General features: G+C 70.9%; 96 protein-coding genes and 3 pseudogenes (2 of these 99 only partly in view). 42 read left to right on the forward strand and 57 right to left on the reverse strand.

The genetic code is table 11. The features are described from left to right. Together OG310_RS04580 and OG310_RS04585 are read right to left on the reverse strand one after the other, a co-directional pair. Window positions 1-358, reverse strand: partial view of a ricin-type beta-trefoil lectin domain protein gene (locus OG310_RS04580; RefSeq protein WP_329454577.1) — the 5' portion only. The gene continues 779 nt to the left of window position 1, outside the view; 358 of the gene's 1,137 nt are visible here — the first part of the coding sequence; its start codon is at window positions 356-358; the stop codon falls past the left edge of the window. A 195-nt stretch (window positions 359-553) separates the two neighbouring features. Continuing rightward, entirely contained in the window at window positions 554-2,938 is a 2,385-nt protein-coding gene (locus OG310_RS04585) for a ricin-type beta-trefoil lectin domain protein (RefSeq protein WP_329454578.1), read from the reverse strand. A gap of 451 nt (window positions 2,939-3,389) precedes the next feature. Here OG310_RS04585 and OG310_RS04590 point away from each other — a divergent pair, with 451 nt between their 5' ends. Together OG310_RS04590 and OG310_RS04595 are read left to right on the forward strand one after the other, a co-directional pair. Continuing rightward, window positions 3,390-3,548: a hypothetical protein gene (locus OG310_RS04590; protein ID WP_329454579.1), complete on the forward strand. Its 159-nt coding sequence runs from the start codon at window positions 3,390-3,392 to the stop codon at window positions 3,546-3,548. A 79-nt stretch (window positions 3,549-3,627) separates the two neighbouring features. After that, complete coding sequence (locus OG310_RS04595) at window positions 3,628-3,750, forward strand: hypothetical protein (RefSeq protein WP_329454580.1); 123 nt, start codon at window positions 3,628-3,630, stop codon at window positions 3,748-3,750. On the opposite strand, the pseudogene OG310_RS38485 reads toward OG310_RS04595, so the two are convergent. The 3 genes and pseudogenes from OG310_RS38485 to OG310_RS04605 all read right to left on the reverse strand — a co-directional run. Next, a pseudogene (locus tag OG310_RS38485) lies at window positions 3,717-4,082 on the reverse strand (ankyrin repeat domain-containing protein); the annotation flags it as partial. The gene OG310_RS04595 and the pseudogene OG310_RS38485 sit on opposite strands and share 34 nt — an antisense overlap. A 256-nt stretch (window positions 4,083-4,338) precedes the next feature. Continuing rightward, window positions 4,339-5,169, reverse strand: coding sequence for a maleylpyruvate isomerase family mycothiol-dependent enzyme (locus tag OG310_RS04600; protein ID WP_329454581.1), 831 nt, complete (start codon window positions 5,167-5,169; stop codon window positions 4,339-4,341). Window positions 5,170-5,575: 406 nt separating this feature from the next. Continuing rightward, window positions 5,576-6,190 carry a TetR/AcrR family transcriptional regulator gene (locus OG310_RS04605; protein WP_329454582.1) on the reverse strand — a complete coding sequence of 205 codons (615 nt, stop codon included), beginning with the start codon at window positions 6,188-6,190 and terminating at the stop codon, window positions 5,576-5,578. A gap of 100 nt (window positions 6,191-6,290) precedes the next feature. Here OG310_RS04605 and OG310_RS04610 point away from each other — a divergent pair, with 100 nt between their 5' ends. From OG310_RS04610 to OG310_RS04615, 3 genes are all read left to right on the forward strand, one after another. Beyond that, window positions 6,291-6,854, forward strand: a complete 564-nt coding sequence (locus tag OG310_RS04610) for an ester cyclase (protein WP_329454583.1) — start codon at window positions 6,291-6,293, stop codon at window positions 6,852-6,854. Between the two features lie 137 nt (window positions 6,855-6,991). Next, a complete protein-coding gene (locus tag OG310_RS38490) occupies window positions 6,992-7,330 on the forward strand; it encodes a hypothetical protein (RefSeq protein WP_443078548.1) in 339 nt (112 codons plus the stop codon). Continuing rightward, window positions 7,327-7,938 carry a transposase gene (locus OG310_RS04615; protein ID WP_443078549.1) on the forward strand — a complete coding sequence of 204 codons (612 nt, stop codon included), beginning with the start codon at window positions 7,327-7,329 and terminating at the stop codon, window positions 7,936-7,938. Before OG310_RS38490 ends, OG310_RS04615 begins: the two co-directional genes overlap by 4 nt. A gap of 251 nt (window positions 7,939-8,189) precedes the next feature. Here the strand turns inward: OG310_RS04615 and OG310_RS04620 are convergent, their stop codons facing one another. The 3 genes from OG310_RS04620 to OG310_RS04630 all read right to left on the reverse strand — a co-directional run bounded on the left by OG310_RS04620 (window position 8,190) and on the right by OG310_RS04630 (window position 12,013). Next, window positions 8,190-8,618 (reverse strand): DUF2267 domain-containing protein, encoded by a 429-nt coding sequence (locus OG310_RS04620; RefSeq protein WP_329454584.1) that lies wholly within the window; start codon window positions 8,616-8,618, stop codon window positions 8,190-8,192. A gap of 119 nt (window positions 8,619-8,737) precedes the next feature. Then, on the reverse strand, window positions 8,738-10,378 hold the full coding sequence (locus OG310_RS04625) for an MFS transporter (protein ID WP_443078550.1): 1,641 nt from the start codon (window positions 10,376-10,378) through the stop codon (window positions 8,738-8,740). A 1,014-nt stretch (window positions 10,379-11,392) separates the two neighbouring features. After that, window positions 11,393-12,013 carry a hypothetical protein gene (locus OG310_RS04630; protein WP_329454000.1) on the reverse strand — a complete coding sequence of 207 codons (621 nt, stop codon included), beginning with the start codon at window positions 12,011-12,013 and terminating at the stop codon, window positions 11,393-11,395. A gap of 645 nt (window positions 12,014-12,658) precedes the next feature. On the opposite strand from OG310_RS04630, the gene OG310_RS04635 reads away from it, so the two are divergent. The 5 genes from OG310_RS04635 (at window position 12,659) to OG310_RS04655 (ending at window position 16,489) form a co-directional block, all read left to right on the forward strand. Continuing rightward, window positions 12,659-12,922 (forward strand): UBP-type zinc finger domain-containing protein, encoded by a 264-nt coding sequence (locus OG310_RS04635; protein WP_329454585.1) that lies wholly within the window; start codon window positions 12,659-12,661, stop codon window positions 12,920-12,922. Then, window positions 12,922-14,703: an FAD-dependent oxidoreductase gene (locus OG310_RS04640; protein WP_329454586.1), complete on the forward strand. Its 1,782-nt coding sequence runs from the start codon at window positions 12,922-12,924 to the stop codon at window positions 14,701-14,703. Before OG310_RS04635 ends, OG310_RS04640 begins: the two co-directional genes overlap by 1 nt. A gap of 41 nt (window positions 14,704-14,744) precedes the next feature. Continuing rightward, a complete protein-coding gene (locus tag OG310_RS04645; protein WP_329454587.1) occupies window positions 14,745-15,242 on the forward strand; it encodes an Hsp20/alpha crystallin family protein in 498 nt (165 codons plus the stop codon). A gap of 374 nt (window positions 15,243-15,616) precedes the next feature. Then, a complete protein-coding gene (locus OG310_RS04650; protein ID WP_329454588.1) occupies window positions 15,617-16,009 on the forward strand; it encodes a DUF2267 domain-containing protein in 393 nt (130 codons plus the stop codon). 96 nt (window positions 16,010-16,105) lie between these two features. After that, the gene (locus OG310_RS04655) at window positions 16,106-16,489 is read left to right on the forward strand and encodes a hypothetical protein (RefSeq protein WP_329454589.1); all 384 of its coding nucleotides are present in this window, start codon (window positions 16,106-16,108) and stop codon (window positions 16,487-16,489) included. 58 nt (window positions 16,490-16,547) lie between these two features. Here OG310_RS04655 and OG310_RS04660 read toward each other — a convergent pair. After that, window positions 16,548-16,772 (reverse strand): annotated as a pseudogene (locus tag OG310_RS04660) (LysR family transcriptional regulator); the annotation flags it as partial. Window positions 16,773-16,974: 202 nt separating this feature from the next. Then, window positions 16,975-17,595: a TetR/AcrR family transcriptional regulator gene (locus tag OG310_RS04665; protein WP_329454590.1), complete on the reverse strand. Its 621-nt coding sequence runs from the start codon at window positions 17,593-17,595 to the stop codon at window positions 16,975-16,977. A gap of 447 nt (window positions 17,596-18,042) precedes the next feature. On the opposite strand from OG310_RS04665, the gene OG310_RS04670 reads away from it, so the two are divergent. After that, on the forward strand, window positions 18,043-18,711 hold the full coding sequence (locus OG310_RS04670; protein WP_329454591.1) for a peroxiredoxin-like family protein: 669 nt from the start codon (window positions 18,043-18,045) through the stop codon (window positions 18,709-18,711). Window positions 18,712-18,855: 144 nt separating this feature from the next. Then, a complete protein-coding gene (locus OG310_RS04675) occupies window positions 18,856-19,614 on the forward strand; it encodes an SDR family NAD(P)-dependent oxidoreductase (protein WP_329454592.1) in 759 nt (252 codons plus the stop codon). A gap of 305 nt (window positions 19,615-19,919) precedes the next feature. Here OG310_RS04675 and OG310_RS04680 read toward each other — a convergent pair whose 3' ends face one another. From OG310_RS04680 to OG310_RS04690, 3 genes are all read right to left on the reverse strand, one after another. Next, window positions 19,920-20,183, reverse strand: a complete 264-nt coding sequence (locus OG310_RS04680) for a hypothetical protein (RefSeq protein WP_329454593.1) — start codon at window positions 20,181-20,183, stop codon at window positions 19,920-19,922. 530 nt (window positions 20,184-20,713) lie between these two features. Beyond that, on the reverse strand, window positions 20,714-21,877 hold the full coding sequence (locus tag OG310_RS04685) for a lactonase family protein (protein ID WP_329454594.1): 1,164 nt from the start codon (window positions 21,875-21,877) through the stop codon (window positions 20,714-20,716). 664 nt (window positions 21,878-22,541) lie between these two features. Continuing rightward, window positions 22,542-23,510 (reverse strand): DUF389 domain-containing protein, encoded by a 969-nt coding sequence (locus OG310_RS04690; RefSeq protein WP_443078552.1) that lies wholly within the window; start codon window positions 23,508-23,510, stop codon window positions 22,542-22,544. An 84-nt stretch (window positions 23,511-23,594) separates the two neighbouring features. Between OG310_RS04690 and OG310_RS04695 the strand changes: the two genes are divergently transcribed. Further along, window positions 23,595-25,070: a potassium/proton antiporter gene (locus OG310_RS04695; RefSeq protein WP_329454596.1), complete on the forward strand. Its 1,476-nt coding sequence runs from the start codon at window positions 23,595-23,597 to the stop codon at window positions 25,068-25,070. A 220-nt stretch (window positions 25,071-25,290) separates the two neighbouring features. Here OG310_RS04695 and OG310_RS04700 read toward each other — a convergent pair whose 3' ends face one another. After that, the gene (locus OG310_RS04700) at window positions 25,291-25,812 is read right to left on the reverse strand and encodes a MarR family winged helix-turn-helix transcriptional regulator (RefSeq protein ID WP_329454597.1); all 522 of its coding nucleotides are present in this window, start codon (window positions 25,810-25,812) and stop codon (window positions 25,291-25,293) included. A gap of 194 nt (window positions 25,813-26,006) precedes the next feature. Between OG310_RS04700 and OG310_RS04705 the strand changes: the two genes are divergently transcribed. Next, entirely contained in the window at window positions 26,007-27,740 is a 1,734-nt protein-coding gene (locus tag OG310_RS04705; RefSeq protein WP_329460023.1) for a chloride channel protein, read from the forward strand. Between the two features lie 489 nt (window positions 27,741-28,229). Here the strand turns inward: OG310_RS04705 and OG310_RS04710 are convergent. Both OG310_RS04710 and OG310_RS04715 read right to left on the reverse strand, forming a co-directional pair. Next, window positions 28,230-29,858, reverse strand: a pseudogene (locus OG310_RS04710) (ISAzo13 family transposase). Window positions 29,859-30,486: 628 nt separating this feature from the next. Continuing rightward, window positions 30,487-31,695, reverse strand: a complete 1,209-nt coding sequence (locus tag OG310_RS04715; protein ID WP_329454598.1) for an MBL fold metallo-hydrolase — start codon at window positions 31,693-31,695, stop codon at window positions 30,487-30,489. Window positions 31,696-32,050: 355 nt separating this feature from the next. Here OG310_RS04715 and OG310_RS04720 point away from each other — a divergent pair, with 355 nt between their 5' ends. After that, a complete protein-coding gene (locus tag OG310_RS04720) occupies window positions 32,051-32,977 on the forward strand; it encodes a carbohydrate kinase family protein (protein ID WP_329454599.1) in 927 nt (308 codons plus the stop codon). 232 nt (window positions 32,978-33,209) lie between these two features. On the opposite strand, the gene OG310_RS04725 is transcribed toward OG310_RS04720, so the two are convergent. Continuing rightward, on the reverse strand, window positions 33,210-34,217 hold the full coding sequence (locus OG310_RS04725) for a DUF6745 domain-containing protein (RefSeq protein ID WP_329460024.1): 1,008 nt from the start codon (window positions 34,215-34,217) through the stop codon (window positions 33,210-33,212). A gap of 321 nt (window positions 34,218-34,538) precedes the next feature. Next, window positions 34,539-34,868: a hypothetical protein gene (locus tag OG310_RS04730; protein WP_329454600.1), complete on the reverse strand. Its 330-nt coding sequence runs from the start codon at window positions 34,866-34,868 to the stop codon at window positions 34,539-34,541. Window positions 34,869-35,072: 204 nt separating this feature from the next. Here OG310_RS04730 and OG310_RS04735 point away from each other — a divergent pair, with 204 nt between their 5' ends. From OG310_RS04735 to OG310_RS04760, 6 genes are all read left to right on the forward strand, one after another. Then, the gene (locus OG310_RS04735; RefSeq protein ID WP_329454601.1) at window positions 35,073-36,014 is read left to right on the forward strand and encodes an STM4015 family protein; all 942 of its coding nucleotides are present in this window, start codon (window positions 35,073-35,075) and stop codon (window positions 36,012-36,014) included. Between the two features lie 9 nt (window positions 36,015-36,023). Beyond that, window positions 36,024-37,133 (forward strand): STM4014 family protein, encoded by a 1,110-nt coding sequence (locus OG310_RS04740; RefSeq protein ID WP_329454602.1) that lies wholly within the window; start codon window positions 36,024-36,026, stop codon window positions 37,131-37,133. Window positions 37,134-37,140: 7 nt separating this feature from the next. Beyond that, window positions 37,141-37,953 (forward strand): STM4013/SEN3800 family hydrolase, encoded by an 813-nt coding sequence (locus tag OG310_RS04745; protein WP_329454603.1) that lies wholly within the window; start codon window positions 37,141-37,143, stop codon window positions 37,951-37,953. Next, the gene (locus OG310_RS04750) at window positions 37,950-39,293 is read left to right on the forward strand and encodes an STM4012 family radical SAM protein (protein WP_329454604.1); all 1,344 of its coding nucleotides are present in this window, start codon (window positions 37,950-37,952) and stop codon (window positions 39,291-39,293) included. The genes OG310_RS04745 and OG310_RS04750 overlap by 4 nt, the downstream gene beginning before the upstream one ends. A gap of 6 nt (window positions 39,294-39,299) precedes the next feature. Next, the gene (locus OG310_RS04755; protein WP_329454605.1) at window positions 39,300-40,169 is read left to right on the forward strand and encodes an STM4011 family radical SAM protein; all 870 of its coding nucleotides are present in this window, start codon (window positions 39,300-39,302) and stop codon (window positions 40,167-40,169) included. A 340-nt stretch (window positions 40,170-40,509) separates the two neighbouring features. Beyond that, complete coding sequence (locus tag OG310_RS04760) at window positions 40,510-41,325, forward strand: tyrosine-protein phosphatase (protein ID WP_329460025.1); 816 nt, start codon at window positions 40,510-40,512, stop codon at window positions 41,323-41,325. Here OG310_RS04760 and OG310_RS04765 read toward each other — a convergent pair. The 17 genes from OG310_RS04765 to OG310_RS04845 form a co-directional block, all read right to left on the reverse strand. After that, window positions 41,311-41,466: a DUF6126 family protein gene (locus OG310_RS04765; protein ID WP_329454606.1), complete on the reverse strand. Its 156-nt coding sequence runs from the start codon at window positions 41,464-41,466 to the stop codon at window positions 41,311-41,313. The genes OG310_RS04760 and OG310_RS04765 overlap by 15 nt on opposite strands. A 32-nt stretch (window positions 41,467-41,498) precedes the next feature. Further along, complete coding sequence (locus tag OG310_RS04770; protein WP_329454607.1) at window positions 41,499-42,131, reverse strand: XRE family transcriptional regulator; 633 nt, start codon at window positions 42,129-42,131, stop codon at window positions 41,499-41,501. A gap of 97 nt (window positions 42,132-42,228) precedes the next feature. Next, complete coding sequence (locus tag OG310_RS04775; RefSeq protein WP_329454608.1) at window positions 42,229-43,674, reverse strand: aspartate aminotransferase family protein; 1,446 nt, start codon at window positions 43,672-43,674, stop codon at window positions 42,229-42,231. Then, window positions 43,671-45,548 carry a 1-deoxy-D-xylulose-5-phosphate synthase gene (gene dxs / locus OG310_RS04780; protein WP_329454609.1) on the reverse strand — a complete coding sequence of 626 codons (1,878 nt, stop codon included), beginning with the start codon at window positions 45,546-45,548 and terminating at the stop codon, window positions 43,671-43,673. Before dxs ends, OG310_RS04775 begins: the two co-directional genes overlap by 4 nt. A 152-nt stretch (window positions 45,549-45,700) precedes the next feature. Then, a complete protein-coding gene (gene hpnH / locus OG310_RS04785) occupies window positions 45,701-46,720 on the reverse strand; it encodes an adenosyl-hopene transferase HpnH (RefSeq protein WP_329454610.1) in 1,020 nt (339 codons plus the stop codon). Window positions 46,721-46,725: 5 nt separating this feature from the next. Further along, window positions 46,726-47,382 (reverse strand): phosphorylase family protein, encoded by a 657-nt coding sequence (locus tag OG310_RS04790; RefSeq protein ID WP_329454611.1) that lies wholly within the window; start codon window positions 47,380-47,382, stop codon window positions 46,726-46,728. Then, window positions 47,382-49,373, reverse strand: coding sequence for a squalene--hopene cyclase (gene shc, locus OG310_RS04795; RefSeq protein ID WP_329454612.1), 1,992 nt, complete (start codon window positions 49,371-49,373; stop codon window positions 47,382-47,384). Before shc ends, OG310_RS04790 begins: the two co-directional genes overlap by 1 nt. A gap of 129 nt (window positions 49,374-49,502) precedes the next feature. Continuing rightward, window positions 49,503-50,546 (reverse strand): polyprenyl synthetase family protein, encoded by a 1,044-nt coding sequence (locus OG310_RS04800; RefSeq protein ID WP_329454613.1) that lies wholly within the window; start codon window positions 50,544-50,546, stop codon window positions 49,503-49,505. 68 nt (window positions 50,547-50,614) lie between these two features. Then, window positions 50,615-52,000: a hydroxysqualene dehydroxylase HpnE gene (hpnE, locus tag OG310_RS04805; RefSeq protein ID WP_329454614.1), complete on the reverse strand. Its 1,386-nt coding sequence runs from the start codon at window positions 51,998-52,000 to the stop codon at window positions 50,615-50,617. Window positions 52,001-52,109: 109 nt separating this feature from the next. Then, window positions 52,110-53,060: a presqualene diphosphate synthase HpnD gene (hpnD, locus tag OG310_RS04810; protein WP_329454615.1), complete on the reverse strand. Its 951-nt coding sequence runs from the start codon at window positions 53,058-53,060 to the stop codon at window positions 52,110-52,112. After that, complete coding sequence (gene hpnC / locus OG310_RS04815) at window positions 53,057-53,974, reverse strand: squalene synthase HpnC (RefSeq protein ID WP_329454616.1); 918 nt, start codon at window positions 53,972-53,974, stop codon at window positions 53,057-53,059. Before hpnC ends, hpnD begins: the two co-directional genes overlap by 4 nt. Window positions 53,975-54,371: 397 nt before the next feature. Further along, window positions 54,372-55,166, reverse strand: a complete 795-nt coding sequence (locus tag OG310_RS04820) for an ABC transporter ATP-binding protein (RefSeq protein WP_443078821.1) — start codon at window positions 55,164-55,166, stop codon at window positions 54,372-54,374. Between the two features lies 1 nt (window position 55,167). Beyond that, window positions 55,168-56,067 (reverse strand): ABC transporter permease, encoded by a 900-nt coding sequence (locus OG310_RS04825; protein WP_329454617.1) that lies wholly within the window; start codon window positions 56,065-56,067, stop codon window positions 55,168-55,170. 80 nt (window positions 56,068-56,147) lie between these two features. Beyond that, window positions 56,148-56,942 carry a CDP-alcohol phosphatidyltransferase family protein gene (locus OG310_RS04830; RefSeq protein ID WP_329454618.1) on the reverse strand — a complete coding sequence of 265 codons (795 nt, stop codon included), beginning with the start codon at window positions 56,940-56,942 and terminating at the stop codon, window positions 56,148-56,150. Continuing rightward, entirely contained in the window at window positions 56,920-57,981 is a 1,062-nt protein-coding gene (locus tag OG310_RS04835) for an iron-containing alcohol dehydrogenase family protein (protein ID WP_329454619.1), read from the reverse strand. The genes OG310_RS04830 and OG310_RS04835 overlap by 23 nt, the downstream gene beginning before the upstream one ends. Continuing rightward, on the reverse strand, window positions 57,969-58,718 hold the full coding sequence (locus OG310_RS04840; RefSeq protein ID WP_329454620.1) for a phosphocholine cytidylyltransferase family protein: 750 nt from the start codon (window positions 58,716-58,718) through the stop codon (window positions 57,969-57,971). The genes OG310_RS04835 and OG310_RS04840 overlap by 13 nt, the downstream gene beginning before the upstream one ends. After that, a complete protein-coding gene (locus tag OG310_RS04845) occupies window positions 58,715-60,613 on the reverse strand; it encodes a DUF5941 domain-containing protein (RefSeq protein ID WP_329460027.1) in 1,899 nt (632 codons plus the stop codon). The genes OG310_RS04840 and OG310_RS04845 overlap by 4 nt, the downstream gene beginning before the upstream one ends. Window positions 60,614-60,817: 204 nt before the next feature. Between OG310_RS04845 and galE the strand changes: the two genes are divergently transcribed. The 3 genes from galE (at window position 60,818) to idi (ending at window position 63,934) form a co-directional block, all read left to right on the forward strand. Beyond that, a complete protein-coding gene (gene galE / locus OG310_RS04850) occupies window positions 60,818-61,804 on the forward strand; it encodes a UDP-glucose 4-epimerase GalE (RefSeq protein WP_329454621.1) in 987 nt (328 codons plus the stop codon). A gap of 140 nt (window positions 61,805-61,944) precedes the next feature. Then, complete coding sequence (locus OG310_RS04855; protein WP_329454622.1) at window positions 61,945-62,880, forward strand: cation diffusion facilitator family transporter; 936 nt, start codon at window positions 61,945-61,947, stop codon at window positions 62,878-62,880. Between the two features lie 460 nt (window positions 62,881-63,340). Continuing rightward, window positions 63,341-63,934 (forward strand): isopentenyl-diphosphate Delta-isomerase, encoded by a 594-nt coding sequence (gene idi / locus OG310_RS04860; RefSeq protein WP_329454623.1) that lies wholly within the window; start codon window positions 63,341-63,343, stop codon window positions 63,932-63,934. Here the strand turns inward: idi and OG310_RS04865 are convergent. Next, window positions 63,900-64,373: an ATP-binding protein gene (locus tag OG310_RS04865; RefSeq protein WP_329454624.1), complete on the reverse strand. Its 474-nt coding sequence runs from the start codon at window positions 64,371-64,373 to the stop codon at window positions 63,900-63,902. The two genes, idi and OG310_RS04865, sit on opposite strands and share 35 nt — an antisense overlap. A gap of 533 nt (window positions 64,374-64,906) precedes the next feature. On the opposite strand from OG310_RS04865, the gene OG310_RS04870 reads away from it, so the two are divergent. Next, on the forward strand, window positions 64,907-67,336 hold the full coding sequence (locus OG310_RS04870) for a Tex family protein (protein ID WP_329454625.1): 2,430 nt from the start codon (window positions 64,907-64,909) through the stop codon (window positions 67,334-67,336). Window positions 67,337-67,505: 169 nt separating this feature from the next. Next, complete coding sequence (locus OG310_RS04875; protein ID WP_329454626.1) at window positions 67,506-67,805, forward strand: DUF4190 domain-containing protein; 300 nt, start codon at window positions 67,506-67,508, stop codon at window positions 67,803-67,805. 66 nt (window positions 67,806-67,871) lie between these two features. On the opposite strand, the gene OG310_RS04880 is transcribed toward OG310_RS04875, so the two are convergent. Beyond that, window positions 67,872-69,509: an ABC-F family ATP-binding cassette domain-containing protein gene (locus tag OG310_RS04880; protein WP_329454627.1), complete on the reverse strand. Its 1,638-nt coding sequence runs from the start codon at window positions 69,507-69,509 to the stop codon at window positions 67,872-67,874. A gap of 120 nt (window positions 69,510-69,629) precedes the next feature. Between OG310_RS04880 and OG310_RS04885 the strand changes: the two genes are divergently transcribed. Then, entirely contained in the window at window positions 69,630-70,736 is a 1,107-nt protein-coding gene (locus OG310_RS04885) for a LacI family DNA-binding transcriptional regulator (RefSeq protein ID WP_329454628.1), read from the forward strand. A gap of 124 nt (window positions 70,737-70,860) precedes the next feature. Further along, window positions 70,861-71,634, forward strand: a complete 774-nt coding sequence (locus OG310_RS04890) for a MerR family transcriptional regulator (RefSeq protein ID WP_329454629.1) — start codon at window positions 70,861-70,863, stop codon at window positions 71,632-71,634. Between the two features lie 164 nt (window positions 71,635-71,798). Here OG310_RS04890 and OG310_RS04895 read toward each other — a convergent pair whose 3' ends face one another. From OG310_RS04895 to OG310_RS04915, 5 genes are all read right to left on the reverse strand, one after another. Then, entirely contained in the window at window positions 71,799-73,973 is a 2,175-nt protein-coding gene (locus OG310_RS04895; protein WP_329454630.1) for a 3-hydroxyacyl-CoA dehydrogenase NAD-binding domain-containing protein, read from the reverse strand. A 145-nt stretch (window positions 73,974-74,118) separates the two neighbouring features. Further along, the gene (locus OG310_RS04900; protein ID WP_329454631.1) at window positions 74,119-75,333 is read right to left on the reverse strand and encodes an acetyl-CoA C-acetyltransferase; all 1,215 of its coding nucleotides are present in this window, start codon (window positions 75,331-75,333) and stop codon (window positions 74,119-74,121) included. Between the two features lie 198 nt (window positions 75,334-75,531). Continuing rightward, on the reverse strand, window positions 75,532-76,560 hold the full coding sequence (locus OG310_RS04905; protein ID WP_329454632.1) for an LLM class F420-dependent oxidoreductase: 1,029 nt from the start codon (window positions 76,558-76,560) through the stop codon (window positions 75,532-75,534). 136 nt (window positions 76,561-76,696) lie between these two features. Beyond that, a complete protein-coding gene (locus tag OG310_RS04910) occupies window positions 76,697-77,380 on the reverse strand; it encodes an endonuclease V (protein WP_329454633.1) in 684 nt (227 codons plus the stop codon). A gap of 129 nt (window positions 77,381-77,509) precedes the next feature. Then, window positions 77,510-78,067 carry a TetR/AcrR family transcriptional regulator gene (locus OG310_RS04915; RefSeq protein WP_329454634.1) on the reverse strand — a complete coding sequence of 186 codons (558 nt, stop codon included), beginning with the start codon at window positions 78,065-78,067 and terminating at the stop codon, window positions 77,510-77,512. A 99-nt stretch (window positions 78,068-78,166) separates the two neighbouring features. Here OG310_RS04915 and OG310_RS04920 point away from each other — a divergent pair, with 99 nt between their 5' ends. Together OG310_RS04920 and OG310_RS04925 are read left to right on the forward strand one after the other, a co-directional pair. Then, a complete protein-coding gene (locus OG310_RS04920) occupies window positions 78,167-78,985 on the forward strand; it encodes an oxidoreductase (protein ID WP_329454635.1) in 819 nt (272 codons plus the stop codon). Between the two features lie 304 nt (window positions 78,986-79,289). Continuing rightward, window positions 79,290-79,706, forward strand: a complete 417-nt coding sequence (locus OG310_RS04925; RefSeq protein ID WP_329454636.1) for an SsgA family sporulation/cell division regulator — start codon at window positions 79,290-79,292, stop codon at window positions 79,704-79,706. A 92-nt stretch (window positions 79,707-79,798) separates the two neighbouring features. Here the strand turns inward: OG310_RS04925 and OG310_RS04930 are convergent, their stop codons facing one another. Next, window positions 79,799-80,965 (reverse strand): permease, encoded by a 1,167-nt coding sequence (locus OG310_RS04930; protein WP_329460028.1) that lies wholly within the window; start codon window positions 80,963-80,965, stop codon window positions 79,799-79,801. A 195-nt stretch (window positions 80,966-81,160) separates the two neighbouring features. On the opposite strand from OG310_RS04930, the gene ddaH reads away from it, so the two are divergent. Beyond that, complete coding sequence (gene ddaH / locus OG310_RS04935) at window positions 81,161-81,937, forward strand: dimethylargininase (RefSeq protein WP_329454637.1); 777 nt, start codon at window positions 81,161-81,163, stop codon at window positions 81,935-81,937. Between the two features lie 313 nt (window positions 81,938-82,250). Beyond that, on the forward strand, window positions 82,251-83,225 hold the full coding sequence (locus OG310_RS04940; protein ID WP_329454638.1) for an acyl-ACP desaturase: 975 nt from the start codon (window positions 82,251-82,253) through the stop codon (window positions 83,223-83,225). Window positions 83,226-83,488: 263 nt separating this feature from the next. Here OG310_RS04940 and OG310_RS04945 read toward each other — a convergent pair whose 3' ends face one another. Together OG310_RS04945 and OG310_RS04950 are read right to left on the reverse strand one after the other, a co-directional pair. Further along, window positions 83,489-83,743: a WhiB family transcriptional regulator gene (locus OG310_RS04945; protein WP_329454639.1), complete on the reverse strand. Its 255-nt coding sequence runs from the start codon at window positions 83,741-83,743 to the stop codon at window positions 83,489-83,491. A gap of 227 nt (window positions 83,744-83,970) precedes the next feature. After that, window positions 83,971-85,056, reverse strand: coding sequence for a multicopper oxidase domain-containing protein (locus OG310_RS04950; protein ID WP_329460029.1), 1,086 nt, complete (start codon window positions 85,054-85,056; stop codon window positions 83,971-83,973). Between the two features lie 202 nt (window positions 85,057-85,258). Between OG310_RS04950 and OG310_RS04955 the strand changes: the two genes are divergently transcribed. Next, window positions 85,259-87,739, forward strand: coding sequence for a ThuA domain-containing protein (locus OG310_RS04955; RefSeq protein WP_329454640.1), 2,481 nt, complete (start codon window positions 85,259-85,261; stop codon window positions 87,737-87,739). 4 nt (window positions 87,740-87,743) lie between these two features. After that, window positions 87,744-89,975, forward strand: a complete 2,232-nt coding sequence (locus OG310_RS04960; RefSeq protein WP_329454641.1) for an OmpL47-type beta-barrel domain-containing protein — start codon at window positions 87,744-87,746, stop codon at window positions 89,973-89,975. Window positions 89,976-90,044: 69 nt separating this feature from the next. On the opposite strand, the gene ligD is transcribed toward OG310_RS04960, so the two are convergent. After that, window positions 90,045-91,055, reverse strand: a complete 1,011-nt coding sequence (gene ligD / locus OG310_RS04965; RefSeq protein WP_329454642.1) for a non-homologous end-joining DNA ligase — start codon at window positions 91,053-91,055, stop codon at window positions 90,045-90,047. A 75-nt stretch (window positions 91,056-91,130) separates the two neighbouring features. Here ligD and OG310_RS04970 point away from each other — a divergent pair, with 75 nt between their 5' ends. Continuing rightward, window positions 91,131-92,192 (forward strand): ATP-dependent DNA ligase, encoded by a 1,062-nt coding sequence (locus OG310_RS04970; RefSeq protein ID WP_329454643.1) that lies wholly within the window; start codon window positions 91,131-91,133, stop codon window positions 92,190-92,192. A 136-nt stretch (window positions 92,193-92,328) separates the two neighbouring features. Continuing rightward, window positions 92,329-94,452, forward strand: coding sequence for an MDR family MFS transporter (locus OG310_RS04975; RefSeq protein ID WP_443078553.1), 2,124 nt, complete (start codon window positions 92,329-92,331; stop codon window positions 94,450-94,452). A 118-nt stretch (window positions 94,453-94,570) separates the two neighbouring features. On the opposite strand, the gene OG310_RS04980 is transcribed toward OG310_RS04975, so the two are convergent. After that, window positions 94,571-95,041 carry a YchJ family protein gene (locus tag OG310_RS04980; protein WP_329454644.1) on the reverse strand — a complete coding sequence of 157 codons (471 nt, stop codon included), beginning with the start codon at window positions 95,039-95,041 and terminating at the stop codon, window positions 94,571-94,573. 132 nt (window positions 95,042-95,173) lie between these two features. Here OG310_RS04980 and OG310_RS04985 point away from each other — a divergent pair, with 132 nt between their 5' ends. Further along, window positions 95,174-96,529, forward strand: coding sequence for a 6-phospho-beta-glucosidase (locus tag OG310_RS04985; RefSeq protein WP_329454645.1), 1,356 nt, complete (start codon window positions 95,174-95,176; stop codon window positions 96,527-96,529). Window positions 96,530-96,680: 151 nt separating this feature from the next. Here OG310_RS04985 and OG310_RS04990 read toward each other — a convergent pair whose 3' ends face one another. Further along, the gene (locus OG310_RS04990; RefSeq protein ID WP_329454646.1) at window positions 96,681-96,917 is read right to left on the reverse strand and encodes a DUF397 domain-containing protein; all 237 of its coding nucleotides are present in this window, start codon (window positions 96,915-96,917) and stop codon (window positions 96,681-96,683) included. Beyond that, window positions 96,918-97,781: a helix-turn-helix domain-containing protein gene (locus tag OG310_RS04995; RefSeq protein ID WP_329454647.1), complete on the reverse strand. Its 864-nt coding sequence runs from the start codon at window positions 97,779-97,781 to the stop codon at window positions 96,918-96,920. A gap of 211 nt (window positions 97,782-97,992) precedes the next feature. Between OG310_RS04995 and OG310_RS05000 the strand changes: the two genes are divergently transcribed. Both OG310_RS05000 and OG310_RS05005 read left to right on the forward strand, forming a co-directional pair. Continuing rightward, the gene (locus OG310_RS05000; protein WP_329454648.1) at window positions 97,993-98,454 is read left to right on the forward strand and encodes an ATP-binding protein; all 462 of its coding nucleotides are present in this window, start codon (window positions 97,993-97,995) and stop codon (window positions 98,452-98,454) included. Beyond that, on the forward strand, window positions 98,448-98,906 hold the full coding sequence (locus tag OG310_RS05005; RefSeq protein ID WP_443078554.1) for a hypothetical protein: 459 nt from the start codon (window positions 98,448-98,450) through the stop codon (window positions 98,904-98,906). Before OG310_RS05000 ends, OG310_RS05005 begins: the two co-directional genes overlap by 7 nt. Window positions 98,907-99,095: 189 nt before the next feature. Here the strand turns inward: OG310_RS05005 and OG310_RS05010 are convergent, their stop codons facing one another. From OG310_RS05010 to OG310_RS05040, 7 genes are all read right to left on the reverse strand, one after another. After that, a complete protein-coding gene (locus tag OG310_RS05010) occupies window positions 99,096-101,288 on the reverse strand; it encodes an alpha-galactosidase (RefSeq protein ID WP_329454649.1) in 2,193 nt (730 codons plus the stop codon). A gap of 53 nt (window positions 101,289-101,341) precedes the next feature. Beyond that, complete coding sequence (locus tag OG310_RS05015; protein ID WP_329454650.1) at window positions 101,342-102,712, reverse strand: ABC transporter substrate-binding protein; 1,371 nt, start codon at window positions 102,710-102,712, stop codon at window positions 101,342-101,344. Further along, window positions 102,709-103,692, reverse strand: coding sequence for an acetylxylan esterase (locus OG310_RS05020; RefSeq protein WP_329454651.1), 984 nt, complete (start codon window positions 103,690-103,692; stop codon window positions 102,709-102,711). Before OG310_RS05020 ends, OG310_RS05015 begins: the two co-directional genes overlap by 4 nt. Further along, a complete protein-coding gene (locus OG310_RS05025) occupies window positions 103,686-106,121 on the reverse strand; it encodes a glycosyl hydrolase family 95 catalytic domain-containing protein (protein WP_329454652.1) in 2,436 nt (811 codons plus the stop codon). The genes OG310_RS05020 and OG310_RS05025 overlap by 7 nt, the downstream gene beginning before the upstream one ends. Window positions 106,122-106,141: 20 nt before the next feature. After that, window positions 106,142-107,032 carry a carbohydrate ABC transporter permease gene (locus OG310_RS05030; RefSeq protein WP_443078555.1) on the reverse strand — a complete coding sequence of 297 codons (891 nt, stop codon included), beginning with the start codon at window positions 107,030-107,032 and terminating at the stop codon, window positions 106,142-106,144. 68 nt (window positions 107,033-107,100) lie between these two features. Next, the gene (locus OG310_RS05035) at window positions 107,101-108,060 is read right to left on the reverse strand and encodes a carbohydrate ABC transporter permease (RefSeq protein WP_443078556.1); all 960 of its coding nucleotides are present in this window, start codon (window positions 108,058-108,060) and stop codon (window positions 107,101-107,103) included. Window positions 108,061-108,119: 59 nt separating this feature from the next. Then, the gene (locus tag OG310_RS05040) at window positions 108,120-110,240 is read right to left on the reverse strand and encodes a fibronectin type III domain-containing protein (protein WP_329454654.1); all 2,121 of its coding nucleotides are present in this window, start codon (window positions 110,238-110,240) and stop codon (window positions 108,120-108,122) included. A 294-nt stretch (window positions 110,241-110,534) separates the two neighbouring features. On the opposite strand from OG310_RS05040, the gene OG310_RS05045 reads away from it, so the two are divergent. Then, on the forward strand, window positions 110,535-111,713 hold the full coding sequence (locus OG310_RS05045) for an ROK family transcriptional regulator (protein WP_329454655.1): 1,179 nt from the start codon (window positions 110,535-110,537) through the stop codon (window positions 111,711-111,713). 92 nt (window positions 111,714-111,805) lie between these two features. Beyond that, window positions 111,806-113,050 (forward strand): ROK family transcriptional regulator, encoded by a 1,245-nt coding sequence (locus OG310_RS05050; RefSeq protein ID WP_329454656.1) that lies wholly within the window; start codon window positions 111,806-111,808, stop codon window positions 113,048-113,050. A 186-nt stretch (window positions 113,051-113,236) separates the two neighbouring features. Here OG310_RS05050 and xylA read toward each other — a convergent pair whose 3' ends face one another. Continuing rightward, the gene (xylA, locus tag OG310_RS05055; protein WP_329454657.1) at window positions 113,237-114,406 is read right to left on the reverse strand and encodes a xylose isomerase; all 1,170 of its coding nucleotides are present in this window, start codon (window positions 114,404-114,406) and stop codon (window positions 113,237-113,239) included. 255 nt (window positions 114,407-114,661) lie between these two features. Here xylA and xylB point away from each other — a divergent pair, with 255 nt between their 5' ends. Next, on the forward strand, window positions 114,662-115,343 hold the start of the coding sequence (gene xylB, locus OG310_RS05060; RefSeq protein ID WP_329454658.1) for a xylulokinase. Its footprint extends 794 nt past the window's final position; the window shows 682 of its 1,476 coding nt (coding positions 1-682); it begins with the start codon at window positions 114,662-114,664; the stop codon falls past the right edge of the window.

A 115,343-nucleotide genomic window follows, 5' to 3' on the forward strand; every position in this document is an offset into this window, starting at 1 on the left:
GGGCCAGCACGGAGTCGGCGATGCCGGCGATCTGGTCAATCCGCCAGCCGGAGTGGCCCTCGCTGTCCGGGTCGGACATGGTGCCGTTGCGCTGGGTGCCGACGAAGTCCAGCGCGTGGCCCTCGGAGGACAGCTCGTTCCACAGGTCGCCGCGGTAGCTGTTGCCGGTGCTGCTGCCGACGCCCCAGGTGATCGAGTCGCCCAGCGGCATCACCCGTAGCGCGGTGGAGGCAGCGGCGGTCCTGGCCTGTCCGACGGTGGCAGGAGCCTGGTGGGGGGCGGCGGTCGCGGGCAGGGCGGCGCCCATACTGAGCGCGGCCGCTGTCAGTGCGGCGAATCCCGCCTTCTGGTACCTCATGAGTTCTCCTTGTTGTCGGGGTGCGCGACGTGTGTGGTGAGGAGGCGCGCGACGTGCTGTGCCGTCCGCCCGCGACTGCGTGGCGCGGTCGTCGGCACACTGGGCTGGACGTATGTCCGTGCGGACATACGTCCAGCCCAGGCCGGCTTGCCGGCGGAGGTCACCGGGGAGGGCTATCCGAGAGCGGCCCTCGGTTCAGGATGCGGCGGGGATGTTCCACTTCTGGTTGGCGCCGCCGTTGCAGTCCCAGAGATCGAGGGCGGTCCCGTTGGCGGTGGCCAGTGCGGGGACGTCGAGGCAGCGGCCGGACGCGGGGTTGACCAGGGTGCCGTTGCTGACGGTCCACTGCTGGTTCCCGCCTCCGTTGCAGTTCCACAGATCCACCGGCGAACCGTTGGCGGTGGCGTTGCCCACGACGTCGAGGCACAGGCCGTTGATCGTGACCGCGCCGTTGCCGACGGTCCACTTCTGGGCGGACGAGCCGTTGCAGTCCCATAGGTCGACGACGGCGCCGGGGGCGGTGGAGGCGGTGTAGTCGTCCAGGCACTTCGCGGTGTTCAGTGCTGAGCTGACCTGCCCGGTCGCGGTGCCGCCCGCGCTTCCCGAGCCCGGGGTGATGGACAGGTTGTCGAACTGGTCCGTGCGGTAGCCCTGGATGCCCAGGCCGGCCTGCCCGGACTGGAAGGAGGTGTCGGTGACCGAGCCGACCTGCTTGCCGTCGACTTCGGCGCTGATCGTCGAACCCTGGAAGGTGAAGGCGAGGTTGTGCCATGCTCCCGTGCCCAGTGCGGTGGTGGTGCCGGTGGCCAGCGTGTGATTGGAGCCGTCGGTGTACATCTTCTCGATCCACCACTGCCCGGTGTCCCTGATCCGGAAGTAGTAGGCGTTCATGTGCGACTGCGGCCGCAGTTGTGTGTTGGCCCGGCCGATCAGTTCCGTGGTGCCGGCGCTCCGCAGCAGTACGTCGGAACTAACAGTGTAGTTCGACCAGTTGGTGTCGCCCGTCAGCGCGTACGAGTCGGAGTCGTCCTGCCACTCGATCGGCTTGACGGGCGCCATCTGCTGGACGCACTGGCCGGAGCGGCCGGTGCAGGGCTGGACCTCGAAGGAGCCCTGCATGTCGGACAGGTACTTCGCCTCGGTCCCGCTCGCGTCGGCGTCGAAATCGTCGCTGTAGGGCAGGGCGAGGGAGTGGGCGGCGGGCGCGGTCGCGATGCCCTTGCCCTGACCGGCGGTGGTGGTCACGGTGTAGACGTAGCCCGGCTGCATCGTCAGCGAGTACGAGCCGCCCGCTGGTGCGATGTCCTGGGTGTGGACGAAGGATGTTGCCGCGCTCGGGGAGTTGACGTTGGTCGCCCAGACATTCACGGTCCCGGTGGACAGGCCGCCTTGGACATGGAAATTGACGGTCTGAGCGGATCCGGAGGTCGTCGTCTCCAGGATGGTGGAGTAGTCGGAACCGGTGTTGGACTTGAGGGTCACGTAGCTGCCATTGGACTCCGACCCGCCCAGGTAGCCGGAGGAGGAGTCGATGAATGTCCAGCCGGGCCGGGTGAACTGGGTGACTTGCGCGGTGGCCCAGGTGCTGGCCCCGATGGTGTAGTGGCCCGACCACGGCGACCCGGCGGTAGCCAGGCCGACGGTGCTGTAGGGCAGGTTCGGGTAGATCGCCGCAAGCAGGGGCCAGTTGAAGTAGCTGGTCATCTTCGCGTCGACGTAGCCACGGGTGATCGCCCGGATCAGGGCGGGCGCACCGGTGTTCATGTCCTGGGACCCGTTCTCGCTGTCCCACAGGGGTTTACCAAGGTTCCTGCCGGTTTGGGTGGACTGGCAGGAGGTTGCGTCACCGCCGTCGCCGCCGTTGCATGAGTAGTGCACACCGACGATCGACACCGCGTCGTTGAAAGCCTGGTTGCTCGCCATGTCGTCCGCGGCGCTCCAGCCGCTGTCGTCGGCGACGATCTGCACACTCGAGTAGCCGGCGCTGTTCAGGGCCGACCGCAGCTGGATGTACCAGTCGACGTCGTGGCCACGCTCGTTCCAGCCACCGAGGTACTTGATGTTCAGACCGTGTTGTTTGGCGCAACCGAGCCAGGTGATCAGGTAGTTGATGGTGTCGGTGGACCAGAACCCGCCGTTGATCCAGCCCGGCGCAGCCCATGCGAGCCCGTACAGGCCGATGTTCGGGTTGCGCCTCTCGGCCTGCTCGGCCAGCCAGAACTCGTAGCCGGCGTCGCAGTTGACCGTACCTCTGGTGTGTTCCACCGACGGCTCGGAACCGTCGGTGGAGTTGGCGTCGCCGCCGATCTCCAACTTCAGCAGCTGGAGGTTCGCGCCGTAGCCGGGCTTGAACATGTAGTCGAGGATCTGCGACTGCTCGGCTGCCGGGTAGTCCTTCAGGAGCCGCGAGTTGCCGCCGCCGCCGCTGATGGCGCCGATCCCGTCGAACGTACGGCCCCCCTGCGCGCCGTCCACCGTGATGGACGTGGTCGCCGCTTGGGCCGGGCCGGTGCCGACCGCGAGTAACGCGGCCAGTAACGCCAGTATCCAGAGGGGAGCAAGTCTCGCTGTTCGGCGCATCGACTCATCCTTCGCCGCGGGGGGAGAGACGGGAGGAGACCGGCTCGACGGAGGAGCGCGCTGCCTACCGCCCGGAAGATGGTGCACAGTGTGCTGTCGTGTTTCTTTTCCGGTCAACCCTCACGACAAACAAACAACTTCACACACAGTCCGACCTGGGGCTCCACACAGGCGGCAGCACGGGAGCCGAACGGCCCGCCCCCGTTGCCGCGCCGCCGCCCCAAGGATCTGCCGCCGGGACACGACAGGACCGGGCCCGCATCTCGCTCCCTCGAAGCACCCGTTCAGGCGGCCGCTTCATGCTCGGATATTTTTGATCTTGTCGTTTCCATTGACGTGTTCACTCAAAGCCCATCATCATGCGACACGGACGCTCACGGGTAGCGGGTGGGCCTGGTACCCGCCCGCCTGGTACCCGCCCTCTCACGGACGTGCAAGGAGTCGCATCGCCATGAACTCTTTAACGCGCCAACAGTCACGCAGGACGAGCGGACGCCGGCGCAGGGGGTGGGTGAGCCTGCTCGGCGCGGCCGCGCTGCTGGGCTCCTTCCTGTACGGGACGGACGTCACCACCGCGCCCGCCGCGCACGCCGGAACGGGGCCGCGGTAACACCCCAGTCCGGCCGGAGAAGTTGGAGCTTCAACCGCAAGAACCCAACGGAGGCGAACATCGAGGCGCAGCTGCCGCGATGGCCTCCACCGGACTCGTCGGCCACGGCTTCGACTACATCAACATCGACGACTTCTCCATCCTCAACCCCAGCACCACCGTGGACTCCTACGGCCGCAGGGCGGTGGACACGAGCACGTAGTCCCCGACGGCATGAAGGCCGCCGCGGACTTCGTGTACGGCAGGGGAGAAGTTCGGCATGTACCTCACACCGGGCATCCCCGTGGCGGCGTACAGGCACACTCCGATCCAGGGCACGTCGTACCAACGCCCGCGACATCGTCTCCGACACCACGTCAGGGTGTGCACTCGAAGTAGTGGCCTGCCCGCCGCCCGAGATCGGCCCCCCACGGCCACGAACATCCGGACGATGTCGGTGTGACCGCCTCCGGCCACCCTGCCCAGCGCCGTCCGGCCCCGCGTGTTCGACGCGTCGACCGCGGCGCCGAGCTCCAGCAGTCGCACCACCTGCCTCGTGTCGCGGTGCTCGACTCAGGACACCAACTGCTCGGCCGTGTCTTTCATGTCGCCATGGTGCCGGGCCTCCCGCATGGGGTGACGGCCACTCCGTCCGACGTCGTCCCGTACCGTCGGACGGATGTCCAGCGGACCTCATCCCCCCGGGGTCCGGCGGACACCCGGCGCCCCGACCGCCTGCCCACGCAGGCCGGTCCGTCGAGCGACTCGCGCCCGGAGTCGCTCGCGAGAGCGCACGGCGGGCGGACTGCGCTCACGTGGCGACCGCGCGCAGGATGCCGAGTTGCCGCACGGCCGGCGCTGAGGAGCCGAGGACGTCGCCGAGTTCGGGGCCTCTGCCCACGAAGCTGTCGAGGACCGGCCCGACGGGGCCGCTGATCTCCGGCGTACCCGCCGTGCGGACCAGTACATCGTCCTCTGCGTGAGTGATGCGGTACGCGCCGTCGGGAGACCCGGTCAACCCGAGGGTCACTTCGACGTACGCACCGCTCCTGGCGGAGGGCGCCGCCGCCGCCAGGAGCGTGTACATCACCATCAGGCGCAGCTCGTCGTCGCTCGTCTCCACGTCCAGGCCGAGGGGGAGGAAGATATCCCGTTCGTGCATCCATGAATCCCACAGGGTGTGCAGCCCGTTGACGGACCAGTGCAACTTCCGGCCCAGAGGCCCTGTGGCAACGACGTCGGAGTGTGCGCTCACGCGGGCTGCGAACAGCCGGTCCTCCTCACCGGTGATCTCCTCGAGCTGGGCCACGGTCTCCTCGGGGGACTCCCCCTCGGACTCGCTCAGCCAGGTGCCGGGAGACGTCTTGGGGTCGAAGAACCGCGTGGGCGCGGCGAACGGGAAGGAATCCCCGTTCAGCCTCGTGACGTGGATCCTCGCCACGTCGCGCACATGGCGGACCACCTGGTGCATCGTCCACTCCGAGCAGCGCGACTGCGCCTGCCAGTACGCGGCCGGAACGTCCCGCAGCCGGTCGACGAGCGCACGTCGTCTGCGGACGAGAACGCGGTGAATGCTCTCCGCTCCGTCACTGAATCCATCCCTCTCGGAGAGTTCGCGAGGGGAGTGTGCTGCGGACGTCATTCACGTTCTCCAATGTGCCGTGTTTCATGCTCGGTTGCCCGCGCTGCGGCGGGAGCCGGGGGATCTTCTGTGCCGAGGTTCGCCGCCCGGGCCCGCGCGCCTCGCCGACGGGCCCACCGGCGTCGGACCCCGGTCCGTGGCGCGCTTCCCGGAAGGTCCCGGACGAAGCCGGCTCCGTGGTGCGCCGGCGGCGAACAGGACGAAACCGCTCCGGGCTTCGGTCCTCGCGGCCACGGCTCTGCGGCGACACGCGCCTTGACGGTCACGGCGACGCCTCCATGAGCATTCTGATGGTGATCGACCGCTCCGCGGGTTCGGCGTTCGGCGTTCGCGTTCGGCGTTCGGCGTTCGGCGCACACATGTCCCCGCCGAAGAACAGCGCAGCGGGCGGGGTCGACTCCAGCGATCACTCCAGGGCCGCGAGAGCTATCTGCACAAGGGTCGACTCCGCGTGGTCCCAGGACCAGTCGCAGTCCACCACCAGGGTGCGCCAGGAAGATGGGCCGAACCACAGCCAAAGAAGGTCGCCGGTCTGCTGAGGAGAGTGAGGGAGCGGACTCGATGCGATGACCTGAAGGTGATCGGCGATCGTACGGAGGGCCTGACGGTAGGCGACGGTCGCGCGCTCGTGAAGGGCCTCTCCGCTCTCGTGCACGGGCAGCGCCTTGCGGAGTGCTTCGTGGATCATGAACTGCCGCTCGTTGCCGAGCCGGGTCCCGTGGGCCGTGGCCCGCAGCACCGAGGCGGTCGAGTCCATGCGCAGTACATGGGCGACTGCCTCCGTGTGCCCGGACTCGTCGACCGCGCGGTCGACGATCTGGTTCAGGATGTCGGTCTTGCTTCCGGCACTGGCGAAGACGGTCTTCGGCGCCACTCCTGCCGCGGAGGCGATGTCCGCCACGGTTACCCGCCCGTAGCCGAGCTGCGCGAACAGTTCTGTGGCCCTGGCCAGGATCAACTCGCGCGTGCGCGCGGCGGCCTTCTCCCGCAGCGGAGAGACGTACGAACGTTTGGTGGTCACCCAGCCACGATACCGGTCACGGAGGTGATGTAGCATTTATTAGGTCCTTGACTACCCCAATTGCAGGACGGACCCGCTCGACCTTCGGCGAAGGAAGCACATGACGATCAATCCCACAGATCTGGGCGAGGCTCTGTTCCGAGTCCTGCAGACCGGTGATCGGGACCTGGCTGTCGAGGTCGTCCATCAGGACAACCACAACCGTGAGGCATCCGTCGCCCCCAGGGCCTGCTCGGTGCCCGGCCCCGCAGGCACCCTCGCATCCGGCGCGTGGATGCGCTCAGCCTTCAGCGATCTGCGCTTCCCCGTGTCCGCCTCCGTACACGATGGCGACCGAGTATGGGTACGGCTACGCATGCAAGGCACTCACACGGGGCCGTTCGTGCGCTTCCACGACGGGCGACTCGACCAGGCGGTCCCTCCCACCGGCCGGGATATCGACTTCGAACAGGTCCACATGCTTGACCTCAAGGATGGACAGGTCATCCGCCACGAAGCAGTGCGCGACGACATTGCGATGCTCGGCCAACTGGGCGTTTTCCCGCCCTCACCGGCAGTGGGACTGCGCATGCTCGCCTGGAAGGCCACCGGTCGCGCCGCTCGTGCGGCCGAAGCGGTCAGTGCTGAAGCGGCACGCGCCGGCACGGCGCTCGCGCACGCCTGACCGAAAACTTCAGAACGATGCTCGGAATTCTCGTGAGCGGATGACGCTGCAGGCGAGTTGGAGGAGCGCCATGGAGCAACCGGCTGAACTCGTTGGTCCAGGCCGAGATGGCGAGTGGGGCGGCGGCGGGAATGTTGATGACGCCGCGTCCTCGGGTGACCGCCGGACATTCGGAGAAGCAGGACGCGACCGCGACCTGGAAGAAGACCTTCGGTCATCATCCACTGGTGGCGTTCGTCGAGCGCGGCCAGGCCGGGTCCGGCGAGCCGGTAGCCACGCTGCTGCGGGCGGGCAACGCGGGCTCCCACACCGCGAGCGACCACATCACCACCACCCGGCTCGACCTGGCCCAACTGCCCAACGGTCTGCGGTGGGGCCGGCGGACACTAATCCGCACCGCTTTGCCGGCGGCACACACGCCTCCCTCGACTGGCTCTCCAGGCCAGGACGGTGGCTGTCGTACTCGGTCGGCATGACCATCACCGACGCCATCCACCAAGCCGTCCCCAAAGTCCCGCCCCGCCGCGTGGACCGTGGCCGTCGAGCCGGGCGGCGAGATCCGGGACGGTGCCTGGGCCGCCGAACTCGACAGCGACGTCCTCAAGGGTTGGCTGCGAGGGATGCGGCTGATCGTCCGCAAGGAACGCCCACACCGCGGCGCACAGTTGCGCTTCACCGACGCCGACGGCCCGCGGCTCACCGCGTTCGCCACGAACACCACGGCGTCCCCATCGCCGCACCCGAACTGCGGCACCGCCAGCGGGGCCCGCGCCGGGGACCGCATCCGTACCCCCGCGCCACCGGTCCGCGTAACCTGCCCCTGCACGACACCGCGCAGAACCAGATCTGGCTGGAGATCGTCCAGCTCGCCCTCGACCTGCCGGCCTGGATGCCCATGTTCGCGCTGACCGGCAAAACCCGCAGGTGGGAGCCTCGCTGTCGCCGGCTCCGGCTGTCCTCCGCCGCCGCCCAGCTCATCACGACCGCCCGCCGTCGACACCTGCGATTCGCACGCAACTGTCCCTGGACCGACGTGATCACCGACGCCCCGGCACGACTCGAAGCCCTCCCGAACCCCGGCTGACCAGCACGTCCCTATCCCTGCGAGCAGCACCACCCCGACCGGAACCGTGGAACCCGGCGCCCACCCGACGCGACAGCCGGGCCGTCACTACGCCCGACAACAGCACGAACCCCCGAAACAGCCCGCCGACGAAACCGACGGGCCGTCACGAAAGATCGAGGTCAGCGCGTGTCCTGGAGTTCTTTTCCGTCGGATCCTCCCCGGAACCTTGTGCTGCGACGAACGGCTCCTCGCTCACCGCATGGGCCGCGTCACGGCACGATGGCAGCCAGTGAGGCGGGAAAAACAGCCTTCAGGTCATCCCACTCCCCGCTGCTGACGTGCTGCTTCAGCGCCTTGAGGACCGTACGTGCCAGTTGCTCGGTGTCGCCTTCGATCGCGTAGGAGAAGTCCCCTCGGACGCGGGTGAAGAACTCTTCCTTGCCCATCTTCATCGGCGTTTCCGAGGGCTTCCACCCCTCGTAGTAGATGCCCCGCAACAACGTCGGCAGCTGAGCGCCGAATTGTGCGGCCTCCTCGACTGTAAGGCGGTCCCGCACCGGATGCAGCACCGCGCGCAGCGCGGCGTAGGACTGCTTCCGGCGGTCCTTGGGCCAGCCGTAGGCTTTCTCGATCTCCTTGAGGACGTGATTCGCCTTGTCCACCATGGTGTCGAACGAAGCGAAACCTGTGTCGACCATCCTGTGATCCTTCCACTGCCTTGGGGTGGGTCCGGCTCGTGGGCCGGTCCGGGCCGGGCCGGATGGAGAACGCACGGGGACGTGACCGTCGTTCTCCCCGCTCTCATCGATCGTCGCTGTTATTCATCGCCACCGTCGCGGTGGCCGTATTCGGACGTATCTCCATCCCTGCCCGGACCAGAGGCGCGGCCGACCCGGGCGTAAACGCCGTCGGAGCGGCCCTCGGCGCCGGACTCCCTGACCGCTTCGCGCAGTGCCTTCCGGAAGCGGCCGGGACCCCACGACTTCCCGTTCACGGCCTTCTCGAGTTCCTCGCGCTCGGTCGGGCCGCGCTCTTCAAGGGTCTTGAGCACCTTCTCGATCTCTTCGTCGAGAGCGCGCTCGGCCGCGACCGACGACCGGCTGTTCTTGCCCATGGAGCCGACCATGCCCGGCGAGTAGAACGAACTGCCCGGTCCGGGAAGGTACTTCCGTCCCCCCGTCTCTTCCCATTCGCGCCTGTGCGACCTCCGGCCGGCAATCCGCTCGTCGCGCTCGCGGGCCTTTCTGCGGTCCTGCTCCGGTCGGGCACGGTCGCGCTCTGCCTGCGGGGAGGGCTCGTTTCGCCATTCCGCCTCCGCCTCCTCCGCGGTCAGCGGGGTAGCGATGTTCTCGAGGGACCTTCCCTCGGCCCGGACTCCGAAGAACAGTTCGACGATTCCTCCCAGGGCCATGGCAGCGGCTCCGATGAGGAAACCGAGCGCCACCAGATTCTTGTCGCCGCTATGGATGAACTGGCCGAACAGCGCCGGCCCTGTGATCCCACCGACGGCTGTACCAATGGCGAAGAACAGGGAGATGGACAGCGCCCTGGTCTCCATGGGGAACACCTCGCTGACCGTCAGGTAGGCCGAACTGGCGCCTGCCGAGGCCACGAAGAAGGTCACTGAGACCAGCAGGAAGAACCACCAGGCCGTCAGCGAGCCATTCATCAGCAAGATCGCGAGTACGACGGCGACGGCCGCCGAGCCCAGATAAGTGCCGGCGATCATCGGCTTCCGGCCAACCGTGTCGAACAAGCGCCCAAGGAGGAGCGGCCCGAGGAAGTTGGCACCGGCGAAAATGGCCATGAAATAGGGGACCGAACCCGAGGAGACTCCGAAGAAACCGCTGAGGATCGTGCCCAAGTCGAACACGATCGCGTTGTACAGAAACGCCTGGCCGATGAAGAGCGCGAGTCCGAGAATCGCACGCCGCGGGTAGCGTCGTACGGCCGTCCGGGCGATCTCCACAAAGGGAATGACCTCCCGCTGACGGATGGTAATGGCCTCGCCCGGCTCGGGAAATTCCCTACCGGTCTCCTGCCGCACCTCGGCCTCGATTCGGTCGACGATGCGCTCAGCTTCTTCCTCGCGGCCATGGATGAACAGCCATCGCGGGCTCTCCGGTACATTGCGGCGCACCACCATGATGCCCAGTCCGAGAATTCCGCCGAGACCGAAGGCCAGACGCCAGCCGAGGTCGAGCGCGAAGGCGCCGCTGAGAAGCCCTACCGCGGCCAGGCTGCCGATCGCGGAGCCGACCCAATAACTGCCGTTGATGGCCAGATCCACCTGGCCTCGGTTGCGGGACGGAATCAGCTCGTCAATGGCCGAATTAATGGCCGCGTACTCCCCGCCGATACCCATGCCGGTGATGAACCTGGCGACGAAGAAGTACCAGGGCCAGTGAGAGAAGGCGGTCGCCACAGTTGCGAGGATGTAGATCCCCAACGTGACCATGAAGAGTTTCTTGCGACCGAATCGGTCCGTGAGTCGGCCGAAGACGAGAGCACCAAACAGGCCCCGGCCACGTAGATCGCGGCCGCGGTTCCGATGTCGGCGCTCGTGAGGGAGATGCCACTGCCCTTTTCGGTCATACGCGAGGCCACGGCCCCGACCACCGTCACCTCGAGACCATCGAGAATCCAGACCGAACCGAGGCCGATCACGATCCGCCAGTGGAATCGTGACCACGGTAGTCGGTCGAGCCGGGCCGGGACGCGGGTAGCGATTGTTTTCGTGCCTGCCGTGGTGGTCATGGCGTCCCTCTGGGTCGGATTACACTGAACGACACGTCACTTCTCCTATAGAGTTGCTTCCCATGCTGACCTGCCACCTTCTCGGACATCGCTTTCACTTCTCCAGCGAAGACGAAACGATGCGCTGGCGATGCGAGCGCGGTTGCGGAGCAACGGGCGCCAAGCGGTATCCGACAGCGGAGGACGCCGAGCGTTACGCGCGAGCGCTCGACCACGAAGATCGACAGGACCTGGGCCGTAACGCTCCCCTCGGTTTGTTTCCACTGCGATTGCTACGCGCTTTGCGCCTGCGCAAGCGAAGGTCCGCTTCAGCACCGGCCACAGGGCGCCAAGGAATTAACCTGTAGAGCACGCCGCCCGGCCGGGTGACCGCCAGGAGGCGGCGATCCCGGCATGGCCGGCCACTTCCGTCTCCTCAACTTGAGGATGCCGGCGGAGCCGTATTCACCGAGGTCGCGCCGATCAGAGTGTGGCCGAGAACTGCACAGTGAGGTGACCATCTCGGACCACTGCGGAACATTAGATCAAGAGGTGCGTTGTATGTCCGCATCAGTGAGGCGAACGGGTGCGTCCGTGTCGCCGGACGGCACTCACCGGCCCGGCAAATCCCCAGCGACGCGGGCCTTGCGTCTTCGCACGGTTGGTGTCCGGGTGAACACGCTCGCGACGGTGGAGCCGGCTGAGGTCCGTTCCGTAGTCCCTGCCGAGTCATCCCTCAGTGGAGGATGCTCACCGCGCGGGCGATGACGAGGAGTGAGGTCACCAGGGCGGCGACACCCTGCACGCTCATCATCACCTTGGCGCGAGTGGACAGCGGCATGGTGTCCGTAGGACTGAAGGCGGTCGAGTTCGTCACGGAGACGTACAGGTAATCGATCAGGGTGGGCATCCAGTCCGATGTGGCGCTGGCACCGTCCGCGACTTCCTGAACCGCGTCGTCGTCCTCGTCCTGGGGAAACCGGAAGTCCGCCAACGGCAGATCGGCACGCCGGGCCTGGGTCCGGGTGACGGGGCCGCCCCGGTCCAGTTCCCAGTACGCCAGGCCGAAGACGATGATGTTGGTGAGCCAGACCTGCAATGCGGCCACCAGCAAGGAACGCCCATCCTTCACTCCGGCGTAGACAAGGTCGTGGATCAAGATGCCAAGGGCGACCAGATTGCTCGCGGCGATGACCACCACGAGAGCCAGCGACAGGATGCGGAACGCCGCGCTCTGCCGTGTCAGCCGCTTCGGATTGGCCGCGACGAGCGGCACAAGCAGCAACAGTTCCAGAACTGGCAGCACATAGCGCGGCGCGATCAGCAGCCGTTGCGGCAGCCCCACGTAGAGCGCCATCGCAGAAAGCGTCGCGATCACCCCGGGCAACCGCGCCTCTCCACGCCGCTCATGCCGAGGACGCCTGGTCCGCGCATAAGCGAGCCTGCGCCTCATCGCCTGCGTTCCCCTTCGTCAGCCGTTGCCCGCCATAGCTCGACCTCACTGGAATATAAACACCGGCGACGCATAGACCCCGACGAAACCGGCCGGTCTTCCTCCCGAATCCGGTTCCCCGCTCAGCGGGACGGTCGAGCAGCCCCATCCGGACGGTCGGCCTGGAGATGTCACGAGGAGCCTGGCAGCGATCCGGCTCTGCTCCGCTGGGGGCCTTGTCCTCGTGGACCGACCGACCGCGTGGATTTCTGACCTGCCGGGTGCAGGCGCAACGCGCTGCTTTCTTGCCACTCTGGTCTGGTGAGGGACCGCCGGGCGCACCGGTGGCCGTGGCATAAAGGACAGGCTGATGAACGAGCAGCCGCGCCGGGCCACCGCCTCCTACCGGGCGGCGGAACACGCCGTTGATCACCTTTTCGACCAGGGTTTCTCCAAGCAAAGAGAGTCGTCCGGCATTCGGGTGCCGCCCCGCCCTGTCCCTTCGCCGTTCGGCGGCGGGTGGAGCAGTCGATCGCGGGCCGCGAACCGGCCGGGAAAGGATGATCGGCCGTGACCGTACCAAACGACCCGCACCTCGCCACCGTACGCCCCGTCACTCCCCGGGCCCCGGGGTGCGAGGAATGCCTGGCTACGAATTCCCCCTGGGGCCACCTCAGGCTCTGCTTGACCTTCGGCCACGTCGGCTGCTGCGATTCCTCGCCGAACCGGCACGCACGCCGCCACGCCGCCGCCGACGACGGCCATCCGATCGCGGCGTCGTTGCAGCCTGGCGAGGACTCGCGGTGGTGCTTCGCTCATGAGGCGTTCGCGTGATGCCCGGCGACGAGACGCCGCCGGGCGCAGCGCCTGTCCCGGACGAGGCGGAGGAGAACGTCTCCTTCGAAACCCCCGACATCTACGGCGCCTATCCCCGACTCGCGGACGAAGAGATGGACCGCCTGGCGCGACATGGCAGGCGGCGCGCGGTCGACGCCGATGACGTGCTGATCCGGGAGGGCGAGCGGCGGGAGATGTTCTACGTCGTCCTCAGTGGTTCGGTCGCCGTCGTGGAGGGCTATGGCACGCCCGGCGAACACTTGCTGCGTGTGCATGGCCCCGGCCGCTTCCTCGGCGAACTCGGCCTCCTGAAGGGACAGGTGGCCTCCTGCACCGCCGTGGTCAGGGCCCCCGGCGAGATCCTCGCCCTGTCCATGGACCAGCTGCGTGACCTGGTGACCCGGGACTCCCCGCTGGGTGATCTCGTGCTGCGTGCCTGCCTGGGCCGCCGCGCTCTGCTCGTCGGGCAGGGCGCCGGTTTCCGCATCATCGGCTCGCGCTACTCGCCCGACACCCGGCGGCTGCGCGAGTTCGCCGCCCGCAACCGGTTGCCGCACCGCTGGGTCGATCTGGAGACGGACGAGGAGACCGAGGAACTGCTGCGCCGCTTCGCGGTTGCTCCGGAGCAGACGCCGCTGGTGATCTGGCGGGACACGACCCTGCTGCGTAACCCGAGCAACGCCGAACTCGCCCGGCTGGTAGACCTGCCGCCGCTGGAGACGGGCAACGGCAGCGGCGATCTCCTCATCGTCGGCTCCGGTCCGGCCGGTCTCGCCGCCGCGGTGAACGCCGCCTCGGAGGGCCTCGGCACGACCGTGGTCGAGGCGCTGACCGCCGGTGGCCAGGCCGGGACGTCCTCCCGCATCGACAACTGCTTCGGCTTCCCCTCCGGCATCTCCGGCGCCGAACTCGCTGAGCGCGCCGTGCTCCAGGCGGACCGCTTCGGCGCTCGGATCAACATCCGCGCGAAGGCGGCCCGACTCGAACAGCGGGACGCCCACTACGCCGTTGGGTTCACCGACGGCAGCGAGATCACCGCCCGTACCGTTGTCCTGGCCACCGGCGCCCGCTACCGCCGCCTCCATGCGCCCGGCATCGAGTCGCTGGAGGGCGCGAGTGTCCACTACTCGGCGACCGTTCACGAGGCCCGGCAGTGCCGCAGCGACCCGGTGGCAGTGGTGGGCGGCGGCAACTCCGCAGGCCGTGCTGTGCTCTTCCTGGCCGGATACGCACCGCAGGTGTATCTGCTCGTCCGTGGGCCGACCCTGGAGACGCACATGTCCCGCTACCTGATCGATCAGATCGGGCGTCACCCGCGCGTGTGTGTGCTGCTGCGCACCGAGATGACCGAGGCACTCGGCGACAGGACGCTGGAAGCGATGACCGTGGTCGACCACCGTACGGGCGAGCACCGCAATCTCGCGGTGCGGGCCCTGTTCGTCTTCACCGGTGCTGATCCCCACACGGAGTGGGTCTCCGGCGCTCTCGCCCTGGACGAGCGCGGCTATGTGCTCACCGGTGCGGAGGCACAGGCGGCCTCCGCTCCCGACGTGTGGCAGAGCCAGGGCCGCGACTGCCTGACGTCGGAGACCAGCCTGCCCGGCGTCTTCGCCGCCGGCGACGTCCGCAGCGGGTCGGTCAAGCGCGTGGCCTCCGCGGTCGGCGAAGGCGCGATGAGCATCCACTTCGTGCACCACTGCCTGGAGCACATGGCCGCGCCCGGCGGCATCGACAGCTCCACACACACCCGTCCGAAGGAGTCCGCTTGGCTCGCATGACGCCCAGCGGTCGACGAGATCACGACAAGGAGGCGATGGGAATGACCACGCCCGTCCGGCGCCGCAACGGTGGCGCAATGCAGGACAGGCCCCTTGGCTGGACACGCAATCCGCTGAGGGAGTTCGACCAACTACTCGGCGAGATGAGCGGACTGATCGAATCCACGGTGGGAGGCGCGGCGCCCGCCGTGGCCTGGACGCCCCTGGCGGATGTCAGGGAGTCCGACGACGCCTTCCACGTCGAGATCGAACTCCCCGGCGTCAAGAGCAAGGACGTCGACGTCGAAGCGAACGGCCAGGAGCTGGTGGTCACCGGAGAGGTCAAGGAGAAGCAACGCGAAGGCGTCCTGCGCCGGAGCACTCGCCGCACCGGATCCTTCGAGTACCGGCTGCGGCTTCCCGGAGAGATCGACGCCGAAAGGATCAAGGGGCAGCTGTCGGACGGCGTGCTCACCATCACCGTCCCCAAGGCCGAGATCGCAAAGCCCCGGCACGTCGAGATCAGCGAGACGAGCGGAAGCACCGAGAGCAGTGGCTGAGACTCGAACACCGCGGTTCCGGGTACCCATCCGGCACCGCGGCCGGCCGGCGACGGCTCGGCACCGGGACGGCTCATGAACGGCACCTCCGTCACGCCCCTCTCGGCGGCGGAGCGTGGTACGCGTCCCCCTGCCGGCTCGGCTTCGGGCAGAGGCCACGCGCGTGGCAGCACCAACGAGCAGCAAACCCCAGCGGTGCTCGTTGGCCCGTGTGCACCTGGCCCTCCCGGTCGAGGCCACGCGTGACGCTCGGTGTCCCGAACCGTCGGACGTCGCTTGCGTCCCTCCACAGCGCACCCACGCGCGCCGTGTCAGGACCGACCCCGGGCGACCCTCATGGGCCAGAAGTGACCGCGGGAAGAAGGAAGGCAGCGATGAAATACGACGGATTCCTCGCCCGCGTACGCGAACGAGGTGAATACAACGACCAGGGCGAAGCCGCGGACGTCACCACCTCCGTACTGGAAGTGCTGTCTCAACGGATCAGTCCTGGAGAGGTCAAAGACCTCGCGTCCCAGCTGCCCGGCCCGTTGGGCCAAGTTCTGGACCACGCCAGGCCGCAGCAGGTGCGGAGCTTCGGAATTGAGGAGTTCTACCGACGGGTCGCCGAGCGTACGGATGCTCGGCCGCGTACGGCGCAGTGGGACGCCAGCGCGGTCCTGACCACCGTTGCCGACGCTGTCACCGGCGGGGAGCTGAACCAGATCATCAGCCAACTCCCCTCCAGTTACGCGGTCCTGTTCGGTAAGCCCGACCTCGCCGACTGAGCCCGTGAGGCGAGCTGTCCATAACAGCCGCCAGCAGCCCGAACCTGGAACCGCTTGTCCGAGCGATCGAACGGTCCACGCGGCTTGCATTCGCTTGTGACGCGCCACAAGCTGGAGCGGGTGGTGGGCGTTCTTGAGCAGTGTCGGGTCGGGCGTCAGAGTGAGCTGGTCCCCTGCGGTGTTCACGGCGACACCGACCGGCGCGACCTGAGAGGCGTCGTCGTCGGCCACGGAATCAGCGCGGTGGCCACCATGGGCCGCCCTGCGCACCGTGGCCCGGAGGCTGGCCGAACTGCGGATGCCCCCGACAGGTTGCTCACCCACGTCGACGAGTTCGTCAATGAGATGCCCCTGGGCGACCACGAAAACGGGGACACGCTGCCGCCCCCCGGTGGGCGATTCATAGACTACGTGTCCGTGTCGGTGCCTCACCATCTTCTGGTGTCGCCCGTTGGGGTGGTTCTCGACTTCGTCACCTGAGATGGTCCTGGAGCCCGTCGCTAAACAACCCCAGCAACGTTCGTGGTCAACACACTGGCTAGAGACGTGTCGCAGTCCGGATGAGGTCGGCGACGGCTGTGGCCCGGCTGTGCGGTGGCCAGGCGATCACGGTCGTGACTGTCGGCGCGTCAAGCACGGGTACGGCGGCGAGGTCACCGTGCAGTTGGGATCGGCACGACTCCGGTGAGACCGCGCAAGCACGGCCGAGCGCGACGAGCTGCAGCAACTGCGCGTGGTCGCGGACCTGCGGGCCGGGGCCGGGCGCGCCTTCTAAGCGCCTGCTCTATCCGGTGCATTACGCCTACCAGCGGAACACTGAGCGTCTTGGTGAGGGAGAAATCTGAGGGGATCTCCGTGCGGGACTTCTCGCAAAAGCAATGGGTCCTCGACTGGATGCAGACCGTCGGCCCTGGCCGCGCGCGTCGCGTGCCCAGCGCCGGAAAGCGACGTGCGACGTGCGGGCCTCAGGCTGTGGCGTGGCAGCGGACCCGCTCGATCATCGCGTGCAGCACGGTCTCCAGCGCGACAGTGTCGCGACGGGCCTGGGTCATGATCAACCCGCCTTGCAAGGCGGCGAGAAGGGCTAGGGCGAGGTATCCCGGATCGGCGTCCGCCGTCAGCTCACCTCGGTCCTGCATGACCTGCAGCCCTGCGCGCAGGGCGTCCTCCCACGCACAGTAGGCCGTGGCGAGTCGGGCGCGGGCCTGCAGGTCATGGTCGGACAGTTCCGCGGACAGCGCCCCGATCGGGCAGCCGCCCCGACATCCGACGGCGCGCTGGGCCGCGACGATGGCATCACGCCAGGCTTCGAGCGCCTCGAAGCTGTCGAGCCGGCTCAGCAGCGGTCGCTGGAAGTCGAGCACGGACTCCGTCTGGTGCTCGATGACAGCCTGGACAAGGGCCCGCTTGTCGCCGAAATAGTGGTACAGCTGCGACGGGCTCGCCAGGCTCGCGGCCTTGAGTACGTCTTCGGTGCTGGTGCCCGCCACACCCTGCTCGAACATCAGTCGGGCCGCAGCCGTCACGATGCGGTTGCGGGTGGCACGACCCTTCGGGGTCAAGCGCGGCCGGCTGACGTTTCTCATCACGGGCATCGAGATTACCAAATTTATGGAGCGGTCCCTCTATGGAGGATCTGCGGCATTCCACCATGATCCGCGGCGGCCGAACCCCCGCGGGACGACCACCGACGCGACAAACCGCGGCACGCGGCACGGCAGCCCACATGACGGCATGACCTCCAAGAGCCCTTGAACCGTCGTACCCCATCACCGCGCGACCCGCCGGGGACGGCCATGTCCGCGGCGGACCGGACTCCCTGCCCCGCCTCCGGCGAGCGGAGGAGGTCGGGCGCGGAAGGAGTCATCGAGCAGTACTCGCAGCGCACTTGACACCCGGACACAGAATCTAGATTTGACAGTCTATTTTTTCCCGCCCAATATTAGATGGCTCGCTCTAAAAACAGACAGGGGTGCGCCGCACGACCTGCCGCCACCGCGCCCGATCAGCGGTCCCCCCCAGAAGGGGTCAGCATGACCAACACCGCATCTACACCCGTCGCCGACCATGTCGCGAACGTCATCGCCGGGATGGCACAGCAGGTCCCCGGCGACGTACTGCAGGCGTTCGGCGCCGAGCAGACCGCCCTGGACTCCGCCGGTGTGCCCGCCGGGATCGCAGAGGCCGGGATGCCCATGCCCGACGCCGAACTCCTGGACGTGAATGCCAACACCACTACGCTTGAGCGCGCGCGTGCCGGCAGGGCCGCGGTCGTCGTGTTCTACCGCGGCGCCTGGTGCCCGTTCTGCAACGCGGCCCTGCGCGTCTATCAAAGCGAGCTGGCCGGCGAACTGGACGAGCACGGTGCCGCGTTGATCGCGGTAAGCCCGCAGAAGCCGGACGGTTCCCTCACCATGAAGGAGGCCAATGAGCTGTCCTACGCGGTGCTCTCCGACCCGGGCAACCGCATCGGCCGGCAGCTCGGCATCGTCACCCGTCCGACGGACGAGGTGCAGCGGGCACAGGCTGCTCTGGGACTCGACCTGACCACGGTGAACGCGGACGGGAGCCACGACATCCTCATGCCGACGGTGGCGATCGTCGATGCCGACGGCATCCTGCGGTGGATAGACGTCCACCCGAACTACACGACCCGCACCGAGCCGGCCCAGATTCTCGCGGCTCTGACATCACTCGGCTGAAGCGGGCGACAGCACGCCGGGAAGCAGCCACTGAGCGCAGAACCAGACGCAGCGCGCAACGGCGCATGCGCCCCACGACGCTACGTCAGTGCACTGCACGACCCCTCAATGTCCGAGTCACGAAGTCCAGATACGGAGTGGAGCATGTCCTTGAACGGCAAGGTGGCCCTGGTGACAGGCGCAGGGCGCGGTATTGGGAGAGAGGTGGCGCTAGCGCTCGCGGAAAGGGGCGTGACGTCGGCACTCGTGGCCAGGTCCGGACATGAACTGTCCGAGACCGCCCGCCTGGTGGAAGGCCGCGGTGGCAAAACCCTCGCTCTGGTCGCGGACCTCGCCGATCCCGCCGCGCTCGCCACGACCGTGGACCGCGCGGTCTCCGCGCTCGGCCCGATCGGCATACTCGTCAACAACGCCGCGACTGTCGAACCGCTCGGTCCCAGCGCCGGAATGGATCCCACCACATGGGCCTCCTCGCTCGGCATCAACGTGATCGCACCGGCATCCCTCGCCTTCGCCCTGCTGCCCGCGATGGTCCAGGCAGGCTGGGGAAGGATCGTCAACGTATCCAGCATCGTGGTGGCCCACCCCGCAGCGATGATCGGCGGCAATGCATACGCCACGACGAAGGCCGCCCTCGAGGCACACACCGCCAACCTGGCAGCCGAACTGGCCGGCACGGGAGTCACGGCCAACACCTACCGCCCCGGATCCGTGGACACTGCGATGCAGGAACTCGTCCGCACCAAAGGCTCGGGACGGGTGAGCGAGGAGACCCACGCCCGCTTCGTGCACAACCACGAGAAGAAGACGCTGATCACACCGCAGAGGTCGGCGCTCTCCCTGGTCGCACGGCTCACCTCGGACGCCTCCGGCCAGATCTGGGACGCCTCGGATCCGCTCTGAGCCAGTTCCACAGGGGTCCGCTGAGCAACGACACTCCCCCGGCCTCTCCTGCGGCGACAGGATCGGCCGGGGTTCCAGCCCACTCCCGGCACCGCCCTGCCCGCCGGGGCCGCCTCGCTGCAAGTCGGTGTGCGAGACGCGAGCGACACTCTCCGCGGGGGGCGGAGAGGGCCGTGAAGCTGTCTCACGACAGTGTCGGCCTGAGAGCCGACCGGCGCCGTGACTGTTATTCCGCACTTCGGCGTCCCGCACGACCGCTTTGGCAGCCGGGGCAAGGAACGAGGTGAAGCAGGTCCACTGACACCTCACCAGTAAACGTCCTGCTCCCCATGCCTCTGGGCCAGGGGGTCGTCACCTGCTTCGCTGAAGGCATGCGGCGCCTTGACCAGCCCTCCGTGCCGAGCGGTCGGCATTGCGTCGACGATACGTACGATCTCTCCTCGTCTGCGTTCCGTGACCTCGTCCTCCACGCGCCTGCCCTCCTTGGGGAGACTGATGAGGATCTCACGGCGATTCGGCTCGTTCGGCTGCCGGTCCAGCATGCCCGCGGCGGCGGGGCGTCTGATCATTCGCAGAGCCGTGGACGCAATGACATCGAGGTGCGTCCCGAGGCGGGAGCGAAGCCGACAGAACGGCCGTGGCGATCTTGTCCGCCACCTTGTCGCCTGAGCCGGATCGGCCGGGGGTCTCGGCCTACGGCAGCGGACTCCTGCACACAGGGTCCTCTTCCCTCCTCCGGAGGCGGGCGAGAGCCGCCCGGTCGCCGGGAAAGCCACTAGACGGCCAACGAGGAGGAATTACGCAGAGCAAAATCACATCGATGCCGGGCGGACCGTCGTGCACTCCCATGGCGAACGCCGTCCTCACACACACGCTCTTCCGTGAGGGTCTCGACAGCCTCTTCACCGCGGGACTGTCCGGCAGCTGGTCCCTGGAGACCGACATCCACTCACCTCCCCTCCGCACGGCCATATGGCGGCCGACGCGGGGAACGCCGGAATGTGGTGGTCCTGCCCAGTGAACGCCACCACACACTGTTCCCGTTCCCCCTCCGATGCCGTGGGACCGGGAGCAGTGTGAGGCCGCGCCTGTCATCGCATCAGGTCGTGACGATGCCTTCCCCGCCGAGTCCGTCGGGCACCTTGGTGGTGCCGATCCTGGTGAGTGCGCCGTCCCGGTCGACACGGAAGCCGTCGACCTCGCCGGCGCCGCCGGTCTGGACGTAGAGGTAGTGCCCGCCGGGCGTGACCGACAGGTCGACCGGGCCCGCACCGGTGGCGGTGTTGCCCCTGGCATCGAGGGTGGCGTCGCGTGTCTGGCGGAAGCGGGAGAGCGTGTTGCTGCCGGCGTTCGAGACGTAGAGGTCGCTGTTCCGGCGCACGACCCAGCAACTCGCCTGTTCGCCCGTCGGCACGGCGTCGACGAGGGCGGCGTCGCCGTCGTGGTGGAGGCGGAACGTCAGCACGGTGTTCTCCACACCGTCGACGACGACGAGCCGGCCGGCCGCGTCGAAGGTCAGCCCGAAGGGCTGCGATCCGGCCTTGCTGTTCACGAAGGGCTCGGCGGCCGGACCGCCGTCGCGGTCGAGGGGGAAGACCTCGATGCTGTTGCCGCCCAGCTTGGTGGTGACGACCAACTGCGATCCGTCGGGAGTGAAGGCGACCTGGGCCGGAGTGTGGGTGAACTCGGGCGCGGCGGCGGTGTTCAGGTGCAGCGCGCGGTTCCAGGCGGGGACCCGGTGCAGTCCGTCCTTCTCCAGCCGGTAGCCCTGGATCGAGCCGCCCTTGCGCGCGTTGAGCACGTAGACGCGGTCCCGGTACGCGGCGACGCTGACGGGGAAGGTGCCTCCGGAGCCGATGACCTGCTTGCGGTGCAGGCGGGTGCCCTCGACCGAGAAGACCGTGAGCGTGTTGCTGCCGGCATTGACCGCGTACAGCAGCTTGGCCCGGGAGTCGTAGGTCAGCGATCCCTGAGAGGCCAGGTAATCCACCACGGAGCCGGCGAGCACGCCGCCCTTGCCGCCGGTGTTGTACACCGTGCGCCGGTGGAGGGACCCGTCCGCGTCGCGGCTGTACGCGACCACCTGGTTTCCGGCGACACGGTCGTTCTGGACGAACACCGCGGCTTCCGGCTCGTGCCCGGCCCGGACGGGCGCGGCAGTGGCGGGCGCGGCGAAGGCGGGCGCGGCGAAGGCGGCGGTCGCCAGGACCGCGGTCACGGTGGCCCGCACGGCGCAGGGCAGTCTTCGGGAGGTGTGAGACATGTGCCTTCCAGGGGTCGGGGCGGCCGGGTACCCCGCCTGCAGGCGTGCACCGCGGCTGGCAGAGAGCGTTGTTCCGCCCGTCATCCTGAGGCAGAAAGGGCACGTTGCAACGCAGCGCGGTCCGTCCGGTAATCCCATCGGATGACTATCCGGCAAACGGTCGTACTGTGAAAACCCCTACCGAAATGATCTCCGCGACGGTTGGATCACCGCGCGCCCCTGACCAGGGGTGGAGTGGTTGGCTCGGTCGTCGCCGGGGCGTTGGCCTGGCCGAACGGTCCCGGGCAGATGTGCGGCCCAAGCTGCACGCGGCCTCCCCGCCAGGCTCCGTACCCCCGGCATCTTGACTCCGCAGCCCCGCGTACAAGGGCAGCAACTTGGCGCGCGCAGGCAGCAATGCCACCGAACGACGCCGTCGGCCTGACGACCAGTAGTACTTCGTCAGGTTCTGCGTCCGTTTCGGTGGGCAGGGGGCGATTGCAGGTGGTGCAGGTGTACCGGTCCACGCGGTCTACAGGTCCTGAAGGGGTTTGCACCTGGTAGAGGGTCAGGCCGACGTGCGGACTTTCGGGCCAAGGGCCCCCGAGGGTGAGAAATGCCTGGATGGCGGTGCCGAGGGTGACATGGTGGTACCAGGTCTAACGGAGTCGCCGTGTCGGGCAGGTTAGCTCATGCCTTCGCGGGCGGCCCGAACGGTGGCGCTGGACGGAGCGTAGCGGTGCCACAGCGCACGCTGGACGAACAGCGTGAGGACTCCGGCGATCAGCATGCCGCCGAGGTTGACACCGAGTTGCACGAAGGACGCCGCCACCTCGTCGCCGTGCGCGAGGACGGCGGCGACGGCGATGTTGCCGGCCGCCGGGACGGTGGTGACGGAGATGAACACGCCCACCAGAGCGGAGGACTTCCCGGCCGTCAGCGACAACAGTCCGGCGATGCCCGCGAGCACCGCGACGATGAACGACCACTTGTCCGGATGGACGATGAAGTCCGTCAAGGGACGGTGGTCGAGCATGCCTGGGCTCACCCAGCCGAGGCCGCGGCCGACCGCCGCGCAGGCCGTCGTGATCAGGATCGCGACGGTGAAGCCCACGATGACGGTCCGCGCGGCCGAGCCGACCAGTGGCCAGTCCTTCCGCAGCAGTCCGAGGCTCATCGCGGCCACCGGGCCGAACTCGGGGCCGAGCACCATCGCGCCCACGATCAGGATCGGCTGGTCCAGGAGCGCACCGATCGCCGCGATCTGTGTGGCGAGTACGAGGAAGACCAGGAACGCCCAGGTGAGACGGGCGTCCGAGGCGGTACGCGCGGCCAGTTCCTCCCAGACCACGGCGTCGTCGCCGTCGCCGGGTGCCGCCTCCTCCGCCCGCTCGGCGGCGGTGGACAGCGACAGGTCGAGCTGTTCCACCGTGACCGCGCCGCTCTCCTTCAGACCGAGGTCGCGCAACTCGTCGAGGATGCCGTTGGCGGCCTCTCTGGCGACGTCGAACTCGACGAAGTCCCCGGCAGGCGCGTAGGCGGCGCCGGGCAGGCTGATCACGTTGACGACAGCAGGCGACCGGCTCGCGATGCCCAGGACATCGGCGGTGCGGTCGGCGGGACTGATGACTCGGACATGCAACACGCACAGCATTGTCCCCGACCGCGCGGAGTGGCCGTACGGCGGACCGTGAACCCGCACCTGCCGTATCCGTGGCGCGTTTGCTTGGATGGCGGGGTGAACAGTACCGAGAGCAGCGCTCTGACGATCCTCATTCTGGCAGCGGTCGTTCTTGTGGCGGTGGTCTCGAACCGGTTGAGCGAGCGCATCCGGGTTCCGGCGCCGTTCCTCTTCCTGGTGGGCGCCGCCGCCGTCTCGGACATCGTTCCCGGGGTCGGGGGCAAGGTACCGATCGGGCTGGTCGAGCAGGTGGTGACCGTCGCGCTGATCGTGGTGCTGTTCGACGGCGGTCTGGGCATCGGATGGCGCCGCTTCCGCGCGGCGGCCGTGCCCGTCGTCACGCTCGGTGTGGCCGGGACGATCCTGACCACCGGCGCGGTGACGCTCCTCGCGCACTACGCGTGCGACCTGTCGTGGCGCACCGCGCTCCTCCTCGGCGCGGCCCTGGCGCCGACTGACCCGGCGGTCGTCTTCTCCGTACTGGGACGCCGCGAGATCACCGGGCGTACGGGCACGATCCTGGAGGGTGAGTCGGGGGCCAACGACCCCGTGGGCATCGCCCTGATGGTGGCCCTGCTCGGCGCCGGCGGCAGCGCGGGCACGCAAGTGGGCCACATCCTCACCACGTTCGCCGAACAGATGGTGGTCGGCGTGGCGGTGGGCGCGGCCGGTGGGTTCGCGCTTGTGTGGTTCATCCGCAAGGTGCCGTTGCCGGGCGCGGGCCTGCATCCGGTACGCGCGCTCGCCGGTGCCGGTGTCATCTACGGTGCCGCGACCGTGGCCCACGGCTCCGGCTTCCTCGCGGTGCTGGTCGCGGGTGTGCTCATCGGGGACGAGTCGGTGCCGTACCGGCTGGAGATCCGGCAGGTGTGCTCGGCGCTGGCGAGCCTGGCGGAGATCGTCGTGTTCGTCGCGCTCGGACTGACGATCGGCCTCCGGGCCCTGGGAACGGACAATGCCTGGCTGATCGGCCTGGTCCTCGCCGTGCTGCTGGCCTTCGTCGTCCGCCCGCTGCTCCTCGGCCCGCTGCTCCTGCCGGTCCGGATGCGGCGCGGCGAGCGTGCTTTCGTGCTCTGGGCCGGCCTGAAAGGCGCCGTGCCGATCCTGCTCGGCGCCTTCGCCATCACCGCCGGCGTCCCCGGCTCGCGGCGCATCTACGAGATCATCTTCGTGGTCGTCGCCTTCTCGGTGCTGGTCCAGGGCGGCACAGTCGGCCTGGCCGCCCGCCGCTTCGGTGTCCCCATGGAGACCACCACTCCCACCCCGTGGACCTTCGGCGTCAGGCTCCCCCATGAACCGCTGGGGACCCGTCACTACACGATCCGCCCGGGCGACGACGCCGACGGAACCACCGTGGGCGACATCGTCAGCAACTCAGACCTCTGGATCAGCACGGTCCTGCGGAACGGACACCTCCTGTCGATCACCTCCGACACCGTCCTGCACGCCGGCGACGAACTCCTCCTCATCGGCGACGGGACTACAACGGGGGAAGCCGGCGAGGCCGAGAACCCCGGCGGCTCCGAGGGGTAGGCGCCACACCGAGGCCAAACCACCCGGGCAGATCACAGCCCACCCAAGGACTCATGCACCGTGACGCATCCACGCAGCGGGACGTGAGACAACCGATCAAGACCGCACGCGACACCGGCTGCTGCCAATTCAACGGGACCCCCGACGGGCAATGTCCAAGTGACGGAGCGCCCTAAGCGCCTCAGACGTCGCTCCGTCACCGTGAGTGCCGTCGGGCGCTTCACCAGTAGACGCTCTGTTCCGCGCGTCCCTGCACCGGTGGTTCGTCGCCGGCTTCGCTGAAGGCGTGGAGGGCCTCGACGAGTCCGGCGCGCTGCGCCGTCGGCATGGCGCCGACGATCCGCGCGATCTCCGCGCGTCTGCGTTCCGTCGCCTCGTCCACGACGTGCCTGCCTTCCTCGGTGAGGCTGATGAGGATCTCGCGGCGGTTCAGCTCGTTCGGCCGCCGATCCAGCATGCCCGCACTGGTCAGGCGTTCAACCATGCGCAGCGCCGTGGACGGGATGACGTCGAGGTGTGCACCCAGACGAGAGATGTTCATCGCTCCCCGCGTCGAGAGGACGACGAGCATCCGGAACTGGGCCAGCGTGAGGCTCTCCTCCACGGACGCCAAAGAGCGGGCGGAAACGGCCACGAGCAGGCGCGATGCCGTCAGCACAGCGGTGACGACCTCGTCAGCCACCTCGCCGCGGGAGCCGGAGGGGCCTGAGGGCTGGGCCGGTGACGGCGGACGCTCGCGCATGGTCCCTTTCTACCTCGTCCCGAGGAGGAAGCGGTCTGCGCGGTCGCAGGGAAAGGCTCTCTCCGGCCGGCGAGGAAGCATTGCACAGGGCAATATTGCATAATGCAAACATGCCGACCGCTTCGCCTTCGCTGCCCTCCGCACCTCCGCCGAACGCGCCCCGCCTCCCGACGGGCCTTCCCCGCCTACTGGCGATGCTCAGAGAAGCCAAGGGCGGACTGCTCGTCCTCAGCCTGCTCGTCGGCGCCGGTGCCGGACTCGGCGCCATCGCCTTCCGCTGGCTGATCAAGACCTTCACCCTGCTGCTGTCCGGACACTCCGACTACGCGGCGGCGGGCCACGCGGCGAACCCCCATGTGCCCTGGCTGGGACGCTGGTTCGTCCTGCTGGCCCCCGTCGTGGCCGGACTGCTGTACGGGCCCCTCGTGCAGCGCTTCGCGAAGGAGGCACGAGGCCACGGCGTTCCGGAAGTCATGTTCGCGGTGGCACGCCGAGGAGGCCGGATAGCTCCCCAGGTCGCGCTCGTGAAGTCGCTGGCCTCCGCGCTGTGCATCGGCGGCGGCGGATCCGTCGGCCGCGAGGGGCCCATCGTCCAGATCGGTTCGGCGCTCGGGTCCTCGCTCGGCCGGTTTGTGCACGTCGCAGAGGACCGGATGCGCGTCCTGGTGGCCTGCGGCGCCGCCGGCGGCATCGCCGCGACCTTCAACGCCCCACTGGCCGGCGTCTTCTTCGCGATGGAACTCATCCTGCGGGACTTCACGGCGGAGTCCTTCGGCATGGTGGTCCTCGCCTCGGTCACCTCCTCGGTGATCGGACGGGCGGCGTTCGGCAACACCCCCTTCCTCCACCTGCCGGCCTTCACCGTCCACCACCTCTCCGAATACCTGCTCTTCCTCCTCCTCGGCGTCATCGCGGGCGCGGTCGGGGTGGGCTTCAGCCGTGTCCTGTACTGGATCGAGGACGCCTGCGACTTCGCGTGGCGAGGCCCCGAATGGGCGCGGCCCGCAGTCGGCGGCCTGCTCCTCGGCCTGCTCCTGCTCCTCCTGCCGCAGATGTACGGGGTCGGCTACCCCGTACTCGAGAACGCCGTGGGAGGCGCCTACGGCATCGGATTCCTCATCGTCCTGCTCGTCGGGAAGATGGCGGCCACGAGCCTGACCATCGGCATCGGCGGATCGGGCGGCGTCTTCGCCCCCTCGCTGTTCATGGGAGCCATGCTCGGTGCCGGCTACGGCGCGCTCGCACACCAGGTCGTGCCGGGCATCGCGGGACCTGTCGGCGCCTACGGTCTGATCGGCATGGGCGCCGTCTTCGCCGGAGCCGCCCGGGCTCCGATCACCGGTGTCATCATCATGTTCGAGCTCACCGGCGAGTACTCCATCATCCTTCCCCTGATGGCCGCCATCGCCGTGGCCACCGGCGTCAGCCGGGCCCTGTCCTACGACACCATCTACACCCTCAAGCTGCGCCGCCGCGGAGTCGACCTCGGCGAGAGGCCCCACACGGCCCCCTTCGCCGGAATGACCGTGGCCGCGGTGATGGAGCCCCTCCCCGAACCACTCGACAGCGCCATGCCGCTGACCGAAGCGGCGGACGCCCTCGCGCGATCACCCCACGGCGTACTGCCGGTGCTCGCGGCCGACAGCACCTACCTCGGCACCGCCACCGCCCGTACCGCGGCGGAGACCCTGGCCGAAGCGGCCGACACCGTTCCATCGGTGGGGGCGATCGTCCACCTGCCGCATCCCGTCACAGCTGAGACCGAACTGTCCGAAGCCCTCGCGGCGCTCGTCACGGCCGAAGGCGCCGGCCTGCCCGTCCTCGACGGCACTCGCACGCGCCTCACCGGATGGATCACCCACCAGGCGGTTCTCCACGCCCTCCACACTCCACCCCGGCAGACGGCTGACCCCACCCCTGTCCTGTGATCGCCGGTGCGCTGGCAGAGGAAGGCAAAGGAGGAGAAGTAGGAGGCGGCCCGGACCTCGTACGTGCCGAGGCTTCGTCCACCGGGACCGGCGCCCGCTGGGCCTGCACGAACCGTCATCCGTCTGCGGGCAGCCACTGTTGCGCCGTCGACCCGCCCTTTCTCAGGAGCGGAGGCTTGAGGCATGCACGCGGTCCTGCACGCTCTGTCGGTCACCGGCTCGATGACCTGGGAGATCACCTGGGCGCTGATCCTCGGCTTCGGCCTGTCCGCGGTGATCCCACGGCGAGCCTGGACACTGATGCCCTGCGCAGGCCGGATGTCTGCCGCGCAGCAGCAGCTGGGCGTACTGGTCGTCGGCACCGCCGGGCCTCGTACTCGACTCTGTCGGTTCCCGGCTGGTGAAGCTGCCCTTGCCAACCTGGCCCTCAGGGAGGTCTCGACGAACCCCACGCAGACCGGCTGTGCCAGGCAAAGGGCTTGCAGATCATTAACACGTCGTTTTGATCTTGCTGTTGGGGTCGCTGCTGTGGGCGCGAACTCGAGCTTGGAGGGCGGCGCGGGCAGCGGGCGGGGTGGCCGCCGACGGGATGACGATTTCGTGAGCCTTGAGTAGTCTCCTGATCTTCAGCAGAGTGCGGTGCATGGCGGTCCGGCTGCTGCCGAACAACACGGCGAGGGGTTCTGCGGCCAAGGCGACCCGCGTGTGGAGCACGGTCGCCAGGACCTGCTCGTGGAAGTCGAGCCGGGGTGGACGGCCACGCTTGACGTCGCCGTGTTACGACAAAGTCTTGATGAGGTCGTTGAGTTGCTGCCGGGTCGTTCCGGTCAGGGCGGGGTCGGAGAGGAGGGTCTGGTCCCACTCCGGCGCTGGCGGCGGCGAGGGCCGGGCCGCCGGGGTGGCCGGGCAGGGCTGGGAGTGCAGGGCGAAGTTCCGGTCGCCATGGAAGATGTGGCGGGTCAGCGGCAGGGCCGCCATCTCCGCGTCATCGATGGCGACTCCGGTTGGGTAGATGTTGGTGTCCAGCTCGGCAATGACGCGCAGGGCCGTGCGGGTCGTGGTCGCAGCGATGGTCTGGACGATGACTTCGTGGCTGGTCAGCGGGCGACCGCGCCAGTTCAGGGTGATGTGTGAGAAGAGCCGGTGCTCGATCTTGTTCCACTTCGATGTGCCCGGAGGCAGGTGACAAACGGTGATCCTCAGCCCCGTTTCGGCTGCGAACCGGGCGAGCTCGAGCTTCCAGGCCCGGGTCCGGTATCCGTTGGAGCCGCCCGCGTCGGCGGTGATCAGCAGCCGTGTCCCCTGCGGGTAGGCGGCCTGTCCCTGGCCGGACCACCAGCGACGCATCGATTCCACCGCGAACGCGGCGGTGTCGTGGTCGGTGCCGACGTTGACTCAGCCGGTGTTCGCCGCCGGGTCGTAGACCCCGTAGGGGATGGCCTTGCCCAGGTGTGGGTCGGCGAAGTCATGAACATGCACCGGCGCCGGATCACCGGCCGGACGCCACTGTCGGCCACTGTTTTTGAACTCGCCGACCAGTTCGTTCTTCTTGGTGTCCACGCTGATCACCGGCTCGCCGGCGTCCCAGTGCCCGCGTGCCCGTTCGTTGAGGTAGCGGAACCGGGCATCGCGGTCCGCATGCTGGCCGCCCTCCACCGTCTCGGCGTTCGCCTGCAGACTGAAGCCTTCCTCCCGCAACAGGTCGGCGACGGTGTCCGCACTGACTTTGTGCCCGGCACGGGCCAGCTCCCGCGCCAGCGTGCGGGTCGACTTCACCGTCCACCGCAGCGGCGACATCGGATCACCCCGCTCGTCCGGCTCGACCAATGCCAGCAGCGCGGGTCGCAGCCCCGGATCGAGATCCGCGACTCGCTTGCGGCCTCCTCCCGGCCGCCGCACCCGGCCCAGCGGCTCCTCGCCGGCCTCCAACTCGAACACTCCCTTGCGGACCGTGGTCTCACTCACCGAGGCCGCCCGCGCGACGGCCCGGACACCGCCATGCCCCAGCACCCGAGCCTCGGCAGCCATGAGCAGCCGCCGTTGCCGCTCGTCAAGGTGTGTGAACAACACCGCGCACTTCACAGCGAGTTGGCCGCGGGTCTCATCCTGGATGCGGATACCACGTCAACGAGCTCCGGAGCGGGGAGCAACACCTTTATTCTCTGCAAGCCCTTAGGCGTTCGAGTCGAGCGTGGGGGACACGGCGGTTTGGCGGCGCAGTGCATGCGGGCCGATAGGGCGAGAGCTCGGCCTGCAGCCGCCGCAGCGAAGGCCGCCGCTCGGAACAGGAGGCCATTACTCGGGCGTGTCCCCCCACGCCGCGCTGCAGCACTGCCCACCGCCCATCCCTGCTGCGGCCCACGGGCGGCATCGGACCCTTGAGAGTTAATACTGCTTATGGCTGCTCCCCGTCCGTCTTCATGACTCCGGTCATCGGCTGTGTGCCGCGAGCGGGCGCCGTCGCACGGGCAGTACGGACGTGATCACGCGCCTCGGACGAGTTGGCGCACGAAAAAGGAATCAGGGATGGGGTACAACTGCGACAGGGCACGCACGCAGCCCGGTACAGGACAGCATGGTCCTCGGCCCCCAGGCGAGGGCCGGCCTCATGCGGTCACGCCCCGCCGTGCCGGCAAGGAGATTCGGCTGACGCCTTCGGTGCCGCGGCACTTCCTAGCGCCACGGACTCCTGATCAACGAAACCGTCGCCGCACAGACCGTAGACCCCGCCTGCCCCGGACCCACGTCACCGATCATTAACCAGGTCCCTATCCCCCCTGCTCTCCCCGGCGGCCTCGGCACCCCGGGGACGACGCCAAGGCTGCCTGATCGAACCGGACACCACCCGCCACCACGCCTCCACCGGCAACTCACCCGCAGGCTCGAACGGCTCCCCCGGCCGCGGGAGCGCCACCGCCTGACCGGCCTCCTCCGCCTCGTACTTCGTCCACTCCCCCGGCTCCGCCCACGCATGCGGCGCCAGGTTGAACGTCCCCCAGTGGATCGGCATCATCACACCGGAAGGCGAGCCGCCCTGAAGGTCCAGGTGCGCGCGCATTCCCTCGGCCGGCGTCATGTGAATGTCTGGCCAGTGCTCCGAGTAGGCGCCGATCTGGATCATCGTCAGGTCGAACGGGCCCTGGGCCGCCCCGATGTCCCGGAAACCGGCGAAGTAGCCCGTGTCACCGCTGTGGTAGATCCGGTGTTCGCGGCCGACGACGGCCCAGGACGCCCACAGGGTGTGCTGCTGGTTGCGGATGCCCCGGCCGCAGAAGTGCCGGGCGGGGGTGGCGGTCAGCCGGACGCCCGCGACCTCGGTGGACTCGTGCCAGTCGAGTTCGCGCAGGCGGGAAGGGGCGACGCCCCAGCGCTCCAGGTGGGCCCCGACGCCGAGCGGTACCGCGAAGACGGTGTCGGTGGTGGCGAGTGCCTTGATGGTGGGCATGTCCAGGTGGTCGTAGTGGTCGTGGGAGATCACCACGACGTCCACAGGACCCAGCGAGGCGAGCGGCACCGGGACGGGGTGCAGGCGCTTGGGCCCGACGAACGTGAAGGGAGAGCAGCGCTCACCCCAGACCGGGTCGAACAGCACGCGAGCGCCGTCGATCTCCGCGAGCACGCTGGAGTGTCCCATCCAGGTCACCCGCAGTCCGCCGGCCGGGGGCCGCGCGATGTCGGCAAGCGTGGTGGGGTGAACGGGTACCGTGCCGGTGGGGGCGCGCCGCGCACGCGCCTCCTTCTCGAAGTAGACCTTCGCGAGGTCGAGCGGCGAGCCCGAGGGTCTGGTCCGCGCCGTGCCGTCCGGGTTCTTGAATGTGCCGTCGACGAAGTGCGGCGAGCGGTGGATGCGCGCGAGGCGCTCCCCCGTCGCGTCGGCGCCGAAGGCTTCGGGCCTGCTCGCGCGCAGCCGCGAGCGAACGGATCGAGATGATGGGGACGAGCCGGTGCCTGGCACGACACCTCCTGGATATCCGGAGTTTTCCACAGCACCAGAACGTATCCGGAACCCCGAGGATTCCCACATTCCCGGCCGTGTCCCCTCGGACGCGGGCTCCCTCTCCCGGGGGTCTGTGGTGCTGCCCGTTCCGTGGCAGCCGTACGCCGTGCCGGACGCCGCCACTCCCCTCTCCGACCCGCCCGCCCTGCCCACCGGGCACCGGCCACCGGACGCCGGGAGTCCGGATGAGGTCCGGCGGGGTCCGATGAGTAGGGTGTCGGGATTCGCCGTTCAGATGACGTCGTCTGCGGGTTCACTGCGGCACGTCACCATGCGGGGACGGCGGGGGGACCACCGACGCGAGAGGCACACTGTGACGGACCAGCGGAGCGACGACGGACCGGGCCGGACGGCCCACGACGTGCTGGTCGTCGGAGGCAGCGGCGTGGACACCGTGGTCCGGGTCGACTCGCTGCCCGTGCCGCTCGCCGACACGGTCGACGTGAGCGCGATACGTGAGTGGCCCGGGCACACCGGCGGGAATGTGGCGCTCGGCTGCCGGGCGCTCGGACTCGGCGTGAAGTTCCTCGACTTCGTCGGTGACGACTGGACCGGGGCGCAGGTGCGCGCCCGGCTCGCCGAGGGCGACGTGGACTTCGAGGCCCTGACCTCCCCGTCGGGGACCCGGCGGGCCGTGAGCCTGGTGGAGCGCACGGGGCGGCGGATGTCCTTCCAGGACGCGCGTGAGCCGGCGGGCCTGAAGATGCCGCGCGCGTTCTACCTGCCGCACCTGCGCGCGGCCCGCCATGTGCACCTTTCCGTCGTGGACTTCGCACGGCACCTCTTCGACGACATCGTGGAAGCGGGCGTGCCGGTCTCCACCGACCTGCAGGACTGGGACGGACTCTCCGGGCACCAGCGGGAGTTCGCGCTCCGGGCGGACCTGGTGTTCCTGAGCGCGACCGGGGCGGGCGGCCGGATCGCCGCCGTCATGAAGGAGATCCTGCGCGAGGGGCGCGCCGAGGTCGTCGTGGCGACCGCGGGCGCCGGCGGTTCGTACCTGATGACACGGGCGGCGCCGTCGCCCCGCCCGATCGCCGCGACGGTGCCGCCCGCGCCGGTCGTGGACTCCAACGGCGCGGGAGACGCGTACGTCTGCGGATTCCTCTACGGCCGGCTGACGGGCCGCGGCCTGGAGGAGTGCGCGGAGCTCGGCGCCAGAGCGGGCGCCTTCGCCTGCACGGGCCAGGGTCCGGCCGCCCTGATCGGCCGCGACGAACTGCTGAAGCACGCCGGCTGACACCCGCCTTCCGGCGGACGCCGAGCCGGGCAACCCCCGGTACGGACCGCTGCCCTGGCCCCCGGCCGCGGGACCGCCGCCCCGGGCCCCCGAGCCGGGGCCGACGCGCGGTCCGGCCACGCCGGCCGGCGCGGTCCTGGGGCACCGCTCGGTGAGGCGGCCCGCGACCGGCCGCCCGTACAGGAGCGCAACGCGTCCCGTGCCCGCTCCCCGGGTCTGGCCGCCGAGGCCGTCAGGTCTGCCGCACCGGCGCGTAGTCGTCCTCCTCCACCCCGAAGGTCCAGGCGACGCCCGCTCTCGCCGTCCGGGTCCCCGGCGGCACGCGCAACCAGTACGTACGGCGCGTGCCGTCGGGCTCGGGGGTCGCGTTGACGACCTCGACCATCACCACGTCCTCGTCGTCGGCCAGTCGGATGCGCCAGAGCCGGCCGGTTTCGTCGTCCTGCACCGAAGTGGCGCCGGACTCGTCCAGGTAGCGCTGGTAGCCGTAGTACTCCAGCATCACGCGGCGCAGTTCGGCGTTCCCCTCCGCGCGGATGCGCTGTGGTGAGAGAGAGGCCAACTCGGCGTGGAAGTCCGCCGGGACGGGCATGCCACGCCAGGCGTGCAGCGCGAAGCCGTCGGCGTAGGCGAGCGCGGGCCCGTCCCCGTTGTCGAGTCGGCCCGCCTCGTCACGATGGAGTTCCACGGGCCGTTCGCACACGACGACTGCCCGCTCGTAGGGCCACCACCAGCCCGCGTGCCGCGCCACCGCGGCGAGTCCGGCGAGCCGCTCGGTGCGTCCGTCGAACGCGGCGAGCCAGGCCGCGTCGTGCTGCCCGAGCACGGCGTCGACCAGCAGGGCCCGCACCGCTGCGCCCTCGGCTCCCTCCGGGTCGGCCGCACACGCGGACACCACGGCCGTGGTGATGCGGTCGGTGAGCAGGCGGTTGGGGCCCCACAGGGCGGCGCCCGTACGACTCCAGTGCGCGGCCCAGCCGGCGGGCCCCAACTCCTCGTACGCGGCGCGCCGCTCGTCCGCCCACGGCCGTGTGCGCACCGCGCCGCGGACGGACGCGCCGGGATCGGCCAGCGCCCGCACGGCTTCGACGCCCGCGCGGGGCGACGCGGCCCAGACGATGGTCTCCGGCTCCGGGATGCCCGCGAGCCGGTAGGCGTGGCGTATACCGCGCTCGGCCGCGGGCCGGTCGGCCGGTGCGGTGGACGCGCCGACCGCGCGCCACCGCCGCAACGGGTCCAGCCCGGCCTGCCCTTGCACGCCGGGATCCTGATCCGCGCCGCCCGCGGCCGCCCGGTCCGCCGGTCCCGCTCCGAGCTCGGCTTCCGCTGCCGCGTCGCCCGCCGCAACCGTTGCCCCCGGGTACGCCCCGGCGCCTCCCGGGACCCCACCCCTCGTCCCGTCCCGCACCGCTTCCGTCCCCTGCGTCGTCACCCTCATCAGTGCATCCCCCGTCCCCGCACCGTCCGCTGTCCCCGCACCATCAGCCGTCCCCATGCCGCAATCCTCCATGCCCGCTGTCCCGCCACCCGTCGTGGTCATCCTCGCGCCCGCGCCCACGTCTCAGTCCGCCACGATCCGCACCGACCCCGGCACGTACTCCCGCTGCCGCACCACCCGGAACCACCCCTGGGGCAGGGCGATCACCGCGTGCTCCTCGTGCACCACCCGCCCGCCGTCCGGGAGATGAAGGAACATCGGCGCCGCCGGATCGTCGTGCTCCCGCAGCAGGCGGCCGGGTCCCACCACCGCGTGCGCGTGCCCCGTCACCTCGCCGAGCGCCAGCACCAGTCGGCCGCGCCCGTCGCGCGCCTCGCCCGGCGCCTGCGCGAGGCGCCCGGGCACCGCCTCGGCCGCGACGGGCACGATCAGTACGTCTCCCTGCCGGAACATGACTCTCCCCTCCACCGGGCCGCCGACCGCGCCCCGACCTGACGAAAACGCTAGGCGGAGGGTCTGACATCGATGCTGATTCCGAGGCTCCGGTGGCGGCCCGCCGGCCACGGGGCATCCCGGGCAGCGCTGTTGTCAGAGGCACTTGGTAGAACTGCTGCATCGCCGGCCGATCAGCGCCGCCCGCCCCCTGGAGCCATCGCCATGTCCACGGACGCCCTTGAGGAATTCCACGGCCTGCCCACCTTCGACTTCCCCGAGGCCGGCGGCACGGGCGGGCTGCCTCCTGCCGCGTCCGTCGCCTGGCGGGTGCGTGTCGAGGCGTACGAGGCGGAGACCCCGTGGAAGAAGGAGTTCGCCCGGTTCGCGGCGGCGGTCGACCTCTCCCAGGTACGGGCGCTTGTGGTCGGGGCCTGGAGCGACCCTTACGACTCGGGCCCAGACGAGGTGATCGAGGCTCTCACCGAGGCGGGCGGCCGGATGACCGCGCTGCGCGCCCTCTTCCTCGGCGACATCGACGCCGATGAGTGCGAGATATCGTGGATCACCCAGACGCAGGTCTCTCCGCTGCTCGCGGTGTTCCCCCGCCTTGAGGCGTTCGGCGTACGGGGCGGTCAGGCGCTGGAGTTCGCGCCGGTCGAGCATGCGGGGCTCCGGGAGCTGATCGTCGAGACGGGCGGGCTCGACGCCTCGGTCGTACGGGGTATCGGTGCGAGCACCCTGCCGGCGCTGGAGCGGCTCGACCTGTGGCTGGGCGTCGACAACTACGGGGGTACGACCGAGATCGCCGACCTGGCACCTTTCCTGTCCGGCGACCGCTTCCCGGCGCTGCGCCATCTGGCCCTGCACAACAGCGAGCTGCAGGACGAGATCGCCGTCGCGTTCGCGTCCGCTCCCGTCGTGGCCCGGCTTGAGACGCTGGATCTGTCCATGGGAACGCTCGGGGACGTGGGTGCCGAGGCCCTTTTGTCCGGGCAGCCGCTGACGCACCTGAAGAAGCTCGACCTGTCGCACCACTACATCTCCCCGCCGCTCCGGGACCGTCTGGCGGCGGAACTCGGCGTGGCGGGCGTGGTCGTGGACCTCGACGACGACGGCGCCCAGGAGGACGACGAGGACTTCCGCTATGTCGCGGTGTCGGAATAGCGGGCCGTCATGACGTTGATCGTGGTGGGGATTCCCGGCAGCCGCCGGGTGACGCTGTTCCGGGCGGCCGTGGGCGCCGCAGGGCTGCCGTCCGCCCGCGTGGTGCCGTGGGCGGACATCCTGCGCGGCGGCGCGCCGGGGTTCACCGGTGCCGACACCGTCCGTGTCGAGTCACCCGGTGAGGACGCCGAGGTCGACGCCCTGCTGCGCAACGGGCGGGAGCCCGTGCGCGTCGAGGGCAGCGCGCGCTGGTACGCGGGACTGACGGCGGCCGCACGAAGGCTCGGACGGGCCGCGGCGGACGTCGGCGCGGTGCTCCTGGACGACGCCGAGGAACTGGCCGTGCTGTTCGACAAGCGGCTGTGCCACGGCGTGCTCGCCGGGGCCGGCGTAGCGGTGCCGGCGTCACCGACCTCCGGCCCGGCGGCGCCCGCCGTGGCGGGCTGGGAGGACGTGCGGTCGTTGATGGCGGGGGCGGGTCTGCGCCGGGCGTTCGTGAAGCTCGCCCACGGCTCCTCCGCGTCGGGGGTGCTGGCCGTGGAGACACCCGGCCGGGGCCGGGTCCGGGCGATCACCTCGGTCGAACGCGACGCGTCGGGACGGCTGTTCAACTCGCTGCGGGTACGGAGCTACACGGCGGAGCGGGACGTCGCGGCGATCGTGGACGCGCTCGCGCCGGACGGCCTGCACATCGAGCGGTGGCTGCCGAAGGTGCGACTGGGCGGCCGCAACGCGGACCTGCGGGTGGTCGTGGTCGCGGGCCGGGCCACCCACGCCGTCGTGAGGACCAGCCGCTCCCCCATGACCAACCTGCACCTGGGCGGCAGGCGCGGCGACCTGGCGGGGGCGCGGGCCGCCGCCGAGGCGGCCGGCGGCAGCCTTGAGGACGCGCTCGACCTCTGCGAGCGCGCGGCGGCGGCTTTCCCCGGTACGCACTGCGTGGGGGTCGATCTGCTCCCGCTGGCAGGCGGGCGCGGCTTCGCGATCGGCGAGGTCAACGCGTTCGGGGACCTGCTGCCGGGTCTGACCGGCCTGCCGGGCACACCGGCCGAGGGGCTCGACACCTACGGCGCCCAGCTCGCCGTCCGGCCGCTGCGGGGTGCGCGTGCCGGAATCTGATGTGGACATGAACGCGGTGGTGGGGCGGGACGACCTGCTGCTGGTCACCCTGGACACCCTGCGGTTCGACGTCGCCGACGACCTCGCTGCGGCGGGGCGCACCCCCGAGCTGGCCCGGCGGCTACCGGGCGGCAGGTGGGAGCGGCGGCACGCGCCCGGCAGCTTCACGTACGCCTCGCACCAGGCCATGTTCGCGGGGTTCCTGCCCACACCGGACCGTCAGGGCCCTCACCCCCGGCTGTTCGCCGCGCGCTTTCCCGGCAGTGAGTCCACCGCGCGGGGCACGTACGTCTTCGAGGGGCCCGACCTGGTCTCCGGGCTCGCGGCCGCCGGCTACCGCACGGTGTGTCTGGGCGGGGTCGGGTTCTTCAACCGGCAGGGCCCGCTGGGTTCCGTGCTCCCCGGCCTGTTCCAGGAGGCCCACTGGGAGCCGGAGTTCGGGGTGGCCTCGCCCCGGTCCTTCGAGGCGCAGATCGACCGGGCGGAGCGCGTCGTGGCACAACTGCCGCCGGACCGGAGGCTGTTCCTGTTCGTCAACGTCTCGGCGCTGCACCAGCCCAACTGGTTCCACCTGGCGGGTGCCACCGCCGCGGCCGGCGACAGCAGGGCCAGCCACGCGGCGGCGCTGGAGTACGTCGACCGCCACATCGGGCGGCTGTTCGCCGCGATGAGCGCGCGGCGCCGCTGCTTCGCGATGGTCTGCTCGGACCACGGCACAGCGTACGGCGACGACGGCTTCACCGGCCACCGCATCGGCCATCCGTCCGTGTGGACCGTGCCGTACGCCCATTTCTTCCTCGACCCCGGGACGGCTCCATGAACGACGACGCGGCGATCCGCCCGTACCAGAACTACGTGTACGCGTATCCGCACAAGACGGCGTACGGCCCGCTCGAAGAGGCGCCGCCACTACGGGAGGTGTGGGCGGGTGAGCGGCGCGACGCGCTCTCGCTGTACCTGCACGTCCCGTTCTGCGAGGTGCGCTGCGGCTTCTGCAACCTGTTCACCCGGATCGGCGCGCCCGACGAGCTGACGTCGCGCTACCTGGACGCACTGGAGCGGCAGGCGATCGCCGTCCGCGAGGCGCTGGGTGACGAGGAGCCCCCGCGGTTCGCCGCCGCGGCCTTCGGCGGCGGCACGCCGACCTTCCTCAGCCCGGGTGAGCTGGAGCGGCTCTGCGACATAGCCGAGAAACGGGCGGGCGCCGACCTCACGGCCGTCCCCCTCTCGGTGGAGGCGTCACCGGCCACGGCGACGGCGGACCGGCTCGCCGTCCTCGCGGAGCGGGGCGCGACGCGCCTGAGCCTCGGCGTCCAGAGCTTCGTCGCGGCGGAGGCGCGCTCGGCGGTCAGGCCCCAGCACCGGGCCGATGTCGAGGCGGCACTCGGCCGGATTCGGGACGCGCGGATACCGGTGCTCAACATCGACCTGATCTACGGCATCGACGGGCAGACCGAGGAGAGCTGGCGGTACTCACTTGAGGCGGCGCTCGCCTGGCGGCCCGAGGAGCTCTACCTCTATCCGCTGTACGTGCGCCCGAGGACCGGCCTCAGCCGCCGGGAGCGCACCAGTGAGCGCGCGTGGGACGAGCAGCGGCTGCGCCTGTACCGCTACGGTCGCGACCTGCTGCGCGCCGAGGGCTACGAGCAGGTGTCGATGCGGATGTTCCGGCGCCCGGGCGCCCCGGCCCAGGGTGCCGACGACCACGCCTGCCAGAGCGACGGGATGGTCGGCCTCGGCTGCGGCGCCCGCTCGTACACCTCGCGCCTGCACTACTCGTTCGACTACGCCGTCGACATGGGCGAGATCCGCACGATCATCGACCAGTACGTCGGAACCGACGACTTCGGCCGCGCCCACCACGGATTCCGCGTCGACCCGGGCGGCGACGAACCGCGCCGCCGTCACCTGCTCCAGTCGCTGCTCCAGGCCGCCGGTCTGGACCTCGGCGAGTACCGCGCCCGGTTCGGGGCGGCGCCGGGTGAGGACTTCCCCGCCGAGTTGCGGGACTTCGCGCGGCGCGGCTGGCTGGACGACGCGGCGGCCGGTGAGGGCCTGCTGCGCCTCTCGCCCGAGGGGCTCGCCCACTCGGACGCGCTCGGCCCGGCGCTGTTCTCCGCCGCCGTCAGGTCGTCGATGTCGGCGTACGAGCCGAGGTGACGTGACGTGGATCTGACTGTCCTGTACCGGGGCCCGCTCGCCTCGTGCGACTACGACTGCCCGTACTGCCCGTTCGCCAAGCGCCGCGACAGCCCGGTGCAGTTGCGCGCGGACCGGGCCGCGCTGGACCGCTTCGCCGGCTGGGCGGCGACGGCCACGGACGACCGGCTCTCCCTGCTGTTCACTCCCTGGGGCGAGGGCCTCGTACGGTCCTGGTACCGGCGCACCCTGACCGAGTTGTCCCATCTGCCGCATGTGGCGCGGGTTGCGATCCAGACCAACCTGAGCTGCCGTACGGACTGGACTGCGGACGCCGATCCGTCGACCCTCGCGCTGTGGTGCACGTACCATCCGGGCCAGACGCCCTACGACCGCTTCCTCGCCAAGTGCGCGGACCTGGCGGCGCGCGGGGTCAGGTTCAGCGTCGGGATCGTCGGCCTGCCCGAGCACCTGCCGCATGCGAGGAGGCTCCGCGCCGACCTGCCGCCGCACGTCTACCTGTGGGTCAACGCCGCGGAGGGGCATGTGTACAGCGACGAGGAGGCCGCCCGCTGGACGGGCCTCGACGCCCTCTTCCCGTACAGCAGGACCCCGCACCGCTCCGCCGGCCTGCCCTGCCGGACCGGTGAGTCGGTGATCTCGGTGGACGGCGGGGGCACGGTGCGCCGCTGTCACTTCGTCCCCGCGGAGCTGGGCAACCTGTACGACGGCTCCTACCGGCGGGCGCTCGGACCGCGCGCGTGCCCGCTCGGGGTCTGCGACTGCCACATCGGCTATGTGCACCTGGAGACCCTGCCGCTGTACGACGTTTTCGCGGGAGGTGTGCTGGAACGGATCCCGGCGCGGCCCCCGGCTCCCGCCCTGCCCGGCCCCTGAGCCTGCCCGCCGCCGGGGTACGCGGCGCCCGCGCACCCCGGGCTGCCGGGTGCGCGGCTGCCGGCCGGTCTCGGTGTGCGGTGTGACACGGCGTACACGCCTAGGCGCGAAAAGCCCGGACACGGGCGTGAAGCTCCTGCTCAGGGCTCTGGGATCACCCGCGGGGGGCCGGGGCGCGGCCGGGTCGACGTTCCTGTGACCGACAGCTTGTGGGGGGCATCGATGCCCTAGGGTCGGAGAAAAACGCACCGGCGTCCGTCCCGGTGCCGACGACGGAGGAGCCCCCGTGACACAGGAGTCGCAGCACGTCCCTTCGGCCGGGAGCGAGGCCGGGACCGGGATCGCGGCAGGAGCCGGAACCGGCGCCCGGTCCGCGCCCGAACCCGAGCTGACCGGGGTACGCAATTTCCGCGACGTGGGCGGCCTGCCGGCCGGCGACGGGTCCGTGGTGAGGCAGGGCGTGCTGTTCCGCAGTGGTCATCTGGCGGGCGCCACGGCCCAGGACGCGGTGTTCCTGTCGTCGCTCGGCCTGCACACCGTCTTCGACTTCCGCAACGCCGCGGACCTCAAGCTGGACGGCCCCGACATCGAGCTGCCGGGGGTACGCAACGTGAACATCCCCCTCAACGACCCGGCTGACGGCGCCGAGTTCTGGAAACTCGTCCGCCACGGCGACCTGGACCAGCTGCGCGCGATCCTCGCGGACGGCAAGGCCGCCGGCCGGATGACGGAGTCCTACCGCCGGACCGTGACGGAGCGGACCGCCGAGCACAGCCGGGTCGTGCATGCCGTCGCGGACGACAGCGTGCCCGTCCTGCTGCACTGCGCCGCGGGCAAGGACCGGGCCGGCGTCACGATGGCGGTCATCCTGCTGGCACTCGGCGCGGGCTACGACGCGATCGAGGAGGACTACCTCAAGTCCAACGCCGCGCACCGGCGTTACCGGGTGAAGCGTGGCGAGGGAGCGGGCGCCGACCGCTCCGAGGCGGTCATGGAGCTGCTCAGCCCGCTGTTCGACGCACGCGCCGAGTACCTGCGGGCGGCTTTCGAGACGATGGTGGACACCTGGGGCGACACCGAGCGGTACCTGACCGAGGGCCTCGGCATCGCGCCGGGGACGCGGGAGCTGCTGCGCGCCCGGCTACTGACCGCGTGAGCCGACCTTGAAGAGCAGGTAGAGGAAGCCCGCGACGGCGTGGCCCGCGATCAGGTAGGCGAAGAGTCTGATCGCGAGGCCGCGCGGCAGGATCCCCTCCTTGTGGTTGGGCTTCTGGCTGTCCAGCGGATCGTGCGACATGATGACCGCCTCTCGAACGGTGGTGGGTCTGCTCAGCGCGGGTGGATGCCGGAGCCGTCGAGACACAGCTCGCCGGCGGGGCTCTGCAGCAGGGTGTGGACGAACAGCAGCTCGGTCCCCGCGGGCTCGGCGGCGGCGATCCGGTGCGGAACGAGCGAGTCGAAGTGGGCGCTGTCACCGGGCTGAAGGACGTGCACGCCGTCACCGAGCGCGAGCCGCAGGCTTCCCTCCAGCACGTAGAGCCACTCCTCGCCGGGGTGGACGCGGACGAGGTTGCCCTGCGCGCCGTGCTCGACGGTCACGCGCAGTGGCTGCATGGCCCGGCCGGGGTTGCCGGCCTGGCGGTACACCCAGCCGTCGGCCTCGACCGGCTCGGCGCGTGCTCCCCTGACGATCGGGTCACGCTCCGGCGGCATCTCGCCCAGGAGGTCGGAGACCGTCGTACCGTAGATACGGGCGAGAGCCAGCAGCATGGGCAGCGAGGGCTGCCGGTGCCCCGTCTCCAGCCGGGAGAGGTGGGCCGCGGAGAGGCCGGCGCGTACGGCGGCGGCCTCCAGGGTGAGGCGTCGCCTGCGGCGCAGTTCGCGCAGGCGCGGTGCGACGTCGGGCAGCGGCTCGTCGGGCGGCGGCCCGGCCGCCGCGGCGGAGGCTCCGGGGGTGCTCATGTCTCTATTGGGCCAAAAACTTTCCTCCGAGGCAAATTACTTGCCCCGGAGGTAAAAGTCCTGGTCGGAGCGGACCCCGCAGCGCGCGAGACCGTGTTCAGCGGTTGGCGACGGCCTGCTTCACGAGCGTCTTGCCGAAGTCCCACATCAGACCGCCGCCACCGTGCGCGTCGTCCATGACGGCGGTGAAGGCGTCCACGAAGCGGTCGACCTCGCGCTCGCCGATGGTCAGCGGTGGGATCAGCTTGATCACTTCGAGGAAGTCGCCGGAGACCTGGGTCAGGATCCGGTGCTTCTGGAGCAGTGGCACGACGACCATCTGGGCGAACAGGCCCTTGCGGGCGGCCTGGAGCATCGTCCAGCGGCTGCGCAGCTTGAGCGAGTTCGGCCGGCCGAACTCGATGCCGATCATCAGGCCCCGGCCCCGGACGTCGTGCAGCAGCTCGTAGCGGGGAATGAGGTCGCTCAGCCGCTGCTTCAGCAGGTCGCCCGTGCGGCGCGCGTTCTCCACGACCTTGTCGTTCTCCATCACGGAGAGCACCGCCAGGCCGGCCGCCATGGCCTGCGCGTTCGCCCCGAAGCTCGCGGAGTGCACCAGCACCCGGTCCATCGAGGAGTAGACCTTCTTGAAGATCCAGTCCTTGCCGAGGGTCGCGCTGACCGGCACGTATCCGCCGGACAGGGCCTTCGCCACACAGACGAGGTCCGGCTCGACGCCCTCCTCGTGCTGGTAGGCGTAGAACGCTCCCGTCCTGCCCATCCCGGTCTGCACCTCGTCGGCGATGAGCAGCGCCTTGTGCTTGTGCAGCAGGTCCTGGGCGGCGCGCAGGAAGCCGGGCGGGGTCTCGTGCACGCCCTTGCCCTGGATGGGCTCCACGACGAAGCCGGCGACATCGCCCTTCTTGAGTTCCCTCTCCAGCGCGGCCAGGTCGCCGAGCGGGATCGCGGTGTCGGGCAGCAGCGGGGCGAAGCCGTCCCGGAAGCTGTCCTCGCCGTTGACCGAGAGGGACCCGGTGGTCAGGCCGTGGAAGGCGTGCGACGCGTACAGGATCCGCGTCCTGCCGGTCGCGTACCGCGCGAACTTCAGTGCGGTCTCCACGGCTTCGGTGCCGCTGTTGCCGAAGAACACCCGGTCAAGATGCGGGCTGTGGCTCAGCAGCCGCTCGGCGAGCAGCCCCGGCAGGGGCTGGCAGTCGAAACGGGTGAGGTCGGCGAGGGAGGCGTCCAGCACGTCGTGCAGCGCCTTGCGTACGACGGGGTTGTGGCGGCCGATGCCCATCACGCCGAAGCCGGCGAGCATGTCCAGGTAGTCGTTGCCGTCCGCGTCCCAGAAGTAGGCGCCCTCGGCCCGCTCGTAGAACTTGTCGAAGCCGATGGTGTGCAGCATGCGGGGAAGCTGCGGGTTCACGTACTTCGCGTGCAGCTCGTACCGCTCGGCGCCGCGTTCGGCGAGGAGCCGGGCGAGGTCGAAGCCCTTGGGCTCCGCGAGTGCCTCGGGCTCGTTCAGCTCCGCGGGCCCTTTGGCTTCGGTGGGCTGGGTCATTCCGCATTCTCCTTGTGTGCCAGCGCGGCACTGATACGTCCTGCGATCTCGACCGGGGTCAGGCCGAGGTCGGCGAGCAGCTCGTCGCGCTTGGCGTGCGCGAGGAACCGCTCCGGGATGCCGAAGGTCCGTACCGGCACGTCGCACCCGGCGTCGCGCAGCGTCTGCGCCACCGCCCAGCCGACGCCGCCGGTGCGGCTGTTGTCCTCCACCACGGCGACGAGCCGGTGCTCCCGCGCCAGCGGTACGAGCCGCTCGTCGAGGGGCTTGACCCAGCGCGGGTCGACGACGGTGCAGCCGACGCCGCGGGCCTGGAGCAGCTCCGCGGTGCCCAGGCACACGGGCGCGAGGGCGCCGGCCGAGACCACCAGCACGTCGGCGTCCCCGCCGCGGTGCAGGACGTCCATGGCGCCGACGCGGCCCACGGCCGGTACGGGCTCGCCCACCGCCTCCTTGGGGAAGCGCACCACGGTGGGCGCGTCATCGACGGCGACGGCCTCCCGCAGCTGGGCACGGAGCTGATCGGTGTCGCGCGGCGCGGCGATGCGCAGGCCGGGCACCAGCTGGAGCATCGACATGTCCCACATGCCGTTGTGCGAGGGACCGTCGCTGCCGGTCACACCGGCCCGGTCGAGGACGAAGGTCACACCGCACCGGTGCAGCGCCACGTCCATCAGCACCTGGTCGAGGGCGCGGTTGAGGAAGGTCGCGTACACGGCGACGACCGGGTGCAGCCCGCCGGTGGCCAGCCCCGCGGCGGAGGTCGCCGCGTGCTGCTCGGCGATGCCGACGTCCCAGACGCGGTCGGGGAAGCGCTCGGCGAACTTCGTGAGTCCCACCGGGTGCAGCATGGCCGCCGTGATCGCGACGACGTCGGGGCGCTCCGCGCCGATGGCGGCGATCTCGTCGGCGAACACCGAGGTCCAGCCCGGAAGGGCCGGGGAGAGCGGCTCACAGGTGAACGGGTCCATCGCGCCGACGGTGTGGAAGTGGTCCGCCTCGTCCTGGAGGGCGGGCGGGTAGCCACGGCCCTTCTCGGTGAGGCAGTGCACCACGACGGGCCCGGAGAATCGCTTCGCCCGGTGCAGGGCCGCCTCCAGGGCGGCCTGGTCGTGCCCGTCGACGGGGCCCAGGTACTTGATGCCGAGGTCCTCGAACATGCCCTGCGGCTGGAAGGCGTCCTTGAAGCCCTTCTTGGCCCCGTGCAGCGACTCGTAGAGCGGCTTGCCGACGACGGGGGTGCTCCGCAGGACTTCCTTGCCCCAGGCGAGCGCCCGCTCGTAGCCGTCGGTGATGCGCAACGTCTCCAGGTGGATGGCGAGGCCGCCGATGGTGGGGCCGTAACTGCGCTCGTTGTCGTTGACGACGATGACGAGCGGCCGGTCCCTGGCGGCGGCGATGTTGTTCAGCGCCTCCCAGGCCGTGCCGCCGGTGAGCGCGCCGTCGCCGATGACGGCGACGACATGGCCGTCGCTTCCCCGTACCTCGCCGGCCTTGGCGAGTCCGTCGGCCCAGCCGAGCACGGTGGAGGCGTGCGAGTTCTCGATGACGTCGTGCTCGGACTCCGCGCGCGACGGATATCCGGACAGGCCGCCCTTGCCGCGCAGCTTGGAGAAGTCCTGCCGTCCGGTGAGGAGCTTGTGGACGTAGGCCTGATGGCCGGTGTCCCACAGGACGCGGTCGACGGGCGAGTCGAAGACCCGGTGCAGGGCGATGGTGAGCTCCACCACGCCGAGGTTGGGTCCGAGGTGGCCGCCGGTCCTGGCCACCGCCTGGATGAGGAACTCCCTGATGTCCTCGGCAAGTTCGTCGAGCTCACTCTCGCCCAACGCCTTGAGATCGCGTGGCCCCCGAATGTTCTCAAGGATCGACACGCTCGGCCCCCTCTCGGATCGTTCCACCGCCGCACGGGGGACAGACACCCGAAGCGGCACCCCTGTCCTTCATCGGCCGCGGGAGGCAGCTTGCTTCCCGCGCACGCTCCGCCGGGAGCCCCGCGCGTGCGGGGCTCCCGTGCGGGGTGGTTTCAGCGCGTGCCCGCGACCGTCTCGCGCGCGGCGCGGATGGTCTCCTTGAGGGAGCTCATGGTGGCGAGTACGGCGGTGGGCTCGTAGCCGCAGTGCGCCATGCAGTTGTCACAGCGCGCGTCCTTGCCCCGGCCGTACTTGTTCCAGTCGGTGTCCTCGATGAGCTGCCGGTACGTGGGCACGTACCCGTCGGCCATCAGGTAGCACGGCCGCTGCCAGCCGAACAGCGAGTAGTTGGGGATCGCCCAGGCGGTGCAGGGGAAGTCCGCCTTGCCCTCCAGGAAGTCCAGGAAGAGCGGCGAGTGGTTCAGCCGCCAGCGGCGCCTGTTGCCCCCGCCGAACGCCTTCTTGAACAGCTCACGAGTCTGCGTCACGCCCAGGAAGTGGTCCTGGTCGGGCGCCTTCTCGTAGGCGTACGCGGGCGAGATCATCATCTCGTCGACCTTGAGGTCGTCGTTGAGGTAGTTCAGGACCTCGATGATGTTCGACGGGGTGTCGGTGTTGAAGAAGGTGGAGTTCGTGGTGACCCGGAAGCCGCGCTGCTTGGCCTCCTTGATGGCGGCCACGGCCTCGTCGAACACACCTTCCTTCGCGACCGACTCGTCGTGCCGCTCGCGCATGCCGTCGATGTGGACGGTGAAGGCGAAGTACGGCGACGGCTTGAACTTGTCCAGCTTCTTGCGCAGCAGCATGGCGTTGGTGCAGAGGAAGACGTACTTCTTCTTCGCGACCAACTGCCGGACGATCTCGTCGATCTGGGGGTGCATCAACGGCTCACCGCCGGCGATCGAGACCATCGGCGCGCCCGACTCCAGCACGGCGCCGACGGCCTGAGCGACCGGCATGCGCTGCTTGAGCACGCCCGCGGGGTGCTGGATCTTGCCGCAGCCCTCACATTTCAGATTGCACGCGAACAAGGGCTCAAGTTCCACGATGAGCGGGAACTTCTCCCGCTTGCGGAGCTTCTGTTCGGCAAGGTACGTCCCGACCCTGATGGTCTGGCGGAGCGGCATAGCCATCTGGCTCACCTCCTGGGGAGCAGCAAAGAACGGTGCCATTCATAGAAAACCGGAAGGACGGCACGGAGTACCCGGAAGGCTGATATTCCTCCGCGTACCGTGCCGATCCGGACGAGCTCATGCTCAGGAGCGTCCACGACCACACGTACGGCCGCAACCGGGCGGGGCCCGGCCTCCAGAGCGGTGCGGAGCGTCGTGGCGGACTCCATGTCCACCCCGACCGCTCCAGTGGTGCGCAGTTCGGCCCGTTCCTGGCCGCGTACCACATGGTCCGAACCGGTCAGTGGACCGGTGTGGACCGTGCGTCCGGGCAACGCCCGCGACAGCGCCTCGGAGAGCATCGCGGAACCCGTGCAGGGGGTGACCCCGAACGCGTCCCTGGTCTCTTCGGCGACGATCAGGTCTCCGGGACTCATGCCCGGGGTGAGACCGGCACAGAAGCCGGACGCGATGACCGCCGCGTCCCGGTGCCGGTCCTCGCCGAGCGCGTCCTTGACGGCGCGTTCGGCGTTGGCGGGGCCCATGCCCGTGCGCACCACGGTGACGGGCCCGGCCGGCTCGCCGCGCCTGCCGCGCAGGGCGAACCGTTCGATGCCGAGCGCGCAGGCGATCAGCAGCGGGGGGTGCGGTCCGGCGGGCGGTCTCCCCGCGGTGTCGGTCATCAACCCGCCTGGAGAGCTCGGTCGGCGAGGGGGGCGCCGTGCACGTAACGGCCGAGCGCCGTCAGCGGGAACACCTGCCGGTAGAGGTGGTAGTTGATGGAGAAGTCCCAGGGGAAGCCCGTGCCGGTGAAGTACGGCTCGTCCCACGAGCCGTCCGCCAGCTGGGTCTCGGCGAGGAAGGCGATACCGCGCTCGACGGCCTTGCTCTCCTCCTCGCCCGCCGCGAGCAGCGCCAGCAGGGCCCACGCGGTCTGGGACGCGGTGGAGGCGCCCTGTCCGACCCACTTCTCGTCGGTGTAGGAGCGCTGGTCCTCGCCCCAGCCGCCGTCCTCGTTCTGCACGGACTCCAGCCAGGTCACCGCGCGCCGGACGGCCGGGTGGGTGACGGGCAGGCCCGCCGCGGTCAGCGCGGGCACGACGCATCCTGTGCCGTAGACGTAATTGGTGCCCCAGCGTCCGAACCAGCCGCCGAAGGTCTCCTGCTCGGCCAGCAGCCACTCGACACCGCGCCGGGTCGCGGGGTGGTGTGCCTTGCCCTCGTACGCCAGCATCTCGACGACGTGCGCGGTGACGTCCGCCGACGGCGGGTCGATGACCTCGCCGAAGTCGCAGAACGGGAGCCGGTTGGGGAACGGGCTCATGTTGTCCGCGTCGAACGCGGCCCAGGCGCCGTTCTTCGACTGCATGCCCAGCGTCCAGCGCGCGCCCCGGGTGACCGCGCCCTCCAGCCTGCCGGCGTCGGGGTGGTTCACCCGCCGCAGCGCGAGGATGACCTCGGCGGTGTCGTCGATGTCGGGGTAGTTGTCATTGTGGAATTCGAACGCCCAGCCACCGGGGGCCAGTGAGGGCCTGCGGACCTGCCAGTCACCCGGCCGGGTGATCTCCTCCGTCATCATCCAGTCGGCGGCCTTGACGAGCGCGGGATGGTCCGCCCCCACTCCGGCATCGGCCAGCGCGATGGTGGCGAGGCAGGTGTCCCACACCGGGGACTGGCAGGCCTCGATCATCCGGGCGCCGTCCTCGCGCCAGACCGCGAAGCGGTCGAGGGAGGCGAGCCCCTCGCGCATCACCGGGTGCTTGAGGTCGTACCCCAGCAGGTGCAGCGCCATCAGCGAGTAGACGGCCGGCGGCTGGATGCCTCCCCAGCAGCCGTCGTTCTCCTGGCGTTCGATGATCCAGCGGGAGGCTGCGCGCATCGCGGCACGGCGTACCTTGCGCGGTGCCAGCTTGCGGTAGGCGTGCAGGACCTTGTCGAGACGCTGGAAGGCTCCGTCCCAACTGGCCACTCCCGCAAGGGGCTTGGCCGGGTTGGGGTTCGCGGCGTCGGTGTGCAGCTCGTCCAGGGGGAAGGGGGCTGGACGGACCGGGCGGATCGCACCCACCACAGTCAGCGGCACGATGGTCTGCCGGGCCCAGCAGCCGAAGTCGTAGACGTTGAGCGGGAGCCACTTGGGGAAGAAGATCACTTCCGGCGGCATCTCGGGCAGGTCGTCCCACTTCCACCAGCCGAACAGCGCCAGCCAGATGCGGGTGAAGACACGACTCGCCGCGATACCGCCCTGCTCACGCACCCACTCCGAGGCGCGTGCCATGTGCTCCGCCTCGGGGCGGTCACCCGCGAGCCGCAGGGCGACATACGCCTCGATGGTGGCGGAGAGCTCCCCCGGACCGCCGTGGAAGGTGGCCCAGGTGCCGTCGGCCCGCTGCTCCCCGCGGATGAAGAGGCCGGCGGCCTGCGTGGTGCGCGCGTCCAGGATGCCGAGGAACTGACGCAGCAGCAGGTCCTCCGCGTCCATCGTCACATTGGTTTCGAGGTCGCCCTTCCACCAGCCGTCCGGGTCCTGGCAGCTGAGCAGGTGTTCGACACCCCGGAGGGTGGCGCGCTCGGCGGCCGCCCTCACGTCTTGGGCCGTGGCGGTGGTGGCCGGTACGCCCGTCGAAGCAGCCTCGGATCCCAGGGACCCGGCACTCCCGTCGGTCGTCGCTGTCATAACTTCCCCTCCGTGCAGTGTTACTTCTGCTGTGCTGGGGTCTCCGCCGTCCGTCTCCGGGCTCGCGACCGGGTCCGGACGGCGACTGCTCAGGTCAACCCCCAGAAAGGGCAGATATGCGAATGGTGATCATCTCTCTCGTACGACGACGAAGTCGGCGAGCGCCACGAACCGCGCCCGGACTTCTTCCGGCATGTCCACTCCCGCCAGGGCTTCCACCGCGACGGCGTGCTGCCGACGAGCCTCCTGGGAGGTCCACTCCCGGCCGCCCGCCTCTTCGATCAGCGCTGCGCGGGTAGCGAATTCTTCCTCGGAGAAGGTCTCGAAATCATTGCTTTTCGCGTCGGCCGCGAGGAGTTCGCCGAGCTGTCGCGACGCGGCGTTGTCCGCGGCCAGCGCGGCCACCACCGGCAGGGACTTCTTACGCTGCCTCAGGTCGCTCCAGGTCTGCTTGCCCGTGGAGTCGGGGTCGCCCCAGATGCCGAGCAGGTCGTCGACCGCCTGGAAGGCGAGGCCCAGATGGTGGCCGTACGACTCCAGCAGGTCGGCCGTACGGTCGTCGGCGCCACCCAGCACCGCGCCGATGGAGGAGGCGCAGGCGAGCAGCGCGCCCGTCTTGTTGCCCTCCATCGTCAGGCACTCCTCGACGGTGACCCGCTCACGGTGCTCGAAGGAGATGTCCTGCGCCTGACCGTCGATCAACTTGCGGGTGGCGCTCGTCAGGCGGCGCGTCGCGCGCCCCGCCTCCGGGCTGCCGAGTTCCAGCAGGATCTCGTTGGCCAGCGCGAACAGCGCGTCGCCCACCAGGATCGCCTGCGCCGGGCCGTGCACCTTCCATACCGTGTCGCGGTGCCTGCGCTGCTCGTCGCCGTCCATCAGGTCGTCGTGCAGCAGTGAGAAGTTGTGCACCAGCTCCACGGCTACCGCGCCGGGCACGCCCTGCTCGGGCGTCGCGCCCGCGGCCTCCGCCGACAGCAGGGCGAGGGCAGGGCGCACGGCCTTGCCGCCGTCACCGTCGGCCGGGTTGCCTGCGGCGTCGATCCAACCGAAATGGTAGGCCGAGACGGTGTCCATGGGCGACGCCAGCCGGTCGACGGCGGCACGCAGCACCGGCGTCGCAAGGCTCCGCCCGCGATCGAGCAGCGCGTTGACGTCCGCGGTGTCGACAGCCATGTCTGCCGGGGGCACAGTCGGCACGGTCTCTCCTCTTGTTCCAGTACTCGTAGGTGCAGTACCCAGGCTCATGCCGCCTCCTCCAAAGGGTGTTCATGCGGACGGCCGAGCTCGGACAGGGCGGCGCCCGCGGCGTTCAGGCCACTGCGCACGGCGCCCTCCATGGTCGCGGGCCAGCCGGTCGCGGTCCACGAACCCGCCAGAAAGAGTCCCGGCGCGTCGGTAAGGGACGCGGGACGCAGCCGCCCCACACCCGGCGCGGGCGCGAAGGTCGCCGTGCGTTCCCGGGTGACGAAGAAGTCCCGTACTCCGGCGCCGCGCGCGGCGGGCAGCAGCCGTTCGAGTTCGGGAAGGTAGCGCTCTCTCAGCCGCGCCACGGGGGTGTCGATCTCGTCCCCCGCGTCCGACTGGGACAGCGCCAGGTACTGGCCGTCTCTGAGCCCGGAGGCCTCGGTGCGGTCGAACACCCACTGCACCGGCGAGCCGAGCGCGGCGAAGAACGGCCTGCGCAGCACCGGGCGGTCGTACACCACATGAACGTTGAGGATCGGCGCGGTACCGATGGCGAGCAGCCGGCCCGGGTCGGCGAGCGCGCCCTCGGGCAGCAGGGCGTGCGCGTCTCGCTGCGCGACGGCGAGCACGACGGTGTCCGCCTGCAGGGTCTCGCCGTCGAGGCGGACCTGCCAGCGTCCGTCGCTGCCTCGGACGATGTCCGAGACGCGGGTGCGCAGTTGGGTACGGACGCCGGCCGCGGCGAGTGCCTTGCCGGCGAGCGTGTCGTGCAACTCGCCGAGCGGCACCCGGGCCCAGCCGATGTCCGCGGCGCCCGGCTCGGTCAGCAGGCCGGTCTTGAACACCTTGGCGGCGAGCCCCAGCGAGCTCCGCGCGGCCGTGGCGTTGAGGGTGGCCACACCGACGAGGTCCCACAACGCCTCGACGGTGCGCGGTGACTGGCCGTGGCGCTTGAGCCAGGTCGCGAAGTCGACGTCGTCCAGGGCCGGGTCGTCCGGGTCGAGCTTCTTCAGTGCCAGTGCCGCGCGGGCCACGGACGCCCGTTCGGCGAGTGAGAGGTGCGGGTAGCGCGCGAGTCCCGCCGTCAGGTGCAGCGGTACGGGCAGTCCGTTGCGGCGCAGTCTGCCGAGGCGCGGCCTGGCACCGCCGACGTCGAGGACGGGGACGTCGAGCCGGTCCTGCAGGGGCGCGAGCGACGTCCCGTCGACCCGGTCGAGGAACCAGCGGTACGCGGTGCAGCAGCGCAGGTACACGTGTTGCCCGTTGTCGACCGTCAGGTCGCCGCGGGTGAACGAGAAGGCGAGGCCGCCCAGCCGTGGGCGGCCCTCGACCAATGTGACGTCCAGTCCGGCGTCGGCCAGGCGCAGGGCCGCGGTGACACCCGCGAGTCCTCCGCCGACCACCACGGCTTGGGCAGGACCTGGATCGTCGGCCGCCGTCATACGTGCTCCCCTCGTGCGGTCACGATCAGGGACGCGGCCGGGTGCGTCGGGGTTGCCGTGCGGGCGGGATGTTGGGCACACGGGCGCGAGCCATCGGCGATGTGCCGCATCAGCCGCGCCCCCTGGTGGTCCGTCGTGAGATGTGGCGGGCGTCGAGACCCGAGAGCCCGCGCACGGCAACATACGCCTTCTCACGTCCCGGGAGTGACACCCGCCCCCTCAGTACCGCCTCCGGGTCGCGTTCGATGCGGTCGAGGAGGCGCCGGTAGATACCCGCCATGGCCGCGACGCACGCTCCGCTGCGCCGGTCCAGCAGCGGCAGCAGCTGATAGCCCTCGGCGAACAGCAGCCGGGCCCGGCGCGCCTCGAAGTGCACGAGGCCCGCGAAGTCCGAGCCGGCGGGCGGGGTGGAGCTGTGGAAACCCTCCGAGCAGCCGAACTTGGCGAGGTCCTCGGCGGGCAGGTACGTACGGCCGTTCCCGGCGTCCTCGCGCACGTCACGCAGGATGTTCGTCAGCTGCAGCGCGAGGCCGAGCGTGTCCGCGTACGCGAAGGCGCGCTCCGAGGTGGCGGCCGGGCCACCGCCGAACACACCGAGCGAGAGCCGGCCGATGGCCCCGGCGACACAACGGCAGTAGACCCGGAGCTCGTCCCACGTCTCGTACGTCTCGCCGTGCACGTCCATCAGGACGCCGTCGATGAGCTCGTCGAGCGCGTCGATCGGGATGGGGAAGCGGCGTGCGGTGTCGGCGAGCGCGACCGCCACCGGGTCGGTGTCGTCCTCCTCCACCGTCCCCTTGCGCACGCGGTCGAGGAGGACACGCGTCTCCTTGAGCCGGGCTTCCTTGGTCTCCGCGTCCAGCGTTCCGTCGCCGATGTCGTCGACCCGGCGTGAGAGCGCGTACAGCGCCGACATGGCCTGCCGCTTCCCGGCGGGCAGCAATCTGATGCCGTAGGCGAAATTCCGGGCCTGCTGCCCGGTCACCGCCTCGCAGTAGCGGTAGGCCGCCTGTACCGGCGCGGACGACATGGGTGTCTGTCCCTCCACGTTCCGGCTCACCCCTCTCTGTGCGCACTTCGCAAGACAGCTCCCACCTCGCGCAGCAACCGTGGCTTGGTGGGCTTGGGCGGTCCGGGGAGCACATCGTGCCCGGCGGCCGCGATCGAAGCGAGGGCGGCGCGCCCTCCTGCGACGAATCCGGCGAGCAGCAGCCGGAGTCTGCCGTGAACGCTACCCACCAGAGCTGTGCCTTCGTCCAGCAGGTCCCTGGCACGCTGCGCCTCGAACGCGATCAGCGTACGCACCGAGGCGTTCGCCGTCGCGGCGGCGAGATCCGCCTCACCGACACGGAAGCGCTTCATGTCCTCGGCGGGCAGGTAGATCCGGTCCTGGCCGAGGTCCTCGGCGACGTCCTGGAGGTGTTCGACGATCTGCAGCGCCGTACAGACGGCGTCGGAGAGCCGGACGCGCTCGGGGGTCGCGGTGCCGGTGATGCCGAGGACCAGGCGGCCCACCGGGTTCGCGGAGAGCTCGCAGTAGGCGAGCAGGTCGTCGTAGGTCTCGTACCTGCGTACGAGCTGGTCCTGGCGGTTGGCGCCGACCAGCCCGAGGAACGGTTCCGGCGGCAGGGAGCAGCGTCGCACCGTGGGCACCAGGGCGCGCAGCAGCGGGTGTCCCGGCGCGGGTCCCGCTGCCTCGAAGACGCGCTCCAGGTCGGCCTCGAAGGCGTCGAGCATGACACCGCGGTCATCGGCCAGGGCGGGATCCACACCGAGGTGGCGGGCGTCGGCTCCACCGGGGGCGAGGTCGCCGTCGCCGATGTCGTCGACGAGGCGGGAGAAACCGTAGACGGCCATCAGATCGTCACGCCACGCGCGGGGCAGGAAAAACGGGGCGACGGGGAAATTCTCGTCCGTCGCCTTGTCCAGTGTGGCGCGCCCCGGTGCGTCCGGTCGCGCGTCAGGACCGGTCACTGCGGAGTTCCCAATACGGGGACGGCGTAATCCTCGCAGAGCCGGAGATTTTCCGTCATTTCCGTCATATCTCCCGTTCTACACTGCTGACCGAATACATCCTATTTCGGACACGCCGCCCGCCCTCCCGAGCAAACACCACCGAGGCAGGCGAGAGGTGCTCAGGGGGAATCACCCCACTTGCCGTGAATTCATTGACCAGCTCAGCTTACGTTGTACAACGGGAACGGTCGCGACGGGGGTGTTGCGCGCATTACAAGAACGCTGCGATCCGGGCAACACTTCCCCGGCACAGGTGACTTGACCCATCTTTGAACGACGCCGCACGGCCGCGGTCAGACGCGCGAAGACCCCCGCCACGTGGTCCGGCGGGGGTCGCGAACGCCCAAGGAGCCTGCTACTTGCCTGTTTCCTTCTCGTAGGCGCGCAGTACCTCTTCGGTGGGTCCGTCCATCAGCAGCTCACCCTTCTCCAGCCACAGCACGCGGTCACAGGTGTCCCTGATGGACTTGTTGCTGTGACTGACGAGGAACACGGTGCCGGCTTCCTTCCGCAGTTCCCTGATGCGTTCCTCGGAGCGCACCTGGAACTTGCGGTCACCGGTGGCGAGCGCCTCGTCGATCATGAGTACGTCGTGGTTCTTCGCGGCGGCGATGGAGAAGCGCAACCGTGCGGCCATACCCGAGGAGTAGGTGCGCATCGGAAGCGTGATGAAGTCGCCCTTCTCATTGATGCCGGAAAAGTCGACGATCTGCTGGTACCGGCTCTTGACCTCTTCGCGGGACATGCCCATGGCGAGGCCGCCGAGGATCACATTCCGCTCACCGGTCAGGTCGTTCATCAACGCCGCGTTCACACCGAGCAGCGACGGCTGGCCGTCGGTGTAGACCTTGCCGCGCTCCGGCGGCAGCAGCCCGGCGATCGCGCGCAGGAGCGTGGACTTGCCGGAACCGTTCGAGCCGATCAGGCCGATGGCCTCGCCCCGGTACGCGGTGAACGTCACGCCGCGCACCGCGTGCACCTTGCGCACCCCGCGCGACTCGCCGCCCTTGTCCCGGCGCATGATGCGGCTCAGCGCCGCCGTCGCGCTGCCCTTGCCGCGCCCGCCGCCGTTGACCCGGTACACGATGTGCACGTCGTCGGCGATCACGGTGGGTACGCGGACGCCCGCGTCCGGCTTGTCCAGAGAAATGTCAGCCACGGCCGTACTGCTCCTCAGCCTTCCAGAAATAGATGAACCCGGCGACGCCCAGGAGCGCCGCCCACCCCAGCCCGTACAGCCAGATGTGTTCGGGCAGGTTCTCCGCACCGTAACCGTGGATCAGGGCGTAGCGCACCAGGTCCATGTACACGGCGAGCGGATTGTGCTGCAACGCCACTTTGATCCAGTCCGGCTTCCCCTCCAGCATGACGGGGATCGAGTACATGACGCCGGACGCGTACATCCAGGTCCGCATGACGAACGGCGTCAGCTGCGCGAAGTCGGGCGTCCTGCTCCCAAGCCTCGCCATGACCATCGTCAGGCCCACGTTGAAGGCGAACTGGAGAGCGAGCGCCGGCAGCACCAGCACCCAGCGGGGTGCGGGATAACTGCCGAAGGCGACAGCCGCCGCGACCAGGATGACCATCGAGTACAGCAGTTGCTGGAGCTGCTGGACCGCGATCGACACGGGCAGCGCGGCGCGCGGGAAGTGCAGCGCCCGCACCAGGCCGAGATTGCCGGAGATGGCCCTGACACCCGCCGTCACGGAACTCTGGGTGAAGTTGAAGATGAAGACGCCCGTGACCAGGAACGGCACGAACACGTCGTGCGGGATGCCCTTCCGTGTTCCCAGGATCAGCCCGAAGATCAGGTAGTAGACGCAGGCGTTGAGCAACGGCGTCGCCAGCTGCCAGGCCTGGCCCAGCTTGGCCTGGCTGTACTGGGCCGTCAGCCTCGCGCTGCTGAACGCCACGACGAAGTGGCGCCTGCCCCACAGCTGCCGCACGTAGTCCGCCAGGTCGGGCCGGGCACCGCTCACCGACAGCCCGTGCCGGGCTGCGAGGTCGGGCAGGGGAGTTCCGTCGTCGGGGGACGGACAGGCGCTGTTCACGTTCGCACCGTCCTGTGCTGTCGGGGGCGCCCCCGTGCCGGGGGCCTCGTGGCGCCAAGGGCCCCTGAGGTCGGGGCCGCCTAGCGCAGTCTGCTCGACGCCAGGATGGACACCAGGTGGAGCAGGGTCTGCACGACCGCGACCGCCGCGAGCACCGCGACACCCAGACGGGTGAAGAAGAGGCCGCTGCCGGTCAGGTCGCAGGCGTCCAGGACCGCCGCCAGCAGGATGAACAGACTGGCCTCGATACCGCCCACCAACCGGTGGAACCTCAGCGCGGCGGCGGCCCGCCGGGCCAGCGCGAGGCCCGAGGAGCGCGGCGCGGACGCCTCGTCGCGCACCGCCGCGAGGCCGCTGCGCTGCCGCGCCACGTCGACCAGGTCGGTCTCCGCCTTGATCAGGATCGCGCCGAGCGCGGCCAGGGTGCCCAGGAAGGCCCACAGCCAGTTCGCGGCGTGGCCCTGCTGGTGGAACACGTCCGCCCCGCGCAGGCCGAAGCCCACCAGCAGCGCCGCCTCGCAGAGGTAGTGGCCGATCCGGTCCAGGTACACACCCGTCACGGACGTCTGCTCCCGCCACCGCGCCACCTCGCCGTCGACGCAGTCGAGCAGCAGGTAGACCTGGAACAGCACCACGGTCAGGATCGCGCCGAGGAGACCCGGCACCAGCAGGACCGCGCCGCCCAGGACGCCCACGACGACCATGAGGTACGTGAGCTGGTTGGGCGAGACGCGCGTGTTCACCAGGTACGGGTCGATGTGGAGCGAGATCTCCCGCATGTACAGACGCCCGGCCCAGTGTTCCCCGCTGCGCCGGTCCTTCACCCCGTCGGGGTGGACGACCGGCCGGAGGTCAGCTACGGATGGTCTTGGCATGGTCGGCGTAAGCGTCCCTGATCTCGTCGGTGGACAGGTCGAGGTGTTCGAGGATGGTGAACCGCCCCGGCCGGGTCTGCGGCGCGTACGCGACGGCCGCGACGAACTCGTCCGTCGTGAAGCCGATCTCGTCGGGCAGTACGGGCAGCCCGTGCCGGCGCAGGACGTCGGCGAACAGCTGGGCCTCAGCGTGCGCCCCGCGCAGGTGCATGGCGAACGCCGCGCCCATGCCGACCTGCTCGCCGTGCAGCGCGCGGCGCGCCGGGTACAGCAGGTCGAAGGCGTGACAGATCTCGTGGCAGGCGCCGGAGGAGGGACGGCTGTCGCCGCTGATCGACATGGAGATCCCGGTCAGCACGAGCGCCTCGGCCAGCACGGTCAGGAAGTCGTCGTCGCCCACCCCGCCGGGGTGGCGCAGCACCGCCTCGCCGGCCTGCCGGGCCATGGCCGCCGCCAGGCCGTCGACCCCTTCACCGGTGATGGTGTGCGACAGCTCCCAGTCCGCGAGCGCCGACAGGTTGGAGATCGCGTCACCGATGCCGGAGCGCACGAACCGGGGCGGCGCCTCACGGATCACGTCGAGGTCGATGACCACGGCGATGGGCGTCGGCACCCCGTACGAGCCGCGTCCGTTGTCGTTGTCGAGCGTGGCAACCGGCGAGCACAGCCCGTCATGCGACAGGTTGGTGGCGACCGCGACCATGGGCAGACCGACGCGCGCCGCCGCGTACTTCGTCACGTCGATGATCTTGCCGCCGCCCAGCGCGACGACCGCATCGTAGCGGCTGCCCTTGATGCCGTCGGCGAGCCGGACGGCCGAGTCGATCGTGCCGTCCGCGACCTCGTACCAGTCGGCGCCCGGCAGCCCCGGCTCCAGGCGCGCGCGCAGCGCCTGACCCGATCCGCCGCTTATCGCGAACGCGAGCCGGCCCGACGCGGAGATCCGCTGGTCGGCGAGGAGGGCGGCGAGGGAGTCCAGCGCGCCCCGGCTGATGTCGACGACGAGCGGTGAGGGGATGAGCCGGGTCAGTACTGGCACGCGATCCCCCGGCCCCTCGCGAGGTCGTCATGGTTGTCGATCTCGACCCACGGCACGTCCCCGATGGGCGCGACGTCGACCCGGAAGCCCCGGTTCACGAGTTCCTGGTAGCCGTCCTCGTAGTACAGCTGCGGGTCCCGCTCGTAGGTCGTCCGCAGGGCGTCCGTGAGGTCGGCGGCGGCGTCCGCCTCGATCAGCGTGACGCCGATGTACTCGCCCGTCGCGTCGGCCGGCTCCATCAGCTTGGTGATCCTGCGGACGGCGGAGGAGTCGTCGCAGACGACCTTCATCTCCTCGTCGGCGAGGGTCTTGACCGTGTCGAGGGCGAGGATGATCCGGCGGCCCTCGCCCCGTGCCTTGAGCAGGTCCTGCTCGACCGAGACGGGGTGCACGGTGTCGCCGTTGGCGAGGATGACGCCCTCGGCGAGCACGTCACGCGCGCACCACAGCGAATAGGCGTTGTTCCACTCCTCGGCCTTGTCGTTGTCGACGAGGGTGATGGCGAGGCCGTAACGCGCCTCCAGCTCGGCCTTGCGTGCATACACGGCCTCCTTGCGGTAGCCGACGACGACGGCGGCCTCGGTGAGGCCGACGGCGGCGAAGTTGCCGAGCGCGATGTCGAGCACCGTGATGGTGCCCTCACCCTCGGGGTCGACGGGCACGAGGGCCTTCGGGAGGGTGTCGGTGTAGGGGCGCAGACGCCGTCCCGCACCGGCTGCCAGAACCAGGCCGATCATGCCGTTTCTCCTTCGTCGTGTACGGCGGGGGCCGACGAGGACACCCAGAACCGGATGGACTCGAACAGCGCTACCAGGGCCACGAGCACCGCGAGGACCGTGAGCGCCACGGTGAAGTCCGTGTGGCGGGTCACCAGGGCCGCGGCGAGCGCGACGACCACGAGCGTCCTCGTCTCGTGGCCCCCGAGGGCCAGCACCAGCGCGCGCGGCGGTGCGCCCGTGCCACCGCGGATGCGGTAGGTCGTGTCGTAGTGATGGTAGGCGACGGCCGCCACCAGCCCGAAAGCCGCGGGCAACGCCCCGTTCACCCCGGAGCGGGCGGCGAGCAGCAGGACCGTTCCGTACTCGGCGCCCCGGAAGACCGGTGCGACCAGCCAGTCGAGCGGTCCGGTGAGCGGCCGGGCCACCGCGAGGCCGGAGGTGAGCACGTAGACCAGGGCCGCGACCAGCGGCCAGGGACCGTCGATCCTGGCGCTCGCCGCGGTGGCGGCGAGCACGCCGCCGCCGACGAGCGCGACGAGGAAGGGCGTCACGGAAGGCAGCCTGCGGGCGGGCCGGCGCAGCAGCGCCGACACGGCCCGCGCGAGGGGCCCGGAGTCCGCGAGGTCGGCGAGGGCGCGCGCGGCCCGCTCGGTGCGTACGGCCTTGCGGGTGACGGAGCGCAGCACGCGGCCCGCCGTGGTGTAGCAGGCGGCGAAGGCGCAGCCGATCAGGAGCACGTAGAAGGTGATGCGCGGGGTGGTCACGGCGGTGAGCACCGCGATCATGGCCCAGCGTTCGCCGATCGGCAGGACGATCATGCGGCGCACCCACACCGTCCAGCCGACGCTGTCCAGCTTGGTGGAGAGCGCGGCGGTGGGCGTGCCCGCGACGGCCTTGCCCGCGGTCCCCGCGGCGCCCGCGGCGGATGTGACGGGGGTGCTGTCGACGTGCGCCTCGTTGAAGGAGAAGTCCACGACGTGGCGGCACGTCTGGAGCACCATGGCGCCGAGCGCGAGCGCCCAGACGTCGTCCCCGCCACGTGCGGCGCCGAGCGCGAGCCCGGCGTAGTAGGCGTACTCCTTGGCCCGGTCGAAGGTGGCGTCGAGCCATGCTCCGAGGGTGGAGTACTGCAGGGAGTAGCGGGCGAGCTGGCCGTCCGTGCAGTCCAGGACGAACGAGCAGTACAGCAGGATGCCCGCGGCGACGTAGCCGCCGCGGGTGCCGGTCGCCGCGCAGGCCGCCGCGATCACGGCCGTGATCAGGGACGCCGTGGTGACCTGGTTCGGCGTGAGGCCGCGGCGGGCACACCAGCGGGCGATGTAGCGGGAGTAGGTGGAGACGAAGTAGGTGGTGAAGAAGCCGTCCCGGGCCTTCACCGCGGATTTCAGCCGTACGGCCTCGTCGTCGACGGCGGCGACGGCGCGTTCCGCCTCGGCGCGCGCGGCGTCGTCCTGGGGGACGGCTGCCACGAGCGAGCCCAGCTCGGCGCGGTGCACGTCGTCGCCCCCGGCCTCCAGCGCGCCGGCGACCCGGTCGGCGAGCGCGTCGGTGCGGGGCGCGGCGGCGAGGTCGGTGCCCCCGCCGGGGCCGGGCGCGCTCCCGCCGCCGCCGTCGCGGCCGGCCTCGCCGAGAGCGCGCAGGAGGGCCGGGCGCGCCTCGGGCTTGGCCGTGACGGCGCCGGCCGTCGCGGAGAGCGGGAAGCGGGGGTCCGTCAGGGCGAGACGCAGGGCGTGCGGGTGGCCCACGAAGCGGGCGTCCACCAGGGCGACCCGGTCTGCGGACGGGGTGCCGGCGAGCAGGCGGGCGGCCTCGGCGCCGTCCCGGGCGCGGTGGACGTCGAAGCCCAGCGAGCGCAGATGGCCGTCGAGCGGCGAGCCGGGCACCGGGTTACCTGTGAGGATGGCGGTCGACAGACGAACTCACTCCTTGGCACTGGCAGATCGGGGTGCGCGGGCGGCTGCACGTCGGCAGAGGCTATCGGATGAACTGAAGACCGAGTTCACCGACCGTTTACGCCGCGGACTCCCCGGTCTGCGCCGTGAGGATCGTCCCGGGCCGGCCCCGGCGGCCGCCACCCATCCGGCCACGATGCCCGCGTCAGCCTCTAGAGTGACGGCATGACGTGGCTGATCACAGGCGGGGCGGGTTACATCGGCGCTCATGTGGTGCGCACCATGACCCTGGCCGGCGAGCGGACCGTGGTGCTCGACGACCTGTCGACCGGTCTCGCCGGCCGGCTGCCCGGGGCGGTGCCCCTGGTCCGCGGCTCGGTGGCGGACCGGGCACTGGTGGAGCGGGTCATCGCCGAGCACGGTGTGAGCGGTGTGGTGCATCTCGCCGGGAAGAAGCAGGTCGGCGAGTCGGTGGAGCAGCCGCTGCGGTACTACCGGGAGAACGTCGCCGGGCTCACCACGCTGCTCGACGCGGTCGTGGCGGGCGGCGTGCGCACCTTCCTGTTCTCGTCGTCGGCCGCCGTGTACGGCAACCCCGCCGTCGGCGACGGCCGGATCACCGAGGACACCCCGGCCGAGCCGATCAGCCCGTACGGCGAGACGAAGCTCGTGGGCGAGTGGCTGGTGCGGTCCGCGGGCCGGGCGCACGGCCTGGCCACGGCCTGCCTGCGGTACTTCAACGTGGCGGGCGCGGCCTCCCCCGAACTGTGCGACACCGGCGTCTTCAACATCGTGCCGATGTTCTTCGACCGGATCAGCCGCGGCGAGGCACCGCGGATCTTCGGCACCGACTACCCGACGCCGGACGGCACGTGCGTCAGGGACTACATCCACGTCGCGGACCTGGCCGACGCTCATCTCGCCGTGGCCCGCTCGCTCGCGGGGCGGGGCGCGGGAGACCTGACCGTCAACATCGGGCGCGGCGAGGGTGTCTCCGTACGGGAGCTGGCGTCCGTGGTGGCGCAGGTCACCGGGGACACCGCCGCGCCCTTGGTCGAGGCGCGCCGGCCGGGGGACGCGCCGACGGCGGTCGCCTCGGTCGGGCGGATCGCCTCGGAACTCGGCTGGACGGCCTCCCGCGGCGTACGCGAGATGGTCGAATCCGCGTGGGCGGGCTGGCAGCCGAGGCACCCCGCGACACCGGTCGGATGATCTTCCTGGAGCGCTGACCTGCGACCATTTCCGCAGGTCAGATGAGATGACAACGGTGTTCAGCGTCGTGTTGCCGGATACCCCCTGCCCGTAGTTCACTGACGTCGTCGGCAACCGCCACAGCGTCGGGGAGGTGGCTCATGGGGGCAGGACACGATCACGGGCACAGCCACGGACCACGGGGCGGCACAGTCACCGCCGGCTACCGGAGCCGGCTGCGGGTGGCCCTCGCCATCACGCTGATCGTCACCGCCGTGGAGATCGCCGGTGGCGTGGTCTCCGGATCGCTCGCGCTGATCGCGGACGCCGGCCACATGGCGACGGACGCGCTGGGGCTCGGCATGGGGCTGCTGGCGATCCACTTCGCGGCGCGGCCCGCCGACGCGAACCGTACGTTCGGATTCGCGCGCGCCGAGATCCTGGCCGCGCTCGCCAACTGCCTGCTGCTGCTCGGCGTCGGCGTGTTCCTGCTGTACGAGGCGGTCGAGCGGTTCATCGAGCCGCCGGACACGCGGGGCGGCCTCACCATCGTCTTCGCGCTGGTCGGCCTGGTGGCCAATGCGATCTCGCTGTCGCTGCTGATGCGCGGGCAGCGGGAGAGCCTCAACGTGCGCGGCGCGTACCTGGAGGTGCTCGCGGACACCGTGGGCTCCTTCACCGTGCTGGTCTCGGCGGGCGTCATCCTCGCCACCGGATGGCAGCTCGCCGACCCGATCGCCTCGCTGCTGATCGGCGTGATGATCGTGCCCCGCGCGGTCAAACTGCTGCGGGAGACGCTGGAGGTGCTGCTGGAGGCGGCACCGAAGGACGTGGACATGGGGGAGGTCCGCGCCCACATGCTCGCCATGCCCGGAGTGGCGGACGTGCACGACCTGCACGCCTGGACCATCACCTCGGGGATGCCGGTGCTGTCCGCGCATGTGGTCGTGGACCAGGACGCCCTCGACGCGGTGGGCCACGAGAAGATCCTCCACGACTTGCAGAACTGCCTCGGCGACCACTTCGACGTCGAGCACTGCACCTTCCAGCTGGAACCGGGCGGGCACGCAGAGCACGAGGCCGGGCTCTGCCCCTGACCTGGCTCTGCCCCTGACGTGAGCGGGCCCTGACGTGAGCGGGCCCGCGTGGCAAGGGCGGGGCGCCCTCGGCACGGCCACCGCGCCCGCCAGGCGGGGCTTCCGCACACACGATGTCCCGCACACACGGATGTCCCGTACGCCCGATGTCCCGTGCGTCCGATGCCGCGTACGCCCGATGCCGCGTACGCCCGGCATCCGCCACGGCCGGCACGCCCTGCGCCCCGGCGCCCGAGGAGCGACAGCGCGGCGGGCGCCCGGCGGCGCGGTCCGGTACTCCGGCGGCGCGTACGCACCGCGCACGCCCTCTTCGCACCTCCGCACGCCTCGGCAGCGCCCGGGCAGCGGTGGTGTCCCCGGCGGCAATCGTGGGAATGGATCATGACCGCGCCCCCGAAGTGCGGGCACGAGGTGCTTGTACGGCAGACTTGGGGGCCGAGGCCCGAAGCGAAGGACGGTTATGCCGACCACACCAGTCACCACGGCGGACAGCGCACAGGCGGACGCACAGGAAACGATCATGCTGGAGCTCGTCGACGAGCACGGCAGGACGATCGGGACCGCGGAGAAGCTCGCCGCGCACCAGGCGCCGGGGCAGCTGCACCGGGCGTTCTCCGTGTTCCTCTTCGACGAGCAGGGCCGACTGCTGATCCAGCGCAGGGCGCTGTCGAAGTACCACTCCCCCGGTGTGTGGTCCAACACCTGCTGCGGCCATCCCTACCCGGGCGAGGCGCCGTTCGCCGCGGCCGCCCGGCGTACGTTCGAGGAGCTGGGCGTCTCGCCGTCGCTCATGGCGGAGGCGGGCACGGTCCGCTACAACCACCCCGACCCCGCGTCGGGCCTCGTGGAGCAGGAGTTCAACCACCTCTTCGTCGGCATGGTGCAGGCGACGCCCGCACCCGACACCGAGGAGATCGCGGAGTACGTCTTCGTCTCGCCGGCCGAGCTGGACAAGCGCTGGGCCGAGGGGCCGTTCTCCGCGTGGTTCATGACCGTCCTGGACGCGGCGCGCCCGGCGGTCAGGGAGCTGACGGGGGCGCAGTCCGGCTGGTGAGCGGCAGCGCCGCCCAGACCACCTTCCCACCGCCGGCGGTGTGCTCGACGTCGCAGACGCCGCCGGCCTCGCGGGAGATCTCCTGCACGAGGAGCAGTCCGCGCCCGCCGGTCCCCGTCTGGTCGCGCTCCAGCGGCTTCGGCCGGTAGGGGTGGTCGTCCTCGACGGAGACCTTGAGCCAGCCCGCGCCGACGGCCACCTCGACGCCGAGCTCGGGCGAGAGAACCGCCGCGTGCCGCACGGCGTTGGTGACGAGCTCGGAGACGATCAGCAGGACCATCTGGACCAGGTCCTCGTCGGCCGGGACCGCCTGGCGCACCAGGAGGTCGCGGACGGCGTGCCGCGCCTGCGGCACGGACTCGTCCACGGCCGGGGCGGTGAAGCGCCACACCCCCTCGTACGGCAGTGGCCGGACCGGAACACTCCCGCGGCTCTCCATCGTGCGACACCCACCCTCGTCTCGTTCCCCGTTGCGCGCTCGCGTCACCGAGTGTTGGGGCGGGGTCCCGCGCCTTGGGGCGCTGAACGCAAGTCAGCGGCTATCGGCCGTTCACGACCGCGGGAGCCCGGAAACGCACCGGATGCGATCAGTTGCGAGCGCGCCGTGTCCGCAACCGTCCGCTCTGGGGGTGAGCACGAGTGGCACGCGTACCAGGCATAGTCCGTCGGCAGCTGACGGCCGCCCGCGGAGCGCACGCGGCGCGCCCGGCACCGGGCGTGCGCAGGACCGGTCCGGTCCGGACATGAGCACCTCAGGACAGGGGGACCAGGCACCGTCGCCGGTCCTCCCCCATCTCACCCGCGCCGGGCCCGTGTTGGCCGCCGCCCGGGAAACGCGCCGGCACACGCCGCGCCCCGGCGACGCCGCATCCGTGCGGAGAACCGCGGACGAACCCCCTGTCGCGCCCGCGACTGTCGTGGCCACCTGCCACAATGCAGAGCGCGTAACGGACACACAAGCGGAGCGTGAAAGTGACGACGTCCATCGAAGGCAGGATCGCCGAGGAGCTCGGCGTACGGGAGCGGCAGGTCGGTGCGGCCGTGGCGCTGCTCGACGGCGGCTCCACCGTCCCGTTCATCGCGCGCTACCGCAAGGAAGCGACCGAGATGCTCGACGACGCGCAGCTGCGGACCCTGGAGGAGCGGCTGCGATATCTGCGCGAACTGGAGGAGCGCCGCACGGCGATCCTGGAGTCCGTGCGCGAGCAGGGCAAACTGGACGACGCGTTGGAGGCGGCCATCCGGGGGGCGGACACCAAGGCCCGCCTGGAGGACATCTATCTGCCCTTCAAGCCCAAGCGGCGCACGAAGGCCCAGATCGCCCGCGAGGCGGGACTCGGGCCGCTGGCGGACGGCCTGCTGGGCGACCCGTCGGCCGAACCGGCTGCCGCGGCGGCCCCGTTCGTGAACGCGGACAAGGGCGTGGCGGACACGGCGGCGGCCCTGGAGGGCGCGCGGGCCATCCTCACCGAGCGCTTCTCGGAGGACGCCGACCTGATCGGCGAACTCCGCGAGCGGATGTGGGGACGTGGCAGGCTGGCCGCGAAGGTGCGCGAGGGCAAGGAGGAGGCGGGCGCCAAGTTCGCCGACTACTTCGACTTCGCCGAAGCCCTCACCGAACTGCCCTCGCACCGCGTACTGGCGATGTTCCGGGGTGAGAAGGAGGACGTCCTCGACCTCACCCTGGAGCCGGAGGAGCCGTCCGCGGACCCGGGCCCCACGGCGTACGAGAACATGATCGCGCGCCGTTTCGATGTCGCCGACCGCGGCCGGCCGGGCGACAAGTGGCTCGCCGACACGGTGCGGTGGGCATGGCGCACCCGCATCCTCGTCCACCTCGGCATCGACCTGCGGATGCGGCTGCGCACGGCCGCCGAGGACGAGGCCGTACGGGTCTTCGCGTCGAACCTGCGGGACCTGCTGCTCGCCGCCCCCGCGGGCACCCGCTCGACGCTGGGGCTCGACCCCGGTTTCCGTACAGGGGTCAAGGTGGCCGTGGTCGACGCGACGGGCAAGGCCGTCGCGACGGAGGTGATCTACCCGCACGTGCCGGCGAACAAGTGGGACGCGGCGCTCGGCACGCTCGCGAAACTCGCGAAGGAGCACGCGGTCGAGCTGATCGCGATCGGCAACGGGACGGCGTCGCGCGAGACCGACAAGCTCGCCGCGGAACTCTGCGCCCAGCACCCGGAGCTGAAGCTCACGAAGGTGATGGTCTCGGAGGCCGGTGCCTCGGTGTACTCGGCGTCCGCGTTCGCCTCACAGGAACTGCCGGGCATGGACGTGTCGCTGCGCGGCGCGGTCTCCATCGCCCGCCGGCTGCAGGACCCGCTGGCCGAACTGGTGAAGATCGACCCGAAGTCGATCGGTGTGGGCCAGTACCAGCACGACCTCTCCGAGGTGAAGCTGTCCCGCTCGCTGGACGCGGTGGTCGAGGACTGCGTCAACGGCGTGGGGGTGGACGTCAACACGGCGTCCGCGCCACTGCTCTCGCGGGTCTCGGGCATCAGCTCGGGCCTCGCGGAGAACATCGTCACCCACCGCGACACCAACGGCCCCTTCACCTCGCGCAAGGCGCTCAAGGACGTGGCGCGGCTCGGCCCGAAGGCGTACGAGCAGTGTGCGGGCTTCCTGCGCATCCGCGACGGCGACGACCCGCTGGACGCCTCCAGCGTGCACCCGGAGTCCTACCCGGTGGTGCGCACGATGGTGAAGTCGACCGGCAGCGAGGTCGCCGCGCTCATCGGCAACGCCACGGTGCTGCGCTCGCTGAGGCCGGCCGACTTCGTGAACGACACGGTCGGCCTGCCCACGGTCACGGACATCCTGCGGGAGCTGGAGAAGCCGGGGCGTGACCCGCGGCCCGCGTTCAAGACCGCCACGTTCAAGGAGGGCGTCGAGAAGCTCGGCGACCTCGCCCCGGAGATGATCCTGGAGGGCGTGGTCACCAATGTGGCCGCGTTCGGCGCCTTCGTCGACATCGGTGTGCACCAGGACGGCCTGGTCCATGTCTCCGCCATGTCGCGGACGTTCGTGAAGGATCCGCGCGATGTGGTCAAGCCCGGCGACGTCGTCCGGGTCAAGGTGATCGACGTGGACATCCCGCGCAAGCGGGTCTCCCTGACGCTGCGCCTGGACGACGAGCCGGGCGCGGCGCCGGGCCGGGCGGACGCCGGTGGCGGCGGCCGGGAGCGGGCCAAGGCCGGCGGGCGGACGCCGCAGCAACGCCAGGGTGGCGGACGGGAACGCCGTTCGGGCGCCGGCGGCGGCGCGGGCGCGCCGGGGACGGGCGCCGACGGTGGCGGTGGCGGAGGCGGCCAGCGCCGGGGCGCACCGGCCCCCTCCAACAGCGCGATGGCTGACGCGCTGAGGCGCGCCGGGCTCCTCGGTAAGGAGCGCTGAGCGGCACCAACGGCCGCGAGAACCAGGGGTGTGGCACCGGGCATCCGGTGCCACACCCCTGGTCTGTGAAGGAACGGTGACCGATCGTGCGGCCGCACGCGTGCCCCGGCGAGCACCGGGTAGCCGGATCTCTGCGACGGACGACACGACGTGAGTGAAGGAGAGCACCATGGCGAGCTACACCTCCGGCACCGGCTCCGCGCACGCCGGCGATGTGCACTCCGAGCGCAACGGAATGGGAACGAGCTCCCTGGTCGTCGGCATCATCGGTTTGGTGCTGTCGTGGTACTGGCCCGCGGGGCTGGTCCTCGGTGCACTGGCGGTCATCTTCGGTGTGGTGGGCCGTGGACGGGCCGCGCGCGGTGAGGCCTCGAACGCCGGGACGGCCAAGGCCGGGCTGGTCCTGGGCATCGTCGGGCTCGTCCTGACAGCGATCTTCGCCGCCTTCATCATGTCCGCCGTGATGTGACGCGGGCGGTGGCAGGGCCCCTCGCACCGGGCGGGACGAGGGAGAGGGCCGCGTCGCGGGAGCGGGTCAGCGCTCCGTGACGCGGCCCTCGCGCACGTCGATCCTGCGGGTGGTGCGCACGGCGGTCAGCATCCTGCGGTCGTGGGTCACCAGCAGCAGTGTGCCCTCGTAGGAGTCGAGCGCTGATTCGAGTTGCTCGATGGCGGCCAGGTCGAGGTGGTTGGTCGGCTCGTCGAGGACCAGCAGATTGACCCCCTTCCCCTGGAGCAGTGCGAGCGCCGCGCGGGTGCGTTCGCCCGGTGACAAGGTGGTGGCAGGACGGGTCAGATGGTCCGCCTTGAGGCCGAACTTCGCCAGCAGTGTGCGCAGTTCCGCGGGCTCCGAGTCGGGCACCGCCGCACGGAACGCGTCCAGCAGGGTGTCCGTACCGAGGAACAGGCGCCGGGCCTGGTCGACTTCACCCACCACCACACCGGAGCCGAGGGTGGCGAGGCCCGCGTCGAGTTCCACCCGGCCGAGCAGTGCCTGGAGCAGCGTGGACTTCCCCGCACCGTTGGGTCCGGTGATGGCGACCCGGTCGGTCCGGTCGATCTGGAGTGTGACGGGCCCGAGCCGGAAGGCGCCGCGGCGCACCTCCGCACCGTTCAGTGTGGCGACCACCGCACCCGAGCGGTCGGCGGCGGCGATCTCCATGCGGAGTTCCCACTCCTTGCGGGGCTCCTCCACCACGTCGAGGCGCTCGATCAGCCGCTCCGTCTGCCGGGCCTTCGCGGCCTGCTTCTCCGTGGCCTCCGCCCGGAACTTGCGGCCGATCTTGTCGTTGTCGGGGGCCTTCCTGCGCGCGTTCTTGACGCCCTTCTCCATCCAGGCCCGCTGGGTGAGCGCGCGGGTCTGCAGGGACGCGCGGCGGTCGGAGTACTCGTCGTACTCCTCGCGGGCGTGCCTGCGCGCGGTCTCGCGCTCCTCCAGGTACGCCTCGTAACCGCCGCCGTACAGCGTGATCTGCTGCTGGGCCAGGTCGAGTTCGAGGACCTTGGTCGCCGTGCGGGCGAGGAACTCGCGGTCGTGGCTGACCACGACGGTGCCCGCGCGCAGGCCGCTCACGAACCGCTCCAGGCGTTCGAGACCGTCCAGGTCGAGATCGTTGGTCGGCTCGTCCAGCAGGAAGACGTCATAGCGGGAGAGCAGCAGCGAGGCGAGCGAGGCCCGCGCCGCCTGCCCGCCGGAGAGGCTGGTCATCGGCTGGTCCAGGCCGACGGTCAGGCCGAGCGCGGCGGCGGTCTCCTCGGCGCGCTCCTCCAGGTCGGCGCCGCCGAGCGCGAGCCAGCGCTCCAGGCTCGCCGCGTACGCGTCGTCGGCGCCCGGCGCGGCGTCCACCAGCGCGGCCGTGGCCGCGTCCAGCGCCAGCTGCGCCTCGTCGACACCCGTGCGGCGAGCCAGGAACGCGCGGACGCTCTCGCCCGGACGCCGCTCGGGCTCCTGCGGCAGATGGCCCACGGTCGCGGTCGGCGGAGACAGCGACAGCGTGCCCTCCTCCGGCGTGTCGAGCCCGGCGAGCAGCCGGAGCAGGGTGGACTTCCCCGCTCCGTTGACGCCGACGAGCCCGATCACATCACCGGGAGCGACGACGAGATCGAGATCGGAGAACAGGGAACGCGCCCCATGACCTGCGGCGAGGGCTTTGGCTACGAGCGTTGCAGTCATCAGGCCGACGATCCTAACGGGCGCGTGTGACAACGGCAGCCGGGTATCCGCGCGGCCCGGCCCGATCATGGGCGGCCACAGGAACTAGGCTGTGCGGCATCCCCAGACGAGGAGCGCGCTGTGCCCGACACGTCCCCGCAGGCCCCCGCCGGGTCGAGACCGCCGTCAGGTCCCCGCCCGACGCTGGAGGCCGTCGCGGCACACGCGGGTGTCTCGCGTGCCACGGTCTCGCGGGTGGTCAACGGCAGCACCGGGGTGCGCCAGTCACTCGCGGACAAGGTGCAGCGGGCGGTCGAGGAACTGGGGTACGTCCCGAACCACGCGGCGCGCACCCTGGTCACCCGGCGTACCGGGGCGGTGGCCGTCATCATCCCCGAGCCCGAGGTGCGGATCTTCTCCGACCCGTTCTTCTTCCGCCAGATCCGCGGCATCAGCAAGGAACTCACCGCCCACGACACCCAGTTGGTGCTGATGCTGGTGGAGGCGAGCGGCGACTTCGAGCGGGTCTCGCGCTACCTCGCCGGCGGCCACGTCGACGGGGCGCTGGCGTTCTCCCTGCACACCGAGGACCCGATCCCGGCCATCACCCGGCGGGCCGGCATCCCGACCGTGTACGGCGGGCGGCCGGTGTGGACGGCGGCACCGGACCGGCAGGCCGTGCCGTACGTGGACGCGGACAACCGGGACGGCGCGCGGGTCGCCGTCCGGCTCCTGCGCGATCTGGGCCGGACCCGTATCGCGCACATCGCGGGGCCGCTCGACCAGACCTCGGGCCTGGACCGGCTCGACGGCTACCGGGACGTCCTCGCGGCGGCGTACGACGACTCCCTCCTCGCGCAGGGCGCGTTCACCGCGGAGAGCGGTGCGCGCGCGATGGTCGAGCTGCTGGAGCGCCGGCCGGACGTGGACGCGGTGTTCGCGGCGAACGACCTGATGGCCTCCGGCGCGCTGCGCGTCCTCAAGGAGCGGGGCCGCCGGGTGCCCGAGGACGTGGCGCTCGTGGGCTTCGACGACATGGACTCGGTGGCCGAGTCGACCGATCCGCCCCTGACGACCGTACGGCAGGACGTGGAGGGGCAGGGACGGCTGATGGCGCGGCTGCTGCTGCGCGGCCTGGAGGACGGCGGGAGCCTGGACGCTCAGGAGGCGTCGGGCCCGCTGGCGACGGCCCCGGACGGTGACTCGGTCATCATGCGGACGGCGCTGGTGCGGCGGGCCACGGCCTGAGGAGGCCGGGCCGGGCGGGACCGCCGGGCACGGCCCGGGCTTCCCCGCCGGCTCACGGTCCGGCGATACTGCCCGGAGGAACAGCCCGGGCAGGGGGACATACGGCGGAAGGCGGGGCGCGGCGATGGTGGGCCGGGACGCCGGGGCGGACGCGGACGGCGAGCGGCGGACGTTCACCGTGGACGAGCTCGCGGCCCGGGCCGGGGTGAGCGTACGGACCGTGCGGTTCTACTCCACGCGGGGACTGCTGCCCCCGCCGGAGCTCGGCCCGCGCCGCGTGGGCCGCTACGGCTTCGCGCACGTGTCCCGGCTCGCGCTGATCGAGGAGTTGCAGCGCCAGGGCATGACGCTCGCCGCGATCGAACGGTACGTGGCCGGGCTGCCGGCCGGACTGAGCGCGCACGACCTCGCGATCCACCGGGCGCTCGTGGCGTCCTGGGCCCCCGGCAAGGCCGAACGCGCGACGCGCGGCGAACTGGAGCGCCGGGCGGGGCGGACGCTGTCCGACGACGACATCGAGCGGCTGACGGCGATGGGCGCGCTGACCGGGGCGTCCGACGCGCCCGGGGAGTTCCTGGTGGACGCGGGGCTGCTGCGGCTGGGGGTGGAACTGCTGGACGTGCCGATCGCCACCGAGACGATCCTGGCGGCCCGTGCCGTGCTGCTGGAGCACACCACGGCGGCCGCGCACGAACTGACGCGTCTGTTCCGCGACGAGGTGTGGGAGCCCTACCGGGAGCGCGGCGAGGACACCGACGACCGGGCGGCCGCGCTGCGCTCCCTGTCGGAACCCCTGCGCCCTCTGGTCATTCAGGCGCTGGTGACGGCGTTCCAGCGCTCGCTCACGGCGGAACTGCGTGATCTCGCCGGCGGAACGGACGCTCCGCTCGCGCCCTGAACCGGGGGTTCGGTTCACGGCGCCGGGAGAGGATGCGCGAGCGCGCCGGGCGTCGGGGGCGTCGGCCGTCCCCCGCCGCCCCCGTCGCCCGTCGCTGGCGTCGCTTCGTCACCTCGCCGCCCGCCGCCGGTCGCCTCGCCGCCGCAGCGCTCACCCGGTGCCGGTCAGTTGTCGGTGTACGTGCCCCCGCGATCCGCGCGGGCCACCAGTTCGGCGGGCGGCTCGAACCGGGCGCCGTAGCGTTCCGCGAGTTCCCGGGCGCGCGCCACGAAGCCGGGCAGGCCGCCCTCGTAGCCGTTGATGTACTGCAGGACTCCACCGGTCCACGCGGGGAAACCGATGCCGAGCAGCGAGCCGACGTTGGCGTCGGCGACGGACGTGAGGACACCCTCGTCCAGGCAGCGCACGGAGTCGAGTGCCTCCGCGAACAGCATGCGCTCCCTCAGGTCGTCGAACGGGATCTCCGTGCCCGGCCGGGTGAAGTGCTCGCGCAGCCCCGGCCACAGCCCGGTGCGCGCGCCGTCCTGGCCGTATGCGTAGAACCCGCCGCCCGCCGTCCTGCCGCCCCGGCCGAACTCCTCCACCATCCGGTCCACCACGGCGTCCGCCGGGTGCGGGGTCCAGGTGCCGCCGGCGTCCTCGACGGCGCGCCTGGCCTCGGCGCGGATCTTGCGGGGCAGGGTCAGCGTCAGTTCGTCCATCAGGGAGAGGACCTTGGCCGGGTAGCCCGCCTGGGCCGCCGCCTGCTCGACGGACGCGGGCTCGACGCCCTCGCCGACCATCGCGACGCCCTCGTTGAGGAACTGCCCGATGACCCGCGAGGTGAAGAACCCGCGCGAGTCGCCCACCACGACGGGTGTCTTGCGGATCTGCCGGACCAGGTCGAAGGCGCGGGCCAGCGCCTCGTCGCCCGTCTCGCGCCCCCTGATGATCTCGACCAGCGGCATCTTGTCGACGGGTGAGAAGAAGTGCAGCCCCACGAAGTCCGCCGGGCGCGCCACGCCTTCGGCGAGTGTGGTGATGGGGAGGGTGGAGGTGTTGGAGCACAGCAGCGCGTCGGGCGCAACGACCTCCTGCACCTCCTGGAACACCTTGTGCTTGAGCGCCGTGTCCTCGAAGACCGCCTCGATGACGGCGTCGCACGCGGCCAGGTCGGCGACGTCCCCGGTGGCCGTGATCCGGCCGAGGACGAGGTCGGCCTCCGCCTGGGTCGTCCGGCCCCGGGAGACGGCCTTGGCCAGCAGCTTCCCGGAGTACGCCCGGCCCCGGTCGGCGGCCTCGCGGGTGACGTCCTTCAGGACGACGTCGAGCCCGGCACGGGCGCAGGCGTGGGCGATACCCGCGCCCATCATCCCGGCGCCCAGCACGGCGACCCGGCGGACGGTGCCCCGGGGGACGTCGGCCGGCCTGCTGGCACCGGAGTTGACGGCCTGCAGGTCGAAGAAGAAGGCCTGGATCATGTTCTTCGCGGTCTGCCCGGTCGCCAGGTCGGCGAAGTAGCGCGACTCGATCGCGAAGGCGGTGTCGAGGTCGACCTGACACCCCTCCACGGCCGCCGCGAGGATGTTGCGGGGCGCGGGCAGCGGCGCGCCCGCCGTCTGCTTCTTGAGGGTGGCGGGAAACGCCGGGAGGGTCGCGGCGAAGCGGGGGTCGGCGGGGGTGCCGCCGGGCAGGCGGTAGCCGGGGGTGTCCCACGGCTGGTGCGATTCGGGGTGCGCGTCGATGTACGCGTACGCCTTGGCCATCATGTCCTCGGGTGTCCCGGCGACCTCGTGCACAAGACCGGCGTCGAGGGCGCGGCGCGGGGTGTGGCGCGTGCCCTTCAGGAGGACCTTCAGCAGCGCGTCGGCGACCCCGAGCAGCCGGACGGTCCTCACGACACCACCGCCACCGGGCAGCAGGCCGAGGGTGACCTCGGGCAGTCCGATGCGCGAGCCGGGCGCGTCCAGCGCGACACGGTGGTGGCAGGCGAGCGCGATCTCGTAACCGCCGCCGAGGGCCGCGCCGTTGATGGCGGCGACGACGGGTTTGCCCAGCGTCTCGATGCGGCGCAGCGCGCGTTTCATCTCCATGCCGCGTTCGAAGACCTGCTCCGCGTCGTGCGGGCGGAGCCGGATGAGATCCCTGAGGTCGCCGCCCGCGAAGAAGGTCTTCTTCGCCGAGGTGAAGATCACGCCGCGTACGGTGTCCCGCTCGGCCTCGATCCGTTCGGTGACGGCGGAGAGCGACACGCGGAACGCGTCGTTCATGGTGTTGGCGGACTGGTCCGGGTCGTCGAGGACGAGGGTGACGACGCCGGTCTCGTCCTGTTCCCAGCGGATGGTGGTGGACTCGCTCATGCTGCGGCTCCGTTGCGGACGTGGGGCGGGCGGTGGTGGCGGGCGGACGTGCGCCGCGTGCGGGCGGGGCCCTGCGAGCGGCGCCCGGCGAGTGGGGCCGTACGGACGGCGTCGTGACGCACGGGCCGTTACGGCGGTCGCGCGCTCAGACGCGTTCGACCACGGTCGCGACGCCCATACCGCCGCCGATGCACAGCGTGGCGAGCCCGTACCGCTTGTCCTGCCGCTCCAGTTCGTCCACGAGCGTGCCGAGGATCATCGCTCCCGTGGCACCGAGCGGGTGTCCCAGGGCGATCGCGCCGCCGTTGACGTTGACCTTGTCGAGGCTCAGGCCCATCTCGTCAACGAAGCGCAGCACGACCGCCGCGAACGCCTCGTTGATCTCGACCAGGTCGATGTCCCCGATCGTCAGGCCCGCCTTCGCGAGGGCCTTGCGGCTCGCGGGCGCCGGGCCGGTGAGCATGATGGTCGGTTCGGAGCCGGTGACGGCGGCGGAGACGATCCGGGCCCGCGGCGTCAGTCCGTACCGCTCGCCGATCTCGCGCGAGCCGACGGCCACGAGCGCGGCGCCGTCCACGATGCCGGACGAGTTGCCCGCGTGGTGGACGTGATCGATGCGCTCCACCCAGTGGTACTTCTGCAGTGCCACGGCGTCGAACCCGCCGGCCTCGCCGATCTGCGCGAAGGACGGCTTGAGGCCCGCGAGGGTGTCCGCGGTGGTGCCGGGCCGCAGGTGCTCGTCGTGGTCGAGGACGGTCAGTCCGCTGCGGTCGCGTACGGGCACGACGGACCGGTCGAACCTGCCTTCCTTCCAGGCCGCGGCGGCACGCTCCTGGGAGAGCGCGGCGAACTCGTCCACCGCGCGGCGGGTGTAGCCGCCGAGGGTCGCGATCAGGTCGGCGCCGATGCCCTGCGGCGCGAAGCCCACCTCGTAGTTGGTCATGGGGTCCATGGCCCACGCCCCGCCGTCCGACCCCATCGGCACCCGGGACATGGACTCGACGCCGCCCGCGAGCACCAGGTCCTCCCAGCCGGAACGGACCTTGGCCGCGGCGAGGTTGACCGCTTCGAGCCCGGAGGCGCAGAAGCGGTTCTCCTGGACGCCGGCGACGGTGTCGGGCAGGCCCGCCGCGAGCGCCGCGATACGCGCGATGTCGGAGCCCTGGTCCCCGATCGGGCTGACCACGCCGAGGACGATGTCGTCGATCGCGGCCGGGTCCAGACCGGGGAAGCGGCGGCGGGTCTCCTGGATGAGGCCCACCACGAGGTCGATGGGCTTGGTGCCGTGCAGGGCGCCGTTCGCCTTGCCCCGCCCGCGCGGGGTGCGGACGGCGTCGTACACGTACGCTTCGGTGCTCACGGCGGATGCCTTTCGTTCGAAGGAGGTCCCCGGGGGTCCCGGGCCTGGTGACTCGCGTGGCCGGCGCCCGGGGAGCCGGGGAGGCCCGGGGAGAGCCCGGGTTCCGGAGATCGGCGCGGGGGCCGGCGCGCGGCCGGCTGAACACGAGCCCGATGTGCGGATGTCGCGGGTGCTACGGGCTCAACGCATGTCCGTCTCTCACGTCAGCCAGTTCTTGACGGTCTCCACCAGGCGCACCGGATCCGAGCCGGTGGGGGCGACATTGAGCATCGTCACGCCGGCCTCGCGGAACGCCTCGACACGCTCCCGTACATATCCTTCGGGACCGCAGAGCGTCACCTGCTCGCAGAACTCCTCAGGCACCGCGGCGGCGGCGTCCCGGAGCCGGCCCGCCAGGTAGAGGTCCTGGATCTCGGCCGCCTCCTTCTCGTAGCCGTAGGCGACCGCGAGATCGTTGTAGAAGTTCTTGCCGCGCGCGCCCATTCCGCCGACGTACAGGGCGATCTGGGGCCGGGCCTTGTCCCGGAAGCGGGCCGCGTCGTCGCCGATGGCGAGGATGCCGCCGGCCACCGTACGGAGCGGGCCGAGGGCGGGGTCGCGCTTCGCGGTGCCCCGGGCCAGTGGCTCGCCCCAGACGCGGTGCGCCTTCTCCGGCAGGAAGAGGTGCGGCAGCCAGCCGTCGGCGATCTCCGCCGTCATCGCCACGTTGGCCGGGCCGAGGGCGGCGAGGAAGACCGGGATGTCCGAACGGAGGGGCCGGGTCAGCAGCTTGAGCGGCTTGCCGTGCCTGCCGCCCTTCTCCGGCGGCAGCGGCATGTCGAAGAGACCGTGGTGCTCGACGACCTCGCGCCGCCAGACGCGGCGGCAGATCTCGACCGTCTCACGGGTACGGGCAAGCGGTTTGTCGTACGGCATGCCGTGCCAGCCCTCCACCACCTGCGGCCCGGACGCGCCGAGACCGAGGAGGGCGCGCCCGCCGGAGACCGCGTCGAGGCCGGCCGCCGTCTGCGCGATCAGCGCGGGCGTGCGCGAGTAGACGTTGAGAATGGCGGAGCCGATCGCCAGTCGCTCCGTGCGGGCGGCGAGGTAGCCCATGATCGTCGCGGAGTCGAAGCCCCAGGCCTCGGCGACCCAGATGGCGTCGAGGCCGGCGGCCTCCATCGCCACCGCCGCGTCGCACGCCGCTCGTGCGTCGCCCGCGTAGTCCAGTTGGAGCGAGATCTCCATGTGAGGGCACCTTCCTGCCGTCCGGTCCCCCACACCGTGGCACAGCGCACCCGCACCGCGCCGGGCCGTGGCCGACTCTGACACAACTGGTGTAACACTCACGATGTTAGGAACGGGGCGGGCCCTCGCACAAGCCTCAGCCCGACGTCGCCTCGCGCAGCGCGCGACGGCAGAGCGCGTCGGCCCTGCGCGTCGTCTCCGGCAACCGGTAGGCCGGGGCCAGCCGCAGGGTGTGGGCGCAGGCGTTGGCCAGGCCGACCCGGTGGCCGACCGACACGAAGACGGGCCTGACGCCCTTTCTGGTCCGCAGGGCCCGGCCGACCTCGTCGCCCTCCGGCGCGATCAGCGGTGACCAGGCGCCGCGTTCGAGGCCGGGCGGCTCGGGACGGAGGAGGAACGGCGTCTTGGCGACGCCGATCGACGGGAACCCGGTCACCACCCCGAGGTGGCAGGCGAGCCCGAACCTGCGGGGGTGCGCGAGGCCGTAGCCGTCGCACACGAGCAGCCCCGGATCACCTTCGAGCCGGGCGAGCGCGGCGAGCACGGTCGGGACCTCGCGGAACGCGAGCAGCCCCGGCACGTACGGGAAGGACACCCTGCCCACGGCGGTGGCCTCCTCAACGACGGTCAGCGTCGCCGCGTCCAGTACGACCGCCGCCGCGGCGACCACGTCACGCTCGTCGTCGTAGGCGACGTCCACGCCGGTCACCCGGCCCGTGCCCGGCACAGGACCGGCCTCGTCCAGCACCAGGCTGCGGCGCAGGGCGTCCTGGACGGCGTACGCCTCGGCCGCGTCCGCCGGTGTCCCCGTGATCATCATGACGGCCACCCTAGGGCGTGGCCGCGGAGTCACTCCTGACGCGCCGGGCGCCAAAGGGCCGGCCGCAGGCGGCCACGGGCCGTGGTCACCCGCGGCCGAAACGGACGCCGTCCGCCCGGACCCGTGCTTTCAGTTCGCGTCGCCGAGCAGGCTCTGCAGAGCCTGGCGGAAAGCGGGGGTGTCGATGTCCTGGCCGATGGCCAGGCGCTGCGCATATCCCGTGAGCAGCGCGAGCAGCGCGCCGGCCACACCGGCGGGGTCCGGCGAGGCGGGCAGGCCGCGTGCGCGGCGGTCCTCGCGGATGAGCCCGGCGACCGTCTCCTGGTCCTTGGCCAGTTGTCCCCGGATCCGGGCGGCGAGGCCGGGCGAGACGGCGGCCTCGGCCCACACCTGCGCCATCAGCCGGGCGTGACCCGCGTGGCGGGCGCGGATCCGGGCCAGCAGTTCGGCGGCGTCACGGATGCCGGCCAGATCGATGACGTGGTCCACGACGCCCTCGCAGACAGCCACCACCAGGTCGTTCTTGCTGGGGAAGTAGCTGTAGACGGCTCCGGTGGACAGTCCGCTGGCGGCGACGATCTCCCCGGTGGAGGCCTGGGCGAAGCCCTTGTCCGCGAAGACCTCGCGAGCGGCGGCCAGGATCTGCCGGCGCCGGGCGTCGCGGTGCTCCTGGGTGACCTTGGGCATAAAAAGAGCGACCTCTCGTTTTTATTGTAGGGTGAGGCCCATCCTAACCGGCCGCCGGTTCCCGGGGGGCGGCACCGTCCGACGAAGGAGCCACGTCCCATGACCTCCACCACAGGGACATCCACCACCACGGCGATATCCGCCGCCGCTCCGGACGGCGAGTTCGCCGGTGTCCGGGTCCTGGTCACCGGCGGCACGCAGGGGATCGGCGCGGCGGTCGCGGTCCGGTTCGCCGAGGCCGGGGCCGACGTCGTCGTCGCGGCCCGCACGCCGGTCGACGAACCGCCCGCCGGCAGGTTCTTCGCCGCCGACATCGCCACCGCCGACGGGGCCGCCGCCCTCGCCGCGCAAGTGACACGCTCGCTCGGCGGAATCGACGTCCTGATCAACAACGCCGGCAGCCAGACGTACCTCCCCGGCGGGGCACGTGAGGCGACCGACGACGACTGGTACCGCGACCTCGACACCAACCTGATGTCGGCGGTCCGCCTGGACCGGGCCCTGCTGCCGGGGATGATCGCGCGGAAGCGATGGGTCATCATCCATGTCACGTCGGGGCAGGCGCGCCTGCCCGGTGCCGCGTCGCTCCCGTACGCGGCGGCGAAGGCCGCGACGACCGTCTACAGCAAGGGCCTGGCCAACGAGGTCGGCCAGCACGGGATCAGGGTGAACACCGTCGTCCCCGGGCTCATCGAGACCCCGGCCGTCACCCGGCGGCTGGACCGGCTCACCGCCGACAGCGGACAGGACGCCGATACGGCCCGCCGGCAGCTGATCGACCGGGTCGGCATCCCGCTCGGGCGCCCCGGCAGGCCCGTCGACGTCGCCGAGGTCGTCGCGTTTCTCGCCTCCGACCGCGCGGCGTTCCTCACCGGCAGCCAGTACGTCGTCGACGGCGGCAGTATTCCGACGGTGTAGCCGGTCCGGAAGTTCTCGTGCCGTTCGGCACGTTGAGGCGATCAGCGATCGGGAACGGACGCACCGGTCCCGTCCTTGTGCCGGATCACGCGGCACGCTCGCGGACGCTCGGGCCACGCGGACCGGGCCGGCGCGTCCGATACGTCGCTTCCGGGCGTTGATGAGGCCTTGATGGGGCGTACGTGCGTACGGTGACACAACTCACGCCTCGGTTCGGTGCACGGAATGCATCGTTCCGACGTCTGAACAGATAACCGATCCATCAACGTGTCGCCCAGATCGACGCCGCCGAAGGGGAGCAGCCATGTCACCTGTGATCGAACAGGCCGTGCAGGCGCGCGTCGTCGCCTCGTCCCCGAGCCTGGAGACCGTGCCCGCGACCCTGGTCTACGACAGAACCGACCCGTTCACCGTCCGTATGGCCTTCCCGCCGCTCGCCACCCTGGAGGGCACGGAGGTCGTCTGGGAGTTCTCGCGCGAGCTGCTCACCGCGGGGATGTCGCAGCCGGCGGGCGAGGGCGACGTACGGGTCCGGCCGTTCGGCTACGGGCGGACGGTCCTGGAGTTCCACGCTCCGGAGGGGACGGCGATGGTCCACCTGCGCTCGTCGGACCTGCGCAGGTTCCTCGACCGCTCCCGGTTCCTGGTGCCCGAGGGACACGAACACCTCTACCTCGACCTGGACGAGGCGCTCGCCGAGCTGCTGCGCGACGTGTACTGACGGCAGGGCCTGCCCATCTCCCGCCGGCCGGCGGGAGATGGGCAGGCCCTGGCACGAAGCCTCCCGGCGCGCGGGTGGCCGGCGCCGGGACGTCAGCCGTGGCCGCCGTGCCCACCGTGCTCCCGGCCGTTCGGGGCGCCGCCCATCATGCGGAGCATCCGCAGGCCGCCGGTGCGGAAGAACCGGACGAGGACCACGCCCGCCAGGAGAAGGAAGGCGAAGTTGAGGAACGCCGTGTAGTTCCACGAAAAGCCCTCCGTCGGGATCCTGGCGTCGGCCTGGTCGGGGATGAGCCCGAGACCGCCGAAGGCGAACTCCACGGCGTAGCCGGCGATGACCGCCGCGGCATAGAAGGTCCCGAACAGGAAGAGGGCGGTCCTGGCGCCGTAGTACTTCCGGTAGATGTTCAGGATCGGCAGGATCAGCAGGTCGGCGAAGATGAACGCGACCACGCCTCCGAAGCTGATGCCCCCTTTCCACAGCACGACGGCGAGCGGCACGTTCCCGATCGAGCACACGAACGAGGCCACGGCGACCAGCGGGCCGATGAGCGGGCCCCAGAGTCTGGCCGCCAACGGGTGGCCGTCGAAGAAGAGCGCGCTCCAGAACGCGTCGGGCACCCAGGCCGCGATGGCACCCGCGATCAGCAGGCCGATCACCAGGTCCCTCAGGATCGCCGCCCACTCCATCACGAAGACGTGACTCGTGGAGGTGAACCCCTCCTCCGACAGCAGGCGCCGGGCGAAGGACCCCGTACGCCGTACCGACATGTCCATCGCCGCGTGGCCCTCCATCGCCCCGGCCACCTGGCGTCGGGCCTGCTCGCGTGCCCGGCTCAGGAGCGGGTCGCGCAGGAACAGCCGGAACAGCACGGCCAGAACGACGATCATGACGGGCCCGCCGACGAACTCCGCCGCGGTGAACTGCCAGCCCATCAGCAGGGCCAGGATCACCCCGAGTTCGACGACGAGATTGGTGGAGGCGATCTCGAAGGCCATCGCCGCGGTGAAGTGCGCGCCCTTGCGAAACAGCGAGCGGGCCAGTGCCACCGCCGCGTAGGAGCACGAGGAGGACGCCGCTCCGAGCCCGGCCGCGACGGCCAGGGTCCGGGGACGGTCGTCCCCCAGCAGGGAGATCACGGTCGACTTGCGGACGACGGCCTGCACCACGGCGGACAGGGCGAAGCCGAGGATCAGCGCCCAGGTGATCTCCCAGGTCATGGAGGCGGCGATCGACAGTGCGTGCACTACGGCGTGGATCATTCCCGAAGCCTTCCCGCTCCGGGTACCGCACGGGCGCCACCGACACGTCACAGCGCCCCGCGAGGCGGGCGCCGGCCGGGGCGGCCGTGACCACCCGTCCGGGGCGGGGCGGACGGCCGCCGTTCGGCCGGGGCGCCCGGCAGGCGATGATGGGGCGCGACCGGAACCCCGCCAGGACCTGGAGACCCGCCCGTGCCCAGCAGGAAAGCCCTGATCCGTCAGCCGAGTTCGCGTCTCGACGAGGGCCTCGTGACCCATCTGGAACGGACCGGCGTGGACGCCGTGCTCGCACTGCGGCAGTGGGAGGACTACGTCAACACCCTGAAGGGCCAGGGATGGGAGACCGTCGAGGTGGCCCCGGCGGACGACTGCCCGGACGGCGTCTTCGTCGAGGACACCGTGGTGATGTTCCGCAACGTCGCGCTGATCACCAGGCCGGGCGCCGCCTCGCGGCGGCCCGAGACGGCCGCCGTGGAGGAGGAACTCGCGCGGCTCGGCTGCTCGGTCAACTGGGTGTGGGAGCCGGGCACACTGGACGGCGGGGATGTGCTGAAGGTCGGCGACACGCTCTACGTGGGCCGGGGCGGCCGGACCAACGCCGCGGGGGTCGCCCAACTGCGCGCGGCGTTCGAGCCGCTCGGGGCGCGGGTGGTCGCCGTACCCGTCAGCAGTGTGCTGCACCTGAAGTCCGCGGTGACGGCACTGCCGGACGGGACGGTCCTCGGCTATCCGCCTCTTGTGGACGTGCCGACGCTCTTCCCACGCTTCCTGCCGGTGCCGGAGCCGTCGGGCGCGCACGTGGTGCTGCTCGGTGGCGGCAGGCTGCTGATGGCGGCGAGCGCGCCGAAGACCGCCGAACTGCTGGCCGGGCTCGGCTACGAGCCGGTACCGGTGGAGATCGGCGAGTTCGAGAAACTCGAAGGGTGTGTGACCTGTCTCTCCGTCCGTCTGCGTGACCTGTACGTGTGATTCCGGCGGGGCCCGGCGGCGGCGGTGGCCGGGCCCCGTCCTGGTACCCCGCTTCGCCGACCCCTGTTCGCGGTCCCGGGCCCTCATCGCCCGCCGGGCCGATGCTGACCTGCGGCGATGAGCTTCAGGTCAGCCGGATTACGCACGACCGCTTGTGCAGAAACAGCACGCATGACCCGGCCCGGCACGGGTAGACGAAGTGGATCGGAAGCCTCGGACACCCCGTGGTTCCTACGACAGTCTTACCCGATCTTTAACCTACGGTTTCGTAACCTACGAACCCGTAGGTAGTTTCCCGTCCCCAGGAGCACCCGTGACCCTCACCTCTCCCCACCTCGGCAGTACGGACGCGTGGACAGACGCCCGGCTGCTGTACGCGCTGGAGGAAGTGGTGGAGAAGGAGCTCAACCGCCACCTGAAGGTGGCCAAGGACTGGATGCCCCACGAGTACGTGCCCTGGAGTGACGGCCGCAACTTCCCCGGCTTCTTCGAGGACGGCGACCCGTGGAGCCCGGACCAGTCCAAGGTGACCTCCCTCGGCAGGACGGCGCTCGTCGTCAACCTCCTGACCGAGGACAACCTGCCGAGCTACCACCTTGAGATCGCGTCGATGTTCGGCCGCGACGGCGCCTGGGGCACCTGGGTGCACCGCTGGACGGCCGAGGAGGGCCGGCACGGCATCGTGATGCGGGACTACCTCCTCGCGTCGCGCGCCGTCGATCCGGATGAGCTGGAGCGGTTCCGGATGGCGCACATGTCGGAGGGCTACGAGTCCGACAACCGCCACTCGATGCTGCACTCCGTCGCGTACGTCGCCTTCCAGGAACTCGCCACCCGCGTCTCGCACCGCAACACCGGCCACCAGTCGGGCGACCCGGTCTGCGACCGCATGCTGGCCAGGATCTCCACCGACGAGAACCTCCACATGGTCTTCTACCGCAACCTCCTCGGAGCGGCGTTCGAACTCGCGCCGGACGCGACGATGGCCGCCGTGCGCGACGTCGTCGTGGACTTCCGGATGCCGGGGCACGGTATGCCCGGCTTCGAGCGCGCCGCCGTCGCGATGGCGGTCGGCGAGGTCTACAACCTGCGCATCCACCACGACGACGTGCTGCAGCCCGTGCTGCGCTACCTGAAGGTCATGGACATCGACGGGCTGGGGCCCGTGGGGCTCCAGGCGCAGGAAGAACTGGGCCTGTTCATGAACGGCCTGGACGGGGAAGCCGCGAAGTTCGACGAGAAGCTCGCGGCCCGGAAGGTGCGGATGGCCGCGCGCGGGCGCGCGTAACCCTCACCGCGCACAGCCCTGAAGGCGCGTGTCACCTCGGGGCGCATGCGGCCTCGCGGTGCGTGTCACCTCGCGGTGCACGCCGCCTCGCGGTGCGTGTCACCTAGGGGGCGGGCCCGCCACGGGGCAGGGTCCTCGTATCGCGTAGCGCACTCACGGCGTGTCCGGCCCTCACTCGGCGTCCCGGCAACGTCCTGGTTCCGTTCCCCGCCCCGGGAACGGAGCCGGGGCGGGGCCCCCGCGACGAGCGCGTGAACCCCGCCTCAGTGGCGGTTGCGCCGCAGGTTCAGCCGTTCGCGCTCGGAGAGCCCGCCCCAGACGCCGAAGCGTTCGTCGTGTTCCAGCGCGTAGTCGAGGCATGCCGCGCGCTCCGGGCAGGCGCCGCAGAGCTGCTTGGCCTCGCGGGTCGAGGAACCCGGCGCGGGGAAGAAGAACTCGGGTCCGGTCTGCGCGCACAATGCGCTTTCCTGCCAGGCGAGCGGCGAGTCGGCGGTACCGGTGGTGATGTTGATCGGCATGACGGTCAGGCTGCCGTACGGCGATAAACGTCCGCTTGATGAACGATCAACCCGGCGCGATCCTTCGGCGCCGCCACTCCTGCGGCCTTCCGGACCGGCGCGCGCTCACCGCCGATCGCCGCTGGGCCCCGTTCCCGGCGCTGCCCGTAGCGTCCAGCTGCCCGTAGCGTCCCAGCCACGGGCAGCGAAGTACAGGCGCCGCGACGCGACGCGCCGGGGCGGCTTCCTCAGTGCCGCATCCCCGGCATGTCCTTCATGTCCATGGAGCCGGCGCTCATGTCCATCCCGGGCATGGCGCCCATCGCCTTCGCGGCGTCGTGAGCCGTCTTCGCGGACTTCTCGGCCTCTGCCCCGGCCGGATGGTGCATCGCCTCGTACGACGGGATGGTGCCGTCCGGCTTGTACACGAGGAAGAGCCCGGCCATCCCCAGGTCGGAGTGGCTCTGCACGTGGCAGTGGTACATCCAGGCGCCGGCGCCGACGTGTTCGCCCGCGATCACCTGGAAGCCGAAGGAGTTCGCCGGGCCGACGATCTTGGTGTCGATGATCGGGCTGGTGTCGCCGGGGTCCGTGATCAGGCCGGTCCTGTTGTCCGCCCAGCGGTGACCGTGGATGTGGAACGTGTGGTAGAACTCGCCGTGCGTGATCGACACGAACTCGACCCGGTCCCCCACCGTGGCCTTGAGGTCGGGGCCCATGGTCAGGTTGTTGATCTGCATGTCGTTGAAGACGACGGTGAACGTCTTGTCCGGCAGCGGGTCGCCCTTCCTGCGCACGACCAGCGCGCCGAAGAGCCCCGCCTTGATGCCTCCGGTGCCGTGATCGGTGCCGACGACGTGGTCGTGGTAGTGCCAGTAACCGGCGCTGCCGGGCTGGAAGGTGCCGTCCGCGCGCTTCGCCGGAGCGTGCGTGCGCCAGGTGTACGTGCGCTTCCCGCCGGGCGGTACCTCGCTGTTGTTCAGGCGGGTGCCGTCGCTCGCGACGTCGTAGTCGACGCCGTGCGCGTGCAGGCTGACGTCCACGTCCAGGGTGTTCTCGAAGTCGATGTACAGCGTGTCGCCCTCGACCATCTCGATCAGCGGTCCCGGCACGGTGGCCTTGCCGCGCTCCAGGCCGTAGCCCAACTGCCCGTCGGCGAGCTTCTCCGCGAACAGCGTGATGTGGGTGACCCGCCCGCCGGCCGGCGCCGTGGCGGCCGGAGCGGCGGTGGTCGCCGAGGTCGCGACGGGAGCCGACGCCACGCCCACGGCGGTGACCCCCGCGACGGCGGCGCCGCCCGCGAGCAACCGCCTGTTGAAGCTCCTTCTGTCCATGGCCATACCGAACTCCCCAGTGCGGGACGGAAGTTGCGGGGCGAAACAGACCCCGGGGACGGCCATACGGTAGAGCAGCGCCGCTCGTTTATCCACACTCAGGACAAAGTTGGTGGGATTTCAGCCGTACCTATTGGCCTGCCGCCGAAAGGGGTCTACGTTCCAGGGCTGTTGCAGTGACCAAAGAGGGGTGGGTGAACACATGCAGCGTGCACCACATCACCGGTCAAGAACGCGGAGCAGACTCACCGTCGGTCTGGCCACGGGCGCCCTGGCGGCGTCGTTGCTGGGTACGGCGGCCGCGTCGGCGCAGCCGGCTCCCGAAGCAGGGGCCGCGGCCCTTGCGCTCCCGTCGCCGCCCGGCGGCTCGAAGGTCAAGGTGCTGGTCTACTACGGCTCCACGGGCGAGGAGTCCCCGACCGTGGACGCCGGGATCGAGGCCGTCGAGACCATCGGACAGACCGGGCCGGCCGCGAAGCGGTTCACGACCACGGCCACCGCCGACGGGGCCGTCTTCACGAACGCGAAGAAACTCGGCACCTACAACGCGGTGGTCTTCCTGACCAGCCCCGGCGACGTGCTCGACCCCGACCAGGAGGCGGGGCTCGAATCGTACGTCGAGGCCGGCGGCGGCTTCGTCGGCATCCACGACGCCGCCAAGACCGAGCCGTACTCGGACTGGTACACCGGACTGATCGGCGCCAGGCCCGCGGCGACCAGCCCGACGGACGTCCAGCGGGCGACCGTCGAGGTCGGCGACCGTATCCATCCGGCCACCAAGAACCTCCCGCTCGAATGGAAACGAGCGGACAACTGGTTCAACTGGGCCACCAACCCCACGGGCACGGTGCACACCGTCGCCAGCGTCCGGGAGAGCACGTACAAGCCGGGCCAGGGCGCGGCGGGCACGGCGGACCACCCGGTCTCCTGGTGCCGTGACTACGACGGCGGCCGGTCCTTCTACACCGGCATGGGCGGTACGGTCGCCTCCTTCGCCGAGGCCGACTTCCGCGCGCATCTGCGCGGCGCCCTGGAGTGGACGTCGCGCATCTCGCGCGCCGACTGCAAGGCGACGATCGACGCCAACTACACGGCGCAGCGGATCACCGCCCCCAACCAGCCGGGCCAGCAGGACCAGATCGGCGAGCCGCACGGCCTGACGATCGCCCCGGACGGGAAGATCCTCTACATCGGGCGCGGCGGCGGCACGGCCACCGACCCGGTCGTCACCGACTGGAACGACCCGGACGTCGGCAAGGGCACCGGACGGGTATACGTCTGGGACCCGAAGACGAAGAAGGCGAGCGTCGCCGGCGCCTTCACCGTCTTCGGCAACCGGGGCGGCGGCGACGAGCTGAACAAGACCGAGGAAGGCCTCGTCGGCATCACGCTCGACCCGAACTACGCCAGCAACGGCTGGGTCTACGTCTACTGGGCCCCGCACTCGGAGATCGACCGCGACACCCAGATGGGCAAGCGGCGCATCTCCCGCTTCACCATGAACCTGACGACGGACAAGCTCGACATGTCGTCGGAGAAGGTGCTGCTCCAGTGGCCGATGCAGATCCACAGCTGCTGCCACGTGGGCGGCGGGATGGCCTTCGACTCGAAGGGCAACCTGTACGTCGGCGTCGGTGACAACAACTCCTCGCTCTACAGCGACGGTTACTCGGGCAACAACCCGGAGCCGAACTACAAGGGCGTCTCCTTCGCGGACGCGCGCCGTACGGCCGGCAACACCAACAACCTCAACGGGAAGATCCTGCGGATCCACCCCGAGGGCGACGGCACGTACACGCTGCCCGCGGGCAACCTGTTCACGGGCAAGGAGAGCGCCGAGGGCGGCGGCAAGACCCGCGGCGAGATCTACGCGATGGGCGTGCGCAACCCGGCGCGGCTGTCGATCGACAAGAAGACCGACATCCTCTACGTCGGCTGGGTCGGTCCCGACGCGGGCGCGCCTTCCACCACCTGGGGTCCGGCGAAGTACGACACGTTCGCGGTGATCACCCACGCGAGCAACCGCGGCTGGCCGTACTGCATGGGCGACAAGCAGCCCTACCGGGACCGCAACCTGCCGGACCCGAGCAAGCCGCTCGGCTGGTACGACTGCGACCACCTGAAGAACGAGTCGCCCAACAACGACGGGCTGGTCAACATCCCGCCGGCCGAGGCGAACAACATCTGGTACTCGCCGCAGGGCGGGGCGCCGGACTACCCGCGTGACGCGAACGGCGTGCCGAACTACGACCCGAGCAAGGCGACCTACCAGCTGCCGTGGCTCAAGGGCGGTGGCCAGGCGACCATGGACGGACCGGTCTACCGGTTCGACCCGACGCTCAAGAGCAGCGTCAAGTGGCCGCAGTACTGGGACGGGAAGTGGTTCGTCGCGGACTTCTACGACGCGACCAACCCGCGGCACGCCGTCACCATGAACCCCGACAACCAGGGTGAGGGCGGGCTGCCGATCCACGCGGACTCGCTGCGGAAGATCATTCCGGTGGGCAACGGCGGTATCCGCAACCTGATGGACTGGAAGTTCGCCCCGGACGGCTCGCTGTACGTCCTCGACTACGGGCGCGGCTTCTTCAACTCCGACTCCGAGTCCGCGCTGTGGCGCGTGACGTACACCGGCGGCGCGCCGACCCCGGCCGCCAAGGACCTGGTCAAGAAGGGAGCGTGAGGCGGTGAGAACGAGAAGCGCGAAACACCTCCGCCCGCTGCGCCTGTGGGCGTCGCTGGTCGGGGCGTTCCTGCTGGTGCTCGGGCTGACATCGACGGCGGCGTACGGGCGCGGGCTGCTCGCGGCCCCGGCAGCCGGACAGACCCTGAACTGGACGGCGGGCGACTCGATCGAGCACTACGCGAGCGCCCCCACGACGGCGGTGGCCGGAGCGACGACCATCGTCTTCGAGAACAGCGCGGCGACCGGCAACACCACCGGTCTCCCGCACACCCTGACCTTCGACACGTCGGACCCGAAGTACAACCACGACGCGCAGGTCAACATCCTCGCCAACCCGGCCGACGCGGCGGGCGGCAGGCACAGCGTCGAGGTCACGCTGACGCCGGGCACGTACCACTACTTCTGCTCGATGCCCGGCCACATCATGATGAGCGGCACGCTCACCGTGACGGCCGGGGGCGGCGGTGCGGACACCACGGCGCCCACCATCTCGGCGAAGGTCGAGGGCCAGAAGAACGCCGACGGCGCCTACGTCGGCTCGGCGACGGTCAGCGTCACGGCCGCCGACGAGGAGGGCGGCTCGGGTATCGGCAGCATCGAGTACGCGGTGGGCGCGGACGGCGCGTGGCAGCCGTACACCGACCCGGTCGTGGTGGACCAGGTGGGCGCGGCAAGCGTCCGCTACCGGGCCACCGACAAGGCCGGCAACGCGGCGGCCGAGAAGTCCGTCGACTTCACCGTCGTGGCTCCGTCGAGCGACGACACCACGGCGCCGGAGACCTCGGCGACCGTCAGCGGTGAGAAGGACGCGGACGGGAACTACGTCGGTACCGCCACGGTCACCGTGACGGCGTCCGACACCGGCTCCGGCGTCAACACCATCGAGTACGCGCTGGGCGCGGACGGCGCCTGGCAGGCCTACACCCAGCCGGTCGCGGTGGACACGGTGGGCGCGGCCGTCGTCCGCTACCGGGCCACCGACAAGGCCGGCAACGCGGCCGCCGAGAAGTCCGTCGACTTCACCGTCGTCACGCCGCCGGCGAAGGACACCACCGCGCCGACCGTCGCCGCGGCGATCACGGGCAGCAAGAACTCGTACGGCGCGTTCATCAGCAGCGCCACGGTGACGCTGACCGCCGAGGACGCCGAGTCGGGTGTCGCGTCGCGGGAGTACGCCCTCGACGGTGGCCCCTACCTCGCGTACACGGCGCCGGTCATCGTGGACCGGGTCGGCGCCCACACGCTCGCCTACCGCGCGAGCGACAAGGCGGGCAACACGTCCGCCGCGGCGAGTGCCGCGTTCACGGTCGCCGAGAGCGGCGGGGTGCCGCCCCCGCCGTGCGCCGAGCACGACGAACGGCTGACGGTGATCGTCGGCACGGTCGACACGGGCGTGCCGAACCGGCTCACGCCCAACCGCTGCACGATCAACGAACTGATCGAGGACGAGCGGGAGTGGACCTCGCAGGCCCTCTTCCTCAAGCACGTGGACGGCGTGCTGGCCACGCTCGTCGGCCAGAACGTCATCGACCAGCGCGAGCAGAAGAAGATCGCGAAGGCCGCCAAGCAGTCGAAGATCGGTCTGCCGGGACAGACCACCGGCTACAAGACGATCTTCGACGGCACCCAGGCGTCCTTCGACAGGTGGGAGCACGTGGGCGGCGGCCAGATGGATCTGGCGGACGGCATGATGACCGTCGACCCGAAGGTCGGTGGTGACCTCGGCATGATGTGGTACCCGGCGCGTCAGTACGAGAACTTCTCGCTGAAGCTCCAGTTCCGCGACGATGCCCCGGGAACCGCGAACGCCAACGGCGGTGTCTTCATCCGCTTCCCGAACCCGCACGACTTCCCGCTGGAGTCGCGTCCCGCCTGGGTGGCCGTCAACTACGGCCACGAGATCCAGATCTTCGACAGCCCGAGCGGGGACATGTACAAGACCGGCTCGGTCTACGGCTTCGACCGGGTGGGCCTCGCGGGCGCCCACCCCACAACCAAGGGCACCTGGAACGACTACGAGATCCGGGTCAAGGACCAGCACTTCGCGATGTTCCGCAACGGTGTCCTGATCAACGAGTTCGACAACAACGCCGGCCAGGTCTTCGACCCGCCGCGGTCCGGTGACCCCGGCACCGACGGCAGGCGCAACGCGTCCGGCTACATCGGACTGCAGAACCACAGCACGAACGATCTGGTCTCCTACCGGAACGTACGGATCAAGGAACTGAAGTAACAGGTCAGCGTCCCGCACACCGCGCAGGCCCTCTCCCGGTCGGGAGGGGGCCTGCGCCGTGGTGCCCGCTCAGGACGTGTGGCGGGCCCGGCTCGGCTGGACGCGCGGGGGCTCGCCGGGCGCCTTCGGATGGTCCGGCGGGTAGGGCAGGTCGCCGAGGCCGTGCTCGCGTTCGTCCCGGGCGGCGAGGTCGAGCAGGCTCTCCAGGGAGAACGCGTGCTCCACCATGTCGGCGTGCACATCACCGAGTTCGGCGTAGCGCACGGGCATGGTCGCGATGTCGAAGTCGCGGGGGGCCACGTCGTCGATCTCCTCCCAGCGCAGCGGCGCGGAGACCGGCGCGTGCGCCTTGGGACGTACGGAGTAGGCGGAGGCGATGGTGCGGTCGCGGGCGGTCTGGTTGTAGTCCACGAAGATCTTGGCTCCGCGCTCCTCCTTCCACCAGGCCGTGGTGACCTGCTCCGGCATCCGGCGCTCCAGCTCCCGGCCGACGGCGATCGCACACCGGCGCACCTGGGCGAAGGTCCAGTGCGGCGCGATCGGGACGAAGACGTGCAGGCCCCGCCCGCCGGAGGTCTTGGGCCAGCCGCGCAGCCCGTGCTCCGAGAGGACCGCGCGCAGTTCGTGGGCCGCGGTGACGGCGTCCGCGAAGCCGGTGCCCGGCTGCGGGTCGAGGTCGATGCGCAGCTCGTCGGGGTGGTCGGTGTCCTCGCGCCGTACCGGCCAGGGGTGGAAGGTCAGACACCCGAGGTTCGCGGCCCACACCACCGCGGCGATCTCGGTGGGGCACACCTCGTCGGCGTACCGGCCGCTGGGGAAGGAGATACGGGCGGTGGGGATCCACTCGGGCAGGTTCTTCGGCGCGCGCTTTTGAAAGAACGACTCGCCGGTGACGCCCTCGGGGAACCGTTCCATCGTGGTGGGCCTCTCGCGCAGCGCCCGGACGATGCCGTCGCCGACGGCGAGGTAGTAGCGGGCGACGTCCAGCTTGGTGAAGCCGCGCTCCGGGAAGTACACCTTGTCCGGGCTCGACAGCCGTACCGCCCTGCCGCCCGCCTCCAGCTCCACCGCCGCTGTCATGTGCGCCACGGTAGGCGCGCCGCGCACCGGCCGCACGCCGGGCGGTCCCGGCCCGCCGCGGTGAGAATCGGACGCATGGACCTGCCCGTGATGCCGCCGCTGCTGCCGATGCTCGCGAAGTCCGTGAAGCAGATCCCGCCCGGGATGCAGTACGAGGCGAAGTGGGACGGCTTCCGCGCGATCGTGCACCGCGACGGAGACGAGGTCGTGATCGGCAGCAGGAACGGCAAGCCCCTGACCCGGTACTTCCCCGAGCTGGTGGCGGCGCTCACGGCCGAGCTGCCCGAGCGGTGCGTGCTGGACGGCGAGATCGTGATCGTGCACGACGGGCGGCTCGACTTCGACCGGCTCACCGAGCGCATCCACCCCGCGCAGTCCCGCGTCGCGATGCTCGCGGAGCGCACGCCCGCCAGTTTCATCGCGTTCGACCTGCTCGCGAAGGGCGACGCGGCCCTGATGGGCATGGGGCAGGCGCTGCGCCGCGAGGCGCTGGAGGCGGCGCTGGTGGGCGTGCGGCCGCCCGTGTACGTGGCGCCCGCGACGACCGACCAGCAGGTGGCGGCCGAGTGGTTCGACCGGTTCGAGGGGGCGGGTCTCGACGGGGTGGTGGCCAAGCCGCTGGATCTGCCGTACCGGCCGGACACCCGCGCCATGTACAAGATCAAGCACGAGCGGACCGCGGATGTGGTGGTGGCGGGCTACCGGCCGCACAAGAGCGGTCCCGTCGTGGGGTCACTGCTGCTGGGCCTGTACGACGAGGCGGGCACGCTGCAGCACGTGGGCGTGTGCGCGGCGTTCCCGATGAAGCGCCGTGCGGAGCTGATGGAGGAGCTGGCTCCGCTGCGCGTCGAGGCGGCGGACCACCCGTGGGCCGCCTGGGCCGAGGCGTCGGCGCACGAGGGTGCCCGGCTGCCGGGGGCGCCGTCGCGCTGGAGCGGCAAGAAGGACCTGTCCTGGGTGCCGCTCACGCCGTCACGGGTCTGCGAGGTGGCGTACGACCACATGGAGGGCACGCGGTTTCGTCACACGGCGCAGTGGCGCAGGTGGCGGCCGGACCGGGAGGCGGCCTCGTGCACGTACGGCCAGCTGGTGGAACCGGTCGGCTACGACCTGGGCCGGGTCCTGGGCGGCGCCTGAGCGGCGCCGGGGGGACCGGCCGGGCGCGGGCTTCCCGCCGGGGGGTGCGCACGGCCCCCGAGCGCGGTGCGCGGCCGGTACCCCCGTCCGGCCGTGCCCGCATGCGCCCGGTCAAGCGCGGTGTGAGCGTGCACAGGTGAGCACTGTCAGCGAGCAACGCCCCGGGCCCGCGGACTCGCCGGCACCGCCACCCGCGCCGACGCCACCCGTGCTCAGCGGCCGGCGGCGGAACGTCGTCTTCGCGACGATCGTCCTCGGCATCCTGCTCGCGGCGCTCGACCAGACCATCGTGGGCACCGCGCTGCCCACGATCGTCGCCGACCTCGGTGGCGCCGAGCACATGTCCTGGGTGGTCACCGCGTACCTGCTCGCCGAAACCGTCTCCACCGCGCTCGTCGGCAAGTTCGGTGACCTGTTCGGACGCAAGCTGATCTTCCAGCTGTCGGCGATCGTCTTCATCACGGGCTCGTTCCTGTGCGGCCTCGCGACCGACATCACACTGCTGATCCTCTGGCGCGCCCTCCAGGGGGTCGGCGCGGGCGGCCTGCTGGTGACCGCCATGGCCCTGATCGCCGACGTCATCCCGCTGCGCGAACGGGGCAAGTACCAGGGTGCGCTGGGAGCCGTGTTCGGCCTGGCGACCGTCATCGGGCCGCTGCTCGGCGGGGTGTTCACCGACCATCTGACGTGGCGCTGGGCGTTCTACGTGAACGTGCCGATCGCGGTCGTCGTGGTCGTCGCGGCGGCCCGGACGATCCCGTCCGTCCGCTCGGCGGCCCGGCCGGTCATCGACTACCTCGGTATCGCGCTGGTCGCGGCCGGCGCGAGCGCGCTGATCCTCGGCACCAGCTGGGGCGGCAGCCAGTACGCCTGGGGGTCGCCGGTGATCGTCGCCCTGTTCGCCGGCGGTGTCGTCGCGCTCGCGCTGTTCTGCCTCGTGGAGACACGGGCCGCGCAACCCATGCTGCCGACGCGGCTGTTCCGCAACCCGGTCTTCTCGGTGTGCTCGATCCTCAGCTTCATCGTCGGCTTCGCGATGCTCGGCGCGTTGACGTTTCTGCCGACCTACCTCCAGTACGTGGACGGCGACTCGGCCACCCTCTCCGGTGTACGGACGCTGCCGATGGTGATCGGCCTGCTGATCGGATCGATCTTCAGCGGCAATGTCGTCAGCAGGACCGGGCGCTACCGTCTCTTCCCCGTCGTGGGCACGGCCGTGACCGCCGTGGGGCTGTTCCTGCTCTCGCGGATCGGGCCCGGCTCGGGGGTCTGGAAGGAGTCCGGCGCGATGTTCGTGCTGGGCCTCGGCATCGGGCTGACAATGCAGGTCCTGACCATCGCCGTACAGAACACGGTGGACTACACGGACCTGGGCACCGCCACGTCGGGCGTCACGTTCTTCCGTACGCTCGGCAGTTCCTTCGGCACCGCCGTCTTCGGCACGATCTACACCAGCGCGCTCACCCCCCGTCTGCGCGATGCCGTCCCCCGGGCCGTGCGGGCGGGCGGCGCGGGGCCCGCGGCCGTGGCGAAGGCTGCCCGCAGCCCCGAAGGTCTGCACCGGCTCGACCCCGCCCAGTCCGCGCCCCTGATCCAGGCGTACACGGACACGCTCCACACGGTCTTCCTGTGGACGGTGCCGGTCGCCCTGGTCGGCTTCGTCGTGTCGCTGTTCCTCAAGCAGGTCACGCTGCGCGACTCCGCGCGGGCCACCTCGACCGACATGGGTGAGGGATTCGCCTCGCCCTGTTCGGGCGACTCGGAGACGCTGCTCGAACGGTCCGTCGGCACCATCCTGCGCGGCGCGAGCCCCGACACGGCCCGCACCATCGTGCGGGCCTCCGACACCCGGCTCGACATCGCGGGGGCCTGGGCGGTGATGCAGGTGGACCTGCTGACCCGGATGGTCGGGCACGCGAGCCTCGGGCTGATCGCCACCCGCAAGAACATGCCGCCCGAGGTGCTTGTGCCGGTGTTCGACCGGATGGTCGGCGAGGGGTACCTGACCCGGGCGGGCACGCTCTTCTCACAGACCGAGGCGGGCCGCAGGGAGGCCGCCGCCATCAACTCGGCGTGGGCCCGCTGGCTCGGCGACCGGCTGACGGAGTTCCAGGACCGGCCGAGCGGGGCCGAACTGCGGCGCGCCGTGGACGCGATCGCGAAGCGGGCGCTGGCCGAGGACCTCTCGGACGAGCGGCCGGGTCCGCGCGGCCGGGCGCCCCTCGGCGCCACCGCGTCCGGCGAGGGCCGCGAGGGCTGAGGGTCCGCAGCGGCGTGACGCCGCGCGACGGCGACGCCGCCCGCCGGGCCGGCTCCGGGAGAGCGCCGGGCCGGTGACGCCCGTCGGCCGACAACCGTCAGCCGCGTGCCCGGCACCCTCAGTCCTCGGCCCCCTGAAGGGCGCCGTCGACGTACACCCAGCGGCCGTCCTCCCGCGCGAACGTGCTGCGTTCGCGCAGCACGCCGGGCGCTCCCCCGTCCGGATCGTTCGCACGATCCGTGTAACGGGCGAGGAAGGTGACCGAGCCGGTCGTGTGGAAGGCGCTGCCGTCCTTGGTGTCCAGGATCGTCAGGCCGTTCCACCGCGTCGCCGGGTCCAGACCGAGCCGGTCCGGCCGGGTGCCCGCCGCCCAGGTGCGCAGCAGGTACGCCTCGTCGCGTACGGCGAAGGCGCTGTAGCGCGAGCGCATCAGCAGCTCGGCGGTGGCCGGGACGCCCGTACCGGCGTGGAAGCGGCCGCAGCAGGCGGCGTACGTGGCGGCCGGATCGCAGGGGCACGGCGACGAGGCGCCGACGGCGGGCGGTGCGGGGCGCGGGGCGCGCGCGGGGCGGCGGGAGCGTGGGGCCATGGCGCCCATTGTCCCCGCATCCGCGCGAGCGGGCCGACGCGCGACCGGCTCGCCGGGGCCCGGGGTCCCGGCGGGCGGCCGGCTCGGGAATGATCGGCGCGTGGACGTGAGCGAGAGGGAGGCGGTCCGGGTATGAGGCTGACGATGCTGGGTGGTGGCGGTTTCCGGGTGCCGCTGGTGTACGGGGCGCTGCTGCGCGACCGCGGCGAGGGCCGGATCACCGAGGTCACGCTGTACGACGTGGAGGCGGCGAGGCTCTCGGCCGTGGCCCGGGTCCTCGCCGACCAGGCCGCCGGGGTGCCGGACGCGCCCGCGGTCACGGTGACCACCGACCTCGACGAGGCGCTGCGCGGCACGGACTTCGTGTTCTCCGCGATCCGGGTGGGCGGCCTGGCGGGCCGGGCGGCCGACGAGCGGGTCGCGCTGGCCGAGGGCGTGCTCGGCCAGGAGACGGTGGGCGCGGGCGGCATCGCGTACGGCCTGCGGACGGTGCCGGTCGCCCGGGAGATCGCCCGCCGGGTCGCGGCGCTCGCACCGGACGCCTGGGTGATCAACTTCACCAATCCGGCGGGTCTTGTGACGGAGGCGATGGCGGGCGTCCTGGGCGATCGGGTCATCGGGATCTGCGACTCCCCCGTCGGTCTCGGCCGGCGGGTGGCGCGGGTGCTGGGCGTCGATCCGGCCACGGCGCGCCCCGACTACGTGGGGCTGAACCATCTGGGATGGCTGCGCGGCCTGTATGTGGACGGGCGGGACCAACTGCCGCGGCTGCTGGGCGACGCCTCGCTGCTCGGTTCCTTCGAGGAGGGCCGCCTGTTCGGTCCCGAGTGGCTCGCCCCGCTGGGCGCGATCCCCAACGAGTACCTGCACTACTACTACTTCAACCGCGACACGGTGCGGGCCTACCGGAGCGCCGAACGTACGCGCGGGGCGTTCCTGCACGACCAGCAGGCCGGTTTCTACGCGGAGTTGGGCGGCGCCGAGGACCCCCCACCCGGTGTGGCCTCGGCGGCCTGGCACCGCACCCTCGCGGAGCGCGAGGCGACGTACATGGCGGCGAACCGCGACGCGGCGGGTATGGGCGAACGGGACGAGGAGGACCTCGAATCCGGCGGGTACGAGAAGGTGGCGCTCGCGCTGATGCGGGCGATCACGCGCGACGAGAAGGCCACGCTGATCCTGAATGTGCGCAACCGGGGCACCCTGTCCGTGCTGGACGCGGAGGCCGTGGTCGAGGTGGTGTGCGCGGTGGACACGAACGGGGCACGCCCGCTCGCGACGGACCCGCTGCCGCTGCACGCGGTGGGCCTGGTGACGGCGGTGAAGGCCGTGGAGCGCGAGGTGCTGCGCGCGGCGCGGACCGGGGCGCGGGCGGACGCGGTCACCGCGTTCGCCCTGCACCCCCTGGTCGACTCGGTGTCCGTGGCGCGCCGGCTCGTGGACGGCTATGTGGCCGCCCATCCGGGGCTCGGTTACCTGCGTGGCTGACCGGGCGGGCCGGGCCGGGCTGATCGGCCCGGCCGGCCGGTGACGGGCAAGCGGTGATGACGCCGCCGGGTGCGGCGCCGCAGCGCACCTGAAAGACGCTGCGGCGCCGTACCCGTTCCCCGCCCTCTTCGTAGTGGTCGTGTGGCGGCCGTCAGGTCAGCAGGAAGTCCGCCTGACCCGACTTCGCGCCCTGGATGAAGGCGGCGATCTCGGCCGGTGTGTAGATGAGCGCGGGACCGTCAGGGTCGGAGGACTGGCGCATCGCGATTCTGCCGTCGGCCAGCTTCATGGCCTCGATGCAGTTTCCGCCGTTGCCGCCGCTCCACGGCTTGTGCCAGCCCTCGGCGCCGAGCTCGCGAGCCGGCATGCCGTTGTATATGGGATCCATTCACAGCTCCTTGCGGACATCCTTGAGGATCTCCTTCGTGCTTTGCGCAGTTGCGGCCTGCGCCGCCATCCGGTCCATGACCTCCAGGTGAGTGGCCACCTCCAGGCGCGCGTCGAGGTAGACGGCGCCGGTGAGGTACTCGCTGAAAACCATGTCCGGCAGCTCTGGTTCCGCGAAGCGGAAGATCACGAACGGCCCGTAGGTACCCGGGTGGTGTCCGCTGGCGAACTCCGCGATCTGCAGGGTCACATGGGGCAGGTCCGCCGCCTCCAGGAGGCGGTCGATCTGCGCCCGCATGATCTCCGGGCTGTCGCCGACGGGACGGCGGAGCACCGTCTCGTCCATGACCACCCAGAATCTCGGTGCGTTCTCACTGGTGAGCAAGGACTGTCGGGCCATGCGGAGCGCGACGTGCCGTTCCGCCTCCTCGGGGGAGGAACGCCCGACGGCGCCGGCCTTCATCACCGCGCGTGCGTAGTCCTCGGTCTGGAGGAGGCCCGGCACGAAGTGCGGTTCGTACTCGCGCAGCAGCGCCGCGGCCCCTTCCAGACTGACATACACGCTGAACCAGTCGGGGAGGATGTCGTGGAACCGCTGCCACCAGCCCGGTTTGTTGGCCTCCTCGACGAGCCCCGTGAAGACACCGGCCTCCTCGGGACCCACGCCGTAGGCGGTGAGCAGCACCTGCACGTAGGGGATCTTGAGCGCGACCTCAGCCGTCTCCATCCGGCGGATCGTGGCAGGAGCCACGCGCAGGAGCTTCGCGGCCTCCTCGCGTTTCAGGCCGGAGCGCTCCCGCAGGTCTCGCAGACGCCTGCCGAGCACGACCTGACCCACGGTCGGGGCCGACCGCGGTTCACTCACTTCTGGGACCTCCCCGTTGCCACGATGTGCAAGCAGTGTGCCATGACTCTGGCAGTGAGAACACGGCACTCTGGAAATTCCAGAGTGCCACTTGCCAAGTGTCGCGGACAGGTGGACAGTGGAGAAGTGAACCAGTTCACGCGGCGGTCGAGCTGTGCCACGGGAGAGGCGCAGAGCGGATCAGCCGCTCCCCCACCGTTAGGAATCGGTCGTGGCACCTGGTAACGCGGTCACCCCCCGGCTTGCGCCTATGTGCTCTGGCAACGTTGTCCGCCGCTACGGTTTCGAATTGCCGGCACGCGCGGAGTCCGTGAGCCGGGCCAGGAAACTCACCACGGACCGGTTGCTCCGCTGGGGCGTGTCCAAGGCTGTGTCCGACACGGCGGAGCTCGTCGTCTCCGAACTGGTCACCAACGCGGTCGTGCACGCGGCCGGCGACCACGTCATCTGCGAACTGCGCGTGGACACCGAGCGGCTGCGGATAGCCGTGGAGGACCAGGGTTACGGCCCGACGGGACCCCAACTGCACCGCGGCGGCGCCGACGAGGGCGGCCGGGGACTCTTCCTCGTGGACTCCATGTGCACCTGCTGGGGAGCCCAGGACACCTCCGGCTACGGCCCCGGACGCGTCGTGTGGGCGGAGCTTCCGCTCGGGGCGGAGCAGCCGTGTTGAGGAGCGCGCGCACCGCGCTGACGCGGTTCGGCCGGGCGTCGCGGTTCGGGGAGAACGGCTCCGTGCGCGCCGGCGGCACGGTACGGCTGCCGCTCCCGGAGACGCTGCCCGCCTCGCTGGGCTGCGACGCGGTGGGGGTACCCGCCCGTCACGGGTTCCGGCTGATGGCGCGGATGCCCCGCACGGGATGCGTCTTCGCCGACACCGACTGGTGGTGGTGGATCGTCCCCGCCGGCTCGGACCTGGAACTGTCCTGGCCCGCTCCGGCCCTGTACGTGGCGGGAATCAGCGTGCCGGCCGCCCGGCCGCGCCTCATCCACTGGCCGGACGACCGTACGCCCTACACCCCGCCGATCCCCTTCTACCTGATGGTCTGCCAGCTCGCGGGGACGACCCCGGCCTGGACCGACGCCGGCGCGATGCCCGTCCCGCGCGGCGGCGCGCGCGCGTAGAGCGAGCGGTCCACGCGGTCGCCCCGCCGGGCCCGGGGCACGCGCGACCGGGCGCTCCAGCCACGGCGTGGGCCCGTCCGCGAACCGGGCCCTTCGCGACGGCATGGCGGCCGCGGCCCTCCCGTACGGCCGAAAGGGCGGCCGCGTCCATGACGCGACCGCCCCTCAAGGGACAGCGGAACCCGGTGTTCAGGCGGTACGGACCACGTCGAGCAGCAGTGCCTGGCCGGGCGCCAGGTTGGGCAGCGGGATCCCTGTGGTCGCGAGGACCGTGCCGGGCAACGTCACCCAGCCCTCCAGCGCCGCCGCGAACCATCCCGGGCCCGACACCTCGTGCAGCCGCGGCAGGCCCACCTCGTCACGGACCCGCAGCCGGTACGCGCCCGACGGCGCGAGGCCGGGCAGCCGTACCCGGCCCGCCTGGCCGTCCGCCGACGTCGCGAGACGCGACCAGGAGTAGAGCGCCTGTGATCCGTCCCGCGCGACGACCCCGTGCAGCAGCACCGCCTCGTCGGGCAGGTCGGCCCGTACGGTGCGGCCCGTGTGCAGCAGGTCGCGCTTGGCCTTGTACAGCTCCGCCCACCGGCCGAGCTGCGCGATCTCGTCCGCGTCGCGGGCGGTGAGGTCGTCCTCGATGCCCGCGTGCCCGAACAGGGCGGTCGCCAGCCGGAACGACGCGTCGGTCGCCCGGCCCGTGGTGTGCGCGACCGGGCCGCCGACATGGGTGCCGATCAGCTCGGGCGGCAGCACCTGAGCCGTCCAGCGCTGGATGGCCTGACGCTCGACGGGGTCGTTGCAGTCCGAGGGCCACACCCGGTCCGTACGGGCGAGGATGCCGAGGTCGACCCGGCCGCCGCCGGACGAGCAGCTCTCGATCTCCAGGCCCGGGTGGCGTTCCCTGAGCGCGTCGAGGAGCCGGTAGAGCGCCTCGGTCTGGGCGTGCACGCCGGGCCTGTCGTGTCCGTCGGCCCCGCGGTGGACCGCTTCGAGGAGGTCGCGGTTGTAGTCCCACTTGAGGTAGTCGACCGCGTACCGCGTGACGACCTCGTCCAGCGACGTCAGCAGGTAGTTCCAGGCGTCCTCATGGCCCAGGTTGACCGCGTACTGGTGGCGCATGCTCGGGCCGAGACCGGCCGAGGGGCCGAGGATCCACTCGGGGTGTTCCCTGGCCATGCGCGAGTCGAGGTTGACCATCTCGGGCTCGACCCAGAGGCCGAACTGCATGCCGTGCCCGTGCACCCGGTCCACCAGCGGACCGAGCCCGTCCGGCCAGACCGCTTCGTCGACGCTCCAGTCGCCGAGGCCCGCCGTGTCGTCACGGCGGCCGGAGAACCAGCCGTCGTCCAGGACGAGGCGTTCCACGCCGACCTCCGCCGCCAGGTCCGCCAGGTCCAGCAGGCGTTCCAGGCGGTGGTCGAAGTAGACGGCCTCCCAGGTGTTGAGGGTGAGCGGGCGAGGGCCCGCCGGATGGACGGCCCTGGCCCGCATCCGGTCGTGGAACCGGTCGGCGAGGCCGTCGAGGCCCCGCTCGGACCAGACGAACAGGCACTCGGGCGAGGTGTACGTCTGCCCCGGCGCGAGCCGTATCTCGCCGGGCGCGAGGAGCTCGCCGCCGCCGAGGACCGCGCCGTGCACACCCGCGCCCTCCGGCAGCCGCTCGGCCAGCCAGCGCTGGTTGCCGCTCCACGCCACATGGAGCCCCCACACCTCGCCCTCGCGGAAGCCGAAGCCCGGCACGCCGAGTGTCAGCAGGTGGGGCGCCTCAAGTCCCGGGCGGCCGCGGCGCACCGAGCGGACATGGCTGCCGTGGGTGAGGGTCGAGCGCTGCGGAACCCGCTCGCGGCACCACTTGCCGGTGAAGTCGAGGATCTCGGTGGCCCGGGCCGGGACCGGCAGCAGCGTGGTGACCGCGCCGAGGTCGTACGGTACGGAGCCGTCGTCGCCGGCGCCGGCCGGCGCCGGCCGGGTGACCCGGGTGGTGACACCGAGGACACCGGCGGCGTCGAGCCGGTAGGTGAGGACGAGGGCGAGCCCGCTCACGTCGTCGTCGAGATGGAGGGTCAGTTCGCGCTCGCCGAGGTCGGCGCCGGTGAGCCGGGGCCGCGGTGTGGTGCCGACGCCGCCCCGGTGTCCCTCGTGGGCCGGCGTGCCGTTCCAGCCGTCGAACTCGGTCGGCCAGACGGTGAACGTCCGGGGCATGTCGGGGGCGCTGTTGAGGACGACGCCGTCCGCCGTCATGCTCAGCGCGGCGAGTTCGCCGTCGGTCAGCTCCCCGAGGTCCGCGCCCCAGTGCAGGACGCGGGGCAGGGGGTCGCCGAGCTCCACGACGAAGCTCACTCCGGCCGCACGCAGATGGGCGATCCGCGCGGTGGTGCGGGTCAATGCAGTGTCCTCTCGAACCGTGTGGGGGCGTGACGCTCTGGTCCCTCGCCCGGTCACTCTTCCTTCTGTGCCAGGATTTTCCTGGTCTCCTCGGTGATCTGCCGGAACACGTCGTCGTTCCTGTCATGGGAGAAGAAGGACTGGAGCAGGGGCTGGGCGGTCTTCTGGATCGCCGTTCCGTTGCCGTAGGCGGGCACCGGGTACAGCGCACCGGACTTCTGCGCGTCGATGAAGGGCGACAGGTCGACGCCCTTCTTCTTCAGCGTGGCGGCCGAGGCGTCCATGGACGCGGCGATGGAGGGGAAGAACGTGCCGCTCTTGCCCGCCATGGTCTGGCACTGCTCGGACTCCTGGTAGGAGACCCACTTCCAGGTGAGGTCCTTGTGCCGGGAGCCGGACCAGATCATGTTGCCGTTGGAGTTGGCCTCCGCCGACCGTTTGCCGTCGGGGCCCTTGGGCTCGGGGGCGACGCCGTAGTGCAGCTTCGGGATGTCCGGGTACTGGGTCGCCGACCAGGAGCCGTCGTTGGCGATGGCCACCTTGCCGGAACCCAGCAGCTGGGAGCTGCTGGGCGCGTTGCCCGCGGAGGTGAACTCGCCCTCGGTGGGCGCGTACCCCTTGTCGGTGATCCCGCGGACCCAGTTCATGGTCTTCACGAACCGCGGGTCGTCGTAGGTGAAGGTGGTGGGCCAGGTGGCCTTGTCGCCCATGCGCCAGCCGAGGGTGGACACGAGCGGGTTCCAGGAGGTCTGGCCGGTGAAGTCCTGCACACCGAGCGCGCCGATGCCGTAGACCTTGATGTGCTTCTTGTCGAAGCCGGGCTGGTCGCCGCGGCGGCCCTTGGAGTCGACGGTGAGATGGGCGATCATCTTGCCGAAGGTGCCGCCGTCGTCCGGGTTCCACGTCAGGTTGTTCATGTCGGCCGCGGTGTAGCCGGCCTTCTTGAGCATGTCCTGGTTGTAGTAGAGGCCCGCGGTGGACCAGTCCATGGGCAGGGCGTACAGCTTGCCGTCGGTGTAGCGGTAGAAGCCGGATCCGGTCGCGTACTTCTTCAGGTCGAAGTCCGACTTCTTGACGTACCCGTCCAGCGGCTCCAGCTGGTTGAGCGCCGCGTACTGCTGGAGGTACTGGCCGCTGTTCATGAAGGCGTCGGGCGCGGTGTCGGCGACGAAGCCGGAGAGCAGCTTGGTGAAGTAGTCGTTCACGTCGTACTGCGAGATCTTGACGGTGACGCCGGGGTTGTCCTTCTCGAAGACGTCGGCGCACTGCTGGTACGCGGCGGCCTGCTTGTCGTCCCAGGTCCACCAGTTGATGGTGGTACCGCTCGCGGAGACGGAATCGGAGCCGCAGCCGCTGACGACGGCGGCGAGTCCCGCGGCCGCCAGCGCGGCGACGAGCTTGCGTGGCCTGGTGCCAATCCTCATCGTTCCTCTTCTCCTTTGGCCGTCGCGGCCCTGAATGCGGACAGCGCGTCGGCGACGTCGTCGTGGCCGCCTGCCTCGTGGCCGTTGAACTCCCAGGCCCGGATGGTCTTCGGGCCCCGGTAGGCGTGGTACGCCCCGAAGGTGGTGGACGGCGGGCACACGTCGTCCGTCAGCCCGGTGGAGAAGTGCGCGGGCGCCAGGGCCCGTCGCGCGAAGGCGACCCCGTCGAAGTGGTCGAGGGTGTGGAACACCGCTTCGACCGACGAGCGCCGCGCCGCGAGGTAGCCGGTGATCTCGCTGTAGGGCGCGCTCGCCGTGATGCGTACGGCGCGGCGTACGTCGGCGAGGAACGGTGCCTGGAAGTACGCGGCGGCGAGGTCGGGGAGGAGACCCGCCGCCGCGAGTGCGATGCCGCCGCCCTGGCTGTTGCCCGCCACCGCGACACGCCGCTCGTCGACCGTGCCGAGCGAGCGCACGGCGTCGACGGCGCGGACGGCGTCGGTGAAGACCCGGCGGTAGTAGTAGGTCTCCTTGTCCTCGATGCCACGGGTGAGGAAGCCGGGGTACGCGGGGGCGCTGCCGACCGGGTCGCCGGTGGAGCCGCCCGCGTGGGCGCCGCCCTGGCCGCGCGCGTCCACGATCAGGTGCGCGTATCCGGCGGACGCCCAGACCAGGTCGTCGTACGGTCCACCGCGCCCACTGCCGTACCCGTGGAACTGGACGACGGCGGGCAGTGGCGCGTCGCCGCGGTCCCTGGGCAGCCGCAGCCAGCCCCGGACGGGGTGGCCGCCGAAGCCCGGGAACTCCGCGTCGAACACGTCGACGGTGCGCAGTTCGGTGGGCACGGGTGTGAGGGTGAGACCGTCGCCGGCCGCCCGCGCCTCGGTGAGCGTGGCCCCCCAGAACGCGTCGAAGCCGGCCGGGTCCCGGTGGCCGCTGCGGTACTCCCACAGCGCGGGGAGGTCCAGGTCGCTCAGCATGCGGGCCTCAGCGCCGCGTCGAGTGTGACGTCCCGGCCCGCGGGCACGGTGACCTCGGCCCGTGCGGCGCCGTACCCGACCCGTACGGGCACGCTGTCGTCGCCGCCGACCCGCCTGAGGGTGACGGTCGTCAGGGCACCGTCCTCCCAGGCGAGGTCGGCGGCCAGCCCGCCACGGCACCGCAGGCCCGTGGCGCGCCCCTCTCCCCACGCTGCGGGAAGCGCGGGGAGCAGGTCTACGAGGTCGCCGTGGCTCTGCACGACGAGTTCGGCGAGTCCGGCGGGGAAGCCGAAGTTGCCGTCCATCTGGAAGGGCGGGTGGGTGGAGAACAGGTTCGGCAGCAGCCCGCCCCACACGGAGCCGTCGACGGGCGCGTACTCGTTCGCGTTGTGCTCCAGCGGCCGTACGGCCTCCAGGAACAGGGAGCGGGCGGTGTCGCCGTCACCGAGGCGGGCGCGCAGCGCGATCTTCCAGGCCCAGGACCATCCCATGGCTCCGGGGCCGCGCCGCTCCATCAACAGGCGTGCTGCCTCGGCGAGTTCGGGAGTGGACCGCGGGGTGATCTGGTCGAGCGGGTAGAGCGTGACCAGCTGGGACATGTGACGGTGGAGGGGGTCCTGCTCGGGCAGGTCGGTGACCCACTCCAGGAGGTGGCCCTCCGCTGCGGTGCCGGGTTCGCGCAGACGCGGCAGCGCGGCCTCGATCTCGGCGCACAGCGGGTCGTCCTCCACGCCGATGATCCGGGCCGCCGCGAGGGTGCGGGTGAGGGTGGCGCGCACCAGGGCGATGTCCATGGTGGTGGAGTGGGTCAGCGCCTCGGGCTCGCCCGCCGGCGACAGGAAGTGGTTCTCCGGGGAGGTGGCGGGGATCGTGTCGAGGAAACCGTCCTCGCCCTCCACCAGCCAGTCGACGCAGAACGCGGCCTGGCCGCGCAGCACGGGCCAGGCCCGCTCCCGCAGGAACGCGGTGTCGCGGGTGAAGTCGTAGTGGTCCCACAGGTGTTGGGTCAGCCAGGCGCCGCCCATCATCCACAGGGCCCAGGACGGATCGCTGTGGCCCATGCCGACGGGCAGGGACCAGCCCCACATGTCGGTGTTGTGGTGGGTGACCCAGCCGCGCGTGCCGTACAGCTCGCGGGCGACGTCGGCCCCGGTCTCCGCGAGCCGGTCGAGCAGGCCGAACAACGGCTCGTGGCAGTCGCCGAGGCCGGTGACCTCGGCCGGCCAGTAGTTCATCTCGGTGTTGATGTTGACGGTGTAGTTGGAGGACCACGCGGGGCGCAGGTCCTCGTTCCACATGCCCTGCAAGTTGGCGGGCGGCCCGCCGCCGGGCCGCGAGCAGGACGCCAGCAGGTAGCGGCCCAGCTGGAACATCACGGTCGCGGTGAGCTGCTCGTCCTTACCGGAGAGGATGTCGCCGGCGACGTCGTACGTACCGGTGCGGCGGGCGCCGAAGGTGACGCGCGCGGCGGCGAGCAGCGGGCGCAGGTCCTCCTGGTGGCCGCGCAGGAGGGCGTCCGCGCCGAGGGCGAGGGCACGCTCCGCGGCGCCGGCCGCCCGTGCGCGGTGCTCGGCGCGGGTCACGGGCGCCGCCCGGTGCCAGACGTCGGCCGCCGCCGACGAGGAGGCGACGGTGACGAGGAGGCGGGTCATGCCGGTGACGGCCCAGTTGCCGTCGGCCGCGGTGACGCGGCCGTCGGTGGCGACCCGTACGACGAGAACGGCGTACGGGTCGTACCCGCCCGAGCGGACGGCGGCGTCGGCCGCGGCGGCGTCCTCGGGCCGGTCGGCGTACCGCAGCGGCTCTTTGACGCTCTTCTCGTGCTCGGGAGCGCCGTCGACGGGCAGCGCCGCCTCGACCACCAGGCCTTCGGGGCCGCTCTCGTGGTGCAGTATCCGCAACGGGGTGGTGAGGTCGAGGGTCGCGTCGAGGGTTCCGCCGGTGACGGTGAGGTCGACGCAGAGCGCCTCGGCGGGGCGGCTGGCCCAGGTCCTGCGCACCACGCTCAGCGCGCCGTCGGTGATCTCCTCCTCGGCGACGCCGTCGTCCAGGTCGAGGGTGCGGCCACCGTAGTGGGCCGCGTCGGAGACGCCGAGGCCGAGGGTCAGGTCGGCGAAGGGCAGGTACTCCTGGCTGTAGCGCCCCTCGAAGCTCATCAGGAGGGACTCGGCCCGGCGCAGGTCGCCGGCTCGTATCGCGTCCCGGATCTCGGCGAGGCGTGCGGGCCCCGCGCCCTCGGAACGGACGGCGGCGAGGCCGTCGGCGGGAGTGTCCGGGGTGCCGGACCACAGGGTGGAGTCGTTGATCTGGAGGCGCGCGCTCCGTGTGCCTCCGAAGACCATGGCGCCCAGGCGGCCGTTGCCGACCGGCGCGGCCTCGTTCCACGTGGCGGCTGGTCGCGGCCAGTGCAGCCGCAGATCGTCGTTCATGAGTGTCGGTTCCTGGTTCCTTACTTGATACCGGTGAAGCCGATGGAGTTGACGATCCGCCGGCCGAAGACCATGAAGAGGGCGAGCATCGGCAGGGCGGCGATCAGTGTGGCCGCCATGAGGCCCGCCCAGTCCGGAGCGGCCTGCGGCGAGGACTGCTTGAACACACCCAGCGCCAGCGTCAACGGCCGCGCGTGATCGTCGTTGGTGGCCAGCAGCGGCCAGAAATAGTCGTTCCAGGTATTGATGAAGGTCAACAACGACAAGGTCGCTATCGGCGCGGCCGTCATGGGCAACGTGATCGTGAAGAAGATGCGCATCCTGCTCGCACCGTCCACGACCGCCGCCTCCTCCACCTCCGTACTCAGCCCCAGCATGAACTGGCGCAGGAAGAAGATGTTGAACGCCGAGAAGAACGCGCCCGGAAGAATCAGACCGGTGAACGAATTCAACTGGTGAATGTCCCGGATGAAGATGAAGTTCGGCAGCAGCGTCAGGATCGCCGGCACCATCAACGCACCCAGCAGGATGTTGAAGACCGTGTTGCGCCCCCGCCACCGCAACCGCGAGAACGCGTACGCCGCCATCGCCGAGCAGAACACCACGAGCGCGGTCTGCACCGTCGCGTAGATGATCGAGTTCCGCAGGAACAACGGTGTGTCCAGCGCCGCGCCCGAACCGCCCTGCGCCTGCGCCTCGGCCTGCGACGCCAGCCCCAGCGCCCGCTTGAAGGCGCCCCAGGTGAAATCGACCGGCAGGAACGACGACGGATCGGTCGGCAGCGCCACATTGTTCGACAACGCCGTTCGCACGATCCAGTAGAACGGAAAGACCGTCACGACCAGCACGACGACGATGAAGACCCACGCCGCGATCCGGCCCGGCGAGATGCGGCGGCGCTCAGCGGACACAGTGACCGGTGAACCGGCGGCGCCGGAACGGGACCCGCCCGAAACAAGAGTGGACATGAACGGGCTCCTCAGCTCAAGTCTGTTTCATTGGCGCGCGCGAGGCGCATCTGCGTGAACGTGATCGCGATCAGCAGAACGAACAGGGCCAGCGACATCGTCGACGCGTAACCGAAGTCGAGCTCGCCGAAGCCCTTTTCATAGATGTACATCTGCAGCACGTTCGACGCGTTCGCCGGACCGCCCTGCGTCGTGACCGACACGATGTCGAACACCTGGAAGGAACCGATCACCGTGAGGATCACCACCATCACCAGGATCGGCCGCAGCAACGGCACGGTGAGACGCCGGAACATCTGTACCTCACTCGCACCGTCCAGCCGCCCGGCCTCGTACACCGACGGCGGGATCGTCTGCAGGCCCGCGAAAATCAGCACCGCGTTGTAGCCCATCGACTTCCACACACTCACCGCCGCCAGCGACGGAATCGCCCAGTGGCTGTCGGAGAAGAAGAGCAGGTGCACTCCCGTCACCTTCTCCAGCAGCTGGCTCACGATGCCCAACTGCGGATCCAGCATCCACTGCCACACCAGCGCGGCCACCACACCCGAGATCAGGAACGGCAGGATGATGAGGCCCCGTATCACCGTCGAGCGGGTCAGCCGGTGCAGTACCACCGCCGTCAGCAACGACAGCAGCACACCGACCACCACCGACAGCGCGACGAAGTACACGGTCACAAGCAGCGAATGCCAGAACACCGAATCGCCGAACATCTCACGCCAGTTGGCCAGCCCGACCCACTTCGGCGGAGTCAGGATGTGGAACGAGGTGAAGCTGTAGTACACCCCCCGCACCGTCGGGTAGGCGAAGAAGACGAGGAACCCGGCGATCGCCGGAGTGATCAGCAGCCACGCCAGCTTCCCGTCACCACGGCGGGGGGAGGCCGACGCCACCGCACGCCCCGGCGCACGACGACCCCCCGCCCAGCGCCCCGGCGCAGCAGGCTGTTCTTTCACGATCTGCGCCACGGCGCACTCCTTGGCACTCGTAACTCCAGCCCCGTGAACAGGGGCTACGGACAGAGGAACTACTGGACGACGATCTGGTCGATGTCGGCCACGTTGTCACTGGGGTTGCCGAACCCGATGCTGTTGTCGCCGGCCTTCAGCGTCATCGGCACCGTGACGTTCTGGGTGTGGTCCCAGTCGTTGTCGCCGGTCCCCGAGAAGGGCAGCTGGATCGTCTGTCCGTTGACGGTGACGATCCCCTGGCGGCTGGTGTCACCGTCCGCGTACGCCACGGTGACCAGGTAGGTCCCGTCGCGCGGCGCCGTGACATGGTCGAAGGTCACCGTCGCGGCTCCCCCGAGATTGCCCGCCTTCGCGCCTCCGGCACAACCCCCGCAGCCGGACGGTGTGGCACCGCCGGCCAGGGTGGCGTCCTCGCCCTGGTAGGTGACGGGACCCGCGGTGTCCGCGGTGGTGACCGGCACGGCGGTACTCGCCGCCGAGGTCCTGCCGCGGGTGTCGACCGCGGTCACGGTGTAGCTGTGGCCGGACGCCGGGGCGAGCGAGGAGAGCGTGGCGGAGGTGGCCGAGGCGCCGGTGGAGGCGACCTTCGTGCCGTTGTCACGGATGTCGTAGCGGGCGACGGTGGAGCCCTTCGCGGCCACGGCCGGGTCCCAGGCGAGGGAGACGGAGGTGGCGGTGGCGGAAATGCCGTGCGCTCCGGTGGGGATGGTGGGGTTCGCGGTCTTCGCCGGGGTCACGGTCAGCAGCCGCGAGCCGTGGGCGGGCAGCGTCGCGCCGAAGGAGCCGGTGACGGAGCCCAGGTCCTTGTGGCTCCACACGTCCTTGACGTCCGCCGCGCCGCCGAAGCCGAGATCCTTGAACTGCGCGGTGGCCTGCGCCGACGACGAGCCGAGGTTGAACAGCGCGACCGTGTAGCTGCCGTCCGCGTTGCGGGCGTACCAGGTCTGCTGCTCGGAGGACTGGCTGACGGGCTTCGCCGGCCGGCCGGCCTGGTCGATGGCGATGACGTCGTCGTTGGTCAGGAGCTTGACGCCGTAGCTGTCGAGCTTGGTGAGGTCGTCACCGATGTACAGCGGCGCTGCCTCGATGGCCCACAGGGTCATGTAGCTCTGGCGCTCGTCCTCGGTGAGGCCGTCCATCTGGCCGCTGCCGACGTCGACGGAGTCGAGGTTGTTCCAGTGGCCGGGCCCCGCGTCGGGGATCCACTGGACGACGTCGCGCCAGCGCTGCTTCACCGAGGCGTCCCAGGTGACCAGTGTGTTGCAGTAGCACTCGACGTCCGTGTCGATGCGCCAGCCGTTGCTGTCCTTCTTCCAGTCGTCGGCGTAGCTGTGGCTGAGCGCCCAGGAGAGGGTGAACTCGATGGGGCGCCCGGTGTCGTTCAGCGCCTGGCGCCAGCCGGCGGCGTCGTCGCGGTTGTCGTAGTTGGCGCCGCCCTTGAAGGAGCCGGGGCCCACGCCGTCGAGCTTGAGGAAGTCGACGCCCCAGCTCGCGTACAGGTCGGCGACCGAGTCCGTGTACTTCTGGGCACAGGGCTGGGAATAGTCGATCTTGTAGGCGCTGTCCCAGCCGTTGGTCTTGCGCAGGTCGGAGTAGACGACGTCGGCCGTGGTGCAGCCGGGCACTCCGTAGATCGGCGTCGTGCCGTCGCCGTACGCCTTGGGGTCGAGCCCGACGGCCTGGTAGATGCCGGCCTTGAGGCCCAGCGCGTGCAGCTTGTCGTTGACGTACTTGACGCCGTCCGGGAAGCGCGTCGCGTCGGCGACCGGCCGTCCGTACGCGTCGAAGGAGTTGCTCCAGCCGGCGTCGATGTTGAGGTAGTCGTAGCCGTGCGTCCTGAACTTCGACGCGAGCACCTGGGCCTGCTGGAGGATGTGGTCCTCGGTGAGGTAGCTCGCGGAGCCGTCGGGGTTGACGCCCGGGTAGTTGGTCGACTCCAGGCTCCAGCTGCTCCAGCCCATGTAGGGCTTCTGCGCGAGCGGCGCGGCAGCGGGGGCGTGTGTCACGGCAGCGGCCGTGGTGGCGGTGCCGGCGGTCGAGGCGGCGGCGGGGCCGGCCAGCCCCGCTGTCGCCAGGACGGAGGCCGAGAGAGCACCGAGCGTGATCGCCCAGCCCTTTCGTCTCAGGCCCCTGGCCGTCTGAGCTCGTCCCGGGGCGGCGCGACCTGTGTGTGCCATGGCTTGCTCCATTTCGCCGCAACGCTGCGGCTGTCCAGGGGCGATGTCTGGTACGTGACGAACCGGACGCGCGCAGTCCCTGCACGGCTCTGCTGGAACACCCGTCCGGAACTCGTCCCCGTGGGGGGAGGAGGTGCGGTGACTGTAATCAGGGTTTCCTTCCAGGGTCAATATATTGTTCCCGACGATTTCTCCCGCAGATCCCCAAGCGGTCCCAGGCATTCCGGAGCCAGCACGTGGCTGCCTGGGCATATCCCGCTCCCGTTGTCTTCCGAGAGAAGGTAATCTTTCGGTGTGACCCTCTCCAGCCAGCCACCCGCCGCCGCCCTGGTCTTCCAGACCCTCCTGACCCAGGGCCCGCTCACCCGGGCCGAACTCGGCCGGCGCACGGGCCTGTCCTCGGGCGCCGTCACCAAGGTGTCCACCCCGCTGCTCGCGGACGGCTGGATCACCGAGGTCGGGCAGCCCGCGGGCGAGCGCCAGCCGGGCCGGCCGGCCACCCTGGTCGCCGTACGGCCGGAGCGGGCCCGGTTCATCGGGGTGAAGGTGACGGCCGACGAGCTGATCGGCGTCGCCGCCGACCTGACGGCCACTCCCCTGGCGACCCGCCGCGCCCCGCTCGGCTCCCGGGACGTGGGCACGGTCGTCCGGGCCATCGCGCGGATCGTCGCGCAGCTCGCGGACGGCGAGGGCGGACCGGAGGTGCACAGCGTCGGTGTGACCATCTCGGGCGACGTGGACGGGCACACCGGTGTGGTGCGGTACTCGCCGTTCCTCGACTGGCGCGGTGTGCGCCTCGCGGAGCTGGTGGAGAGCGCCACCGGCATCCCCACCGTCATCGACAACGACGTACGGGCCCTGACCGTGGCCGAGCAGTGGTTCGGCTCGGGGGCGGGACTCTCGTCGTTCGCCCTGGTCACCGTGGGTGCCGGGATCGGCTGCGGCATCTCGGTCGACGGGCGGCTGGTGTCCGGGGCCCACGGTGTGTCGGGCGAGATCGGCCACCTCCCGGTGGGCGGCGCCGTCGGATCGGCTCAGGTGTGCACCTGCGGCAACACCGGTTGCGTGGAGGCGATCGCCTCCACCCAGGCCATCGTCGACCAGGCGCGCGAGGAGACCGGGGACCCCGGCCTCACGCTGGCCGACGCGGTACGGCTGGCACACAACGGCGACGAGGCGGCGCGCGCGGTGTTCACCCGCGCCGGCCACGCACTCGGACTCGCGATCGCCTCCGTGGCCAACCTGATCGGGCCGGAGCGGATCATCATCTCCGGTGAGGGCGTCGCGTCGTACGACCTGTTCGCCGACCAGATCCGCAGGTCGTTCACGGCCCAGGCGTTCGGTACCGCGGCGGACTGCGACCTCGTGGTGCGGCCCCTCCCGTTCGAGGCGTGGGCGCGGGGCGGGGCCGCCGTCGCCGCCCAGCGGCTGTTCGCGCCGGTGACGGCCGGCGGCCCGCAGCTCGCCAACTAGCGCACGTCCCCCGCCGGGCCGGACGAGGACCGCTCCGGCCCGGCGGCGCGCCCTCCCCCGGCCGGTGCCCATCGCATAGGCTCGCCGGTGACATGAACACCAACCACGCGTCCCGCACGTCGCTCGGCCCGAAGGCCGACAAGGAAACCGTGCGGCGGCACAACCTGAGCCTCGTGCTGCGTGCCGTACGGGACGAGGGCGAGGCGACCCGCGCCGGGGTCGCCGCCCGGGTGGGACTCACCCGGGCCGCCGTCTCGTCCCTCGTGGAACAGCTGATCGACAACGGTTTCCTCAGTGAGTCGGGCAAGACGTTCAGCGGGCAGGCCGGGCGTCCCGGCACGGTGCTCAAAGTGACCCGTACGGGGCCCGCGGGGATCGGCGTCGAGATCAACATCGACTACGTGTCGGTGTGTGTCGTGGACCTGTCCGGCACCGACCGGGTGCGGCTGACCGAACACATCGACAACCGGGGTGCCCTGCCCTCCGAAGTACTGGCGCGCGGCGCGCGCATCGCGGCCCGCACCCTGGAGTCCGCGGCGGAGCAGGACCTGCTCCCCGTGGGTGTGGAACTCGCCCTGCCGGGGCTGGTGTCGGGCGGCAGTGTGCGCCAGGCCCCCAACCTGGGCTGGAACCGGGTGCCCGCCGAGGAGCACTTCGCCCGCTCGCTCGCCGAACTGCGGCCGGGCGACGCCCCATTGCCGGTGAGCTCGGAGAACGAGGCGAATCTGGCGGCGCTCGCGGAACTGTGGTTCGGCGGACTCGGCCGGCTGCGTACGTTCCTCTACCTGACCGGCGAGATCGGGGTGGGCGGCGCGCTCGTCCTCGACGGCGAACTCCTGCGCGGGGCCCATGGGTTCGCGGGCGAGATCGGCCATGTGGTGGTCGACTCCGAGGGCCCGCTGTGCCGGTGCGGCTCGCGCGGGTGCCTGGAGCAGTACGCGGGACAGTCCGCGCTGCTGCGCGCGGCGGGCATCGACGAGGACGCGGGCGTGCCGGGCGTCGCGGAACTGGAACGCAGGGCGCGCGGTGGCGACGCGGCGGCCGTGGCCGCCATCGAGCGGGCCGGTCTGATGCTGGGCCGGGTGGTGTCCGGGGCGGTCAACCTCATCGACCCCGACGCGGTCGTGCTGGGCGGGATCTACCGGTCGCTGATGCCCTGGCTCTCCCCCTCCGCGGACCGCGAACTGACGGCGCGGGTCGTCTCCGGCCTCTGGCCGCGGGACAGCGGGCGGCTGCGGGCCTCGTCCTCAGCGGGCGACGCGGCGCGGGGCGCGGCGGCCCTGGTGGTCCGCGCGGTCCTGGCGGACCCGCTGGCGTACGTACCGCGCCCGGCGTAAGGGAGCGGCGCGGGGACGCGGGACGGGGCGGCCTCTGCCGGACACCGCTCCGGCGCAGCGGGGCCACCGTCCTGCGCCGGGCCGGTCACCCGCCGGTGTCCCGTGGCGCGTGCCCAGGCCCGGCACGGGACGCGGCGCCCGCCCCCGGGCGGGGGGCGGGCGCCGGTGTCCCGTGCCGGGGGTTCCTCAGCGGGCGCCCAGGAGGTGGTCCATCGCGAGCTGGTCGAGGTGCTCGAACGCCATGCCGCGCTCCGCCGCCGCCTCCGCGTCGAACTCCTCGTACGCGGCGCGGTCGCCGAGCAGACCCGCGAGCCCGTCCTGGGCGGTGGGCAGCGCCAGTTCGTCGAGACGGGACGCGCGCAGCGCCTCCTGGACCTCCGGGTCGGCGCGGAACGCCGCCGCGTGGTCCTTGAGGATCAGGTAGTTGCGCATGCAGCCCGCGGCCGACGCCCACACCCCGTCGAAGTCCTCGGTGCGCGGCGGCTTGAAGTCGAAGTGGCGGCAGCCGTCCCAGCCGGCGGTCTCCAGCAGGTCCACGAGCCAGAACGCGGCGCGCACGTCGCCCGCGCCGAAGCGCAGGTCCTGGTCGTACTTGATGCCGCTCTGGCCGTTGAGGTCGATGTGGTAGAGCTTGTCGGACCACAGCGCCTGGGCGATGGAGTGCGGGAAGTTGAGCCCGGCCATCTGCTCGTGGCCGACCTCCGGGTTGACGCCGAACAGCTCCGGCTTCTCCAGCCGCTCGATGAACGCGAGCGCGTGGCCCACCGTGGGCAGCAGGATGTCGCCGCGCGGCTCGTTGGGCTTGGGCTCGATCGCGAAGCGCATGTCGTAGCCCTTCTCGGTGACGTACTCACCGAGCAGGTCGAACGCTTCCTTCATCCGGTCGAGCGCGAGGCGTACGTCCTTCGCGCCGCCCGACTCGGCTCCCTCGCGGCCGCCCCACGCCACGTACGTCTTCGCCCCGAGTTCGGCGGCGAGGTCGATGTTGCGGATGACCTTGCGCAGCGCGAAGCGCCGTACGTCGCGGTCGTTCGCGGTGAACCCGCCGTCCTTGAAGACGGGGTGGGTGAAGAGGTTGGTGGTGGCCATCTCCACGACGATGCCTGTCGCGTCGAGCGCCTGACGGAAGTGCTTGACGTGCGACTCGCGCTCCGCCTCCGACGACCCGAACGGAATGAGGTCGTCGTCGTGGAAGGTGACGGCGTACGCCCCGAGGTCGGACAGCCGGCGCACGGACTCGGCGGGGTCGAGGGCGGCCCGGGTGGCGTCGCCGAACGGGTCCCTGCCCTGCCAGCCGACCGTCCAGAGGCCGAAGCTGAACTTGTCCTCGCGGGTGGGTGTGAAGCGTTCCGTCATTGCCGTTGGCCGCCTTCGCTGCCTCAAAGGTCCGTCCGACCTTTTTGTTTTCTGACATGACTAATATGGCACGAGGCTTCGGGAACGCAACAGTCCCGCAGGTGCCCGAACATGTCACACGGATCGACGCCGCGTCGGACCGGTCACACGGACCCACACCCGTGACGCGCCCGCCCTGTCTCGCGTAATTTGTTTCCCGCCCGTTCAAAACCACGCTCAGCACGGCGCCCGCCGTCGCCCGGAGAAGAGGCCCCCATGTCGCGAACACCGCTCGTGATCGGCGTGGACAGTTCCACCCAGTCCACCAAGGCAGCCGTCACCGACGCGGCCACCGGCAAGCTGCTCGCCGTGGGCCGCGCCCAGCACCGGGTGAGCGGGGAGGGCGGCGCCCGCGAGAGCGACCCCGAAGTGTGGTGGACCGCGCTGCGCGACGCCGTCGCCGCGGGCCTCGCGGACGCGGGCGCCGACCCGGGCGACGTCCGGGGGATCGCGGTCGCGGGGCAGCAGCACGGGCTGGTCGTACTGGACGGCGCGGGACGCCCGTTGCGGCCCGCCATGCTGTGGAACGACACCCGCTCGGCGCCCCAGGCCGTAGCGCTCACCGAGGCGTTCGGCGGCGCCGAGGCCTGGGCCGCCCGTACCGGTTCGGTCCCGGTCGCCTCGATCACCGCGACGAAGTGGCAGTGGCTGCGCGAACACGAACCCGCGGTCACCGAGGCCGCGGCGGCGGTGCGGCTGCCGCACGACTTCCTCACCGAGCGGCTGTCCGGGGCGGCCGTGACCGACCCGGGCGACGCCTCCGGCACCGGCTGGTACGCGACGGCGAACGGCGCCTACGACCCCGAACTGCTCGACCTGCTCGGCCTGGACGCGGGCCTGCTGCCCGCGGTGGCGCCGACGGGCGCCACCCGGGCCGGCACGCTCACCGCCGCGGCGG

Origin of the sequence: Streptomyces sp. NBC_01497 (genome assembly GCF_036250695.1) — a bacterium.
Taxonomy (GTDB): Bacteria; Actinomycetota; Actinomycetes; order Streptomycetales; family Streptomycetaceae; genus Streptomyces.

What these genes read in the sequence shown, in the direction of transcription:
- OG310_RS04585 (WP_329454578.1), bottom strand. Translation starts at nt 2,938, where the DNA reads ATGCGCCGAACAGCGAGACTTGCTCCCCTCTGGATACTGGCGTTACTG.
- OG310_RS04590 (WP_329454579.1), top strand. Translation starts at nt 3,390, where the DNA reads ATGAACTCTTTAACGCGCCAACAGTCACGCAGGACGAGCGGACGCCGG.
- OG310_RS04595 (WP_329454580.1), top strand. Translation starts at nt 3,628, where the DNA reads ATGGCCTCCACCGGACTCGTCGGCCACGGCTTCGACTACATCAACATC.
- OG310_RS04600 (WP_329454581.1), bottom strand. Translation starts at nt 5,169, where the DNA reads ATGACGTCCGCAGCACACTCCCCTCGCGAACTCTCCGAGAGGGATGGA.
- OG310_RS04610 (WP_329454583.1), top strand. Translation starts at nt 6,291, where the DNA reads ATGACGATCAATCCCACAGATCTGGGCGAGGCTCTGTTCCGAGTCCTG.
- OG310_RS38490 (WP_443078548.1), top strand. Translation starts at nt 6,992, where the DNA reads ATGACGCCGCGTCCTCGGGTGACCGCCGGACATTCGGAGAAGCAGGAC.
- OG310_RS04615 (WP_443078549.1), top strand. Translation starts at nt 7,327, where the DNA reads ATGACCATCACCGACGCCATCCACCAAGCCGTCCCCAAAGTCCCGCCC.
- OG310_RS04620 (WP_329454584.1), bottom strand. Translation starts at nt 8,618, where the DNA reads ATGGTCGACACAGGTTTCGCTTCGTTCGACACCATGGTGGACAAGGCG.
- OG310_RS04625 (WP_443078550.1), bottom strand. Translation starts at nt 10,378, where the DNA reads ATGGTCACGTTGGGGATCTACATCCTCGCAACTGTGGCGACCGCCTTC.
- OG310_RS04630 (WP_329454000.1), bottom strand. Translation starts at nt 12,013, where the DNA reads ATGGCGCTCTACGTGGGGCTGCCGCAACGGCTGCTGATCGCGCCGCGC.
- OG310_RS04640 (WP_329454586.1), top strand. Translation starts at nt 12,922, where the DNA reads ATGCCCGGCGACGAGACGCCGCCGGGCGCAGCGCCTGTCCCGGACGAG.
- OG310_RS04645 (WP_329454587.1), top strand. Translation starts at nt 14,745, where the DNA reads ATGACCACGCCCGTCCGGCGCCGCAACGGTGGCGCAATGCAGGACAGG.
- OG310_RS04650 (WP_329454588.1), top strand. Translation starts at nt 15,617, where the DNA reads ATGAAATACGACGGATTCCTCGCCCGCGTACGCGAACGAGGTGAATAC.
- OG310_RS04665 (WP_329454590.1), bottom strand. Translation starts at nt 17,595, where the DNA reads ATGAGAAACGTCAGCCGGCCGCGCTTGACCCCGAAGGGTCGTGCCACC.
- OG310_RS04670 (WP_329454591.1), top strand. Translation starts at nt 18,043, where the DNA reads ATGACCAACACCGCATCTACACCCGTCGCCGACCATGTCGCGAACGTC.
- OG310_RS04675 (WP_329454592.1), top strand. Translation starts at nt 18,856, where the DNA reads ATGTCCTTGAACGGCAAGGTGGCCCTGGTGACAGGCGCAGGGCGCGGT.
- OG310_RS04680 (WP_329454593.1), bottom strand. Translation starts at nt 20,183, where the DNA reads ATGATCAGACGCCCCGCCGCCGCGGGCATGCTGGACCGGCAGCCGAAC.
- OG310_RS04685 (WP_329454594.1), bottom strand. Translation starts at nt 21,877, where the DNA reads ATGTCTCACACCTCCCGAAGACTGCCCTGCGCCGTGCGGGCCACCGTG.
- OG310_RS04690 (WP_443078552.1), bottom strand. Translation starts at nt 23,510, where the DNA reads ATGCTGTGCGTGTTGCATGTCCGAGTCATCAGTCCCGCCGACCGCACC.
- OG310_RS04700 (WP_329454597.1), bottom strand. Translation starts at nt 25,812, where the DNA reads ATGCGCGAGCGTCCGCCGTCACCGGCCCAGCCCTCAGGCCCCTCCGGC.
- OG310_RS04705 (WP_329460023.1), top strand. Translation starts at nt 26,007, where the DNA reads ATGCTCAGAGAAGCCAAGGGCGGACTGCTCGTCCTCAGCCTGCTCGTC.
- OG310_RS04730 (WP_329454600.1), bottom strand. Translation starts at nt 34,868, where the DNA reads ATGTTCCGGCAGGGAGACGTACTGATCGTGCCCGTCGCGGCCGAGGCG.
- OG310_RS04735 (WP_329454601.1), top strand. Translation starts at nt 35,073, where the DNA reads ATGTCCACGGACGCCCTTGAGGAATTCCACGGCCTGCCCACCTTCGAC.
- OG310_RS04740 (WP_329454602.1), top strand. Translation starts at nt 36,024, where the DNA reads ATGACGTTGATCGTGGTGGGGATTCCCGGCAGCCGCCGGGTGACGCTG.
- OG310_RS04745 (WP_329454603.1), top strand. Translation starts at nt 37,141, where the DNA reads ATGAACGCGGTGGTGGGGCGGGACGACCTGCTGCTGGTCACCCTGGAC.
- OG310_RS04750 (WP_329454604.1), top strand. Translation starts at nt 37,950, where the DNA reads ATGAACGACGACGCGGCGATCCGCCCGTACCAGAACTACGTGTACGCG.
- OG310_RS04765 (WP_329454606.1), bottom strand. Translation starts at nt 41,466, where the DNA reads ATGTCGCACGATCCGCTGGACAGCCAGAAGCCCAACCACAAGGAGGGG.
- OG310_RS04770 (WP_329454607.1), bottom strand. Translation starts at nt 42,131, where the DNA reads ATGAGCACCCCCGGAGCCTCCGCCGCGGCGGCCGGGCCGCCGCCCGAC.
- OG310_RS04775 (WP_329454608.1), bottom strand. Translation starts at nt 43,674, where the DNA reads ATGACCCAGCCCACCGAAGCCAAAGGGCCCGCGGAGCTGAACGAGCCC.
- hpnH (WP_329454610.1), bottom strand. Translation starts at nt 46,720, where the DNA reads ATGGCTATGCCGCTCCGCCAGACCATCAGGGTCGGGACGTACCTTGCC.
- OG310_RS04790 (WP_329454611.1), bottom strand. Translation starts at nt 47,382, where the DNA reads ATGACCGACACCGCGGGGAGACCGCCCGCCGGACCGCACCCCCCGCTG.
- shc (WP_329454612.1), bottom strand. Translation starts at nt 49,373, where the DNA reads ATGACAGCGACGACCGACGGGAGTGCCGGGTCCCTGGGATCCGAGGCT.
- OG310_RS04800 (WP_329454613.1), bottom strand. Translation starts at nt 50,546, where the DNA reads ATGGCTGTCGACACCGCGGACGTCAACGCGCTGCTCGATCGCGGGCGG.
- hpnE (WP_329454614.1), bottom strand. Translation starts at nt 52,000, where the DNA reads ATGACGGCGGCCGACGATCCAGGTCCTGCCCAAGCCGTGGTGGTCGGC.
- OG310_RS04830 (WP_329454618.1), bottom strand. Translation starts at nt 56,942, where the DNA reads ATGCCAAGACCATCCGTAGCTGACCTCCGGCCGGTCGTCCACCCCGAC.
- OG310_RS04840 (WP_329454620.1), bottom strand. Translation starts at nt 58,718, where the DNA reads ATGATCGGCCTGGTTCTGGCAGCCGGTGCGGGACGGCGTCTGCGCCCC.
- galE (WP_329454621.1), top strand. Translation starts at nt 60,818, where the DNA reads ATGACGTGGCTGATCACAGGCGGGGCGGGTTACATCGGCGCTCATGTG.
- OG310_RS04855 (WP_329454622.1), top strand. Translation starts at nt 61,945, where the DNA reads ATGGGGGCAGGACACGATCACGGGCACAGCCACGGACCACGGGGCGGC.
- idi (WP_329454623.1), top strand. Translation starts at nt 63,341, where the DNA reads ATGCCGACCACACCAGTCACCACGGCGGACAGCGCACAGGCGGACGCA.
- OG310_RS04865 (WP_329454624.1), bottom strand. Translation starts at nt 64,373, where the DNA reads ATGGAGAGCCGCGGGAGTGTTCCGGTCCGGCCACTGCCGTACGAGGGG.
- OG310_RS04875 (WP_329454626.1), top strand. Translation starts at nt 67,506, where the DNA reads ATGGCGAGCTACACCTCCGGCACCGGCTCCGCGCACGCCGGCGATGTG.
- OG310_RS04880 (WP_329454627.1), bottom strand. Translation starts at nt 69,509, where the DNA reads ATGACTGCAACGCTCGTAGCCAAAGCCCTCGCCGCAGGTCATGGGGCG.
- OG310_RS04890 (WP_329454629.1), top strand. Translation starts at nt 70,861, where the DNA reads ATGGTGGGCCGGGACGCCGGGGCGGACGCGGACGGCGAGCGGCGGACG.
- OG310_RS04895 (WP_329454630.1), bottom strand. Translation starts at nt 73,973, where the DNA reads ATGAGCGAGTCCACCACCATCCGCTGGGAACAGGACGAGACCGGCGTC.
- OG310_RS04905 (WP_329454632.1), bottom strand. Translation starts at nt 76,560, where the DNA reads ATGGAGATCTCGCTCCAACTGGACTACGCGGGCGACGCACGAGCGGCG.
- OG310_RS04910 (WP_329454633.1), bottom strand. Translation starts at nt 77,380, where the DNA reads ATGATGATCACGGGGACACCGGCGGACGCGGCCGAGGCGTACGCCGTC.
- OG310_RS04915 (WP_329454634.1), bottom strand. Translation starts at nt 78,067, where the DNA reads ATGCCCAAGGTCACCCAGGAGCACCGCGACGCCCGGCGCCGGCAGATC.
- OG310_RS04920 (WP_329454635.1), top strand. Translation starts at nt 78,167, where the DNA reads ATGACCTCCACCACAGGGACATCCACCACCACGGCGATATCCGCCGCC.
- OG310_RS04925 (WP_329454636.1), top strand. Translation starts at nt 79,290, where the DNA reads ATGTCACCTGTGATCGAACAGGCCGTGCAGGCGCGCGTCGTCGCCTCG.
- OG310_RS04945 (WP_329454639.1), bottom strand. Translation starts at nt 83,743, where the DNA reads ATGCCGATCAACATCACCACCGGTACCGCCGACTCGCCGCTCGCCTGG.
- OG310_RS04950 (WP_329460029.1), bottom strand. Translation starts at nt 85,056, where the DNA reads ATGGACAGAAGGAGCTTCAACAGGCGGTTGCTCGCGGGCGGCGCCGCC.
- OG310_RS04955 (WP_329454640.1), top strand. Translation starts at nt 85,259, where the DNA reads ATGCAGCGTGCACCACATCACCGGTCAAGAACGCGGAGCAGACTCACC.
- ligD (WP_329454642.1), bottom strand. Translation starts at nt 91,055, where the DNA reads ATGACAGCGGCGGTGGAGCTGGAGGCGGGCGGCAGGGCGGTACGGCTG.
- OG310_RS04970 (WP_329454643.1), top strand. Translation starts at nt 91,131, where the DNA reads ATGGACCTGCCCGTGATGCCGCCGCTGCTGCCGATGCTCGCGAAGTCC.
- OG310_RS04980 (WP_329454644.1), bottom strand. Translation starts at nt 95,041, where the DNA reads ATGGCCCCACGCTCCCGCCGCCCCGCGCGCGCCCCGCGCCCCGCACCG.
- OG310_RS04985 (WP_329454645.1), top strand. Translation starts at nt 95,174, where the DNA reads ATGAGGCTGACGATGCTGGGTGGTGGCGGTTTCCGGGTGCCGCTGGTG.
- OG310_RS04990 (WP_329454646.1), bottom strand. Translation starts at nt 96,917, where the DNA reads ATGGATCCCATATACAACGGCATGCCGGCTCGCGAGCTCGGCGCCGAG.
- OG310_RS05015 (WP_329454650.1), bottom strand. Translation starts at nt 102,712, where the DNA reads ATGAGGATTGGCACCAGGCCACGCAAGCTCGTCGCCGCGCTGGCGGCC.
- OG310_RS05020 (WP_329454651.1), bottom strand. Translation starts at nt 103,692, where the DNA reads ATGCTGAGCGACCTGGACCTCCCCGCGCTGTGGGAGTACCGCAGCGGC.
- OG310_RS05025 (WP_329454652.1), bottom strand. Translation starts at nt 106,121, where the DNA reads ATGAACGACGATCTGCGGCTGCACTGGCCGCGACCAGCCGCCACGTGG.
- OG310_RS05040 (WP_329454654.1), bottom strand. Translation starts at nt 110,240, where the DNA reads ATGGCACACACAGGTCGCGCCGCCCCGGGACGAGCTCAGACGGCCAGG.
- OG310_RS05050 (WP_329454656.1), top strand. Translation starts at nt 111,806, where the DNA reads ATGAACACCAACCACGCGTCCCGCACGTCGCTCGGCCCGAAGGCCGAC.
- xylA (WP_329454657.1), bottom strand. Translation starts at nt 114,406, where the DNA reads ATGACGGAACGCTTCACACCCACCCGCGAGGACAAGTTCAGCTTCGGC.